113 protein-coding genes, 1 tRNA gene and 1 pseudogene (1 of these 115 cut by a window edge) are annotated in these 112,759 nt (G+C 53.2%); 69 read left to right on the top strand and 46 right to left on the bottom strand.

All coding sequences use genetic code 11. The annotated features are described in order from the left end of the window. The 19 genes from rpsH to ACHZB8_RS15835 form a co-directional block, all read left to right on the top strand. Positions 1–10, top strand: the final stretch of a protein-coding gene (rpsH, locus tag ACHZB8_RS15925; RefSeq protein WP_316861766.1) for a 30S ribosomal protein S8. It extends 389 nt beyond the left edge of the window; 10 of the gene's 399 nt are visible here — the last part of the coding sequence; the start codon falls outside the window, past its left edge; it ends in the stop codon at positions 8–10. Between the two features lie 44 nt (positions 11–54). Then, positions 55–588 carry a 50S ribosomal protein L6 gene (gene rplF / locus ACHZB8_RS15920; protein ID WP_316861765.1) on the top strand — a complete coding sequence of 178 codons (534 nt, stop codon included), beginning with the start codon at positions 55–57 and terminating at the stop codon, positions 586–588. 12 nt (positions 589–600) lie between these two features. Then, positions 601–963 carry a 50S ribosomal protein L18 gene (gene rplR / locus ACHZB8_RS15915; protein WP_316861763.1) on the top strand — a complete coding sequence of 121 codons (363 nt, stop codon included), beginning with the start codon at positions 601–603 and terminating at the stop codon, positions 961–963. Between the two features lie 42 nt (positions 964–1,005). Beyond that, entirely contained in the window at positions 1,006–1,563 is a 558-nt protein-coding gene (gene rpsE / locus ACHZB8_RS15910) for a 30S ribosomal protein S5 (RefSeq protein WP_316861761.1), read from the top strand. Between the two features lie 46 nt (positions 1,564–1,609). Further along, positions 1,610–1,810 (top strand): 50S ribosomal protein L30, encoded by a 201-nt coding sequence (rpmD, locus tag ACHZB8_RS15905; RefSeq protein ID WP_316861759.1) that lies wholly within the window; start codon positions 1,610–1,612, stop codon positions 1,808–1,810. 16 nt (positions 1,811–1,826) lie between these two features. After that, positions 1,827–2,309: a 50S ribosomal protein L15 gene (rplO, locus tag ACHZB8_RS15900; protein ID WP_316861757.1), complete on the top strand. Its 483-nt coding sequence runs from the start codon at positions 1,827–1,829 to the stop codon at positions 2,307–2,309. Positions 2,310–2,453: 144 nt separating this feature from the next. Continuing rightward, a complete protein-coding gene (secY, locus tag ACHZB8_RS15895) occupies positions 2,454–3,791 on the top strand; it encodes a preprotein translocase subunit SecY (protein ID WP_316861756.1) in 1,338 nt (445 codons plus the stop codon). Next, positions 3,788–4,360, top strand: coding sequence for an adenylate kinase (locus ACHZB8_RS15890; RefSeq protein ID WP_316861755.1), 573 nt, complete (start codon positions 3,788–3,790; stop codon positions 4,358–4,360). The genes secY and ACHZB8_RS15890 overlap by 4 nt, the downstream gene beginning before the upstream one ends. Before the next feature lie 435 nt (positions 4,361–4,795). After that, positions 4,796–5,164 carry a 30S ribosomal protein S13 gene (gene rpsM / locus ACHZB8_RS15885; RefSeq protein ID WP_316861754.1) on the top strand — a complete coding sequence of 123 codons (369 nt, stop codon included), beginning with the start codon at positions 4,796–4,798 and terminating at the stop codon, positions 5,162–5,164. Positions 5,165–5,219: 55 nt separating this feature from the next. Beyond that, entirely contained in the window at positions 5,220–5,609 is a 390-nt protein-coding gene (gene rpsK, locus ACHZB8_RS15880; protein ID WP_316861753.1) for a 30S ribosomal protein S11, read from the top strand. A 75-nt stretch (positions 5,610–5,684) separates the two neighbouring features. Beyond that, a complete protein-coding gene (locus ACHZB8_RS15875) occupies positions 5,685–6,701 on the top strand; it encodes a DNA-directed RNA polymerase subunit alpha (protein WP_316861752.1) in 1,017 nt (338 codons plus the stop codon). A 45-nt stretch (positions 6,702–6,746) separates the two neighbouring features. Beyond that, complete coding sequence (gene rplQ, locus ACHZB8_RS15870) at positions 6,747–7,166, top strand: 50S ribosomal protein L17 (RefSeq protein ID WP_316861751.1); 420 nt, start codon at positions 6,747–6,749, stop codon at positions 7,164–7,166. A gap of 595 nt (positions 7,167–7,761) precedes the next feature. Further along, complete coding sequence (locus ACHZB8_RS15865; protein WP_316861749.1) at positions 7,762–9,243, top strand: DegQ family serine endoprotease; 1,482 nt, start codon at positions 7,762–7,764, stop codon at positions 9,241–9,243. 7 nt (positions 9,244–9,250) lie between these two features. Continuing rightward, on the top strand, positions 9,251–10,597 hold the full coding sequence (locus tag ACHZB8_RS15860; RefSeq protein WP_394706211.1) for a replication-associated recombination protein A: 1,347 nt from the start codon (positions 9,251–9,253) through the stop codon (positions 10,595–10,597). Then, on the top strand, positions 10,594–10,971 hold the full coding sequence (gene crcB, locus ACHZB8_RS15855; RefSeq protein ID WP_316861747.1) for a fluoride efflux transporter CrcB: 378 nt from the start codon (positions 10,594–10,596) through the stop codon (positions 10,969–10,971). Before ACHZB8_RS15860 ends, crcB begins: the two co-directional genes overlap by 4 nt. Positions 10,972–10,989: 18 nt before the next feature. Further along, a complete protein-coding gene (locus ACHZB8_RS15850; RefSeq protein WP_316861745.1) occupies positions 10,990–12,003 on the top strand; it encodes an RluA family pseudouridine synthase in 1,014 nt (337 codons plus the stop codon). 44 nt (positions 12,004–12,047) lie between these two features. Continuing rightward, positions 12,048–12,713: an HAD-IA family hydrolase gene (locus ACHZB8_RS15845; RefSeq protein WP_316861743.1), complete on the top strand. Its 666-nt coding sequence runs from the start codon at positions 12,048–12,050 to the stop codon at positions 12,711–12,713. Positions 12,714–12,733: 20 nt separating this feature from the next. After that, the gene (locus ACHZB8_RS15840) at positions 12,734–13,576 is read left to right on the top strand and encodes an ATP12 family protein (protein ID WP_316861742.1); all 843 of its coding nucleotides are present in this window, start codon (positions 12,734–12,736) and stop codon (positions 13,574–13,576) included. 229 nt (positions 13,577–13,805) lie between these two features. Beyond that, a complete protein-coding gene (locus tag ACHZB8_RS15835) occupies positions 13,806–15,338 on the top strand; it encodes an acyl-CoA carboxylase subunit beta (RefSeq protein WP_316861740.1) in 1,533 nt (510 codons plus the stop codon). Between the two features lie 141 nt (positions 15,339–15,479). Here the strand turns inward: ACHZB8_RS15835 and ACHZB8_RS15830 are convergent, their stop codons facing one another. From ACHZB8_RS15830 to folP, 4 genes are all read right to left on the bottom strand, one after another. Beyond that, positions 15,480–16,031, bottom strand: a complete 552-nt coding sequence (locus ACHZB8_RS15830; protein ID WP_316861739.1) for an NADPH-dependent FMN reductase — start codon at positions 16,029–16,031, stop codon at positions 15,480–15,482. A 206-nt stretch (positions 16,032–16,237) separates the two neighbouring features. Beyond that, entirely contained in the window at positions 16,238–16,738 is a 501-nt protein-coding gene (gene folK, locus ACHZB8_RS15825; RefSeq protein WP_316861737.1) for a 2-amino-4-hydroxy-6-hydroxymethyldihydropteridine diphosphokinase, read from the bottom strand. Continuing rightward, positions 16,735–17,130 (bottom strand): dihydroneopterin aldolase, encoded by a 396-nt coding sequence (gene folB / locus ACHZB8_RS15820; RefSeq protein ID WP_316861735.1) that lies wholly within the window; start codon positions 17,128–17,130, stop codon positions 16,735–16,737. The genes folK and folB overlap by 4 nt, the downstream gene beginning before the upstream one ends. Before the next feature lie 18 nt (positions 17,131–17,148). Next, positions 17,149–17,994: a dihydropteroate synthase gene (gene folP, locus ACHZB8_RS15815; RefSeq protein WP_316861733.1), complete on the bottom strand. Its 846-nt coding sequence runs from the start codon at positions 17,992–17,994 to the stop codon at positions 17,149–17,151. A 371-nt stretch (positions 17,995–18,365) separates the two neighbouring features. On the opposite strand from folP, the gene ACHZB8_RS15810 reads away from it, so the two are divergent. Continuing rightward, positions 18,366–20,402, top strand: coding sequence for an acetyl/propionyl/methylcrotonyl-CoA carboxylase subunit alpha (locus ACHZB8_RS15810; RefSeq protein WP_316861732.1), 2,037 nt, complete (start codon positions 18,366–18,368; stop codon positions 20,400–20,402). Between the two features lie 50 nt (positions 20,403–20,452). On the opposite strand, the gene ACHZB8_RS15805 is transcribed toward ACHZB8_RS15810, so the two are convergent. Both ACHZB8_RS15805 and lipB read right to left on the bottom strand, forming a co-directional pair. After that, entirely contained in the window at positions 20,453–20,632 is a 180-nt protein-coding gene (locus ACHZB8_RS15805; protein WP_316861731.1) for a hypothetical protein, read from the bottom strand. Between the two features lie 266 nt (positions 20,633–20,898). Beyond that, the gene (gene lipB / locus ACHZB8_RS15800) at positions 20,899–21,600 is read right to left on the bottom strand and encodes a lipoyl(octanoyl) transferase LipB (protein ID WP_316861730.1); all 702 of its coding nucleotides are present in this window, start codon (positions 21,598–21,600) and stop codon (positions 20,899–20,901) included. A gap of 215 nt (positions 21,601–21,815) precedes the next feature. Here lipB and ACHZB8_RS15795 point away from each other — a divergent pair, with 215 nt between their 5' ends. Both ACHZB8_RS15795 and ACHZB8_RS15790 read left to right on the top strand, forming a co-directional pair. Continuing rightward, a complete protein-coding gene (locus ACHZB8_RS15795) occupies positions 21,816–22,088 on the top strand; it encodes a FliM/FliN family flagellar motor switch protein (protein ID WP_316861728.1) in 273 nt (90 codons plus the stop codon). Between the two features lie 184 nt (positions 22,089–22,272). Continuing rightward, positions 22,273–22,359 (top strand) — tRNA-Leu (locus ACHZB8_RS15790). A gap of 399 nt (positions 22,360–22,758) precedes the next feature. Here the strand turns inward: ACHZB8_RS15790 and ACHZB8_RS15785 are convergent. The 9 genes from ACHZB8_RS15785 to ACHZB8_RS15745 form a co-directional block, all read right to left on the bottom strand. Further along, a complete protein-coding gene (locus tag ACHZB8_RS15785; protein WP_316861726.1) occupies positions 22,759–23,100 on the bottom strand; it encodes a cupin domain-containing protein in 342 nt (113 codons plus the stop codon). Further along, entirely contained in the window at positions 23,093–23,773 is a 681-nt protein-coding gene (locus ACHZB8_RS15780; protein WP_316861725.1) for an isochorismatase family cysteine hydrolase, read from the bottom strand. The genes ACHZB8_RS15785 and ACHZB8_RS15780 overlap by 8 nt, the downstream gene beginning before the upstream one ends. 20 nt (positions 23,774–23,793) lie before the next feature. After that, positions 23,794–25,302, bottom strand: a complete 1,509-nt coding sequence (locus ACHZB8_RS15775) for an ABC transporter ATP-binding protein (protein WP_316861724.1) — start codon at positions 25,300–25,302, stop codon at positions 23,794–23,796. Beyond that, complete coding sequence (locus ACHZB8_RS15770) at positions 25,299–25,979, bottom strand: isochorismatase family cysteine hydrolase (RefSeq protein ID WP_316861722.1); 681 nt, start codon at positions 25,977–25,979, stop codon at positions 25,299–25,301. The genes ACHZB8_RS15775 and ACHZB8_RS15770 overlap by 4 nt, the downstream gene beginning before the upstream one ends. A 2-nt stretch (positions 25,980–25,981) precedes the next feature. After that, entirely contained in the window at positions 25,982–26,992 is a 1,011-nt protein-coding gene (locus ACHZB8_RS15765) for a formamidase (RefSeq protein WP_316861721.1), read from the bottom strand. Between the two features lie 12 nt (positions 26,993–27,004). Beyond that, positions 27,005–27,946 carry an ABC transporter permease gene (locus ACHZB8_RS15760; protein WP_316861720.1) on the bottom strand — a complete coding sequence of 314 codons (942 nt, stop codon included), beginning with the start codon at positions 27,944–27,946 and terminating at the stop codon, positions 27,005–27,007. Further along, a complete protein-coding gene (locus ACHZB8_RS15755) occupies positions 27,943–29,061 on the bottom strand; it encodes an ABC transporter permease (protein WP_316861719.1) in 1,119 nt (372 codons plus the stop codon). The genes ACHZB8_RS15760 and ACHZB8_RS15755 overlap by 4 nt, the downstream gene beginning before the upstream one ends. Before the next feature lie 3 nt (positions 29,062–29,064). Then, on the bottom strand, positions 29,065–30,192 hold the full coding sequence (locus tag ACHZB8_RS15750) for a BMP family ABC transporter substrate-binding protein (protein WP_316861718.1): 1,128 nt from the start codon (positions 30,190–30,192) through the stop codon (positions 29,065–29,067). 171 nt (positions 30,193–30,363) lie between these two features. After that, positions 30,364–31,272 carry a LysR family transcriptional regulator gene (locus ACHZB8_RS15745; RefSeq protein WP_316861716.1) on the bottom strand — a complete coding sequence of 303 codons (909 nt, stop codon included), beginning with the start codon at positions 31,270–31,272 and terminating at the stop codon, positions 30,364–30,366. 121 nt (positions 31,273–31,393) lie between these two features. Between ACHZB8_RS15745 and atzF the strand changes: the two genes are divergently transcribed. The 5 genes from atzF to ACHZB8_RS15720 all read left to right on the top strand — a co-directional run bounded on the left by atzF (position 31,394) and on the right by ACHZB8_RS15720 (position 38,273). Then, complete coding sequence (gene atzF / locus ACHZB8_RS15740) at positions 31,394–33,178, top strand: allophanate hydrolase (protein ID WP_316861714.1); 1,785 nt, start codon at positions 31,394–31,396, stop codon at positions 33,176–33,178. A gap of 246 nt (positions 33,179–33,424) precedes the next feature. Further along, positions 33,425–34,084 (top strand): hypothetical protein, encoded by a 660-nt coding sequence (locus ACHZB8_RS15735; RefSeq protein ID WP_316861712.1) that lies wholly within the window; start codon positions 33,425–33,427, stop codon positions 34,082–34,084. Between the two features lie 10 nt (positions 34,085–34,094). After that, positions 34,095–34,814 (top strand): RDD family protein, encoded by a 720-nt coding sequence (locus tag ACHZB8_RS15730; RefSeq protein ID WP_316861711.1) that lies wholly within the window; start codon positions 34,095–34,097, stop codon positions 34,812–34,814. A gap of 112 nt (positions 34,815–34,926) precedes the next feature. Next, the gene (locus ACHZB8_RS15725; RefSeq protein ID WP_316861709.1) at positions 34,927–37,788 is read left to right on the top strand and encodes a hypothetical protein; all 2,862 of its coding nucleotides are present in this window, start codon (positions 34,927–34,929) and stop codon (positions 37,786–37,788) included. A gap of 26 nt (positions 37,789–37,814) precedes the next feature. After that, on the top strand, positions 37,815–38,273 hold the full coding sequence (locus ACHZB8_RS15720) for a hypothetical protein (RefSeq protein ID WP_316861708.1): 459 nt from the start codon (positions 37,815–37,817) through the stop codon (positions 38,271–38,273). Between the two features lie 51 nt (positions 38,274–38,324). Here ACHZB8_RS15720 and ACHZB8_RS15715 read toward each other — a convergent pair whose 3' ends face one another. Together ACHZB8_RS15715 and ACHZB8_RS15710 are read right to left on the bottom strand one after the other, a co-directional pair. Next, entirely contained in the window at positions 38,325–39,332 is a 1,008-nt protein-coding gene (locus ACHZB8_RS15715; RefSeq protein ID WP_316861706.1) for a LacI family DNA-binding transcriptional regulator, read from the bottom strand. Next, a complete protein-coding gene (locus ACHZB8_RS15710) occupies positions 39,329–39,490 on the bottom strand; it encodes a hypothetical protein (protein WP_316861704.1) in 162 nt (53 codons plus the stop codon). Before ACHZB8_RS15710 ends, ACHZB8_RS15715 begins: the two co-directional genes overlap by 4 nt. A 182-nt stretch (positions 39,491–39,672) precedes the next feature. Between ACHZB8_RS15710 and ACHZB8_RS15705 the strand changes: the two genes are divergently transcribed. From ACHZB8_RS15705 to ACHZB8_RS15640, 14 genes are all read left to right on the top strand, one after another. After that, positions 39,673–40,965, top strand: a complete 1,293-nt coding sequence (locus ACHZB8_RS15705) for an extracellular solute-binding protein (protein WP_316861703.1) — start codon at positions 39,673–39,675, stop codon at positions 40,963–40,965. 101 nt (positions 40,966–41,066) lie between these two features. Then, positions 41,067–41,450, top strand: coding sequence for a sugar ABC transporter permease (locus ACHZB8_RS15700; RefSeq protein WP_316861701.1), 384 nt, complete (start codon positions 41,067–41,069; stop codon positions 41,448–41,450). A gap of 90 nt (positions 41,451–41,540) precedes the next feature. Then, positions 41,541–41,996: a sugar ABC transporter permease gene (locus tag ACHZB8_RS15695; RefSeq protein ID WP_316861699.1), complete on the top strand. Its 456-nt coding sequence runs from the start codon at positions 41,541–41,543 to the stop codon at positions 41,994–41,996. 3 nt (positions 41,997–41,999) lie between these two features. Next, positions 42,000–42,833 carry a carbohydrate ABC transporter permease gene (locus ACHZB8_RS15690; protein WP_316861698.1) on the top strand — a complete coding sequence of 278 codons (834 nt, stop codon included), beginning with the start codon at positions 42,000–42,002 and terminating at the stop codon, positions 42,831–42,833. Between the two features lie 113 nt (positions 42,834–42,946). After that, complete coding sequence (locus ACHZB8_RS15685) at positions 42,947–44,107, top strand: sn-glycerol-3-phosphate ABC transporter ATP-binding protein UgpC (protein WP_316861697.1); 1,161 nt, start codon at positions 42,947–42,949, stop codon at positions 44,105–44,107. Between the two features lie 24 nt (positions 44,108–44,131). Further along, positions 44,132–46,510, top strand: a complete 2,379-nt coding sequence (locus tag ACHZB8_RS15680) for a glycoside hydrolase family 3 N-terminal domain-containing protein (protein WP_316861695.1) — start codon at positions 44,132–44,134, stop codon at positions 46,508–46,510. 294 nt (positions 46,511–46,804) lie between these two features. Next, positions 46,805–47,314 (top strand): DUF2301 domain-containing membrane protein, encoded by a 510-nt coding sequence (locus ACHZB8_RS15675; protein WP_316861694.1) that lies wholly within the window; start codon positions 46,805–46,807, stop codon positions 47,312–47,314. Between the two features lie 241 nt (positions 47,315–47,555). Beyond that, the gene (locus ACHZB8_RS15670) at positions 47,556–48,563 is read left to right on the top strand and encodes a hypothetical protein (RefSeq protein ID WP_316861693.1); all 1,008 of its coding nucleotides are present in this window, start codon (positions 47,556–47,558) and stop codon (positions 48,561–48,563) included. Between the two features lie 230 nt (positions 48,564–48,793). Further along, a complete protein-coding gene (locus ACHZB8_RS15665) occupies positions 48,794–49,525 on the top strand; it encodes a MotA/TolQ/ExbB proton channel family protein (protein ID WP_316861692.1) in 732 nt (243 codons plus the stop codon). After that, positions 49,525–49,920, top strand: a complete 396-nt coding sequence (locus ACHZB8_RS15660) for a biopolymer transporter ExbD (RefSeq protein ID WP_316861691.1) — start codon at positions 49,525–49,527, stop codon at positions 49,918–49,920. The genes ACHZB8_RS15665 and ACHZB8_RS15660 overlap by 1 nt, the downstream gene beginning before the upstream one ends. Beyond that, positions 49,910–50,305 (top strand): biopolymer transporter ExbD, encoded by a 396-nt coding sequence (locus ACHZB8_RS15655; RefSeq protein WP_316861689.1) that lies wholly within the window; start codon positions 49,910–49,912, stop codon positions 50,303–50,305. The genes ACHZB8_RS15660 and ACHZB8_RS15655 overlap by 11 nt, the downstream gene beginning before the upstream one ends. Before the next feature lie 270 nt (positions 50,306–50,575). Beyond that, positions 50,576–51,982 (top strand): magnesium transporter, encoded by a 1,407-nt coding sequence (gene mgtE / locus ACHZB8_RS15650; RefSeq protein ID WP_316861688.1) that lies wholly within the window; start codon positions 50,576–50,578, stop codon positions 51,980–51,982. 70 nt (positions 51,983–52,052) lie between these two features. After that, positions 52,053–52,478: a VOC family protein gene (locus ACHZB8_RS15645; protein WP_316861687.1), complete on the top strand. Its 426-nt coding sequence runs from the start codon at positions 52,053–52,055 to the stop codon at positions 52,476–52,478. A 119-nt stretch (positions 52,479–52,597) separates the two neighbouring features. Continuing rightward, positions 52,598–52,951, top strand: coding sequence for a hypothetical protein (locus tag ACHZB8_RS15640; protein WP_316861686.1), 354 nt, complete (start codon positions 52,598–52,600; stop codon positions 52,949–52,951). A 21-nt stretch (positions 52,952–52,972) separates the two neighbouring features. On the opposite strand, the gene ACHZB8_RS15635 is transcribed toward ACHZB8_RS15640, so the two are convergent. From ACHZB8_RS15635 to ACHZB8_RS15615, 5 genes are all read right to left on the bottom strand, one after another. Next, the gene (locus tag ACHZB8_RS15635) at positions 52,973–53,890 is read right to left on the bottom strand and encodes a DMT family transporter (protein WP_316861685.1); all 918 of its coding nucleotides are present in this window, start codon (positions 53,888–53,890) and stop codon (positions 52,973–52,975) included. 201 nt (positions 53,891–54,091) lie between these two features. Then, complete coding sequence (locus ACHZB8_RS15630; RefSeq protein ID WP_316861683.1) at positions 54,092–54,781, bottom strand: DUF599 family protein; 690 nt, start codon at positions 54,779–54,781, stop codon at positions 54,092–54,094. Between the two features lie 544 nt (positions 54,782–55,325). Then, positions 55,326–55,670 carry a rhodanese-like domain-containing protein gene (locus ACHZB8_RS15625; protein WP_316861681.1) on the bottom strand — a complete coding sequence of 115 codons (345 nt, stop codon included), beginning with the start codon at positions 55,668–55,670 and terminating at the stop codon, positions 55,326–55,328. Positions 55,671–55,694: 24 nt separating this feature from the next. Next, on the bottom strand, positions 55,695–56,039 hold the full coding sequence (locus ACHZB8_RS15620; RefSeq protein ID WP_316861680.1) for a metalloregulator ArsR/SmtB family transcription factor: 345 nt from the start codon (positions 56,037–56,039) through the stop codon (positions 55,695–55,697). A gap of 272 nt (positions 56,040–56,311) precedes the next feature. Beyond that, a complete protein-coding gene (locus tag ACHZB8_RS15615; protein ID WP_316861679.1) occupies positions 56,312–57,205 on the bottom strand; it encodes an NAD-dependent epimerase/dehydratase family protein in 894 nt (297 codons plus the stop codon). A 141-nt stretch (positions 57,206–57,346) separates the two neighbouring features. Here ACHZB8_RS15615 and ACHZB8_RS15610 point away from each other — a divergent pair, with 141 nt between their 5' ends. The 3 genes from ACHZB8_RS15610 to ACHZB8_RS15600 all read left to right on the top strand — a co-directional run bounded on the left by ACHZB8_RS15610 (position 57,347) and on the right by ACHZB8_RS15600 (position 59,334). Then, positions 57,347–57,781, top strand: coding sequence for a DUF1489 family protein (locus ACHZB8_RS15610; RefSeq protein WP_316861678.1), 435 nt, complete (start codon positions 57,347–57,349; stop codon positions 57,779–57,781). Between the two features lie 101 nt (positions 57,782–57,882). After that, positions 57,883–58,614: a VWA domain-containing protein gene (locus ACHZB8_RS15605; RefSeq protein WP_316861677.1), complete on the top strand. Its 732-nt coding sequence runs from the start codon at positions 57,883–57,885 to the stop codon at positions 58,612–58,614. A gap of 24 nt (positions 58,615–58,638) precedes the next feature. Next, positions 58,639–59,334, top strand: coding sequence for a DnaJ domain-containing protein (locus ACHZB8_RS15600; RefSeq protein WP_316861676.1), 696 nt, complete (start codon positions 58,639–58,641; stop codon positions 59,332–59,334). Positions 59,335–59,355: 21 nt separating this feature from the next. Here the strand turns inward: ACHZB8_RS15600 and ACHZB8_RS15595 are convergent, their stop codons facing one another. Further along, positions 59,356–60,813, bottom strand: coding sequence for a serine hydrolase (locus tag ACHZB8_RS15595; RefSeq protein ID WP_316861675.1), 1,458 nt, complete (start codon positions 60,811–60,813; stop codon positions 59,356–59,358). Positions 60,814–61,255: 442 nt separating this feature from the next. On the opposite strand from ACHZB8_RS15595, the gene clpS reads away from it, so the two are divergent. The 6 genes from clpS (at position 61,256) to ACHZB8_RS15565 (ending at position 67,106) form a co-directional block, all read left to right on the top strand. After that, positions 61,256–61,582 (top strand): ATP-dependent Clp protease adapter ClpS, encoded by a 327-nt coding sequence (gene clpS / locus ACHZB8_RS15590; protein ID WP_316861673.1) that lies wholly within the window; start codon positions 61,256–61,258, stop codon positions 61,580–61,582. Positions 61,583–61,591: 9 nt separating this feature from the next. After that, the gene (gene clpA / locus ACHZB8_RS15585; RefSeq protein WP_316861672.1) at positions 61,592–64,039 is read left to right on the top strand and encodes an ATP-dependent Clp protease ATP-binding subunit ClpA; all 2,448 of its coding nucleotides are present in this window, start codon (positions 61,592–61,594) and stop codon (positions 64,037–64,039) included. Between the two features lie 49 nt (positions 64,040–64,088). After that, on the top strand, positions 64,089–64,334 hold the full coding sequence (locus ACHZB8_RS15580; RefSeq protein WP_316861670.1) for a hypothetical protein: 246 nt from the start codon (positions 64,089–64,091) through the stop codon (positions 64,332–64,334). Between the two features lie 135 nt (positions 64,335–64,469). Continuing rightward, positions 64,470–65,891, top strand: a complete 1,422-nt coding sequence (locus ACHZB8_RS15575) for a TrkH family potassium uptake protein (RefSeq protein WP_316861668.1) — start codon at positions 64,470–64,472, stop codon at positions 65,889–65,891. 106 nt (positions 65,892–65,997) lie between these two features. Then, entirely contained in the window at positions 65,998–66,750 is a 753-nt protein-coding gene (locus ACHZB8_RS15570) for an AzlC family ABC transporter permease (protein ID WP_316861667.1), read from the top strand. After that, positions 66,747–67,106 carry an AzlD domain-containing protein gene (locus ACHZB8_RS15565; RefSeq protein WP_316861666.1) on the top strand — a complete coding sequence of 120 codons (360 nt, stop codon included), beginning with the start codon at positions 66,747–66,749 and terminating at the stop codon, positions 67,104–67,106. The genes ACHZB8_RS15570 and ACHZB8_RS15565 overlap by 4 nt, the downstream gene beginning before the upstream one ends. Before the next feature lie 47 nt (positions 67,107–67,153). Here ACHZB8_RS15565 and ACHZB8_RS15560 read toward each other — a convergent pair whose 3' ends face one another. The 5 genes from ACHZB8_RS15560 to ACHZB8_RS15540 form a co-directional block, all read right to left on the bottom strand. Continuing rightward, on the bottom strand, positions 67,154–67,588 hold the full coding sequence (locus ACHZB8_RS15560) for an HIT family protein (protein ID WP_316861664.1): 435 nt from the start codon (positions 67,586–67,588) through the stop codon (positions 67,154–67,156). Positions 67,589–67,656: 68 nt separating this feature from the next. Then, on the bottom strand, positions 67,657–68,835 hold the full coding sequence (locus ACHZB8_RS15555) for a GNAT family N-acetyltransferase (protein WP_316861662.1): 1,179 nt from the start codon (positions 68,833–68,835) through the stop codon (positions 67,657–67,659). A gap of 205 nt (positions 68,836–69,040) precedes the next feature. Beyond that, positions 69,041–69,511 (bottom strand): RidA family protein, encoded by a 471-nt coding sequence (locus ACHZB8_RS15550; RefSeq protein WP_316861661.1) that lies wholly within the window; start codon positions 69,509–69,511, stop codon positions 69,041–69,043. A 151-nt stretch (positions 69,512–69,662) separates the two neighbouring features. Further along, on the bottom strand, positions 69,663–71,018 hold the full coding sequence (locus tag ACHZB8_RS15545) for a DNA polymerase IV (RefSeq protein WP_316861660.1): 1,356 nt from the start codon (positions 71,016–71,018) through the stop codon (positions 69,663–69,665). 35 nt (positions 71,019–71,053) lie between these two features. Continuing rightward, entirely contained in the window at positions 71,054–71,359 is a 306-nt protein-coding gene (locus tag ACHZB8_RS15540; RefSeq protein ID WP_316861658.1) for a DUF3572 domain-containing protein, read from the bottom strand. A gap of 139 nt (positions 71,360–71,498) precedes the next feature. Between ACHZB8_RS15540 and ACHZB8_RS15535 the strand changes: the two genes are divergently transcribed. Both ACHZB8_RS15535 and ACHZB8_RS15530 read left to right on the top strand, forming a co-directional pair. Then, positions 71,499–71,870, top strand: a complete 372-nt coding sequence (locus ACHZB8_RS15535) for a response regulator (protein ID WP_316861656.1) — start codon at positions 71,499–71,501, stop codon at positions 71,868–71,870. 17 nt (positions 71,871–71,887) lie between these two features. After that, positions 71,888–73,270, top strand: a complete 1,383-nt coding sequence (locus tag ACHZB8_RS15530; protein ID WP_316861654.1) for a PleD family two-component system response regulator — start codon at positions 71,888–71,890, stop codon at positions 73,268–73,270. A gap of 792 nt (positions 73,271–74,062) precedes the next feature. Here ACHZB8_RS15530 and rpmG read toward each other — a convergent pair. The 4 genes from rpmG to topA all read right to left on the bottom strand — a co-directional run bounded on the left by rpmG (position 74,063) and on the right by topA (position 80,349). Further along, complete coding sequence (gene rpmG, locus ACHZB8_RS15525) at positions 74,063–74,230, bottom strand: 50S ribosomal protein L33 (protein ID WP_090071899.1); 168 nt, start codon at positions 74,228–74,230, stop codon at positions 74,063–74,065. Between the two features lie 265 nt (positions 74,231–74,495). After that, on the bottom strand, positions 74,496–75,266 hold the full coding sequence (locus tag ACHZB8_RS15520; RefSeq protein ID WP_316861651.1) for an NUDIX hydrolase: 771 nt from the start codon (positions 75,264–75,266) through the stop codon (positions 74,496–74,498). A gap of 36 nt (positions 75,267–75,302) precedes the next feature. Further along, positions 75,303–77,636: a ribonuclease R gene (gene rnr / locus ACHZB8_RS15515; RefSeq protein ID WP_394706210.1), complete on the bottom strand. Its 2,334-nt coding sequence runs from the start codon at positions 77,634–77,636 to the stop codon at positions 75,303–75,305. Positions 77,637–77,685: 49 nt separating this feature from the next. Next, positions 77,686–80,349, bottom strand: coding sequence for a type I DNA topoisomerase (gene topA, locus ACHZB8_RS15510; protein WP_316861650.1), 2,664 nt, complete (start codon positions 80,347–80,349; stop codon positions 77,686–77,688). Positions 80,350–80,662: 313 nt separating this feature from the next. Between topA and ACHZB8_RS15505 the strand changes: the two genes are divergently transcribed. Beyond that, positions 80,663–80,854, top strand: a complete 192-nt coding sequence (locus ACHZB8_RS15505; RefSeq protein WP_316861649.1) for a hypothetical protein — start codon at positions 80,663–80,665, stop codon at positions 80,852–80,854. 169 nt (positions 80,855–81,023) lie between these two features. Here ACHZB8_RS15505 and dprA read toward each other — a convergent pair whose 3' ends face one another. The 7 genes from dprA to ruvX form a co-directional block, all read right to left on the bottom strand. Further along, positions 81,024–82,190 (bottom strand): DNA-processing protein DprA, encoded by a 1,167-nt coding sequence (dprA, locus tag ACHZB8_RS15500; RefSeq protein ID WP_316861648.1) that lies wholly within the window; start codon positions 82,188–82,190, stop codon positions 81,024–81,026. Positions 82,191–82,224: 34 nt separating this feature from the next. Next, positions 82,225–82,908, bottom strand: a complete 684-nt coding sequence (plsY, locus tag ACHZB8_RS15495; protein ID WP_316861647.1) for a glycerol-3-phosphate 1-O-acyltransferase PlsY — start codon at positions 82,906–82,908, stop codon at positions 82,225–82,227. Positions 82,909–83,013: 105 nt separating this feature from the next. After that, positions 83,014–84,327 carry a dihydroorotase gene (locus ACHZB8_RS15490; protein WP_316861645.1) on the bottom strand — a complete coding sequence of 438 codons (1,314 nt, stop codon included), beginning with the start codon at positions 84,325–84,327 and terminating at the stop codon, positions 83,014–83,016. Between the two features lie 9 nt (positions 84,328–84,336). Next, complete coding sequence (locus ACHZB8_RS15485) at positions 84,337–85,287, bottom strand: aspartate carbamoyltransferase catalytic subunit (RefSeq protein WP_316861873.1); 951 nt, start codon at positions 85,285–85,287, stop codon at positions 84,337–84,339. Between the two features lie 159 nt (positions 85,288–85,446). Next, positions 85,447–86,388: an AEC family transporter gene (locus tag ACHZB8_RS15480; RefSeq protein WP_316861643.1), complete on the bottom strand. Its 942-nt coding sequence runs from the start codon at positions 86,386–86,388 to the stop codon at positions 85,447–85,449. 191 nt (positions 86,389–86,579) lie between these two features. Further along, a complete protein-coding gene (locus ACHZB8_RS15475; protein ID WP_316861642.1) occupies positions 86,580–87,839 on the bottom strand; it encodes a cyclopropane-fatty-acyl-phospholipid synthase family protein in 1,260 nt (419 codons plus the stop codon). 321 nt (positions 87,840–88,160) lie between these two features. Next, complete coding sequence (gene ruvX, locus ACHZB8_RS15470) at positions 88,161–88,679, bottom strand: Holliday junction resolvase RuvX (protein WP_316861641.1); 519 nt, start codon at positions 88,677–88,679, stop codon at positions 88,161–88,163. 346 nt (positions 88,680–89,025) lie between these two features. On the opposite strand from ruvX, the gene ACHZB8_RS15465 reads away from it, so the two are divergent. The 9 genes from ACHZB8_RS15465 to ACHZB8_RS15425 all read left to right on the top strand — a co-directional run bounded on the left by ACHZB8_RS15465 (position 89,026) and on the right by ACHZB8_RS15425 (position 98,146). Further along, the gene (locus ACHZB8_RS15465) at positions 89,026–91,215 is read left to right on the top strand and encodes a GGDEF and EAL domain-containing protein (protein WP_316861640.1); all 2,190 of its coding nucleotides are present in this window, start codon (positions 89,026–89,028) and stop codon (positions 91,213–91,215) included. A gap of 298 nt (positions 91,216–91,513) precedes the next feature. After that, on the top strand, positions 91,514–91,801 hold the full coding sequence (gene gatC / locus ACHZB8_RS15460) for an Asp-tRNA(Asn)/Glu-tRNA(Gln) amidotransferase subunit GatC (RefSeq protein WP_316861639.1): 288 nt from the start codon (positions 91,514–91,516) through the stop codon (positions 91,799–91,801). 118 nt (positions 91,802–91,919) lie between these two features. Then, positions 91,920–93,392 (top strand): Asp-tRNA(Asn)/Glu-tRNA(Gln) amidotransferase subunit GatA, encoded by a 1,473-nt coding sequence (gene gatA, locus ACHZB8_RS15455; protein ID WP_316861638.1) that lies wholly within the window; start codon positions 91,920–91,922, stop codon positions 93,390–93,392. Between the two features lie 29 nt (positions 93,393–93,421). After that, positions 93,422–93,730: a chorismate mutase gene (locus ACHZB8_RS15450; protein WP_316861637.1), complete on the top strand. Its 309-nt coding sequence runs from the start codon at positions 93,422–93,424 to the stop codon at positions 93,728–93,730. A gap of 81 nt (positions 93,731–93,811) precedes the next feature. After that, positions 93,812–95,278: an Asp-tRNA(Asn)/Glu-tRNA(Gln) amidotransferase subunit GatB gene (gene gatB / locus ACHZB8_RS15445; protein WP_316861636.1), complete on the top strand. Its 1,467-nt coding sequence runs from the start codon at positions 93,812–93,814 to the stop codon at positions 95,276–95,278. A gap of 280 nt (positions 95,279–95,558) precedes the next feature. Next, positions 95,559–96,155: an NnrU family protein gene (locus ACHZB8_RS15440; RefSeq protein ID WP_316861634.1), complete on the top strand. Its 597-nt coding sequence runs from the start codon at positions 95,559–95,561 to the stop codon at positions 96,153–96,155. Between the two features lie 50 nt (positions 96,156–96,205). Continuing rightward, positions 96,206–96,661, top strand: a complete 456-nt coding sequence (locus ACHZB8_RS15435) for a GNAT family N-acetyltransferase (RefSeq protein WP_316861632.1) — start codon at positions 96,206–96,208, stop codon at positions 96,659–96,661. A gap of 121 nt (positions 96,662–96,782) precedes the next feature. After that, entirely contained in the window at positions 96,783–97,490 is a 708-nt protein-coding gene (locus ACHZB8_RS15430) for a glutathione S-transferase N-terminal domain-containing protein (protein WP_316861631.1), read from the top strand. Between the two features lie 341 nt (positions 97,491–97,831). Next, positions 97,832–98,146: a hypothetical protein gene (locus ACHZB8_RS15425; RefSeq protein WP_316861630.1), complete on the top strand. Its 315-nt coding sequence runs from the start codon at positions 97,832–97,834 to the stop codon at positions 98,144–98,146. A gap of 153 nt (positions 98,147–98,299) precedes the next feature. Here ACHZB8_RS15425 and ACHZB8_RS15420 read toward each other — a convergent pair whose 3' ends face one another. The 3 genes from ACHZB8_RS15420 to ACHZB8_RS15410 are packed head-to-tail and all read right to left on the bottom strand — an operon-like array spanning position 98,300 to position 100,842. After that, positions 98,300–99,214, bottom strand: coding sequence for a U32 family peptidase (locus ACHZB8_RS15420; RefSeq protein WP_316861627.1), 915 nt, complete (start codon positions 99,212–99,214; stop codon positions 98,300–98,302). Between the two features lie 11 nt (positions 99,215–99,225). Continuing rightward, on the bottom strand, positions 99,226–100,206 hold the full coding sequence (locus ACHZB8_RS15415; RefSeq protein WP_316861872.1) for a peptidase U32 family protein: 981 nt from the start codon (positions 100,204–100,206) through the stop codon (positions 99,226–99,228). Between the two features lie 48 nt (positions 100,207–100,254). After that, on the bottom strand, positions 100,255–100,842 hold the full coding sequence (locus ACHZB8_RS15410; protein ID WP_316861626.1) for an SCP2 sterol-binding domain-containing protein: 588 nt from the start codon (positions 100,840–100,842) through the stop codon (positions 100,255–100,257). 484 nt (positions 100,843–101,326) lie between these two features. Between ACHZB8_RS15410 and guaB the strand changes: the two are divergent. The 6 genes and pseudogenes from guaB (at position 101,327) to guaA (ending at position 108,881) form a co-directional block, all read left to right on the top strand. After that, a pseudogene (guaB, locus tag ACHZB8_RS15405) lies at positions 101,327–102,827 on the top strand (IMP dehydrogenase). Between the two features lie 343 nt (positions 102,828–103,170). Then, a complete protein-coding gene (locus tag ACHZB8_RS15400) occupies positions 103,171–104,142 on the top strand; it encodes a zinc transporter ZntB (RefSeq protein ID WP_316861624.1) in 972 nt (323 codons plus the stop codon). Between the two features lie 159 nt (positions 104,143–104,301). Next, a complete protein-coding gene (locus ACHZB8_RS15395) occupies positions 104,302–104,826 on the top strand; it encodes a hypothetical protein (RefSeq protein WP_316861623.1) in 525 nt (174 codons plus the stop codon). Between the two features lie 137 nt (positions 104,827–104,963). Continuing rightward, positions 104,964–106,259: an RsmB/NOP family class I SAM-dependent RNA methyltransferase gene (locus ACHZB8_RS15390; protein ID WP_316861870.1), complete on the top strand. Its 1,296-nt coding sequence runs from the start codon at positions 104,964–104,966 to the stop codon at positions 106,257–106,259. A gap of 219 nt (positions 106,260–106,478) precedes the next feature. After that, positions 106,479–107,081: a MarR family winged helix-turn-helix transcriptional regulator gene (locus ACHZB8_RS15385; RefSeq protein WP_316861621.1), complete on the top strand. Its 603-nt coding sequence runs from the start codon at positions 106,479–106,481 to the stop codon at positions 107,079–107,081. Positions 107,082–107,333: 252 nt separating this feature from the next. After that, on the top strand, positions 107,334–108,881 hold the full coding sequence (gene guaA / locus ACHZB8_RS15380) for a glutamine-hydrolyzing GMP synthase (RefSeq protein ID WP_316861619.1): 1,548 nt from the start codon (positions 107,334–107,336) through the stop codon (positions 108,879–108,881). Between the two features lie 319 nt (positions 108,882–109,200). Here the strand turns inward: guaA and ACHZB8_RS15375 are convergent, their stop codons facing one another. Beyond that, on the bottom strand, positions 109,201–109,671 hold the full coding sequence (locus ACHZB8_RS15375; protein WP_316861618.1) for an Lrp/AsnC family transcriptional regulator: 471 nt from the start codon (positions 109,669–109,671) through the stop codon (positions 109,201–109,203). Positions 109,672–109,798: 127 nt separating this feature from the next. On the opposite strand from ACHZB8_RS15375, the gene ACHZB8_RS15370 reads away from it, so the two are divergent. Further along, entirely contained in the window at positions 109,799–110,215 is a 417-nt protein-coding gene (locus ACHZB8_RS15370) for a DUF2000 domain-containing protein (RefSeq protein WP_316861616.1), read from the top strand. Positions 110,216–110,446: 231 nt separating this feature from the next. Here ACHZB8_RS15370 and ACHZB8_RS15365 read toward each other — a convergent pair whose 3' ends face one another. The 3 genes from ACHZB8_RS15365 to ACHZB8_RS15355 form a co-directional block, all read right to left on the bottom strand. Further along, positions 110,447–110,998, bottom strand: coding sequence for a L,D-transpeptidase (locus ACHZB8_RS15365; protein ID WP_316861614.1), 552 nt, complete (start codon positions 110,996–110,998; stop codon positions 110,447–110,449). A 251-nt stretch (positions 110,999–111,249) separates the two neighbouring features. Further along, positions 111,250–111,738, bottom strand: a complete 489-nt coding sequence (locus ACHZB8_RS15360) for a L,D-transpeptidase (RefSeq protein WP_316861612.1) — start codon at positions 111,736–111,738, stop codon at positions 111,250–111,252. Positions 111,739–112,011: 273 nt separating this feature from the next. Next, positions 112,012–112,365, bottom strand: coding sequence for a TraR/DksA family transcriptional regulator (locus ACHZB8_RS15355; protein ID WP_316861611.1), 354 nt, complete (start codon positions 112,363–112,365; stop codon positions 112,012–112,014). Between the last annotated feature and the right edge of the window lie 394 nt (positions 112,366–112,759).

Here is a 112,759-nt window from a genome sequence, read left to right as displayed (position 1 = left end):
CGTCTTCTGATGCGACACTGATCTTGTTACTCCAGATCCGGACAGGTTAGTCTTATGTCACGTATTGGCAAAAAGCCTGTTGCAGTCCCTAGCGGTGTTACTGCAACAATTGATGGCAAGACCGTCAAAGCAAAGGGCCCGAAAGGTGAACTCACTTTCGTCCTTAGCGATGATGTCGATGCCAAAATGACGGATGATGGGATTGTGGTAGAACCACGCAGCAAGTCTAAGACTGCGCGGTCTTTGTGGGGTATGACCCGCACCCAGATTCTCAACATCCTGACTGGTGTTTCTGCAGGTTTCGAAAAGAAACTGGAAATCAACGGTGTTGGTTACCGTGCTCAGATGAAAGGCAATGATCTTTCTCTGGCGCTCGGTCTCTCTCACGATGTTCTCTATACGGCTCCGGCAGGCGTTTCTATCGTTTGTCCAAAGCCAACCGAGATTGTCGTGAGCGGCATCGACAAGCAGGCTGTTGGACAGGCTGCGGCAGAAATCCGCGAATATCGTTCGCCTGAGCCCTATAAAGGCAAAGGTATCAAATATAGTGATGAATTTATCTTCCGTAAGGAAGGTAAGAAGAAGTAACGGAAACTTATTATGGCGAAGGCACTATCTCAGTTCGAGCGTCGTCGTGCACGTGTACGTCGCGCCCTGAAAAAGGCTGCCAACGGCCGTCCGCGTTTAAGTGTAAACCGGTCTTCCAAGCATATCTATGCGCAGATCATCGATGATGTTAAAGGCGTTACCATTGTAGCGGCTTCCTCTATCGAAAAAGATATGCGTGATAAGCTGAAAACCGGCGCGGACACGGCCGCCGCTTCTGAAGTTGGCAAACTGATCGCAGAACGCGCAGTTGCAGCCGGCGTGAAGGACGTGGTCTTTGATCGTGGTGGTTACATCTATCACGGACGCATCAAATCGCTCGCAGATGCTGCGCGCGAAGGCGGATTGAATTTCTAACGCGTCGGGCAACCGATTGCTCAGACGAGAGAAGAAAAGCTCATGAACAAGAAACCAGATCGTTATGATCGTGAAGAGCGTGAAAGCGAATTCGTCGACCGACTAGTCCACATCAACCGCGTTGCTAAAGTGGTTAAAGGTGGTCGTCGCTTCGGTTTTGCTGCGCTCGTTGTGATTGGTGACCAGAAAGGCCGTGTAGGTTTTGGTCACGGCAAGGCACGCGAAGTGCCTGAAGCCATTCGCAAGGCATCTGATGCTGCCAAACGGAACATGATCCGCGTACCACTGCGTGAGGGTCGCACTTTGCATCACGATGTTGCTGGCCGTCACGGCGCTGGCAAGGTCATGCTTCGTGCAGCTCCTCCGGGTACCGGTATCATCGCTGGCGGTCCGATGCGTGCAGTTTTTGAAACCCTTGGCGTGCAGGACGTGGTTGCCAAATCTGTTGGCACTTCCAACCCGTACAACATGGTCCGTGCAACCTTTGATGCCCTGAAAGCAGAAGACAGCCCTCGCGGTGTTGCTGCTCGTCGCGGTCTCAAGGTTTCCACGCTCCAGGCTCGTCGTCGTGTCTCTGATGGAGGCCGTGCCGAGAGTTAATCGCTCTTGGTCAGCCTTTCATCTCTAGATTAAAGAGGAGCCGGACATGGCAACTAAGGAACAGGGCACCATCACTGTCGAACAGATTGGTAGCCCACTGCGTCGGCCAAAAGACCAGCAGGCTACGCTGGTCGGTCTTGGCCTTAACAAATTGCATCGTCGTCGTACGCTTGAGGATACTCCTGAAGTTCGCGGCATGATCGCTAAAGTCTCTCATATGGTCCGCATCGTGGACGATGAGGCCTGAGAGGCAGGAGAGTAATATGAAGCTCAACGAAATTCGCGATAACGACGGCGCTACGCACTCCCGTAAGCGCGTTGGTCGCGGCATCGGGTCCGGCCTCGGTAAAACCGGTGGCCGCGGTGTAAAGGGTCAGAAATCTCGCTCTGGTGTTGCAATCAAGGGCTTTGAAGGTGGTCAGATGCCATTGCATCGTCGCCTTCCTAAGCGCGGGTTCAACAACATTTTTGCGAAAGACTTCAACACCGTTTCCATTGGCCGTGTGCAACAGGCAATTGACGCTGGCAAACTGGATGTTTCAAATCCGGTTACCGTCGTCGCTCTCAAAGAGGCCGGGGTTGTACGTCGTGCTCGTGATGGTGTTCGACTGCTCAGTGACGGTGAGTTGACTGCAAAAGTTGCTTTCGAAATCGAAGGCGCTTCAAAGGCAGCCATCGAAGCAGTCGAGAAAGCCGGTGGGTCTGTCAAGATCCTTGAGAAAAAAGAAGCCGGTGAAAAAGAATAATGAGAGGGCTCCTTTGAGCCTTCTTTTGCTTTAAGGGTAGTGGAGGGGAGTAAAATCCTCTTCACGCCCTATACATTTGTTTTGGCGCCCTTATATCTGGTGAATTGATTTCGTCTTCAAGTGAGCGCTATAGCGGAGTAGAGAATGGCTTCGGCAGCAGAACAACTCGCCGCCAATATGAATTTTGGCGCCTTTGCAAAGGCAGAAGAGCTCAAAAAACGCATCTGGTTCACGCTTGGTGCTTTGCTCGTCTATCGCCTTGGTACTTATATTCCGCTTCCAGGGATCAACCCTGAAGCTCTGGCTCAGGCCTTCAACAGTCATCAAAATGGTATTTTGGGGCTGTTTAACATGTTCTCAGGTGGCGCTGTCGGTCGTATGGCCATCTTTGCGCTCGGGATCATGCCTTACATTTCCGCCTCCATTATCATTCAGCTGATGACCACTGTGTCTCCGACACTGGAACAGTTGAAGAAGGAAGGCGCACGTGGTCAGAAGACCATCAACCAATATACCCGCTATGGCACCGTGTTGCTTGCAACCCTGCAGGCTTATGGTATTTCGGTCGGTCTTGAGGGATCGAGCAATATCGTCACGGACCCTGGCCTGTTTTTCCGTTTCTCTACCGTTCTGACGCTGGTGGGCGGCACCATGTTCATGATGTGGCTCGGCGAGCAGATTACTGCGCGCGGCATTGGTAACGGTATCTCTCTGATCATCTTCTCAGGTATTGTGGCAAACTTGCCGACAGCCGTTGCCAACACTCTTGAACTTGGCCGTCAGGGCACCTTGTCTACCGCTGTGATCCTCGGTGTTATCGTGGTGGCAGTGATCGTGATTGCGTTCATCGTGTTCATGGAACGCGCGCAACGCCGCTTGATCATCCAGTATCCGAAGCGCCAGGTCGGCAACAAGATGTTCCAGGGCGACAGCTCGCACCTGCCTCTGAAATTGAATACAGCTGGTGTTATTCCGCCGATCTTTGCGTCTTCCTTGCTGCTGCTGCCAACAACGGTCGTGAATTTCGTGTCCAGTAACGGGCAGGGGCCAGACTGGCTCAATACAGTCACAGCTTTGCTCGGTCATGGTCAACCTCTGTATATGCTGCTTTATGCTGCCTTGATTGTTTTCTTCGTTTTCTTCTACACAGCTATTGTGTTTAACCCTGAAGACACTGCGGATAATCTTAAGAAACATGGTGGATTTATTCCCGGTATTCGTCCGGGACAGAGAACAGCGGAGTATATTGATAAAATTCTCACGCGAATTTCCGTGTTGGGTGCAATATATCTTGTCCTTGTCTGTCTCTTGCCAGAGTTTCTTATTTCGGCGACTGGTGTTCCATTTTACTTCGGGGGTACGTCCCTGTTGATTGTCGTCAGCGTGACGATGGATACCGTGTCTCAGATTCAGGGACATTTGCTGGCCCAGCAATATGAAGGGCTGGTCAAGAAATCGAAGCTAAGAGGAAAACGTCGATGAGATTGATTCTGCTAGGGCCTCCGGGAGCAGGTAAGGGAACGCAGGCCGAGCGTTTGGTCAAAGACTATGATATTCGTCAGCTCTCCACTGGAGAAATGCTGCGAGCCGCTGTTGCAGCCAAGACAGCTGTCGGCGTGAAAGTGGAAGAAATCCTGAAACGCGGTGATCTGGTATCGGACGAAATCGTCTGTGCAATTATTTCTGATCGCATTGATGAGGCAGATTGCGCAAATGGATTTATCCTTGACGGTTTTCCGCGCACAATCGCTCAGGCCGAAGCATTGGGGGGGCTTCTCGACGAGAAGGGCTTGACCCTTGATGGTGTGGTTGAAATTCGTGTTGACGAAGGCATCCTTCTGAAACGCATTGAAAAGCGTGCTTCCGAAACCGAAGGCGGAGCGCGCGCCGATGACAATGCTGAAGCGTTGAAGAAACGCCTCGCGGTTTACAAGGAGCAGACTGCTCCGCTGATCGACTATTATTCCAAGTCTGGTCAGCTCAAAACCGTCGATGGCATGCAGGATATTGATGCAGTTGCTGCGTCCATCAAGGATGCGTTGTCTAGCTAGGCCTTGAAGAACTGTGTTGCGATTGAGAAGCGGGAGGGTTTAAGTCGTTTCCGCTTCTTTTGATTTAGACATTGCGCTTTGTGCGCTTGATAGGGAGGCGTCAACCAAAATCTGATGTTTTTTGCGATTAGAGGTTGACTTTTCCTCAGGGAATCCGGTACTAACCGGCGCTAATCACGTTTTATTACGTGAGGTGTTCGAAGGCGGAACGGCTTTCGGACAAATTTTTGCGTTCTATTGACAGGGCGTGAGAAATGCTCGGACTGGTCACAAATGCCAGATTGTTTCGTCACTCTGGTTGGGCTTGGTCGAGAGCCAAAAACTAAGAAAACTGTCTTTTACCATTGAGCAGGCTTGCTTGCTAAGGATGGGGAGAAGATGCCCATAGTTCGCAGTTATTCTCTTAACGGGAAGGCTGCTATGAGGAGATAAGACGTGGCCCGTATTGCTGGCGTCAACATACCGACGAACAAACGCGTAATTATCGCGCTTCAATATATTCATGGTATTGGTCCTAAATTTGCTCAGGAAATCATTGAGCAGGTCAATATCGCTCCGGAACGTCGTGTGAACGAGCTGTCCGATGCCGAAGTTCTCAAAATCCGCGAAGTGATCGATGCCGGTTACACCGTGGAAGGGGATCTGCGCCGTCAGACTTCCATGAATATCAAACGCCTGATGGACCTGGCTTGCTATCGTGGCCTGAGACATCGTCGCGGTCTGCCTGTTCGCGGTCAGCGCACTCACACCAACGCTCGCACCCGTAAGGGTCCTGCAAAAGCGATCGCTGGTAAGAAGAAATAATCCACGTCCGGTGGAGCCGCTGGTATGACGGCGGTGTAGAGATCGAGGTTAGAATATGGCAAAAGATGCCTCGCGCGTTAAACGTCGCGAACGTAAAAATATTACGTCCGGTGTAGCGCATGTGAATTCGACATTTAACAACACCATGATCACCATCTCTGATGCGCAGGGGAACACCATCTCCTGGTCGTCCGCAGGGATGATGGGTTTCAAAGGCTCTCGTAAGTCTACCCCATTTGCTGCTCAGATGGCTGGTGAGGATGCTGGTAAAAAAGCAGCCGAACATGGCATGAAAACCCTCGAAGTCGAGGTTCGTGGACCTGGTTCAGGTCGTGAGTCCGCACTGCGTGCCTTGCAGTCTGTTGGCTTCACGATCACGTCTATTCGTGACGTTTCCCCAATTCCGCACAATGGTTGCCGTCCGCGCAAGCGTCGTCGCGTCTAATTGAAGTTCAGAGTCCCTGCAATTTCCTTGCAGGAATTTGCGGGGTTTCTCCCCGAAACAAGAAAGGGTTGAGACGTGATTCAGAAAAACTGGCAAGAACTGATCAAGCCAACCAAGCTCGAAATCACCCCCGGTGACGACGAATTGCGTGTCGCCAAAGTGGTTGCCGAGCCTCTGGAACGTGGTTTTGGCATGACTTTGGGCAATGCCCTGCGTCGTGTTCTGCTTTCATCCTTGCAGGGTGCCGCGGTAACTTCCATCCAGATTGATGGTGTGTTGCACGAATTCTCTTCCATTGCAGGCGTTCGTGAAGACGTGATGGATCTGATCCTGAACGTCAAGGAGATCGCATTGCGCATGGAAGGCGAAGGACCAAAACGCATGGTTCTGCGCAAGGAAGGTCCGGGCGTTGTTCGGGCAGGCGATATTCAGGTTGTCGGGGATGTCGAAATTCTGAACCCGGAACTGGCGCTTTGTACGCTTGACGTAGGTGCCGAGTTGCGGATGGAATTCACCGTTGATAGCGGAAAAGGCTATGTGACGGCGACACAGAATCGTCCAGACGATGCGCCAATCGGTCTTATTCCGGTGGACAGCCTCTATTCTCCGGTCAAGCGTGTTGCTTACAATGTCGAGAATACCCGACAGGGTCAGGATCTCGACTTCGACAAGCTCACCATGACGATTGAAACCGATGGCTCTATCAAGCCAGAAGATGCTGTGGCATTTGCCGCACGTATCCTTCAGGATCAGCTGTCGATCTTCGTCAATTTCGAAGAGCCAGAGAAGGAAGTTGTTCAGGAACAGACCCAGGAATTGGCATTCAACCCGGCACTTCTCAAGAAAGTGGACGAGTTGGAACTGTCTGTTCGTTCTGCGAACTGCCTGAAAAACGACAACATTGTTTACATCGGCGATCTTATCCAGAAAACGGAAGCGGAAATGCTTCGCACTCCGAACTTTGGACGCAAGTCGCTTAACGAGATCAAGGAAGTCCTTGCACAGATGGGGTTGCATCTTGGCATGGAAGTTCAGGCCTGGCCGCCTGAAAATATCGACGATCTCGCAAAGCGCTACGAAGATCAGTATTAATTTGCCCGCGGTGTGATACCGTCGGATAGAGTAAAGGAGAGGGCAATGCGCCACGGCAAATCAGGACGCAAGCTCAATCGTACAGCTTCTCATCGTAAAGCGATGTTCGCCAACATGGCAGCCGCTTTGATCAAGCATGAGCAAATCGTAACCACCCTGCCTAAGGCTAAAGAACTTAAGCCAATCGCAGACAAACTCATCACTCTGGCAAAGCGCGGCGATCTGCATGCTCGTCGTCTGGCAATTTCCAAAATCCGCGACAAGGATATGGTTGCGAAATTGTTTGAAACGCTTGGCCCCCGCTATGAAGACCGCAAAGGTGGCTACACCCGCGTTCTGAAAGCCGGTTTCCGCTATGGCGACAATGCGCCTTTGGCTGTGATCGAGTTGGTTGATCGCGATCCGGAAGCGCGCGGTACCGATTCTGGTCCAACCGCAGAAGCGAACGTAGAAGACGCAGCGTAATTTTTCTCGCAGCGTGAAGATTTAAGAGGGTGGCCGATGGTCGCCCTTTTTTCTTGTTGGTTTGTTCTTGTTTTGTTTCGAGTGAAGCGATATGATTTCGGCGATCGCAGCGGACTCGTTTCTCAGGAGGGCTTCGCATCTGGTAAGAATGACGTTGGGCAATTAAGATATCGGATTGTTGAGGCACTCCCCCGAGGCGCTCTTTTTATTGCTGCTGCACGCATTTGCAGGTCAAGTGCTTGTGAGGACGTGCTAAGGATCAGTTGTCGAGGGGGGTACCAAAGGCTCTGATCCTGGCAAAGCATGCCTCTTCATGCCGTTCTCTCTTTCCTGGGGTATCGTGAAATTGCCGGTTTATGGGGGCTGGTGGAATGAAGGGTTTTTTCGGGTATTTGGCAATGTCGGCCGAGACTTGCCTTTCATTTTCAATTTTGTTGAAACGGGGTTGATTTATCCGACTTAAGTTTGATTAAATCTTCGCAATGCTTGATAAAAAATGGGATTTGACCCTTTTCTTGCCTTGAGTTTGGCCAATATTGAAAACAGAAGATTTTAAGTGACAAGTGTTTGTTTTCAAAGGAAATGAGGTTGCAGAATGACGAATAAAAAAGGTATTGCTGCGGTGGCAGCTCTGGTTTTGGCTGCCTCAGGCGGGTTTTTCATTGCGGACTATGTGCATATATCCAATGCCGCGTCTCCGGTGTCTGGGTCCGCGTCGGCCCCTGTGCAAGTAACGCCGGTGGCCAATCGCGTGCCTGCCAATCAGGCTGAAATGAAGCTCAGTTTTGCGCCTCTGGTCAAGGAGGCTGCGCCTGCGGTGGTCAATGTCTATGCTTTTCGAAAAGTGGTGACGCGGGATCAGTCTCCCTTTTTCCGTGATCCATTTTTTCAGCAGTTCTTCGGTGGTGGCGGGTTTGGCGCTCCGCGTGAACGTGTGCAGCGCTCCCTTGGATCTGGTGTGATTGTTGACCATACCGGGGTGATCGTGACCAATCACCATGTGGTCGATGGAGCGACCGAGGTGAAAGTTGCTCTGGCTGACAGGACAGAGTTTGAAGCCGATGTGGTGCTTGATGATGAGCGCACCGATCTGGCCATCCTGAAGATTCGGGATCTGGACAAGGACCTGCCGCATCTGGAGTTTTCGGATTCCGACAATCTGGAAGTCGGCGATCTGGTGCTCGCTATCGGTAACCCGTTCGGTGTCGGGCAGACGGTGACCAGCGGCATCGTTTCTGCTGTTGCGCGCACACAAGTCGGGGCAACTGACTATCGCTATTTCATTCAGACAGATGCGGCCATCAATCCGGGCAACTCGGGCGGTGCGCTGGTGGACATGCAGGGGCGTCTGGTTGGTATCAACAGTTCCATCTACACCCGTTCAGGTGGCTCCAACGGCATCGGCTTTGCCATTCCTGCCAACATGGTCAAACTGGTCTCCGACGCAGCCATTTCGGGGAACAAGGTTCAGCGGGCCTGGTTTGGTGGCGGGTTGCAGATGGTCACGTCCGATATTGCTTCCGGCCTTGGTCTTGAGCGCCCGCAGGGCGTGCTGGTGACTGAGATTTATCAAAACAGTCCTGCCGAGAAGGCGGGCCTGAAGGTTGGAGATCTGATTTTGTCGGTCAATGGCAAGGAGGTTTCGACGCCGGACGGTTTTGGCTATCGTTTTGCGACCCAGCCTCTGGGAGGGGATATCCCGCTTGAGATTTTGCGTCAGGGCAAGGCGCGGGATTTGTCCATCCGCGCACAGGCCGCTCCTGAGATGCCGCCTCGAGATCAGCGTCTTATTGAAGGCTATTCACCTTTTTCCGGTGCAACAGTGCTCAACCTGTCCCCAGCCGTCGCGCAGGAAATGGGGCTTGACTCTGGACTTAACGGTGTTGTTGTGCTGGAGGTTAGAAACGGGACCTATGCTTCGCGGCTTGGTCTGAAACCCGGCGATATTGTCCGCAAGATCAACGGACAGGTTGTCGGCAATACCAAGGAATTGAAAGTGCTGTCCGAGCAGGATTTCCGCCTCTGGCGGTTGGAAATCGAGCGTGACGGCAAGATCATCCAGACGGTCGTCAGTTGAGAATGATGTGAGCAATCTGTTTGAAAATGCAGGGCTGGACATTGCTGGCTCGGGCCAGCACCAGTCGGATGCCAAGGGTGATGGTGCGAATCGGCCTCTAGCCGATTTGTTGCGACCCCGAAGGTTGGAGGATGTCGTCGGGCAAGACCATCTGGTCGGCCCCGATGGCACCCTTACGCGCATGCTCAAGAGCGGCACGCTTGGATGCCTTGTGCTTTGGGGACCGCCGGGCACGGGCAAGACAACGGTCGCGCGTCTGCTTGCTGACGGTATCGATCTGCATTTCGAACAGATTTCCGCGATTTTCTCGGGTGTTGCGGATCTCAAGAAAGTCTTTGAAGCGGCCCGTGAAAGGCGACGGATCGGTAAGACGACCCTGTTGTTTGTTGACGAGATCCATCGGTTCAACAAGGCCCAGCAAGACAGCTTTCTGCCTGTGATGGAAGACGGAACGGTCATCCTTGTCGGTGCCACGACAGAGAATCCGTCTTTTGAGCTCAATGCAGCCTTGCTCTCCAGGTCTCAGGTGCTGACGTTCAAAAGTCTCGATGCCGAGGCAATCGGCAAGTTGCTAAAACGGGCCGAGGAAGCTTTGGGCAAGCCTTTGCCTCTTGATGAAGAGGCCCGTGAAGCGCTGATCAGGATGGCGGACGGGGATGGTCGCTCCTCTCTCACGTTGGCGCAGGAAGTCTGGCGTGCGGCCCATGAGGGCGAAATTTTCAGTGCCGAGCAGCTGGGCAATATCCTGCAACGACGCGCCCCGGTCTATGACAAGTCCGCCGAGGGGCACTATAATCTGATTTCCGCCTTGCACAAATCGATCCGGGGGTCCGACCCCGATGCCGCGCTTTACTATATGTGCCGGATGCTTGATGCGGGGGAGGACCCGCTTTATCTGCTCAGGCGCATGACCGTCATGGCGTCCGAGGATGTCGGTCTGGCAGATCCCAATGCACTTGTCATGGCGCAGGCGGCAAGGGAGGCCTTTCAACTGATCGGCCCTCCCGAGGGCTATTATGCACTTGCGGAGCTGGCCATTTATCTTGCAACGGCACCGAAATCCAACAAGGGCTATCTTGCCTTTCATGCAGCAATGAAGCAGGCGAGACGGGCAGGGTCGCTTCAACCGCCAAAGCACAGTCTCAATGCACCCACCAAATTCATGGCTCAAGAGGGTTATAGCGACGGATATCTTTATGATCATGACGAACCGGATGCCTTTTCCGGTCAGGATCATTTCCCTGAGGAGCTTGGCAGGCAGGTTTTTTATGAACCGGTGGAACGGGGATTTGAGAGAGAATTGAGAAAAAGGCTGGATTATTGGTCCCGCCTGAGAATGGAAAGAAAGAAATGAATCATTTTATTTTCGTTGCGATTGGCGGGGCGGCCGGAGCCAGTTTACGTCATTTGGTCGGCTTGATGGCGCTGAGATCCTTTGGTGGTGGATTTCCCTATGGCACGATGATCTGCAATATTGTCGGTTCCTTTTTCATGGGGCTGCTGATCCATATCCTGGCCGTGCGTTTCAATGCCAGCACAGAGATTCGATTGCTTCTGACGACCGGTCTGCTTGGTGGTTTTACAACCTTTTCCACTTTCTCGCTGGATATTGTGACAATGACCGAGCGGGGACAGACGACCGTTGCGCTATTTTATATTGCAATCTCGCTTGCGGGCGGTATTGTGGCGCTCTTTGCTGGGCTCTCTGCGGCCCGGGCGCTGGTTTGATTGAGGGAAGTTTGTTAGATGGCGACGATTCAGTTTCGCACAGTCTCAGGTGAGGAAGATGGGCTCCGGCTGGACCGCTGGTTCAAGGAGCATTATCCCGGTCTCTCCTTCGGCCAATTGCAGAAATTGATGCGCACCGGGCAAGTGCGCGTCGATGGCAAGCGGGTCAAGACAAATGCGAGGCTGATGAAAGGTCAGGAGGTGCGTATTCCGCCTCTGGCTACCGATGAGAAGTCGCAAAATGCCGCGCCCAAGCGGGCGATGCCGCGGGCGGATGACAAGGATGGCGATTTCCTTCGCTCGATCATGCTCTTTGAAGACAAGGATATCTTTGTCTTCAACAAGCCGGCGGGGCTTGCTGTTCAAGGCGGTTCGGGCATGAGCCGGCATGTGGATGGGATGCTTGAGGCCCTTCGGGATCGCAACGGACAAAAGCCTCGCCTTGTGCACCGACTGGACCGAGACACATCCGGTGTTCTTGTCGTTGCGCGAAAGCGTTCCATCGCGATGCAATTGGCGCAGGCCTTCCGGGAGCGCTCGACGCAGAAAACCTATTGGGCTTTGGTGCGCGGTGTGCCGAAACCGCATCAGGCGCGTATCTCGACCTATCTGGCGAAATATCAGGCTGAGGATGGTGACAGGATGCGGATTGCCCGTCATGGCGATGATGGTGCCGTACATGCTGTCACGCACTATTCGGTTGTTGAGCAGTCGGGGCAGAAAATGTCCTGGCTGGTGATGAAGCCGGTGACGGGGCGTACCCATCAGCTGCGCGTTCATTCTGCCTATATGGAGTGCCCGATTATCGGTGATCCCAAATATTTCAACATCGAGAATTGGGAGTTCCCCGGCGGCATTCAGAAGAAGCTTCACCTGCATGCACGCCGTATCCGCATACCCCATCCCAAGGGCGGAATTCTGGATATCTCGGCGCCGCTGCCTCCGCACATGCAGCAGAGCTGGAACCTGCTCGGGTTTGATGTCTCGGCCTATGATCTCGAAATCGAAGACGAGCTTGGCACGGAAGACTAGCAATATTCCGAACCCTCTGTTTCTCCTTACAGGACCCTATTTTCATGACTCTCAAGCTTTTCATTTTTGACTGTGACGGAACACTCGTTGACAGTCAGCACACGATTGTCGAGGGCATGGATCATGCGTTCGGAGTTCATGATCGCAAGCGACCAACAGCAGATGAGAGCCGCTCGATCATCGGACTGTCTCTGCCTGAGGCGATTGCAAAGCTGGCTCCGGACCTGAGCGCGGCGGACAATGCGGCGATCGTTGAGAGTTACAAGGATTTTGTCATCGCCAAGCGCGCAAGCGGGGAAGCCATCGAGCTGCTGTATGAGGGCGCCAAAGAGGTGGTTGAAGCGCTCGCGGCAACGGAAAACGTGCTTTTGGGGATTGCCACCGGCAAAGCCTATCGGGGTGTTTTGCATCTTTTTGATTGCTACGGTTGGCATGATCTTTTCACGACGGTTCAAACGGCAGACAGAGCGCCTTCCAAACCCAATCCGGGAATGATTTTGCAAGCTATGGAGCAAACTGGTGTTGCGCCTGAGAATACCTATATGATTGGCGATACCAGTTATGACATGGAAATGGCGGTCAATGCGGGGGTTACAGCCATCGGTGTCAATTGGGGCTATCATGCTGAAGCGGTGATGAGAGAGGCTGGTGCACATCATATTGTTGATGATTACCCGGCTCTGCACACGCTTTTGGCGCGTTTTCTCTAAGACCGTAGGGGGGAGGCTGCATGTCTGACAAGAATGATCAAAAGCACGACAGCGTCGAATTCGAGCAGCTGTTCGGAGATTTTGTTCCCGGCCAGAAGGATAGCAGTCAAAACCCGATGATGCGGTCCAAGGAAGCGGCCAAGACTCCTCTGCCAAAGCGGTTTTACAAGCAGGTTGAAATTGGATGCGAGCGTCTTGAAGATGGCAGCGAGCGTTTCAGCATCCTGCTTGATGGGCGCTCTGTCAGAAGCCCGGCCAAGAAGATTGTTGCCGTGCCCTCAAGATCTGTCGCAGAGATCCTGAGAGAGGAGTGGGACGCGCAGCAGACGGAAATCAATCCGGCGCTGATGCCCATGACACGGCTCGTCAATTCCACCATTGATGGGGTGGAAGCGGCACGAGAGGCCATGCTCGAAGAAATATGCGCTTATCTGGGCAATGATCTGCTTTGCTATCCTGCCAGCCATCCCCAGAGGCTTGTAGAGCGCCAGAAAGCGCATTGGCATCCGGTTCTGGACTGGGCGGAGGTTGAGCTCGGAGGGCGGTTCGTGCAAGCGAGCGGCATTCTTGCCGTGGACCAGTCTCCCGTGATGGCGGAGCGGCTCAAAGGCATCTGGTGCGAGCTTGATATTTTCCAACTTGCTTCGGTCCACACGATCATGACGATCACCGGTTCTGCGCTTTTGTCCTATGCCTTGTGGAAGCGTTTTATGGAGCGGGACGAGGTCTGGGCTGCGGCCATGGTCGACGAAGACTGGAATATCGAGCTTTGGGGTGAGGACGAAGAGGCGACCAAACGCCGGGTTTTTCGCCGCACCGAGTTTGATGCTGCGGCGTTCATTATCGAGGCTTTTCAAGCCTGAAGTGACCCGTCTTGAGCTTTCAGCTTAAGACTATTCTATTATCGTTTCATCCGATCTAATAGCTATTTGATTTTCCTTTTCTATGTTAGCCCTCAAGAGATAAATCGCGACTTCCAACCGGCAACAGTCTGGTAACAGACTGATATATCGGGCTTCTTAGTCGAAAGTTGACTGTGGCCTGCCGAATTTCTTTCGCGAATTCTTGTTTCTGTGTTGAGGGATTGCCGCCATGAAAACTGTCATTGCCGAGCTTGAAAGACGTCGCGAGCAAGCGCGTTTGGGGGGGGGTCAGGATCGAATTGATGCCCAGCATCAAAGGGGTAAACTGACGGCACGAGAAAGAATTGAAGCCTTTCTTGATGAGAATTCTTTTGAAGAATTCGACATGTATGTCCAGCATCGTTGCACTGATTTTGGAATGGAAAAGGTCAAGATGCCCGGTGATGGTGTGGTCACGGGGTGGGGCACGGTGAACGGGCGTATTGTCTATGTCTTTGCCAAGGACTTTACGGTTCTTGGTGGCTCGCTTTCCTGGGCTCATGCTCAGAAGATCATCAAGATTCAGGATATGGCTCTCAAGAGCCGAGCTCCGATTATCGGGCTGTTTGATGCAGGTGGCGCCCGTATTCAGGAAGGCGTCGATGCACTTGGTGGCTATGGTGAGGTTTTCCAGCGCAATGTGATGTCATCGGGTGTCATTCCGCAGATTTCCCTCATTATGGGGCCATGCGCAGGGGGGGACGTCTATTCGCCTGCGATGACCGATTTCATTTTCATGGTTCGGGACCGCTCCTACATGTTTGTGACCGGGCCGGAGGTCGTCAAAACGGTCACGAACGAAGAGGTGACATCGGAGCAATTGGGCGGAGCTTCGGTTCACACGACGAAATCCTCGATTGCAGACGGGGCCTATGATGATGACATCGAAGCTCTGTTGCAGATGCGCCGTCTCATCGATTTCCTGCCGGAAAACAACACCACCTTGCCGCCACAGTTTGAAACGCATGACCCGTGGGATCGTGAGGACCAGTCTCTGGCGTCTTTGGTTCCGAACAATCCGAACAAACCCTATGACATGAAAGAACTGATCCTAAAGCTTGTCGATGAGCAGGATTTTTTCGAAATTCAGGAGTCTTTTGCGCGCAACATCATTGTCGGGTTTGGCCGAATCGAGGGGCGCACCGTGGGGATTGTCGCAAACCAGCCAATGGTGCTTGCAGGTGTGCTTGACAGCGATTGCTCGCGTAAGGCTGCTCGCTTCGTCCGTTTCTGTGATGCGTTTGAAATTCCGGTGATAACTCTCGTTGATGTGCCGGGGTTCCTGCCGGGTACCGATCAGGAATATGGCGGCCTGATCAAGCATGGCGCAAAGCTTCTGTTTGCCTATGCCGAGGCAACGGTTCCCAAGGTTACAGTGATCACTCGGAAAGCCTATGGTGGAGCCTACGACGTGATGGGTTCCAAGCATTTGCGCGGCGATATCAATTATGCCTGGCCGTCGGCTCAAATCGCGGTGATGGGAGCAAAAGGTGCGGTTGAGATCATTTTCCGCAAGGATCTTAATGATCCTGAGAAGATTGCCGCACACACCAAGGACTATGAAACCCGGTTCCTGTCGCCGTTCGTTGCTGCGGAGCGGGGCTTTATCGATGAGGTGATCATGCCACAACGAACGCGCCTGCGTGTGGCAAGGGCTCTGCGCATGCTTCGTCACAAGCGTCTGGAAAATCCTTGGAAGAAACACGACAATATTCCGCTATAGGGATTGTTGTCCGGTTCCGGTCGAGCCCCCTTTGGGCATTTGTTTGGCAAGGTCGCATGTCTGTTTTCGATATGCGACCTTGTTTTGTTTTGGGGTTTGAAATCACAGCTGTTTACGTCTGCGCCTGTTGCGAGACTGCTGTTATTTCAGTGAATTTTGTTCAAGGAAAGAAGCCAGCACCGTTTGGATATGGTCGATGGTTGGCTGATCCTGAAGCTGATCATTTGCGAATTTCGATGCGGCGTGGGTTACGGCCACCTCTGCCAATGGCACGAGTGTGCAGCGCATGCAGTAGAGTGTTTCTCTCATTTGCGCCTGAGCACGGACGCCTCCGAGTGGTCCTGGTGCGATCGTTGCGAAGAAAACGGGCTTGTTGGTGAAACAGCCTGTGAAGGCTGGCCGGGACAGCCAATCAAGGGCGTTTTTGAGAACACCGGGAATGCCGTGGTTGAATTCCGGCAAGGTGATGATGATTGCATCACTGGCCGCAATGGCTTTTCGGCCTTTGAGAACCGCTTCAGGGCCATCAGGAGTGTCTTCATCCTGATTATAATGCGGAATGAGCGCGATATCGAGTTCGCTGAAGGAGCTGCCTTCAGGCAGCATCTTTGCGATGGAGTGAAGCAGTTGTCGGGAATAGGACGCTTTTCGCAGACTGCCGCAGATTCCTACGATATTGAGAGAGTGTGTCATGACTTTTGCTTGTTGTGTTCATAAAAAAGGGAAAGCGCTCTTCAGTTTTGCTGAAAACGATAGCGCTTTTATGCAGGTTTTTGCAAAGACCGAAGAAAATGGCCTTTTGCGGGTTATGGTAGAATGTTTCCAGTCTGTCCGTCCATAGCGGATTTCGCTTTCTCCGGTCGTGCGGTTGTCGCGTTATCCTTTGTCGCTCGCATGAGTCAATGACAATCGAGTTGCTCGATTCCGGTTATGTCGACTTTCGAGATCATCTCGTCGATGGAGATGCCATTGAGAGAAAAGGTTGGATCGATGTCGCGTAATGGCACCAGCACAAAGGCGCGTTCCGTGATATAGGGGTGCGGAATGGTCAGATCGGGGCTTTGTATCTGTTCATTGCCATAGGTCAGAATGTCGATGTCGATGATGCGCGGTCCCCACCGTTCGCCTCTTTGCCGTCCCATGCGCATTTCGACATTCAGGCATGTTTCCAACAGTTGGTGAGGGGAAAGCGTCGTTTTCAGGCTTGCACAGGCGTTGATGAAAACCGCCTGATCGGTTTTCCCCCAAGGTGGCGTCTTGTAGAAAGGAGAACGGGTTTCAACCACCACTCCCTTCTGAAAAGACAGGGTCGAAAGCGTGTCATCAATCGTGATCGCCGGGTCGCCGATATTGCCCCCAAGGCTGATATAGACACCAATTTCTTCGGGACGATCGATCATGAAGCCTGTTCCTCGCTTTTTTGGTCGTAATCCCGGCGGTCTCTTGTAATTTCCACGGCAATGTCCTTGACGATGGCTGGGATTGGCGCCTCGGGCTTGCGCACTTTGATGCGCACTTGCTGTAAGGTTTCAAAGCTGAAAAGCAAGTCTTGTGCCACTGCTTCAGCCAGAGCCTCGATCAGTTTGAATCGTCTTTTGGTGACGATGACTTCTACATGCCGGGCGATATGGTCATAGCGCACGGTCTGGCTTTCATCATCACTTCTGCCAGCAGCGCGCAAATCGAGATAGCAGTCCAGATCGAAGTAGAAGCGCTGTCCAAGGCTTGCTTCTTCCTCGTAAACACCATGATAGGCAAAGAAAGCCAGATCTCTGAGGATTATTCGGTCCATAATGTGTGTTCCAGTGGCTCAGATCTGTTGCTGACGATGGATGGCATGGGCAACAGCTATCGCATCCTTGTGCTCGGCGACGTCGTGCACGCGAAAAATGACGGCTCCCTTCATCAAGGCAATCACGTTGGAAGCAATTGTTCCAAAGATCCGGTCTTGCGGATTTTCCTTGCCGGTCAGGGCACCAATAAACCTTTTTCTCGATGTTCCAACAAGTATTGGATACCCCCAAACGCACATTTGTTCAAGTCGAGCTAAAATTTCAGTATTTTCTTCCGTGTTCTTTGCAAAGCCGATGCCGGGGTCTAGTATGATGTTGCTGTCCTTTAGTCCCGCCGATAGGGCAATCTCTATCGAGCGGTCAAAAAAGCGCTTCATCTGGTCGAGAATATCGCAATCGGCCTGACGTTCATTTTCCCAATGATTGATGATGACGGGCGCCATATGATCTGCCGCCGCTTTGGCAATGTCCGGTTCGCGCTGAAGGCCCCACACATCATTGACGATATGGGCACCGGCTTCAAGAGCCTTGGCGGCAACGCGTGCCTTGTAGGTATCAATCGAAATCGCTTTCTCGGGGTTGGCCTTGGCAATTGCTGCGATGGCAGGCAAGACCCTTTGCAATTCTTCTTCTTCCGTGACGAGATGGGCGCCGGGGCGGGTCGATTCCCCGCCGATATCAAGAATGTCTGCCCCTTGCGCAGACAGTGTATCGGCATGAGCGAGTGCCTGATCCGTGGCGAGATAGCTGCCCCCGTCTGAGAAGGAATCCGGCGTCACATTGATGATGCCCATCAAAAGAGGCCTCTGTGACGGGACCCAGTCAATTGGCCCGAGCTTTCGTTTCTCTTGCGAAATCTGCATTGTCATCTCTACCTGTCTTTGCACCCCGTTTTCTTAGCAGGATTTGGAGTTGCGGGAAAAGCCGATAAGCGTGAAAGGCACCGAAATTGTCTGTCAAAACAGATTTGTTGCCAAGATTTCTCATCAAATAGTCTCATGTCTTTCTTGTAGTGTGTTGAAATGATTATATTTTCTCTTGATCCCTCCGATGGTTCGAATTGCTCTCATATTTTCCCCGGCTTACTAGTTCATGGGTAAAGCCTGGTCGTTCGGGTGGAGTTCGGGCGGGTGGAGTTCGGGCTCGGTTGCCCAATGTGCCAACGTCTGGAAAATGAAGTGGTCTCATCCTCCTTGCAAGCCAATTGGGGGATGCTGGCAAAAGCAGGATTGACATGTTTCGTAAGATATTGATTGCAAATCGTGGTGAAATCGCCTGCCGTGTTATCAAGACGGCAAAGGAAATGGGCATCGGCACCGTCGCTGTTTATTCAGATGCGGATGCAGACGCCATGCATGTGCAGATGGCAGATGAAGCGGTTCATATTGGCCCGTCTCCTGCTGCTCAATCCTATTTGCTTGGTGACAAGATCATCGAGGCATGCAAGGCAACAGGCGCAGAAGCGGTTCATCCCGGATATGGGTTCCTGTCAGAGAATGCGGACTTCTGCGAGGCGCTTTCGGCTGAAGGCATGGAGTTTATTGGCCCGCCTACCAATGCCATCAAGGCGATGGGTGACAAGATCGAGTCAAAGAAATTCGCCATTGATGCAGGGGTGTCGACGGTTCCCGGTCACATGGGAGTGATCGGGGACGCCGATGAGGCGGTTCGAATCGCCAGGGAAATCGGCTTTCCGGTGATGATCAAGGCCTCTGCTGGCGGGGGCGGCAAGGGCATGCGGATCGCATGGAATGAAGCGGAAACCAAAGAGGGGTTCCAGCTGGCGCGCTCAGAAGCCAAATCGTCATTTGGTGATGATCGATGTTTCATTGAGAAATATGTCGTCGGGCCACGCCATATCGAAATTCAGGTGCTGGCCGACAAGCATGGCAATGCCATTTATCTCAACGAACGCGAATGCTCCATTCAGCGCAGGAACCAGAAAGTGATCGAGGAGGCGCCATCCTCGTTCCTCGATCCAGACACGCGCAAGGCGATGGGCGAGCAGGCCGTCGCACTGGCCAAGGCCGTTGGTTATCATTCGGCCGGAACGGTCGAATTCATTGTCGACAAGGACAAGAATTTCTACTTCCTTGAAATGAATACACGCCTTCAGGTGGAACATCCGGTGACCGAGTTGATCACGGGTGTCGATCTGGTCGAGCAAATGATCCGTATCGCCAATGGTGAGATCCTGTCGCTCAAGCAGGAGGATGTGACGATCAATGGTTGGGCGATCGAAAGCCGGATCTATGCCGAAGATCCGCTGCGCAATTTCCTGCCATCAATCGGTCGTCTCGTGCATTATGAGCCGCCAATGGAGGGGACGGCCTCCGGCTTGACCATCCGCAATGACACGGGTGTCGAGGCAGGCTCTGAAATCACCATGTTCTATGATCCGATGATTGCCAAGCTCTGCACTCATGGCCCGACCAGAGAGGCGGCGATCGACCACATGTCGCGTGCGCTTGACGCATTCATCGTGGATGGTATCGAGCATAATGTGGCCTTTCTGACGACGCTCATGGAGCATCCGAAATGGCGTTCCGGTGACATCACGACAGGGTTTATTGCCGAGGAATTTCCTGAAGGGTTTCTTGGTGGGGCGCTTGACGAGAAAGACGAATTGGCGCTTGCCTGTGTTGCAACATCAATCGAGCTGGTGTTGCGCGACCGGCTGCATCGCTTCAAGGATACCCGCAAGCTTGAGAATATTCCCATGCATGAGCATTGGGTGGCGGCCTTTTCGAAAGAGACACGCTATCCCTTGCGCTTTTGCGGCGGCGAGCCGACGACGCCGATTGACATGGAACTGGCATTGCCTGACGGGCATATCGTCGCTGTCTTGTCAGACTGGGCGCCGGGCTGGAAGCTTTGGTGCGGTGAAGTCGGTGGCCGGGAGATGATCGTGCAGGTTCGTACCGGCCTCAACTCCCTGATTCTGACCTACAAGGGCGTGCGTCAGGAAATCAAGGTGATGCGGCCCCATGTCGCCGATATGGAAGCCATTTTGCCAAAGCGCATTCCGCCTGATACATCAAATCTGCTGTTGTGTCCGATGCCGGGACTGGTGGTTTCCATCGCTGTCAACGAGGGGCAGGTGGTTCAGGCCGGTGAGGCTTTGGCGACCGTTGAAGCGATGAAAATGGAGAATGTTCTCCGCGCCGAACGCGATCTTGTGGTTGAGAAAATTCTTGTCAAGCCAGGTGACAGTCTGTCAGTCGATGCGGTCATCATGGAATTTGAACGGCACGATGAAGAGGCTGCCTGAGGAGGGCGTTCAGATCAACCCGGTACCATCTTCGGGAGGTATCGGGTTGTCTAGAATCGGATGCGGATGAGTTCACGTGTAATATCGTGGTAGAGCTGATTGAGTTCCTGCTCGTAACGGTTTGCGATACTCATCCAGATCAATCCAATCGTTCCGACCAAGACGGCATATTCAAGCGCTACCGAGGCGTTGTCATCTTTGCAAAATGCAATAAACAGTGACTTTTTCATGTTCGTTATCCTTGCAATCTATTTCAATTTATTTCTACCTTAATAAAGGATTAATAAACAGGGAATGGCAAAGAATTTGTTTATTGTTGGTTAATATCAAAAGGCGAGTTTTTTTCTTTATGCACTTTTTTGGGGAGCTTGCTGCAACGCGGGACTCGTTCTTGCTTTCCGCGCCCAGGGGCGGCTTTGGCCTCGTCGCGGCAAAGGGTCACTGAGGTCCGCCAACGGGCAGACCTCTGGCGAAAAAGCGCCAGAGTTATGAATCTCTAGAGCGTGGCCATGCAAGTAGGGCCGAAAATCTTCTCGAATTCCTGCCTCAGGGTGATATCGACATCGGACATGGCAATCGGATAGCCAAGGTCGACGAAACTCGTCACGCCATGCTGCGCAATTCCGCAAGGGATGATGCCATTATAATGCTCAAGCTCCGGCTCGATATTCAGGCTGATGCCGTGGAAGGTAATCCATTTGCGGACACGAATGCCGATGGCGGCAATCTTGTCTTCCACGTCCGGGCCCTTTTGCGGGCGCGGCACCCAGACACCAACGCGATCATCCCGATGTTCGCCCTTGATATTGTGTTCGGCCAGGCTGTTGATGATCCATTTTTCAAGGGCGGCAACAAACAGGCGAATATCCTGTTTGCGTTGACTGAGGTCCAACATCACATAGGCAATGCGCTGACCGGGCCCGTGATAGGTGTATTGCCCACCTCGGCCGGTCGTGAAAACATCGAACTTGTCCGGTGCAACCAGATCTTTCGGGTTGGCGCTGGTTCCCGCAGTATAGAGAGGAGGATGCTCAAGCAGCCAGACGCATTCTTTCGCTTCTCCCTTGGCAATCTGCGTGATCCTTTTCTCCATGAAGCTGATAGCCTGCGGATAGGGAACCGGTGTGTCTGAGATCAGCCATTCGATGGCTGCATTGGTCCTTGACTGCATAGTGTTCATTGCATCAGCGTTGTTCATGTTGGTCCGTGCTGTTTTATAGGTTGCTGTCTTGAGGTGGCCGCCTTGGCCGTTGATGCCCGGTTTGCTGTTGGGGCAAATCACGCCATCCTTGTGATCAAGCGCCAGCTATTCTGCTTTTGGTGTCTTTGTTAACTTTTCATTTACCAAAGATAGTAACACTCTGTTAATGTCTTTCATGATCAGATCCCGTGCCTAACACGGAAAGGTGCATCGTGACCAATCTCGATTCAATTGCAATAGATATTTCGGTTGTTCTGGGCTCAACGGCCATCCCGATTCATCAGCTTCTGCGTATGGGGCGCGGTGCGGTTATCGAGCTTGATGCCCATGAAGAGGATGATTGTCTGATTTTGGCCAATGATATCCCTGTTGCTTATGGTCAGGTGATTCTGAGAGGCGAGAAGATCGGTATTTCAATCACTAAGGTCTTGATGCGCAGTGCCGAATGGCGCCCATTGCGCGGTATCCATCGCATGGAAGCCTAGTCTTTTCAGAAAAAGGCAGGGTTCGAAGCCAGCGCAATTTCGGCTGCCTGAAGAAATGTTCGGCCTTTGTCATCAACTTTCCACATTTGTTGTTGATCGCAGTCTAAATTGCTTGTCTGCCCGCAGCATATTTGATAGTTACACGCCACCAACAAGGCGAGAGCCTTGAATTGCCAACAGGCTTGCGGCCGTGGCGGAATTGGTAGACGCGCAGCGTTGAGGTCGCTGTGGGGTAACTCCCGTGGAAGTTCGAGTCTTCTCGGCCGCACCATTCTCTCTAGAAGAGAATTCTCTTTCCTGATGATTTTATGAGTGACGAAGGTTATGCCATCTGCTGGTGCGCCGTTGGTTTTTTATTGGGATTGAGGTTGCTCTCACTTTCAGATCTCTGAATGCAAGAGAAACCCGCCTTCATCTTCATTGTGAGTATCACCCTCTTTTCCGACTTGTAGGCATTGGGTTGCTTGTTCCGAGCGGGCCAACGGCTTGAGATGCGCGAGGCATTGCGGGCGTTCATGAAGCAGTGCTAAATCTACAAATGAATGTTTTGTCTGGAGCGGTTTCATTCCAAGTTGACGCATGTCCTGAATGGTGGCCGTTCGAAAGACTGCAACCAAGGCATCACATATTTCGGTGAAGGTTCAGGACAAGCGGCCTGAGCTTTTGTGCGTCAATCCAGAATTTCCACCGGTTCGGCCCATTGAATGAGAACGACGCACCCGTCTTCAGACCAGACATCGTGGCTGGTTCCTTCGGGGTTGCAGATGACCGCACCTGTTTCATACCGCCCATTTTCATCGCTCTGAGATCCTTCAACCACGATGATGGTCTCCAGTCCCTTGTGCAAGTGTCTTGGCACGCTGGCACCCGCTTCATATCGTAGAAATGCCCAGACCGGCCCGCTCTCCTGCTGCCAGAGATAATGAACCTCAACACCCTCGCGGAAGGGCTCGAAGGGAAGGTCTTTCCAGCCTTCTTGCAGAAGGCCTTCGAATGCTCGCTGTTCACTCATGGATGGCCTCCAGAATGGTATCGGTCTCGCAGGCCCAACCGACGATACCACCTTGGGCAATGATCATATCGATGGCGGCGTCCTTGAAATGCTGAAAATAGCTCTCGGTGGCATCCGTTGCCAGCAGGCAATCAAAGCCGCGGTCATTGGCCTCGCGCATGGTGGTCTGTACACACACTTCGGTTGTGACACCCGCAAAGACGAGTTGTTTCAATCCCTTGTCTGAAAGAAACTGGCCAAGGTCCGTGTGGTAGAAAGCGCCCTTGCCGGGTTTGTCAATCACCAGCTCGCCCGCAATGGGTGCAAGATCAGGCACAATTTCTGTTCCCGGTTCGCCAGCAACGAGAAGGCGTCCCATCGGGCCTTCTTCGCCGATCCGCAAGGAAGGATTGCCCCGATCCCGTTTGGCAGGGGGCAAGTCGGACAGATCAGGCTTGTGGCATTCGCGCGTGTGGATCACCGGAAGGCCTGCCGCGCGGAACCCGGCAATGAGGCGGGCGACGGTGGGGACAATGGCTCTCAGACGCGAGACATCGTTGCCAAGCGAGGCACCAAAGCCGCCATCTTCGAGAAAGTCCCGCTGCATGTCGATGACGACAAGGCCAATGCTGTCCTTTGAGTAGGGAAAGGCAAAGGGGCGGGCGCCGATATGATTGAGATCTGTTTTGTTCATGCTTATACTCGTCTGTAGGCTTACGCATGCCCTGCCATATAGTGACCGAGCGCCTTGGGGTCGGCATCTGCCACCGGCGTTTCAAATGCGATCCGGCCCTCGCTAATGACTGCGACGCGATCGGACAGTTCAAGAATTTCATCAAGATCCTCGCTGATGAGCAGAACTGCTGCGCCCCGGTTTCGGGCTTCCATGATGCGGTCGCGAATGGCGCGGGCTGCTGAAAAATCGAGACCGAAGCAAGGATTGGAGACAATCAGCAAGGTGACATCACCGCTCAACTCGCGGGCAAGGGCCGCGCGCTGCACATTGCCTCCCGACAGATCCCTGATCGGGGTGCGTGGTCCTTGTGTGCGGATGTCAAAATCTTCGATGAGCGCGTTGGCTCTTTGGATGATTCCTTTGCGATCAAGCAACAAACGGCCGTTTTCGTCAAAGCTTCTGAGGGCCAGATTGTCCGCGACGCTCATGTGGGGTGCCGAGGCATTGAGCAGGGGTTCTTCGGGGAGATAACGAACCTTGTGCTGGTGGGCTTCGCTGCGGGTTGCATGGTAGGGAGCCCCCTCGACGCAAATGGCACCGGACAGGAGACTGCGTTGGCCAGTGAGCATTTCCATGAGTTCGACCTGACCATTGCCGGAAATGCCTGCCAGCCCGACAATCTCGCCTGAACGCACATTTAGCGCGTCGATGGTGATTTCCTTGGTCCCACTGCGATCGATTGCCTTGGCGTGGTCAAGTGAGAGGACTGTCCGGCCCGTCTCTCCGGATCTCTCAAGCGGATTGGCGACGTCTGACTGTCCCATCATCATGGCGGCCATGTCGTCGTTGGACAGGTCTCCCACCCGCCCGGTGCCAACGCGCTTTCCGCGCCTGAGAATCGTGACGGTATCAGCAAAGGCGCGAACCTCGCGGAATTTGTGGGTGATCATGAGAACCGTAAGATCTCCGGTCTTGGTCATTTTGTGGACATGACCGAGTACCTCATCGGCTTCAGACGGGGTCAACACCGATGTCGGCTCGTCAAGAATGAGGAAGTGGTTCCCCAGATAGAGCTGTTTGAGGATTTCGAGCTTCTGTTTCTCACCGGCCGCGAGACTGTGAACCTGTCTGTTCAATGGTACCGAGAAGGGCATCGACGCCATGAAGTCATCAAGGCGCTGACGTTCCTTGCGCCATTCGATGATCTTGGGGGTATCTGTTCGCGCGATCACCAGATTTTCCGCCGCCGTCAGTGAAGGCACCAATGTGAAATGCTGATAGACCATGCCGAGACCGAGATCATAGGCATCCTTGGGGTCGTCTATCTCCACTTCCTTGTCATTGACCGTCATTTGCCCGTCGGTTGCCTTGTAGAAGCCCATCATGCATTTGACGAGTGTTGACTTGCCTGCACCATTTTCACCAAGCAGGGCATGGAACGAGCCTGCTTCGACCTTGATGCTGACCGCATCGAGTGCGGTGAAGTCACCAAAGCGCATGGTCATGTCGATCGTTTCAACCTTGGGGGCTTTGCGGCGGTCACTCATTCAGGCAACCCCGCAATGAGGGATGTGCTGTCGGAAATGGCTCCGAAGACGCCACCCTGCATCTTGACCATGCTGATGGCCGCGTCATGGTTGCCCTTGTCGGTCGCGCCACAGCAATCTTCCAGCAACAGGCACTCAAAGCCTCGATCGTTGGCCTCGCGCATGGTGGTGTGCACGCAAACGTCCGTGGTGATGCCGGTGAGGACGATATTCTCGATGCCGCGAAGACGCAGGATCAGTTCGAGATCAGTGGCGCAGAAACTGCCCTTGCCGGGCTTGTCGATGATCACTTCGCCGGGCAGGGGAGCCAGTTCGTCGATGATCTCCCATCCCGGTTCACCGCGCACCAATATCTTGCCGCAGGGGCCGGGGTCGCCAATGCCCGCGCCAATCTGCTGGGAGCGCCAGCGCTTGTTGGCTGGCAGATCGGAAAGATCGGGTCGATGGCCTTCGCGGGTGTGCATGATGGTGTAGCCCTTGGCCCGCATGGCCGCGAGCACGGCCTTGATCGGCTCGATGGGCGCTCGGGTCAGTGACAGGTCATAGCCCATCTTGTCGACATAGCCGCCCTTGCCGCAGAAATCGGTCTGCATGTCGATGACGATAAGGGCGGTATTGTCCGGGCGCAGATCGCCATTATAGGGCCATGCATAGGGAGAAGAAGCGATGCTTGCCATGATTATTGATCCTTCTCTGTTTCGCCATAAAGGCGGGTGGGTTCACCAAAGCCGCAGCTTGTGCCATCGGTGACCTTGATCTCATCTTCCCACGGAAGACGATAGTTTCCGGCTGCGAGGTCTTGCATATAGGTATAGGGGCAATCCTGCGCTCCGCCTTTTACTGCGACATAGCCGCGGTGGCCGAATTGGTAGATATTGTTCTCAACGCCCCATCCGATGCGGGCTTCGCGCACGAGATCAGGGCGGACTTCGGCGGTTATGATCTCATCTGCGCGTCCGGTCGTGCCATGGGAGAGAATGGTGCCATCGAAATTGCAGATCATGCCTTCGCCCATGGAATCAAACGTTCCGTCCGAACCGCACATGCAGACGTTCGCCGTAACCATCAGATTGCAGAAGGCGTTGGACTGGTTGGTGAAGCGCCAGGCCTCGCGCAGAGGTGCCGTGTAGCCAGCGGTGCGGATCATGATCTCAGCCCCCTTGTAGGCGCATTCGCGGGCCATTTCGGGGAACATGCCATCGTGGCAGATGATGAGCGCGATCTTCGATCCCTTGGGACCATCGCAGACGGGGATACCACCATCGCCCGGTTCCCATGGCTCCACGGGCACCCATGGATGCATCTTGCGGTAATAGAGTTTCAGATTGCCCTGATCGTCAAAGATGATGCCGCTGTTATAGGGCATGCCGCCGGGGTTGAGTTCCATGATGGAGAAACACCCCCAGATCCTGTTGTCGATGCAGGCCTGACGCATGGCGGCCACTTCCGGGCCATCCATCGTGCACATGATTTCCGGATTGATATCCATGGAAAGGCCATGAAGAGCATATTCGGGGAACACCACCAGATCCATGCCCGGCTGATTGCGGCGGGCCTTGCCAACCAGTTCGACAACGCGGGCCGTTTGAGCCGTCAGGTCTGCCTTGGTTTCGACGACCGGCAGCTGCAACTGGACAAGGCCGATGCCGACACCTTTCTCCGACACGTTCAAACCACTTAATCCGCTCATGCTCATGCTCCGTTATTTGGTGATGCTCAATTCGCCCGGCGCTCCTGTCATGGCGCGTTCGGTTGAGGAGGTTGCAACCAGAATGCCAAGGGTCAGGACGTAAGGGGCGGCGTAGAATAGATAATATCCTTGTGTGATACCTACAGATTGCAGGGCCGGGCCTATCGCTCCGGCTCCGCCGAACAACAGGGCCGCCCAAAAACAGTTGATCGGGTTCCAGCGGGCGAAAATGACCAGTGCCACGGCCATCAGACCCTGCCCCGAGGCTATGCCCTCGCTCCAGCTGCCTGGGTAATAGAGAGAAAGGTAGGATCCGCCGACCCCGGCAAAGGCCCCGCCGACTGCAGTCGAGAGAATGCGGACGCGCGTGGGGCGGATGCCCAGAGTGCGGGCGGCGTCGGTGCTGTCGCCAACGACCCGTACCGTCAGGCCGATGCTGGTGTTGCGGAACATCCAGGCCATGACGAAGGCCAGAATGGCACCTGCGATGAACAGAACATTGACCTGTAACGCTGCCTGGACCTGCGGAATGTCGGACCACCAGCCGAACGGGATGGACGGCAAGCGTGGCGCCGAAGGCTGGATGTAGGGTTTGCCGAAGTAAAAGGCGAGGCCGAGACCGACGATCATCAAGGAAATGCCAACGGCAATATCGTTGACGTGGCGAAAGCTGCAAAGCCACCCATGCACAAGACCGAAGGCAAGGCCCGCCAAGGCTGCACAGGCCACCCCCACGAAGGGAGAGCCGGAATGATAAGACATGGCGTAGCCAGTCATGGCGCCAATGACCAGTGTTCCTTCCAGCCCCAGATTGATGCGCCCCGATCGCTCGGTGAGGCATTCGCCAAGGGAAACGAAAAGGAACGGGGTTGAGACGCGGATGGCTCCGCCGAGAATTGCGAGGGGCACGCCCCACATGCCCAAGGCCGAACCGAGTGCTGAAGCGTCTGTCATTTTGCCCTCGCTGCAATCAGGATCTTGCGGATGAGGCTGTCCGAGCGGCCATAAAGGGTTTCGCTCAGTAGCACGAGAATGAAAATACACCCTTCAAACACCAGAATGGTGGCGTCGGGTAGATCCATGCGGCGCTGCACCAGACCGCTGGACGCTTCGATGCCACCAAACAGAAGTGCAACGGGGATGATGGCCAGAGGATGGTGGCGCGCCAGAAAGGCCACCAGAATGCCCGTGTTTCCGACACCGGAAATGAGGGAGTCGTTGGCATTGCCATAAATCGCGGACACTTCAAAAAAACCGCCAAGACCTGCGAGGCCTCCGGCAAGGCCGGTGAAACCGATCACCAGTCGGGAGACCGGCAAACCCTGAACCTGAGCTGCACGGATATTGTCTCCCGTAACGCGAGCGGCAAAGCCGACGGTCGTGCGTTCCAAAAGGAAATAGCAGGCAATGCAGACAAGGATCCCGACGGGAACCCCCCAATGGGTGCTCAGAAACGGGAGATCGGTAACCCGCAACACATCGGGGATGGGCATGGTCGCTGGTTTGTTGAGACTTGCAGGATCGCGGAAGACGCTCTCGACCAGCTGATTGAAGATGGCCGTTGCGATATAGGCCATGAGAAGAGAGGAAATGGTTTCATTGACGCCGCGCTTGACGCGCAAGGCTCCGACGGTGCCGATCCAAATGCCGCCAACCAGAAAGGAGGCGATGATCATCAAGGCAAAGCCGATGAATGCCGGATATGTGCCGCAGCTTGCGCCAACAACGGCGGCAGCCAGACCTCCCAGAATGATTGCACCTTCACCTCCGATCACCATCAGGCCCAGTCTGGCAGGAATGGCTACGCACAGAGCGGCCATCAGCAGGGGGCTGACGTGAGACAGAGTGTTCTTCCAGGAAAAGGCCGAACTGAAGGCGGCGCGCCAGACAAGAGAGAAGAACTCCAACGGAGATTTTCCCTCTGTCATCAGGAAGAGCGAGAAGAGTATGGACCCTGCGATCAAGGCAAGCAGGGGAATGCCGAAGGATTCAATCCTTCCGATGACCCAGCTTGGAAGAGCAGGGTGGCGGCCGGTGGCCGCCACGTCATTTTGGGAAATGTTGGTCATGTATCAGTTCGTCGAGCCGATGACACCTTCCACCAGATAATCCATGGATTCCAGCGCAATGTCGGTTTCAGGGAATGCCTGTCCGGCGGTCGCAACCACGTTGCCCTTGTTGTCTTTGAGCGGGCCCTTGATTGCAGCAAATCCGCCTTTCATGATTTCGGCCTTGACGGCTTCGAACTGCTTGGCGGCAGCTTCCGTGACAGATGGGCCGAGTGGAGACATTTTAATGAAGCCATCCGTTAAACCACCGCGAACGAAGTTGTCAATCGGTTCGCCAGCGAGCGCCTTTTTGACAAAGTCGGTGTAGACATGTGGCCAGTTCCATTCTGCGCCGGTAAGGTATTTTTCGGGAGCCAGTGTGCTCTGGTCGACATGATAGCCACAGACATAGCAGCCACGGGCCGCAGCGGTTTCAACAACAACTTTCGGGCCGTCAACATGGCAGGTGATGACATCGGCACCCTGGTCGGCAAGAGCGTTGGTGGCTTCGGCTTCCTTGACTGGCAGAGACCAGTTGCCGGTGAAGATGACCTGACAGGTGATTTCGGGATCAACAGCGCGAGCCCCCAGCAGGAAGGAGTTGATGTTGTTGAGCACCTGAGGGATCGGTTTGGCGGCAACGAAGCCGATTTTCTTGCTCTTGGTCATGTGTCCCGCAACAACACCATTCAGATACTGCCCCATGCCGATATAGCCGAAATAGGAGCCCGCGTTGGAAGGGTCGCCTTCTTTCCAGAGGCCGCCACAATGCTGGAAGCGGACGTCAGCATATTTGGGGGCGGTTTCTTTGATATAGGGGTCATAATAGCCGAAGGACGTCGGGAACAGCAGGGCGGCTCCATCGAAGTTGATCATAGATTCCATCGTGTTGACCACATCAACCGATTCAGGAACATTTTCTTCTTCCAGAACAGTGACGCCTTCCATGGCCTTGACGGCCGCTGCGCCTTCCGCATGAGCCTGGTTGTAGCCATAGTCGTCCTTTGCGCCGACATAGACGAAGCCGACTGTCAGTTTGCCAGCAGCAAATGCTGCACGCATTCCAAATGGCATTGCCGTTGTCGCGACAAGAGCTCCTGTTGTCTTCAGGAAGCTACGACGAGAAAAGGGGGAAATAAGGGTTTTCTTCATTGGATTTCTCTCCGAAATAACAGGTAAGCAATGAGAATGCGCTGGGTCGTCCTGATTTTTGTTGGACAGGTGATTGCTTTGATGTTGAAAGAGTAGCGATGTCTTGCGCTTCTGGCTTCTGCTATTTTTTCCCAAGTCCGGTGCATAAAATGCATCGCTCCGCCATTCTGGTCATGTTTGACCGGTGTTGAGCCGTTCCATGGCAACAATCAGAGTTTCGGCAAAGCGGGCCGAGGCAATCGGAAGGGTTCTCCCCTTCATCTGGCCAAGCAGAAGAGATCCGGCAGGCATGTCGCGGGTTGAAATCGGGCGACTGATGAGACCGCTCTGTTCGGTAAGGCGCAACCCGATGGAAATCTGAAAACTGATGGCGTCTTCGAACTCGACATAGTGGCGCATGAAATCAAAGGAATCGGACTGGATGACCGGCTGTAATGTCCGTGAGGTTCCTGCGAGGGCTCTTTCCAACATATGCCGTACTGCATAGGCAGAGGAGGGCATGACATGGGGATAGTCAAGGCATTCTCTAAGCCGCACTTCCGATTGCGCAGCCAGAGGATGATCCTTGCGCATGACCGCGTTTACCACTTGCGGAATTGCGGAGAGGACCGAAAAGTCAACCATATGAACCGGTTCCAGCACCAGCGCCAAATCGCTCTTGAAGGTGATCAGGTCCTGTTCTGCCGCCGCCCTGTCTCTGATATTGACGCTGAATGTCACACCGGGATGCTCGGTGCGATAGGCTGAGATATGGGCCGGGAGAAAGTAGGGGCTCAGGGCTTGCGAGCAGGCAATGGATATATGTCCTCGTCGTTCACCCGCCAGATCGGCGACCTGGCTTTGCACCCGCTTGAGGTCTGATTGCTGGGAGCGGAAATGCTGTAGCAACAACTCTCCGGCGGGGTTGAGGCGAACACCGCGTGGCATACGTTCAAAAATTTCATAGCCGAACTCGCTCTCGAAGCGCTGAATGCGTCGGTTGAGCGCTGAGGCGGTGATGTTCATGTCGTCGGCTGCCTTGCGAATGGAGCCTGCGCGCATGACCGCCTCAATATATCGGAAGTCCTGGAGATGTTTCATGCTCTCCTCCTGCGATGAAATGAGCGTTGCATTTGATGCACCAGTTTTGTGAAATAATAGCAATAGAGTTTTCGGTCTGATCGGGCAATGTCTTTAGCAGAACCAAAGAGGAAACGAAGCTATGACCACGCCCATGACGATTTCGGATCTCCACAAGGCCTATGCGGAAGGTACCCCTCCTGAAGAGATCATTGCTGCGGTTTATGCCCGGATTGCGGAGGTCGCCGATCCGGGGATATTCATCACCTTGCGCGATGAACAGGACGTTTTGGGAGAGGCAAAGGCACTGGGGAAATTCGATTCCGAGAAACCTTTGTGGGGTATTCCTTTCGCAGTGAAAGACAATATTGATGTTGCTGGTCTGCCAACAACAGCGGCCTGTCCGGCTTGGGAATATGCGCCATCGGAAGATGCTTTTGTCGTGGCCAGACTGCGCAAGGCCGGGGCGATTGTCATTGGCAAGACCAATCTTGATCAGTTCGCCACCGGTCTGGTCGGTGTCCGCACGCCCTATGGCGCGCCGAAAAACGCACTGGATCCCGCTATCGTACCCGGCGGATCGTCAGGGGGATCGGGGGTGAGTGTCGCCCATGGGATTGTCTCATTTGCTCTTGGAACCGACACCGCAGGATCGGGGCGCGTTCCGGCAGCGCTTAACAATATTGTCGGCCTGAAACCCTCACTTGGATCATGGTCTGCGTCGGGGTCCGTGCCAGCCTGTCGATCAACCGAGACGATTTCTGCATTTGCCCTCACTGTTGAGGACGCCTATCGCGTGCATCAGGTGGCTTGCGGTTTTGATGAAAAGGACGCCTATTCAAAAGCCATCGAGGCGCCGGGGCTTTTTTCCATCAAAACGCCTCTTACAATCGGCATTCCGAACAAGGACAGCATCAAGTTCATGGGAGACGATGCGCAGGCAGCCTCATTCGCGCAAGGCATCGCGCTTCTGGAAGCGGCTGGGCATAAAGTGGAGCCCCTTGATTTTACGCCCTTTTATGACATCGCCGAGATGCTCTATGAGGGGGCATGGGTTGCCGAACGCAACAGTGTCATCGAACAGCTGATGGCTGATGATCCCGAAGCGATCCTTGCCGTCACACGAAAGATTGTCGGCAAGGCCAACAATCTGACCGCGACGGATGCATTCAGGGGTTTTTATCGCCTCAGGGAGCTGAGCCGCAAAGTCGAGCCTCTGCTGGACAGGCTCGACTTGCTTTGTGTTCCCTCCATTCCGACCTTCTATTCGGTTGCAGATCTGGAGGCTGATCCGGTAACGCCCAATTCCAATCTTGGCACCTACACCAATTTCGTCAACCTGCTTGACATGTGCGGGCTGGCCGTGCCGATCCCTGCTCGCTCCGATGGGCGACCGGGCAGCGTGACCCTGCTGGCACGTTCTGGAAAAGATGCTCTGATAGCTTCGCTTTCCACTTGCCTTGAAGGGGCAGGAGAAAGAAAGCTTGGCGCAACATCCTGGTCGTTGCCTGACAGACACCCCGTTGCCGAGCTTCCTGCCGGACATGTCAAACTGGCGGTCTGTGGTGCGCATCTTGAGGGCCTGCCTCTCAACTGGCAGCTGACGGACAGGGGGGCGTTTTTGCTCGAAGAGACGACTTCGGCACCGTTCTATCGCTTCTATTCACTGGCCGGGGAAGGTGTCAAACGCCCCGGAATGATCCGGACAACCGAACAACAGGTCAACGGCGTTGCGGTTGAGGTTTGGGCCATGCCGCTTGTTGAACTCGGTTCGTTCCTTGCCGGAATTCCCGCACCTCTCGGACTTGGAAAGGTTGAGCTGGCCAGCGGCGAAGAGGTCTGCGGGTTCATTTGCGAAGCCTCAGGAGCTGAGGGAGCGGAAGATATCACCGCGATTGGAAGTTGGCGCCGCTTCATGAAAGAATGACCGCGGTCTGCAACCGGCTCCCCGCAAAAAGGCGGCATTAGGTATCTCGAAAAGGTCTGTATGCTTAATTATTTCTTTTTATTGCTACAGATGTCCAAGTGACATTGTGCATCAATCGGCGGAAACTGTCTTAATGATATCATGGTGCGAAAGGTTGCAAGGCTAGAGCGCTGATCACAGAAGTGAAAAGACAAGCACTTAAACAATCTCTGTTTGATGCCGCCTCTCGCAAAAGAGGGCCGAGACATGCAAGCAAGTCGCTTTTTCCCCGTCCATTGCAAACCGGGCATCACGGGCCTGCCTTTGTTGCCGGTGATGCTGGCTTTCGTTCTGTTTTGGGTGGCAGACCTTACAAAGGCCGCGAGCCTGCCCGACGATGCGCCCTTCCCATATCGCTGGGCTGATAGCCGGGATGTTGGTCTTCCTGCTTACATGGCAGGGGACAGGACAAAACCCATTGGGTTTCGATTGGCAATCCCGGACTTTTGGCAAAGCCAATTGATTGAAGAAGAAAACGGCTTTTCCTTGTTGTTTGTCGGTGCCGACAAGACGAGTGGCGAGGATCCCCCTATCGGGATGTTGCTTGGGGTTTTTCTCGGAGCCAAGACCGATTATTCATCCCTGGACGCCATGACAGAATCCTATCGGGACACAAGCATTGCGTCTCAGCGCCTGCTCTATCAGTTCAAGGACAGGCAGGATGGCCATGACTATGAGTTCTATCACATAGAGTATCCGGACCAGAAAAGCGGCAAGCTGCTGCATGAATTCGCTTTCTTCATCGAGACAAAATACCTGATTTATCGATTTGGCTTTCTTACTCAGGCAACGCAATCAGAGCGCAATGAGTTGTTTGTCTGGTCCATTTTCAATTCAATCCGCTTTTATGACGAGCCACTGAAATAGGGGGAGAGACATGACATTTTGTACTCAATGCGGCACCAACATTCCGGATAATGCCAAATTCTGTCCCTCTTGCGGTTCCTCGCTAACGGCATCGGATGTCGGAGGTGCCCAATCACATTCTGATCCGAAGATGGGCCAAAATACATCTTCGGGCATTTCAGATGGCCAGGCATCTCCCTATGTGGGGTTCGGCAAACGCTTTGTTGCCCATCTGGTCGATCTGATCATCGTTTTCATAATCTTCTATGTCATCGGCATGCAAGTGGCCGAAAATGTCGGTGGGGTGACCGATGAAGGCTTTGCCCTGGAGGGAACGCCGGCTGTGGTCGTCATGGCGTTGAGTTTCTTTGCCTCGCTTTTGTATTTTATGCTCACCGAGGGGCGCGGCGGTCAGTCCTTCGGCAAAATGGTGATGGGTATCAAGGTTGTTTCAACCGATGGATCTGCCTGTTCCATGCGGCAGGCGTTCATCCGCAATTTTCTTCGCATCATCGATGGCTTCTTCTTCTATCTGATCGGTATCATCCTGATGATGCGATCTGATCGCAAGCAGCGTCTGGGTGACCGGATCGCAGAAACGGTGGTCATTCGCAAGACAAAGGCAGTTCAGGGCGATGCCTATGTCTATCGCTCCGGTGACAAAAAGGCCCCTGATCCTGAGCAAGACGGCAAAGCGAAGTTTCGGTCTTCCTGGGGTGTCAAGAAAGGCAGGGATGCCTGGGATGTCTAGAGTCTGCGAGGGTGCTGAAAGCGCTCTGTTGCCATGAATAACAGGCGGGGACGACAGGTGGGGACGACAAGCGAAGACCAATAACGAAGACAGACAGCGGGGAGGGAAAGACATGGCACATCTTGCCGGTAGCTATTCGACCATCAGCTTGCCCCTCGCTGCTGTCTTTGTCGGCTTCTTCGGCTTCTTCGGCTTCAGCTTCAGCCTTGAGGCAAAGGAGCCGGTGTCATATCCAGAGAATTTTGATGCTGTGGTCCTTAAGGGAAGCACCAATCTTGTCAATGGCAATCAAGTGCACTGGACGAAAGATCAGGTCTCGTCCGGCATGACTTCTGAATCCGGTGATTGTGGCAAGTTGTTTGTCCGCGGTGATCGCTTCAGACTTCATTGCGTCTCGACAACTGCTTCTCCTGATGGGGGAGGAGGGTTTGTTCGCTCCAAATGGAGCGAAGAAGCACAGGGAAGTGTTCGCGATGGTGCGTTCAAGGGGCGTTATATCAGAACAGACCGGACATGGAGTGATGGACGCAAGGGAATTCAGGATGGGCTTTATAGCAAGGGATATGAAGACGGCAACGTGACCGGGACACTGTCTCCCGATGGCATGATTGTCCTTTTGATGACGAAGAGAAGCGAAACGCGCCAGTTCAATGAAATGAAGTCTGAGGATGGCTTCACTTATCTTACGGGCGTTTGGAAAGACTATGAGGTGCATCCCGATATGAGGCACGTCAGCACGAGTGCCACCTATCGCTTCGATCCTTCGCTTGGTGCCAAGCCAGACCCTGCGATCACCACAGAGACAATCCAAGCGGAAATGACAGAGCGTGGGCTTGGAGATCCGGCGAGCAATGCCGATGAGGTCGCGCAGGGCAACGGCTTGCCGCCTCGCAAGCCCGTTACTCTTTCTGGCGGTGAGGGAACGATTGCGCTTGAAGATGCCTTGAAAAATCAGGCTATTGGCGAGGAGCAGCCCAATTCCGAAAGCCAGAGCGGTCAACCAGTCGACAGGTTTGACGCTTGGAAGCAGGATTTTGAAGATCGTGGCTGGCGCTATGTCGAAAAGGACGGGTTTGCCGAGTTCGAGCCCCGGGAAGGGGCGCGGGATGACAAGGGCTGGATCTATTCCGAGGACAAAGGCGACTTTATTCCGCCCACTCGGCAGGATCAGGATATCGCTTCAAATGACGATCAAGACAAAGAGGCCGTCGACAGATCGGACCGTCCGGAAGATGGCGACGAGAATGAGCTTGGCGAGGTCTGGAGTGATGAAGATGGCGGCTGGATCGGTCGCAATCTCTATGAACAGGAGCGAGATCGCCGTGTCCACATCAAGGCGCTGAATGATCAGCCCTCTCAGGGGCAGGACGAGGACGTCAAGCGGCTCTATGACGCCTGGCAGAAATCGGAAGAAAAGGGGAAACTTCAGCCAGAGGTGTTCAGGCGCGTGGCGGACCGCAAAAGGGAGCTTGATGAACGGATCGAAAATCTGATTGTCGGAGAGACCAATCTTGATCGCATTCGGTTCCTGCGCGATTTGCAAGACAAGCTGAGCGTTCTTGATGTCACCGACAAGGATGGCGTGTTGGGGGATTGGAACAGGATCGTCAAGGATCAGGAAGCGGCGGTGGCTTTCAATGTCGACTATACAATGAAGCAGTTCATTGTCGAGACGGGGGCCATGACCCTTGATACCGTTCTGACCCGAGGTGCCGCCATGGCGACCCTGCACAGCTACAATGCTGCGGTGAAGGAGAAGGCCGACCCGAATTCAACCACGGCGTCCGTGATCTGGGAAGGTGCCAAGGAGGGGATCTATCAGGGTACTATCGGGTTCGTGCTGAACAGATTGGCCGCCGGAGCCTTTTCCAAGGCAAAATCCATGCGGGAGGCCGCGAAGGCCGCCAAGGAGACATCGGATGATATTGTTGGCGCAGCGGGAAGGACAAAGGCCAATTGGTCTTCTTCTTCTGAGGCTATCAAGCAGGATATGCAAAAGAAATTGCTGGCCAGATTGCCCGCCAATCATCCGGCTCACAAGATAGGCAAGCTCAACGAGACGCTTGGCAAGGCCAGCAGCCAGTTTGATGCCCGCAAGATCAATCCGCACATGCGCCTTGATCCGGGCAGCGAAACCTACAAGGCAGGCATCGAAGCTCTCAAGCAAAATCCGCGCTATCTCACAGACAAGGCCAAAAAGGTTTCCGATGCCATTCGCCATGATTTGGATCTGGCCGCCCGGGAACGTGCGGTCAAACAGCTTTATCGGGATCATCCGGACCTCAAGGGGCATCTCACCCATTTCGAAAATACCGGCAGTCATGCGCAGAAGGGCGCGGGTTATCGCGGTGGAGCTTCTGACATCGATTTTACTCCCAAGGGAACAAGCACACCGCAGGGGCGCGAGGCGGAGACGCTCTTTTCACAATATTACGAACAGGCCGTCAGGAAAGTGTCCGGAGGCAGATTGTCGACCAGGGATCTCAAGGCCCATGCCTATGGAGGCGATCAGGGCACCGGTGCGTTTCGGTCCGAGACGGGCCTGAAAGTCAAGGACGTGATGAACCAGACGTCTGGCCGCATTGACAAACTCGATCATTCGGGAAAAATCACGCATAGTTTGCGCGGTGATGATGCGGTTGAAGTCGGTCAGCCGACGAGGGTTTTCGAGACGGGAAATTCAAGTCCCATTGCCAAGAGAGAGATTGAAACCTTCCGCAAGGATCTGGCCAACAAATTTCGTGAGGAATTGCCGGAAATGGGGACTGAGCAAGAGAGGCTCATTCAGGCGGCCAAAGGCTACAGGCTGAGCCGTGTCATTGAAGCCAAAGCCGTTGGTGGGCGCCCTCTTTCTGCCAATCGTGCACTATATCAATGGTCCAAACAGATAAAGAATCGCATTCCGACCATGAGTGATGCTCAGATGAAGGCGATGACCAATCGATTTCTCAAAGGGATAGAAAAAGGACAATGATGACTTTCAAATATGAGCCAGAGAAAATGCTTCGAACAGTCTTGCTTCTGATATCGGTGCTTGCCACTTCGCTTTATCCCGGTGTCGTTCATGCCGTGATGCCGCCGCAACATTATGCAGACCGTTCCCAAAACTCGAAGATCAAGGCAATTGCGGTCATCGTCGATGTGCAAAGGCTTCATATAGGCAAGCGTTATACTGAAAAGAAAGTGAGCTTTCGGACTGACTTCGCTCTTACGACAGACACCGGAGAGCTGTTTACCGGCACATGCAAATCGGTCGACACGCCGTTTCAGGAAGCCAATGTCATGGTGGGAGGAAATATCTATTTTTATCCCGCCGAGGGACAGCGTGTCTTTGTCACCGTGAGCGATGACGGTGGGGAGATAACCTCCCTGACGCCCATGACCCAAGAGCTGGAACATGCTGTCAGAGAGACGCCTGAAAAACTCCGTTACGGCATCGGTAATGCTGGCGTTAAATAAAGACAAGATGTCTCAGAGGCCATGAGCCTCGGAAGCCTGGTCCGATGCTTGCTATTTCGGTTTGGCTGTTGATTGGCGGACTACCAATTCCGTTGGCAGTGTGATTTGATGAAAGGGGACTTCCAGTCCCGCGATCATCGCCATGAGCAGGTTGACGGCAGATCGCCCCATTTGCTGGAGCGGCTGATGGATGGTGGTCAGGGCAGGGTGCATCTGTTCGGACAGGGAAATGTCGTCAAAGCCCACAAGGGACATGTCCTCGGGAACCGAAAGTCCGGCCTCCCTGATTGCCGAAAGGGCACCAAGGGCAGAAATGTCATTGGATGCGAAAATCGCAGTTGGGCGTTCCTTGATAGCCAGCAGGCTTTTCGCAGCATCATAACCGCCTACCTGCATATAGTCCCCCTCGCAAATGAGGGCCGGATCCGCATCAAGACCATATTGCTCAATCATGTCCTTATAGGCTTTCAGACGGCTTCTGGCCGAGATCAGTTTGAGATCGCCGGTGATGAAACCAATTCTGCGATGCCCCAACTCGATGAGATGTTCCATGGCTTGTCGCCCGCCCTGATATCCGTCAGTGATAATTGCAGGGAAGGTGGGTTCATCATGCAGGCTTTCTACCGTGACCACGGGTAGGGATGCCTGGCGCAGTTTTTCGAGATAGTCCGCTTCGTAAGGCAACAGTACGATGATGCCATCTGCAAATTGCTGCAACAGATTGACGACGCTCGATGGCGGCTGCATGTCCGTATCCGACAGGAAATAGACAAGCATTTCATATCCGGCGCTACGAACAGATGTGCCGATGCCCATGACCATTTCATTGGTGAAGGAGGTCGGAAGCTGAGCAATTACACCGATGATATGGGTGCGTCCATTGGAGAGTTTCTGTGCCAAGGGATTCGCAACATACCCCATCTCACTGGCAATGCGCTGTATGTCCTCTCTGGTCTTGTCCGAGACACCAGCCTTTTCATTGAGTGCACGGGATGCTGTCATCCGGGAAACACCGGCAACTTTGGCAACATCGGCAAGGGTCGGGCGTGGTTTCTTCACAGGCTATTGCCTTTTTCGTTGGTTGCAAATTGGGGTCGGACAATCAAGTAGGCCGTTGATGCGCTGCTTTCGACAAGGTCGTTGGACAATTTGCTGTTATCCTGTTGGTTGGATTGCTGGAAAATACGACCTTCGTCCAGTTTTTCACCCAATTTCATCAAGAAAATCGCCATCAATGGCAGAAAACTGCTTTTTCGTTTCCAGTCTGTTTTTCATACAGGCTTTTGGGGCGAATTCAAGATGATTGACACACAATAACGTTACCGGTAACGTATCACTGCTAAGATTGAATGATCAAGCTTTTTGATCGGATCAAGTCTTGAAAATTTGGGAGGAAAAGATGCAGCTAACTATCAAGGGTCGCATCACGAGTTTGCTCTGCGGTGTTGCCATGGCGAGCCTTTTGCCAATGAGCGCTTCAGCAGATGATACAAAAGTCATTACATCCTGGGATTTGCAGACTCAGGAAAGAACCGTTGCCACCATTCGCGACGCTGCGGATCGCTTCGAAGCTACTCATTCTGGCTTCAAGGTTGAGGATTCGCACATTGCCAACGACGCTTATAAAACCAAACTGAAAATCGCTTTTGGTGCCAATGAGGCTCCTTGTGTCTTTACCAGCTGGGGTGGAGGCCCTCTGCGTGAATATATCAAGGCAGGCAGCGTTACCAATCTGACGCCTTACCTTGAGAAGAACAAGGATTTTGCTGACAGGTTCCTGCCCGCCAGTTTCTCTCCGGTCAAATATAACGGCGATATCTATGGTCTGCCGGTTATGGGCACTTCGGTTGCCGTGATTATCTATAACAAGGAAATTTTTGAAAAGCTCGGAATAGAAACACCCAAGACATGGTCCGAACTGATGGATGTGGTCAAACTTCTCAATGAGAACAAGATCGCTCCATTCGCGCTTGCCAACAAGGCAAAATGGCCCGGCTCGATGTTCTTTGTTTATCTGGCAGATCGTATCGGTGGCCCAGAGGTGTTCCAGAAAGCGGCTGATCGTGAACCAGGCGGGTCTTTTGAAGATCCAACCTTTATCAAGGCTGGTGAATTGCTTCAGGATCTGGTTAAGGCCGGTGGCTTTGCCCGCGGCTATAACGGGCTCGACTATGATATCGGTGGCTCGCGCCGCCTGCTTTATTCCGGTCGCGCAGCGATGGAATTGATGGGGAGCTGGGAGTTTGGTTCCATCGAGAATGAAAATCCTGAATTTGCCAAGAAAATCAGTTTCTTCACCTTCCCAGCCGTAGAAGGCGGCAAAGGCGATCCGAATAATTCGATCGGCACCATGGGCGATAATTATATCTCCATCAATTCAGCCTGTCCCTATCAGGATGAAGCTTTCGATCTGTTGATGTACCAGACCGATGACAAAGCCGCTCAGCTCAAGCTGGAAGACAACAAGATCCTTCCGGTCAAGGGCGTGAAGGTGGAAGATCCATATCTATCGGGTGTCATGGAAGCTGTGGCCAAGGCTCCAAGCATTCAGCTCTGGTACGATCAGGAGCTGCCACCGGCACTGGCTGAAGTTCACAAGGATACCACTCAGCAACTGCTTGGCCTTTCCATTACACCGGAAGAAGCTGCGGCCAAAATGGAAGCTGCTGCCAAGGATCTTGCCAGTAAATAACCTCCCTCCTGGGGATGCTCCGTCGATCTTGTGATCGACCTTTCCGGCCGATGTCCGCATGGGCACCGGTCGGTTTTGGCCAAAACAATGGAACGCTACTCATGTCTGCTGGATCAGAACAATCCATGACGCTTCGGTCAAGAAAAGCCTATCGGCGCGCCCAGATGTTGGCTCCGGTGGTGTTCCTTGCTCCGGCAATCTTGCTCTTGTGTGTCTTTCTTCTCTATCCGCTCATCTACAGCTTCCAACTCTCGTTTCTTGACTGGAACGGTCTGGGCAGTGGCGCCCGGTTCACCGGGTTGGATAATTGGCAGCGATTGCTCTCGGACACGGTATTCTGGCAATCGGCGCTGAACAATGTCTATCTGGCGGTCTTTTCCGTGCTGATTCAGCTTCCCATTGCCGTTGTTTTGGCGGTGGTGCTTGATGAGGCGTCCAAGGGCTCACGTCTTCTCAAAATTCTCTATTTTATCCCACGTTATTGATGTCGAGCGTGGCGCTTGGGGTTCTGTTCAAGAATATTTTTGATCCCAATTTCGGCCCGATCAACTCGATCCTTTCGGAACTCGGGCTCTATGACTGGACACAGGACTGGCTTGGGGATCCCCGATCTGGCGTTGGGGTCTGTCATTGCCGTGGTCTGCTGGCAGAATGTTCCCTTCTACATGGTGCTGTTTCTGGCCGCATTGTCCTCGTTTCCGCGCGAGATCGTGGAAGCGGCGCATCTTGACGGGGCAAGTGAGAACACCATTTTCTGGCGGCTCAAACTGCCCCATTTGCAAGGGACCGCTCGTACGGCAGTATTGCTCGCGGTCATTGGCTCCATGCGCTATTTCGATCTTGTCTATGTGATGACCGACGGGGGGCCTGAGCATTCTTCTGAAATGATGGCGACCCACATGTATCACACCGTCTTCAACTCATTCGAGATGGGTTATGGCAGTACGATTGCCTCGGCAATGTTCATGATCATTACCGTTATTGCTGCGATCTCGATGCGCGTCTCCAAACGCTTCGAAACTGAGGTGTGAGCGATGAGCAAAAAGAAATTCAAGCTTTCCAGGGTCATTTTTGCGGTGCTCGGACTGATCTGGCTGCTGACAACCACGATGCCCTTCATCTTTGTCGCTTTTACAAGCCTCAAGAGCCTTCAGGAAACCTATACCAATCCGGTCTGGATGCCGCCTGAGCACTGGAATTTCGGCAATTACATCCAGTTGCTCAACGGCGCGTTTCTGACCTATTTCCGCAATTCGGTTTTCGTCATTTCCATTTCGGTCATTCTGATCGTGCTGGTCAGCTCGATGGCGGCCTATGCCCTGGCGCGGCTCAAATTCCGGTTCAACAATCTGCTGTTCGGGCTGATCGTTGCAGGGATGATCGTGCCCTTGCATGTGACCCTTGTGCCCATCTATCTGATGGTCCGCAATATGGGGCTTTATGATACGATCTTTGCACTCATCGGTCCTTATGTTGCCTGTAGCCTGCCAATCTCAGTGTTTATTCTTACCGAATTCATGCGTCAGGTGCCCAAGGAGCTGGAAGAGGCGGCGTTCCTTGATGGCTGTGGTCCGTTCAAGATCTTCTTCAAGATTTTTTTCCCCCTCTCGATCCCCGGCATTTCCACCGTTGCCATCTATAACGGTATCATGCTTTGGAACGAATTTGTCTTTGCCTATGTGCTGACCAGTTCGCCCGACACGCGAACCCTGCCGCTGGCGGTGTGGGATTTCCAAGGCCAATACGCTGCTGACATACCCGCCATTCTGGCTGTCGTCACGCTCAGCACTCTGCCATTGATCCTTGTCTATGCAATCGGGCAGGAAAAGATCGTCAACGGCATGATGGCCGGATCTCTCAAGGGATAGGCCATGGAACCGAACAATCACATCACTTTTAGAAATCAGCAGCTTGTTACCGTCGTTCGCTTGATGGACATCGCGGTGGAGCAAAGACCTATCTGCAAGAGGAAGCCTCTGATATGACCAGTATTTCCCTTGAAAATGCTACCAAGCGATTTGGCCGTCATACGGTTCTGAGCGACATCAATCTGAATATCGGGGATGGTGAATTCTGCGTTTTCCTCGGCCCGTCGGGGTGTGGCAAGTCTACCTTGCTGCGGATGATCGCCGGAATCGAGACGCTTTCCGATGGAGAGCTGATGATCGGTGGTCAGCGCATGAATGAGGCGTTGCCTGCCGAACGGCGTGTGGCAATGGTTTTCCAGAATTATGCGCTCTATCCGCATATGAGCGTGTTCGAGAATATGGCCTTTGGCCTCAGGCAGGCCAGGACACCCAAAGACGAGATCTCGACCCGCGTCAATCAAGCAGCCCGCATCCTGCAAATCGAAAATCTGCTTGAGCGCAAACCCAAGGAGCTTTCTGGCGGTCAACGCCAGCGCGTGGCGATTGGCAGGGCGATTGTCCGGCAACCAGCGGTGTTTCTGTTCGATGAACCTCTTTCGAACCTTGATGCGGCCTTGCGGGTTCACATGCGCACCGAGATTGCCAATCTGCATCGGAAATTTCCCGAAGCCAGCATGATCTATGTGACCCATGACCAGACCGAAGCGATGGCGCTCGCCGACAAGATCGTTTTGTTGAGGGCAGGGGACGATGTGTTGAAGAAGGGCTCGATTGCGCAGATCGGCTCACCGCTGGAGCTTTATCACCGGCCGCAAAACCTGTTTGTTGCCAGCTTTCTCGGTTCTCCCTCCATGAACTTTGTTCCTGTCACCTTGATGGAGGCGACCGATACGGGTGCCCGTGTCTTGCTCGACAGTGAAGAAATCCTGTTCGTTCCCGTATCCGCCAGCCATTTGAACAAGGGTGCAAGTCTCACTCTGGGGGTTCGGCCAGAGCATATGGTACCGGTTGGTGAGGATGTGACCGAGCAGGTGATTTCCCGTTCGCTTTCCTCCGTCGAGAATTTTGGCGAATACAGCTTTCTCTACCTCGCCCAGACATCGGATCACCCCATGATTGCCAAGATCTCTGACGAGGCGGTGTCCTCCATTCGCGGTAATATCCGTTTCTCGGTCAAACCGGAGCTTTGCCATCTGTTCGATGCAACGGGTGAGGCTCTGGTTCATCTCAATCCCTCCCCAAAATCCGTGACCTTTGATGACGTCACACTTTGACGTGTGCGTTCAAGGACCAAGACAATGACAGATCTATATAAAGACGCAAATCAGAGCCCAGAAGCCCGAACCAGTGACCTTCTCTCCCGAATGACGCTGGATGAAAAGATAGGGCAGATGCATGCTGTCTGGCTGTTTCTCGATGAGAATGGCGAGCATCGCGTGCGCAGCGATCAGTTTACCGGGGAGAGTGACGCCAGCACCTTGAGGGCGATGCTGTCGCAAGGGTTGGGGCAGATCACCCGTCCGCTCGGCACCCGCAGTGTTGATCCGGCCGCAGGCGTTCGGGCGCTCAATGCCTTGCAGACATTCATGCTGGAGGAAACCCGGCTCGGTATTCCGGTTATGTCGCACGAAGAATGCCTGTCTGGCCTGATGATCAAGGGAGCAACCCTGTTTCCGTCTTCTCTTGCCTATGGTGCGACCTGGAACCCCGATCTGATCGAAGAGGTGGGCAAAGCGATTGGCGAGGAAGCCCGCTCCATCGGCTGTCACCAGGGGCTGGCACCGGTTCTGGATGTGGCCCGTGATGCCCGCTGGGGACGCACAGAGGAAACCTTCGGTGAGGATCCCTATTTGTGCGGACTTTTGGCAACCCGCTATGTGAAGGGATTGCAGGGCGAAAAGCGCGATCTTTTGGCGACACTCAAACATTATGCCGGCCATTCCGCCAGTGAAGGCGGACGCAATCATGCGCCAGTGCATATGGGCTGGCGGGAACTGAACGACATGTTCCTGTTGCCGTTCGAAATGGCAGTGAAACTGGCCAATGCCGGTTCGGTGATGCCCGCCTATCACGATATCGACGGCGAACCTGTGCATGCGTCCCGTCGTTTGATGACAGAGGTTTTGCGCAAGGACTGGGGCTTTGACGGACTGATCGTTGCGGACTATGTCGGGATATCTCTTCTTTATCAGCATCATGGTGTTGCCAGAGATGAGGCAGAAGCTGCCGCGCTTTCTTACAATGCTGGGCTTGATATCGAGCTGCCGGGCGATGATTGTGCCAAGGATCTGAGAGAGGCTGCGACCAGGGGCCTCATAACCGAAGATGTCATTGACGAAATAGTGAGGCGCATTCTGATGGAGAAATTCCGGATAGGGCTGTTTGAAAAGCCTTATGCGGATGATGCCGGAGTGACACTGCAATCGCAAAGGGCACTCGATGTTGCTCGTAAGGTGGCGGAACAGTCGGTGGTCGTGCTCGCCAATGATGGCATTCTGCCTCTTTCAGGGCAGAAAAGAATTGCCGTCATCGGGCCGACAGCTGATGATCCTCTGGCGCTGTTGGGAGACTACAGCTTCCCGGTTCACCTTATTCACAATGATGAGGAAGAGGAGATCGAAGGCATTGTCACTCCCCTTGCAGGCCTGAAAGACTGTCTGGGGGCAACTGCCGAGATCATCTATGCACGTGGTTGCAACATTCTGGATGAACGCAAGGCCGGGGCTCCTGTCTTCCCCGGGGATGTTGATGACAGCACCAGTCTTGAGCAGGCGTCCTCGTTGTCAACGCGTCTTGACATGATTCCTGAAGCGGTGGCCGCTGCCGAATCCGCGGATGTGGCAATTGTCTGCGTTGGAGATCTCTCCGGGATTTTCCAGACCGGCACCGTAGGTGAGGGGTCTGATGTCGACAGTCTCAGGCTTCCGGGCATGCAACAGGAATTGCTTGATGCCGTGGTTGCAACTGGCAAGCCGGTCATTGTGGTGCTCTCCAGTGGGCGCCCCTACAATCTGGGAGGGCTTGAGGACAAGTTGGCCGCTCAGGTGATGACCTTCTTCTCGGGCCAGCAGGGCGGGGTTGCCCTCGCCAATGTGCTCAGCGGTGCGGTTGAGCCGTCTGGGCGGTTGACCTTGTCGATCCCGAAAAGCGCAGGGGCAGCGCCTTATTACTATAATCACAGTTTCAAAAGTTCCGGTACGCCGATTGCCCGGCACTTCGGTTCGGCCTACCCCTTCGGGCACGGGCTGGCCTATACCGATTTTGCCTATACCGATTGTGTGCTTGAGCAAGACGAGATTGATTGCGCAACCGGTGAGGTGCGTCTCTCCTTTGTCGTGACCAACACCGGGAAACGGTCAGGTGTGGCTGTGCCACAGCTTTATGTTCGCGATGACCTATCCAGTTTTGTGCGGCCTGTCAAAGAGTTGAAGGCATTTGTTCGTGTTCCGCTTGATGCCGGTTGCCGCAAGAAAGTCAGCTTCTCTGTTCCCACCGACATGCTTTGCTTCACCGGAGCTGAAGGAAAACGGATTGTCGAGCCGGGGAGCTTCACTCTGATGGTTGGTGCTTCCTGCGGGGACATTCGTCTGCAAAGCTCGGTCACCTTGACTGGATCGGTTCACACTCTTGGCAAGGATTGGCGGATGGTCAGCGAGAGCGTGATCGACCTTCTTTAGGTCTTTGTTTGTTGTCGCAGCTACACGATATCCGGCCTTGGACGGCGGATGGTTGCGGCAGATTGTGGGGAGGGGAGAAGGTGGGTCTTTCTGGCCCACCTTCATTTGTTCCGGGCTGGCATTTTTCCATCAAGCAATGCCAGGCCTTATTGTCGCAGCCTGTTCTGGCAATGGGGATTGTTCTTTTTTTGCGTGTTGTCGAGCAAACGCTCTGGGATCGTCCGCTCTGTTGGTCTATGGTGCAGGCCATTCAAAGCCCCGTGAACCTGCGCGGGCAACAAGCGAGGAAATCAATTGGCAGATCCGCATATCAAGTCAGAAATGGACTGGATTGACTATACGTCCGTCATTCTCTACCGACTGGGGTTCCTGCTTGCGGGACCTTCGGTGTTGCTGCTGCCGTGGCAAACCGGCTATCCGGTGCTTGAGCTTTGTTTTGTCGCAGCAGCTTTTTGTGCCTGCTGTCTTCACATCTATATGAAGTCATTCAGAATGACCCTTCAGGCAGCGACGTGGGTGGGATTGCTCTGCTATCTTTTCGGGTTCGAGATGATTGGTCTTGGTGGTGCCTTCGTTACTTTGGGCGGGCTTTGCTTCAAGGAATATTTCTGTTTCAAGGTGCCGGGCCTTCCGGCTCAACCATTGTTGCTGGCAGGGCTCTGGGGCGCAATGGTGCTCGGTTTTCCGGTGGTCGCGCAGACTTTGGCAGGCATCTCGGCCCTGCTGTTTCTTGTCGTCAGCGTTGCCAAATGGCGCATGCCCTTGCACTATGATATCGGCGACAAGAGCAAATATGAAATCTGATTGCCATTCTCCAGTCTGTTGATCCACAGCTTGCAGATGGTGCCTGCTGTTTGAGGAGTGCGTCCAGTCCGCAAGCTTTTTGCGGATCAGTCTGTTCAATGGTTTGCATATCCTTAATTTTTCCAGATTCTGACTTAGGATGCCTTAATGATTTTGCCGTAATGCTGTGCCATGACGGGTGTACGGTCGTGTTTGGCCATTTTGAAACGGGGATTGACCATTGTTGTTCAGGCTTTTCGTAATGTGTTTGGCTTTGCTGCTCTCAAGCTGTTCGAGCTTGATGGAAGTGGAGAAATCGGACCGAGTGAGCAACGAGGAGTTTCTGGCCCTCAATGCGAAGATCGAATATCGCGGCAAACGGTCTGATGATTTCTGCTTCAAGAAATATGCAGATAGCGGCGATGCCGGGATTTTGGCGTGGTGTGAATCTTATGTTCTCAATGATTTGCTCGACATATATGAATATCGTCCCACCAAGGAAATCGCTGATCAGATCTGGCAGCATATCTCATGGCTTAAGGCCTCCTTCATCGAAAATGGTTCGGACGGGATTCGCTACCGCAAGGTGTCTGGTTGGTTCTCGAAAAAATACTCGAAAAACAAACCAACCGTTTGGGCTGTCCATAATGGCATGATTGCAAGCCCGATTGCCCGGTTCGCCTGGTTGGTCAATGGTCACGGCGATATCGCCAATGCTGAACGGGGGCAGGTTGCCTTCGATCTGGCGGTCAAGGCCTTCGATGCGATGGAGCAGGATTGGACGAGCGATGGCTATGTTTATCCCGGACATGATCTGAATGGCAAAAAGGGCGTTCCGCTTCCCTATAACATGCAGGCTGCAATGGGCATGCTTGCCTATTATCTTTATCAAGCCGATCCCCGCGACAAGCGATATGTCGGTCGGATGACCACGATTGCACGCATGATCAATGATGCAGCCTATATCGACCCGCGCAGCGGCAAGGCTCATCTTGTCTGGCCTTATCGAGGAGCGTCTGGCATTGAGGATTCAAGTCATGCCTTCCTTACGATGGGGTATCTGGTCAGGGTCTATGAATTGGGTCTGGTGCTTGATGACAAGCGCTTCAACCTCATTCTTTCCAGCTTCCTTGATGGGGCCGTAGGCAAGGGCAGCAAGATACGAGCGAACCTGAAGGGTGAGAAATTCGCATCCAGCTTTGATTCCACCTGCTATCGGGCCCTGGTTATCTATCGCCACCACAGACCGACCTTCGACAGATGCAAGTGATATCTTGGGGCAGCTGTTGTGCTGGCCCATGATCTGATGAGGCAAAGACCTTTCTCACGAAGCCAGCGCCGGGCGATTTTCGATCCTTCATCGATGTTGCTCTTCGCTGGCTTTGTCTGTTCTGGCCGAACTTTCGCGACTATTGAGCAACATGTGTGCTTTTCTGATGGGGCGAGACTTGCTAAAGAGGATTGGCGCAAGAAATCTTGTCGCTGAAGGAGTAAGCCCAAATGGCCTTTAAACAACACCTTTCAGATCTTTGGGTCATGATGCTGGATCTGGGTGGCTGGACGCTCGTTGCCTTGGCTGTCTTGGCTTTGCTGGTGATCGCAACCGGGCTGGTCTCAGCCTTTCAGATTGCAATGCTACATCCCTTTTCCTTTCGCAGCGGCGCGGCTCAGGACCTGCGATATCACATCGAGCAGCGCAAGAGTGCGGGAGCCAGCCAACAACAGATAGAAGAAAGTGCAACCCTTGCGGTGAAAGGTTTTCTGCGACAGGCCCGGACCGGCTTTCGTCTTTTGGAACTGGTCGTGACAGCGGCCCCGCTGCTCGGCCTTCTGGGAACCGTGCTTGGCATGATCGAAGCTTTTCACGCGATGCAGATTCAAGGGGATACGGTCAAGCCTGCTGATTTGGCAGGAGGGATCTGGGAGGCCTTGACAACAACGGCTGCCGGTATGGTCATTGCACTTGCCGCTCTTGCCCTGCACGCAATGCTTGATAGCATCGTTGATGGCATGCGCTATCGTCTTGAATGCGTGGCAACGGATGCCCTTTATGGCACTTCGACCGAGAGAAAGGGTCGGCTTCAGTTCGCTCGGAAAAAGCGGTCCGGCCCCGTCAAAGCTTCTCCGCAGCAGAAGCCAACACCACAAGCGCATCCGCAGCAGAAGCCGACACCACAAGCGCAACAGGACCCAGCCCCCTCAGAGGACGACAAGTCGTCCGGGACCGAGTAATGGCATTTGACTTTTCAGACAAGAAAAAGAGGCATATGTCCGTTGGCCTGACATCAATGATCGATGTCATCTTCATTCTGATCGTCTTTTTCATGCTGGTCTCGTCGTTCGGCCAATATCGGGTGCTGGATCTGGTAACCGACGGGGGAGCGCAGTTGCCGGGGCAGTCGCTCAAGGCCTTGAAGGTGGTTCTGGGTCAACAGGGCCAACTGATGACACAGACTGGTGAAAAAGCCGATGCGATGCTGGCCGAGGCCGTTGCGTCCGAACAGCCCGTCACCGTTATCCTCAAAGGCTCGGTGCCCTTGCAACAGGGTGTTCAAATTCTCGACCGTCTCAAAGGCATGGGGGTCAAATCGGTGGCTCTGGTTCCGGAGGTGCCCGATGCAAATTGACGAACCCGAACGCCCCGCCATCCGCGAGACCATTCTGCCCATGATCAATGTGGTTTTTCTGTTGCTCATCTTTCTGATGATGATGGGGCGGATTGCCGAAAAGCCTGATCTCGATATCAATGCGGTGGAAAGCGTTGCGGGAGAGGAGAAGGGGGCGTCGCTGACGTTATTTGTAAGCAATGACGGGCAACTGCAATTTGCTTCCGATCACCAACGCGATGTTGTTCTTGAAACGCTCAAACAGGCCCTCATCGCAGACGAGGAGGCGAGGGATCTGGTTATTCGCGCCGATGCCGGAGCCGATTTTTCCGGCATTCTGGAATTGGTGCGCATCCTTCGCCCCTATTGCAAGGGTGCCATCAAGCTTGAGGTCTTGCGAAAATGATCAGGCTTCCTGAGCCGGGATGTCTGATGCGGGGTCTGTCTTTGCTGTCGACCCTTATCCACTTTCACGCTATTGTTATTTTTACCGCTTCGCCATTCAGTTGACGCTGTTACACGGCGGGTTTGCGCCCTTCCATGTGACCAGAGACAGCATCATTCTTGCAGGAACCTGTTTCTTGCATCGATTGAGGGGTTGAAGTTTGGTGGCGCTTTGCGGCACAAGTGTAAGTGATTTGCGGTATCAGGCGCTCTGCTACAGGAGAATTTTCAGGTGCAATTCGAAGACATCAATCAGGATGGCGCCACTGTTTTGCAGCAGGTGCGCGATGAAAGCGGGATGATCTCGCAGGAATTTTTCGCGCGCATCGACGACGCCATTGACTCGCAAGATAGCGAGTTGTTGCTAAGCCTTACCCAGGATCTGCATGAAGCGGATCTTGGTGACATCATTGAAGCGCTCAGTCCCAGAGACCGCACGGAATTCATTGAATTGCTGGCGGGCGATTTCGACTTTACCGCCCTTGTCGAACTTGACGATTCCCTGCGCGCCAAGATCGTTGAAACTCTGCCCAACGAACTGGTTGCAGAAGGGATCAGCGAACTTGATTCCGATGACGCGGTCGTCATTCTTGAAGATCTTGAGGAAGAAGATCGAGACGAGATTCTCGCCGCTCTGCCGGCCATTGATCGGTTGCAGATCGCCCGGTCGCTCGATTATCCGGAAGATTCGGCCGGTCGCTTGATGCAGACCGATTTCATTGCCGTGGCACCTTTCTGGTCTGTGGGTCAGACCATCGATTATTTGCGTGAGACGGCGGATTTGCCGGATTCTTTCTTTCAGATCTTTGTGATCGATCCCGGACACCGGCTGTTGGGAACAGTTTCGCTCGATACGCTTTTACGTTCGCGCCGTCCGACGAGAATTTCCGAGATTCAGAACGAAGAACGCCATTTCGTCATGGTGGATCAGGATCAGGAAGAGGTTTCCCGCCTGTTCGAACGCTATGACCTTTTGTCGACGGCGGTGCTGGATGAATCCGAACGCCTCGTGGGTGTGATTACCATCGATGACGTCGTTGACGTCATTCACGAAGAAGCGGCCGAAGACATCAAGCGTCTCGGCGGTGTTGGCGACGAGGAAATCACCGATACGGTCATGGCAACCCTATGGTCGCGGTTGCCTTGGCTGTTGGTCAATCTTGGTACGGCCATCATTGCTTCTCAGGTGATTGCCGTGTTCGATGCGACAATCGAGCAGATGGTGGCCCTTGCGGTCTTGATGCCTATTGTCGCCTCGATGGGGGGCAATGCCGCCACCCAAACCATGACGGTGGCGGTTCGTGCTCTTGCCACGCAGGACCTTGATAAATTCAACATGATGCGCGTCGTATCCCGTGAAATTCTGGTGGCCATTTTCAACGGGTTGACCTTTGCTGTGATCCTCGGTGTCATTTCGGCCCTCTGGTTCTCGAATATTCAGTTGGGCTTTGTCATGGGAGCGGCGATTGTGATCAATCTGTTCTGCGCAGGACTTTCTGGCATTCTCATTCCCGTGGGCTTGCAGAAGGCGGGGATTGACCCGGCCATCGCATCATCGGTGTTCATTACCACTGTGACAGATGTGGTTGGCTTCTTTGCTTTTCTTGGGCTTGCGGGCTGGTGGTTCGGATTCCTGTAGGGCTGACCATCTCTTGCATGTCTCTTTTGTTGTTTTTCGTTGTTTGATCTTCACCAAAGGATAGAGCTTCATGCCGCCTCGGATCATGGGAATTCTGGAAACGCCGGTCTATGTCGATGATCTGGAGCAGGCCCATGCCTTCTACAATGGCGTATTGGGCCTTGAGCGCATGGTTGCGGGAGAGCGGCTGCATGCCTATGACGTCGCGCCGCGTCAGGTTTTGATCGTGTGTCTGCGAGGGGCTTGTGATGAGGATGCCCTGATCGATGGACAGAGAGTTCCCGGTCATCACGCAACGGGGCCAGCCCATTTTGCCTTCCGGATTGATGAAAGCCAGCTCGAGGCCTGGCGGGACTATCTTGTGGAGCGGGGAATCGAGATAGAAAGCCGCGTGACGTGGCCTCTGGGCGGAAGCAGTCTTTATTTTCGCGATCCGTTTGGCAATGTTGTCGAGTTGGCAACCGGTGGTGTCTGGCCAAGCGATCAGTTGGGATGAAACAACGATCAAGCTCCATGCTCAGATATGTGTCTCTGGATTATCTATCTTTCTTCTTTGACTGATTTTCGTCGAGATTTCGTTCCAGACTGATTTTTTATTCTGAAAGGTTATTCCCCATGAGTGGTTTGATAAAAGGAATTGCGAGGGCGAGTCTTATCGCCGGTATTCTGGCCCTGTCACCCGGTTCAGGAGCAGCGCAAGGGGCCAAGAGCCCGTATGATACGGTCTATAAAGTTATTGCGGATAGCTATTTGCGTAAGGATATAGCCGAGGCCTCCGGCAAGAAAGCGCAGCTTGAAAAGGGAACCACAGGAGTTGTGATGCGTTGGTGTCGACCCGAATTCAGCTTTCGGGATTGGGCCTATGGCACGCTTTCCAAGCGACGCAAGATGCTTCAGGTGCGGGCATGTGAAGTCAAGGCGAATGGTGTCGTGGGGTTTGTCGACGCCAAGATTCTGGACCCGATGTGACGGGTATTCATTTCTAGCCCGTTAATGGCTGTCACCCGGTCTGGATTTGGCAGGGCGACGCGCTACCAGAAGGCCAGCGAGAATCAAGCCAAGTGCGGCCCATGTGGTGATGGCAACCTGCTCTGACAGGATCAAAGCGCCCAGAATGACCCCGAAAACCGGAATGAGATTCATCCCCAGCGAGAAGAAACTCGCCCCGATTGCCCAGATCAGGCGATAGCGCAAGATTGTTGCAAGTCCCGTTGGCAAGAGGCCCAGAAAGGCAAGGCTGCCCCATGCGCTCATGGAGATGGCGGCAAAATCCGGCGTGCCTTCCAGTGCGGCCAGTGCGATCATTTCGAGCGACGCCAGACCCAGAATAAGGGTTGCCAGCCGGGTTGGCGGGATATCCTTGACCTGACGGATCATTGCGCCAGAAATGGCATATGAGAGCGATGCTCCAAGAATTGCCAGCATGGCAATGACGGAACTGCTTCCCATCGCCTTGATTGCTTCATTGCCGACAACCAGAGCGATCCCTGCAAATCCCAACAGGATGCCGATAAGCTTGTTTCGGTTGAACTTGTCGTCATGGGTCGTCAAGTGGGCAAAGATGAGCGAGAGAAGGGGGCCAGTTCCCAACAGCAAGGATGCTATGCCTGCGGAGATGGTCAGTTCCGCCCAGGAAATCAGCAAGAATGGCACGGAAACATTGAGCAGTGAAATAATGACAATGTTGGCCCAGGCCTTGACTGATTTGGGAAGGATGATGCCGCGATAAAGGCTCCAGGGCAGCAATACGACAAAACCGATGACAATGCGCGTGGCCGTCAGCCAGGTTGGACCCGTTTCAGGCACAGCCACCTTGATGGCAATGAAGGAGGATGACCAAACGAGAGTCAAAAACAGAAGCAGAGACAGATCGAACGGGGTCGGTTTGCGAATAGTAGGGGCGGACATCAGGAATTCTCGGCGATATATCTGGAAGGGCGGTTGCTAAGATGCATTCCATCCTTTGGCTTGGAATTTTGTCCTTTGCAATGCCCCTATCGACATTTTTGCATCTACAGGTCAGAGTTTTCCAGCATTTCAACCTCAAAGGTGGGAAAGGTGCCCGCAGCACCTTTCCTCAAGCTCGATTACAACAAGCCTTTGGTTTCTCTACTTAACAAAGAGCTGGGAAATGAGTTGAGGGCGTGAGAAAAAATGCCGCCGGATGAGGACTGCCGTGACGATGGTGGAAGCAATCATGAACAGTAAGGGATGGATGAACCAGCCAAACATCGGCGCGGAGAAGAAAAATGCACGCAAGCCAAGAGTGAAATGGTGCCCAGCCAGCGTATTCATTTCTGCGGCCTGTTTTATGGCTCGGTCGAGTTCCTCTTCTGTTGCGTCATCGGGATATGGGAAAGCGCCAATCAGGATGGAGGTATAGTTGAAAAGGCGATAAGCCCAGCCGAACTTGAAGAAGGCATATACATAAATGCAAATGAGGATGATTGCCTTGATCTCCCAAAGCTCCGGCGATGTCTCGATGGGCAGGGACAGGTCATTGGCCACTTTCATGGCAATGTCGGTTGCGTTGAGCATCGCAAATCCCGCCCCGATGGCCAGCAATGCGGTTGAAGCGAAAAAGGCGGTGCCATTCTGAAGCCCTGTGATGATGGCGGTGTCGATCATCCGGAATTCGCGTTTGGGCAGTGAGCGCATCCAGCGATATCGATGAGCGGCCATCAGCACGGAAATGTTATGCTTTTTCAGAGGAGAATAGTCGACAAGATAGGTGAAAGCCGCCCAGAATAGCAGATACCAGAGCAAGGCAATAATATCGAAGCTTGAAAATGGTATCATCAGATAGTCCTCATTTTTCTTGTAGATTCTCGATTTTGCTTTGATTCCATCGCCGCGGTCAGGTGCCAACCACCAAATTGCCATATTGCGCACATATTTATTAAGAACCTACATGATTGATTTTTATATAATATTTCAATTTAATAGCAGAGCTGCACATTTTGCATGCCAAAATAGTTGCGCAATTATTTCCGAGACGTTAACAAGAAGCCCTCAGCGCTCGGATGTTGAGTGCGTGAGATGACATAGTCAAGTGACAGCTGAGGTTTCATGGACAACGAAGTCAACGTTTCGTGTTGGGGTGTCACAATGAAAGCGGTTTTGGCATTAGGTGCCATTCTCGCTATTGTATACTTCTTCGGAGCATTTGATACCGTGGCGATTGCTGCTGGTTGATCGTACACCAGATGGTGCGCTGAAAAATGCAAAAAAAAAGCGTGGTCTTGGACCGCGCTTTTTTTTGTTTGTGTCTATGCTAGTCTTGGGTGCATTCGGCTCGCCTGTGTGGCAGCACAGGTCTGGCTGCCAATGCACTTTCTTTGCCTTATCCGCCAAATAATTTGAATAGACCACCTTCTGTCGGTACGCCCATGCGCGACAAGGCATGCATGCCGCCGATCAGCATGTAGGCGTCGCAGTCGACATGCTGGGCCAACTGGCGGGCACAGCCGTTTGTCCGGGCACCCGATGCGCAAAAGAAGATCGCTGCCGGTGCTCCGTTGGTATCGATTGGTCCGCTGATCGAAGACAGGGGATGATGCAATGCCGATGGCACCTTTTTCATCATCAATTCCATTTTCTCTCTCACATCGATAAGGACGGCTCCTTTGTCGAGCAGCGCCTTGGCGTCATCGTGATTGATTTGTTTGACAATTTGCTTTTTTGCCATTCTCTGGTCTGTTCCTATAAACGGTCATTCTGCGGTGGCAGTTGACGGGCTGTTATCATCAGTTGCGCAATAGAGGTCTTTCAAAACACTGAGCAGCAATTCGGCATTGTTGTCCGAGATGGAGTAATAGATTGTCTGTGCATCGCGACGACCGCAAATGAGGCCATCTTCCCGCATTTTTGCCAAATGCTGGGAAAGAGCGCTTTGGGAGATATTGAGACGCTCTGCAAGACAATTTACCGATTTGTCAGCTCCATCGATCAACTGGCATAGAATGCGCAGGCGGTTTCCGTTGCCGAGCAGTTTTAGCAGGCGCGCCACTTCGTCGGCCTGGTCTGCTAAATCTTCGATGGATGCTTCAGAACTCATTCAAATGCCTAAATTGTTCTCGATTTTGATTTGGTCGCCTTGTACGCACGGTCACAGGAAACGACATTCCAGGCCGCCCGGTCGCGAACTGTGTCTATCATTAGATTTCACTAATTTAGTATGTTCGAATGTTTAGTCAAGGAGATTTTTCGCCCACGGAGATTTTCAAGTCGTCTCAATAGTGGCAGAGTGCTGTGTTCTTTCACAGAATTGGGCAAGAAAAAGGGCTGCGAAGGCAGCCCACTTTTGTCTCTATGCATGCGTTCGGGGGGTTAGTCAGTTTTCAGGCATTGTTCAACAATGGCCTCAATAGTGTCAAAGCGTGGTTGCCAGTCAAGCAGATCGCGGGCACGGTTTGATGACATGCGTTGGGAGCGGGCATACCCAGACGCCCAGTTGCCGATCTCATCCTGAATTTCTTCAATGGAAATGATCTCGATTTTGCAGGGAAGTCCGGTATGGGTGGCAACGAGATTTGCCACCTCGCCGGCCGTTGCACTCTTGATCGCGGTTGCATTGAGAATGAGGCCGTTCCCGGCATGAGCGATTGCCTTGAGATAGAGATCCGCAAGATCGTCGGCATGGATAAAAGGAAAGTGAATGTCCTTGGACGCGACAAGCGAGATTTTCCCCTTTTCACGCAGCTGATTGGCGTAGCTTACAATCGTGCCTTTTTCATTGTCATTGACAAGCGCCGGATGGATGACTGTCAGGCGGAATCTGGGGCAGCTGTGCAGTTGCTCGATGCTTTCCAGCATCCATGCAAATTCGGGCAGGGGGTCAAGAACGTGTCGCTCCGTGATCGGAATGACAGGTTCTTCGGGATAGAGCCAACAGCCGCCGGTGAAAATGAACGGGATCTGTTTGCCCTCTGGCAAGTTCCGGGATTGCTCGGAGAGCGCAGCCATCAGATTGTGGTCGACGTCGCCCATATCGGTGTCGAACGTGGCCGCTGCGTGGATAAACGCATCATGCTCCAATGCCAGATCAACCCAGCCGGATGGATCGGTCAAACTGCCCATGATGGGGCTTGCGCCAAGTGATTTCTGAATTTCCGCACTTTTTTCCGATCTTGCCAGAGTGGTAACACCATGACCTTGCGATATTGCAAGTTTTGTTACTGCTCTTCCGATCTGCCCGGTTCCTCCGGTTAGAAAAATCCGCATTCAGTTTTTCCCTTTTTCGTAGCAAGTCCGATTGGCTTCATCTTAAATCACATAATCGCAAAATGTGCATAAATCCATGACCAACTTTGGGCAATCTGATCTAGTCTTTAAGGCGTATGAACAGCATGATAAGGAAACATGATGACTGTTCATTTAATAAAACTTTGTGTTGGTGTTGATCGTGTGGACGATTTGGAGCACTGGATTGCCCAGCGGCAGCTTGTGCGGCTGGCGGCGGGAGAAGCGCCCGAGCAGATCCACACGACGCGCATGACCCCGAAACGGCGAGACGAACTGCTCGATGGCGGATCACTCTACTGGGTTATCAAGGGCATGGTTCTGGCCCGACAGCGGATCATTGATCTGCGTTCGGTCGTTACAGCCGATGGAATTTCACGCTGTCAGATCGTCATGGATCCCGAACTTGTTCGCACAGAGGCGCAGCCGAAAAGGGCTTTTCAGGGCTGGCGCTATCTCAAGGCTTCCGAAGCACCAAGGGACTTGATTGCTCTTGATGGAGATGATGATTTGCCACCTGACTTCAGGCGTGAACTGGCCGAACTGGGCTTGCTCTGATTTCGATGCTGTTTAAAAAGACGCTTTCCTATTGTAGAAATAGGCAAGTCACCGAAGGAGTGAATCCGGTCACCAGATATTGCATTATGGGAGGGAACTGAATGGCGAACAAAAGGGACGAGTTGATCAGCCACGCCAATCAGGGTCTTTCGAAGGAGGCCAATGAAGGCTCTGTCGCCAGTTTCCTCGCCAAAACCAAATTGGTGCGACAGGCTCAGGCAGAAAAGGGACTGATGCCGGTATCCGGGCGCCTGATATTTGCGATGGATGCAACGATGAGTCGTCAGCCGACCTGGGATGTGGCTTGCTCTGTTCAGGCGGATATGTTCGAGGTGGCCCAGCTTCACGGTAGTCTTGCGACTCAACTTGTCTATTTTCGTGGAACGAGCGAGTGCCGTGCGAGCCGTTGGACGCGTTCGGCAAAGGAAATGACCGGCTGGATGGAACGGTTCGACTGCCGGGCAGGGCGCACACAGCTTGGGCGCATTTTGCAGCATGTGAAAAACGAAGCCCGCCAAATGCATATCGACGCGGTTGTCTATGTTGGTGATTGCCTTGAGGAAGACCCGGACAGGATTGTAGGAATGGCGGATGATATTGGTCGTTCAGGAATCCCGGTATTCGTGTTTCAGGAAGGTGCCGATCCCATGGCAAGTGATATTTTCAGGCAAATAGCACGATTGACGGGAGGGGCCTATGGGCAGTTTGATGCAAATGCCAAATCGAAACTGGCCAACTATCTGAAAGGTATTGCGGCCTTTGCAGCCAGTGGTCGTGATGTGACGCGTTTGCCCGATGAATTGAGAAAGCAATTGCCTGGACCAAAGGCGTGACGTGATGTTTGGGATTGGACGTAAATGATTTATTTTCTTGCAGGGTTCCTGCTTTTTGCCGGATTGATCTTTCTCTTGCGCTGGGCGGCCTATGCCAATCCTCAGGATCTGGCAATGCTGGCCTACAGGGTCGCAGGTCTGCTCTTGTTGCTGGGGGCAGGGTTTCTTGTTGCAAGACGGCAGTGGATGTTTGCTGTTCCCGTTATGGTGATGGCCTGGACATTGCTGCGCCGTAAGGCGTCGCGTGCCGGGGCTGATCGTGATGGCGGGCGGGGGTCTACGGTGCGAACCGCGGCATTGGAGATGACCCTTGATCACGATACGGGTATTATCATCGGTCAGGTTCTTGCGGGGCAGTTTGAAGGGCGGGAACTTGACAGCTTGTCAGAGGCAGATTTGTGCCGCCTCTGGCAGGAGGTGGAAAGCGACAGGGAAAGCCGTGACCTACTTGAAGCGTATCTTGACGGCCGGCGTGCCGACTGGCGAGAAAGCTTCAATATCGACCCGACAGCGCGGGAAGGAGGCACGACGAACTCTGGCCCCATGTCCCAGGAGGAAGCCTATCAGGTGCTTGGGCTTGCGGCGGGGGCCAGCGAGGCCGAAATTGTTCACGCTCACAGACGCTTGATGAAACGGGTCCACCCGGACCACGGGGGCTCGACTTTTCTTGCTGCCAAGATCAACGCGGCCAAATCCGTCTTGCTCCGAAATCATGACTGATCTCCAAACTACTCAAATACACTAGGGTTTCAGTGCCAGACAGGCGAATTTCTGTTTCTTCAGGATTGCACAAGCATCTCTAGCCGCAGATTTTGACGTAAAACCGGCGAAGCGTGCCCGATAGAGTGTGGCGTCACCTTTTTGGACGGTTTCCGTGTAGTTCACCTGATTGAGCAAGAGGCTGGCATTTTTGTTTCTCGCTTTGTCCAGAAGGGCATTAGCCTTCTGCAATGAAGGGGTTGCGCCGAGCTGGATGTGCCATCCCTGCGGCTTGACCTGACGCTTGGGCGCCACTTCAGGCAGGGCTGGGGAATGTGTGGAAAGATCGCCGATCGGATCGTTTGCCGCACGCGGTAGCGGTGGAACGGCAAGCGCCGCAGTCGTCAATCTTGGCCTTGGTGTGGCAGACACCGACGCCAGCTCAACCGGTGCTCGCGGCAGTACGCCCAGAGTCAGATCGTTGGTCGGGGTCTCTGCTGCGGTTTCTGGTATCATGGCGGTGCTTGATGCCATCACGAGCGGCTGGTCTGACGCGCCTGTTTTTGCCCGTGGCAGGCGGATCGTTTCAGCCAGTTTGATATAGCTTTTTTGGGGAACGCCAATTAGCGCGGTCATTCTGCGTCCGGTTTTGGCCTTTGGCAGATATTTGGCAATGAGCGACTTCATATGCGCATCGCGGCTTGTACCGGATTTGCCACCCATGACCACGGCGACAATATGACGGTCGCGGGTTTCGACATTGGTCACAAGGTTGAAGCCGGATGCGCGGGTGTAGCCGGTTTTAATGCCGTTCACGCCCTTCACGCGTCCCAGAAGCTTATTATGGTTGCCATAGCGTGCGTTGCCATATCGGAATGATCTGGTGTCGAAATAGTCGAAATAGGTCGGAAAACGGTCCTGGAGTGCCTGACCAAGAAGGGCCATGTCTGCTGCTGTCGTTTTCTGATGTTGGTTCGGCAGGCCTGAGGCATTCTTGAAGGTCGTGTTCTTCATGCCGAGGGAGCGGGCTTTGGCGGTCATCATCGAGGCAAATTTGCTCTCGGTTCCGCCAATATTTTCTGCAACGGTTGCGGCGACATCATTGGCAGACTTGGTAACAAGCGCCAGAATGGCATCTTTGACACTGATGGTGCTGCCCGGTTTCAGACCCAGTTTCGATGGGGCCTGACCGGCTGCGTGTTTGGAAACCGTCAAACGGCTGCCGAGGGAAAGCTTGCCTTGCTCGAGTTGCTCAAAAACCATGTAGAGCGTCATCATCTTGGTCAGAGACGCCGGATATCGATGCGAGTTTGCATATCTCGAAAAAAGCACCTTGCCACTTTTGACGTCGATCACGTAAGCGGCATATTTATTATTGGCCGCTCGCGTGGGGGTGGCTGTTGCCACGATGCCTATTGCCAGCAAAATGGTTGCCGCAATCATTGTGACAGAGCGTGCTGCCAGCACATGCCAATTGGCTCTGAACGCTACTCTATACACTTGACGTCCTTTAAATGATTAACATTTCGGGCGGTTGATACCCAAAGGTTGAACTAATTAGGGCAAATTCCGCCCAAATTCTGGTTTATCAAGAAGGGTATGGAATCTCGGTTAGGAAATGGTAAAAATGATTCTCAACAGTCAATTTGCAAAAAAATAATGGTGAATTTATTAAGGAAAAGTCCTTAACCCAATGATCTCGCTTTTAAAATTGCTGTCGATGGTCCAATTCCAGTATGAAAGCAGATACCCTTACAATCAAAACAGAATGTGCTTACATTATTCACTGGCATGATGGCTTTTATGTGTGCCACACTCAGGTCAGCCAGCCCTGAATGCAAGTGCTGGAATTTTTTGGTTTTTGAGGGCTGACGAGCATACGGGATCGATTTGAAGAAAGACCGGCTTCCGGCCGGAGAATATTGCGGAGACAATCTGAGCAATGAGTAAGGATATTCGTCGCCTGGATGAAGAGGAAGAGCTTGGGATTACTACCAAGGCCAAGCCCAAGACAAAACGTCCAAATATGTATCGGGTCCTGCTGCTGAACGATGACTTCACTCCGATGGAGTTTGTTGTTCACGTTCTTGAGGCCTTTTTCAACAAGGGGCGGGAAGATGCGACCCGCATCATGCTGCATGTTCACCACCATGGTGTTGGTGAATGTGGCGTCTTTACCTATGAAGTAGCGGAAACAAAGGTGAGCCAGGTCATGGATTTTGCTCATCAACATCAACATCCGTTGCAATGCATCATGGAAAAAAAGTGAGGATAGCTAGTGCCATCATTTTCTAACAGTCTCGAAGTTGCCTTGCACAAAGCCCTGATCACCGCCAATGAGCGGTCTCAGGAATTTGCTACGCTTGAGCATCTATTGCTCGCGTTGATTGATGACAATGACGCGGCCGCCGTGATGCGTGCGTGCGGGGTTGATCTGGATTTGTTGGAAAAGAACCTTCTCGATTATGTTGACAATGAATTGTCCAACCTGGTTCAGAGCAAGGGGCAGGATGCCAAGCCGACTGCGGGTTTCCAGCGTGTTATCCAGCGAGCGGTAATTCATGTCCAATCGTCCGGACGTGAGGAAGTGACCGGGGCCAATGTGCTTGTTGCGATATTCGCCGAGCGTGAAAGCCATGCGGCCTTCTTCCTGCATGATCAGGACATGACCCGCTATGATGCTGTCAATTACATATCGCACGGTATCGCAAAGGGGCCAGGCCTGTCGGATGGTGGCACGCCCTCCGGTGTCGATGATGAAGATGACGACAATCCGTTTGATTTTGACGATGAAGATGAGGAAGAAGGGGCCGGCAAGGCTGAAGCCCTCAAGGCCTATGCGGTCAATCTCAACGACAAGGCCCGCGACGGCAAGATTGATGTTCTTGTCGGGCGCGATCAGGAAATTCATCGCACTATTCAGGTTTTATGCCGTCGTTCCAAGAATAACCCGTTGTTTGTCGGGGATCCCGGTGTCGGCAAAACGGCCATCGCCGAAGGGTTGGCCAAGCGCATTGTCGAGGATAAGGTGCCCGATGTCCTCAAAGGCGCGACGATTTTCTCGCTTGATATGGGAACGCTGCTTGCGGGTACTCGTTATCGCGGGGACTTCGAGGAGCGCCTTAAGCGGGTCATCAAGGAAATCGAGGAGTATGACGGGGCGATCCTGTTCATCGACGAGATTCACACCGTGATCGGCGCGGGTGCAACCTCGGGCGGGGCCATGGATGCCTCCAACCTGCTCAAGCCATCTTTGGCGGCGGGCAATCTGAGATGCATGGGGTCGACCACCTACAAGGAATATCGGCAGTTTTTCGAGAAAGATCGGGCGCTTGTTCGTCGCTTCCAGAAGATCGACGTCAATGAGCCCTCTATTCCCGATACGATTGATATCCTGAAGGGCCTCAAGCCCTATTTCGAGGATTATCACAGCGTCAAATTCACGGCTGATGCAATCAAGTCGGCGGTGGAATTGTCCGCTCGATACATCCATGATCGGAAACTGCCTGACAAGGCGATTGACGTGATTGATGAAACCGGGGCTGCTCAGCAGTTGTTGCCGGTCTCTCGTCGCCGCAAGAGCATTTCTGCCAAGGAGGTCGAGGCGACCGTTGCGACCATGGCCCGGATACCGCCTAAAACGGTATCCAAGGATGATCGTGAAGTGCTGTCCAATCTCGAGATCAACCTCAAGCGGATGGTCTATGGTCAGGATCAGGCGATCGAGGCCTTGACGAGCCAGATCAAGCTGGCGCGTGCCGGTTTGCGTGAACCGGAAAAACCGATTGGCAACTATCTTTTCTCTGGGCCAACCGGTGTTGGCAAAACAGAGGTTTCCCGTCAGCTTGCTGATTTGATGGGGGTTGAGCTGCTACGCTTTGACATGTCGGAATATATGGAAAAGCACACGATTTCGCGTCTGATCGGCGCGCCTCCGGGATATGTCGGCTTTGATCAGGGTGGTTTGCTCACGGATGGCGTGGACCAGCATCCGCATTGCGTTTTGCTGCTTGACGAGATCGAGAAGGCCCACCCGGATCTCTACAATATTCTGTTGCAGGTGATGGATCACGGCAAGCTCACGGATCACAATGGCAAGCAGGTTGATTTCCGCAATGTCATTTTGATCATGACGACCAACGCGGGCGCGACCGAGATGGACAAGCCTGCCATGGGATTCACCCAGAGCGCACGTTCCGGCGATGACGAGGAGGCGATCAACAAGATGTTCTCGCCCGAGTTCCGAAATCGACTTGATGCGGTTATTCCATTCTCCGGGCTTTCAACGGATGTCATTCATCTGGTCGTGCGCAAATTCGTCATGCAGCTTGAAGCTCAGCTTGCGGATCGCGGCGTGACCTTCGAGTTGACCGATGCCGCAACCGCATGGCTTGCCAAGAAGGGCTATGATCCGAAAATGGGTGCGCGTCCTCTGGGCCGGGTTATTCAGGAGCATATCAAGCGGCCGTTGGCTGAGGAAATCCTGTTTGGCAAATTGACCAAGGGGGGGACGGTTCGGGTCGATATCGATCTGGACAATATGGAAAAACTGTTCCTCTCCGTTCTTGAGGATGAAGAGCCCGTCAAGGAAAAGCCTGCGAGCAGCAAAAAGGCTGCTGACAAGCCTATGTCCGAGACCAGTCGCGATGAGAAAAGCAAAGCGCGGCGTCCTCGTACGAGAAAGAAAGGGTCTGTGCCGAGCGTGGTAAAGGCCGAGAAAAAGTAATCTTGCAATAGTGATGGGGCGCCGGTCTTTGGATCGGCGCTTTTGACTCATGTTTCCAGATTTGCCGAAATGGCTCCGTAATCTGCTGCTGTTTTTTGCCTTTGCCCTTGTTTCGCTTATGGGGGCGAGTGCGATCATGCGGGCCGCCTTCCCAAGCGGGTTGTTTGGCAGTCTGATCGATTCGACAACGGGACATGTCGATGGCAGGGAACTCATCAAGAATATTCTGACATTGGCCGCCGGTTTCCTGCTGCTGTTTACTCTGCTCTATCAGCATTTCTTTGGCGATGAGTGAGAACAGAGCCATTTGCAACAAACCGAAATCTGTACTTCTTTGTTGTTTGAAAGACGGGAAATGATTGCCTGCTTGACCTTTTCATGGTTTGAAAGCTAAACAAGCTGAACAAATTCGCAAAGAAGAGGTGAAGCTGTGCTTTCGGCTCTCGGGATATTGATTGCCGCTCTTGGCGGGATGATGTTTTTTCCTGCAATTATCGACATTTCAGTTTCCAATTCGGATTGGCATGCATTTCTGGGTGGCGGTTCGATTTCTGTTGGCTTTGGCGTGGCGCTTTATCTGGCCATGCGCGGGCAGGAAGGGGAGTGGAATATCCGCCGCTCGATCCTGTTCGTAAATGGTAGCTGGATCATCATCAGTTTCTTTGCGGCGCTGCCGCTTTATTTCTCTTCTCTCAACATTACCTATGCTGATGCCTATTTCGAAACGGTGTCAGGGTTCACGACAACCGGCTCGACGGTCCTGAGCGGGCTTGATGACATGGCGCCGGGGCTGCTTTTCTGGCGCTCGCTCATGCAGTGGCTCGGGGGGCTGGGGATTGTTGCGATCAGTATCACGATTCTGCCGATGATCGGTTCGGGTGGGCAAAAGCTGTTTTTCCTTGAATCCTCCGAGCAGAGCGACAATCCTTATCCCCGCATTCGTGAATTTGCCTTCAAGATCACTCTTGTCTATGTGCTCTTGTCTGTGGCCTGTGCGCTTGCCTATTTCGCGCTCGGTATGACAGCTTTCGAGGCCATTAATCATTCCATGACAACGTTGTCGACGGGTGGATACTCGACGTCCGATGCCTCAATGGCCCATTTCGATAGCGTGGGGATCCTGTTCGCCGGTTCGCTCTTCATGTTTTTCGGTGGTCTGCCGTTCCTCTACATGATCCGCTTTTTTTCCTCCGACCGCTCAAGAGATCCTCAGATTTCACTATATTTCAAAGGGGTTCTGATCGCCTCTGTGGTGCTGTTCTTTGCCAAGCAGGCGCTTTCACCCGGTGATAAACTGGAAGATTTTGCGGTCAGCCTGTTTGATGTGATCTCGATTGTCACGACCACCGGCTATGGAGCTGGTGACTATCAGACCTGGGGACCGCTCTTTTGGGCCTTCTTCCTGATTCTGACCTTCTTTGGTGCATGCTCGGGATCAACGGCTGGGGGAATCAAGCAGTTCCGTTTTGTCATTGCCTGGCTGATCATCAAGAATGCGATCGCCAAATTGATCCACCCCAACCGGATCATGCCGATGCGCTATGGCGAAAAGGTGGTTGACGAGGAAATGGCAGCCTCGACCTTGAGCTTCATTTTCCTGTTCTTTGCCACTTTCATGTTCTTTGCCATCCTCTTGCAATTGGCCGGTCTGGATTTCGTGACCGCAATGAGCGCCTCTGCCACGGCCATTGCCAATGTCGGTCCCGGCCTTGGGGATATCATTGGGCCTGCTGGCAATTTCAGTAGCCTGCCCGAGATTTGCAAATGGCTGTTGTCTCTGGAGATGATTCTGGGGCGGCTTGAAATACTGTCCGGCCTCGCGATCCTGATGCCCGGTTTCTGGCGCTGGTAGTATCTGAAATTTTGCCACAATGCGGGACGGCTGTACCTTTATGCGATGTTGCACTTTTGTCTGAGCTGTGTCACTTTATCGCGGTCCTCACAAGTGTAACCTTCTCATGTCAAAGTCTTCTTCCAATGCTGCTCCGGCTTCAGAGCCAGAGCCCTGCCTTTCCTGGTTTGTCTGGTATCGCCGCGGCATGCGTTATCTTTTTTCAACGCCCGCCATTGTTCTCTATTTCTCCTATATGGGCTTTGGTGGCTTTGCGCGGGAAAGCGGTATGGATTTCTACCAAACCCTTTTCATGACGCTGTCGACCTGGGCCATTCCAAGCAATGTCATTCTGATCGGCGGTATCCTGTCAGGCTCGGGCCTTCTGGCGATTTTTGTTGCTGTCGCTTTGGCTTCCGTACGCATGATGCCGATGGTGGTGTCCTTCGTGCCGGAAGTGAGAGACGATGATACGCCCGCCTGGCAATTGCTCGTGTTGAGCCATTTCACCGCAATCACCTCCTGGGTGTTCGGCATGCACCATCTGCCAAAGTTGCCGCGTTATGGCCGGGTGCCCTTCTTTGCCGGTTTTGCGGTTACTCTGGCCATCGTCAATACCGCCATTACAGGGGTCGGCTTCGGGATCGCCGGGGTTGTGCCTCCGGTTGTTGCTGCCGCCCTGTTTCTTATGACGCCGCTCTATTTCATTCTGACGTTGCCGAGTGCCGCCCGGCTGCTATCTGACAAGCTGGCATTGGTTTTCGGCTTCATTCTGGGGCCGATATTTGCTGTTTACGTTCCTGAAATGGGGCTGGTTCTGACGGGGGTTGTCGGCGGCTTGGCAGCCTATGCCATTGGCTATGCAAGGAGGCGGGCATGACGGTTCTGTTCGACAGCTTTGATGCTTCCCTGTGGCCCTATGTCTTTATTCTGGTCGGTGCATCCTTGCCCACCGACATGTGGCGTTGGCTGGGCGTTGCCTTTGCCGGGCATCTCAGTGATGACAGCGAATGGATTCTTTTGGCCCGGGCGATTGCCAATGCACTGGTGGCCGGGGTGATCACACGTCTCATTCTGTTCCCGACTGGGGCCCTGTTGGACGTTCCAGTCTGGATGCGTCTTGTGTCGGTTGCCCTTTCTGTCACGTTCTTCTTCGGCCTCTGGCGCAATCTATTACTGGCGGTCTTTTTGGGGGCGGCGTGTCTCGTGGGGCTTGCTGTTGGTTTCGGCATATGAAAAAGGCCCCGGTTGGGGCCTTTGCTTTATTGCCGTGCGATATCGGGTCAGATGGATTTCAGCGCTTCGCGCAGCTTTTCCGCATGACCTGCCAGCAAGTCATTGTCTGCCATCTTGCCGGTTTGCGGGCGAAGAGGAAGGCCCTCATGGCGTGGCAGCACATGGAAATGCAAGTGGTAGACTTCCTGACCACCGGCCGGTTCATTATTCTGCTGAACCGTCACACCGTCTGCCTCGAAGGCTATCATGATCGCCTTGGCAATTTTCTGAGTGGTTGCGGTGACCGCGTTGAGATCGTCCTCTGCCACATCAAGGATATTGCGGGAGGGGTTTTTCGGTAGCACAAGGCTGTGTCCGTCTGCCTTCGGCATTACATCCAGAAAGGCGAATGTCTTGTCGTCTTCATAGATCTTGTGGCAAGGGATTTCGCCGCGCAGAATTTTTGCAAAGATATTTTGGTCATCATATTGGGGCGTTGTCATGCTTCGTGTTCCATTTCCTGCGAATATTGGACGGTTGAGGCGAGCCTATCAGTGCCGGGCACCGAAATCTATCCATCGCCTTTTTTGAATGGGGAAAGGGCGGCGAGAAACTCCTGATCGGCTTCGGCAGCCTGACGTTCCCGCTTGAGATAATCTTCAATTGCCTCGCGAAAACCCGGATGGGTGATATAGTGTGCGGACCATGTGGTTTTCGGTACATAACCCCGCGCGATCTTGTGTTCCCCCTGTGCGCCAGCCTCCACACACATCAGGTGATTCTCGATGGCCCATTCAATGGCCTGATGATAGCAGAGTTCGAAATGCAGGCATGGATAGTCGCTTATTGTGCCCCAATAGCGGCCATAGAGCGTGTCTCCGCCAATGAAGTTGAGAGCACCGGCCACCGGTTTGTCACCTTCACAGGCAAAGACCAGAAGGATCCTGTCGGCCATGCGTTCGCCGATGATCGAATAGAAATCGCGATTGAGATAAGGCCGCCCCCATTTGCGCGCGCCAGTGTCCATATAGAAGTCGAAGAAGGCGTCCCAGTCGGCTTCCGTGATGTCGCTGCCGGTTTTCTGGCGAATGGTCAGTCCGAGCCCATGGGCCGTTTTTCGCTCTTTGCGGATATTCTTGCGCTTGCGCGAGGAGAGCTGAGCGAGAAAGTCGTCAAAGCTCTCATAGTCTTCATTGACCCAGTGGAATTGCTGGTCGCGCCTGACAAGGAATCCCTGTTCTTCGAACGCGTCTTTCTGGCCTTCAGGCAAGAATGTTATGTGTGCGGAGGATATCTGGTAGCGATCACAAATCTGCTGGATACCATTTGCCATCGCCACGATGGCTAGCTGTTGATTGATGCCCTTTCGCGCAAGGACCTTGGGGGCATTGACCGGCGTAAAGGGAATGGCGCTTTGCAGCTTAGGATAATATTGCCCGCCCGCACGGTCCAGCGCGTCAGCCCAGCCATGGTCGAAGACATATTCGCCCTGACTGTGAGATTTGAGATAGAGCGGTTGGGTGGCAAGGGCCACTCCGTTGCCATCTTTGAGAACAAGATGATGTGGCAGCCAGCCGGTTTCCTCACTTGCGCATCCCGACAGTTCCAAAGCGTCAAGAAAGTCATATTCCAAAAACGGATTGGCTTTCAAAGGACTCAATGTACCGCCAAGGCAAGCGTCCCAATCCTGTCTTTCGATCTCACGCATGGAATGGACAACATGCAACTGATAGTCTTCTTGTTCAGGCATGAATGACTCGCAAAAAAGCAAATGATACCGTTGATTGGGGTCTGGAATAGGGCAGGGGAGGCCGGACCCGGCCAGATCATTTGTCCAGTCTAGTCGCAAAGGCTTGCGAGAGGCAAATCCGGATTGATCACGATATCGTCAAGCTGGAGGCCAGTGGCGGAACTGGCCGCCATTGGCTGTTTTTATAAAGATCTCTTGACTGTACTCAGTCGTCTGCCACTTCAACGATCGCTTCGACCTCAACGGCAACACCGAAGGGCAGTGAGGCAGCAGAGACGGCAGAACGGGCGTGGCGACCTTTATCGCCAAAGACTTCGACCATGAAGTTCGACGCACCATTGACAACGGCAGGCTGTTCGCCAAATTCAAGAGTCGAATTGACAAAGCCAACCAGTTTGACGATGCGGACCACCTTGTCGAGATCACCGGTTGCCGCTTTCATCTGGGCGATCAGGTTGATGGCACAGAGCTTGGCCGCTTCGGCGCCTTCTTCGGTCTGCATGCTATCGCCCAATTTGCCCTGAAATTTAAGTCCCTCGGGGGACATCGGAACCTGGCCGGAAATAAAAAGCTGATTGCCACTTTTTACAAAGGGGACATAATTGGCGGCCGGGGCAGCGGCTTCGGGGAGGGTGATGCCGAGTTCGGCAAGTTTCGCTTCAATTGCGCCTGACATATACAACTCCATTGAAAGGTCTGGTTATCTCATTTCTCCGGCGAGTGGCTTTTGCCTTTTGCGGAGCATGTGACCACATTTAAGTGAGCCGGGCAGGCAATGCCAGAAAAAGCTTGTCTGGCACACGCATTTTGGGGGATTCGAATGGCCTCTACTCGAGGCCGCTATCCTTGTCCGGCTTTTGCGCCGAGTGGATCTCTTTGCCTGAAGGTGGCTCTCCATCTCTATGGGAAAGCTTTCCTTTGAGGGTGAGACCCAGTTCAACAATCTTGCTGCCGAATTTCTCACTCAGACGGTCAATGGCCTTTTCGGCGCTGGCGCGCTTGCTCGCATCGAGATCGACGAGGTCAGGCGGGTCCGCAAAATCGTCGGAGTGAAGCTCGCTGATGCCGATACCGATCAGGCGATAGTGTTTGCCTTTTGGCAATTCCTTCAGAAGCAGGTCCTTGCCGACCGAATAAAGCCTGTCGGCCAGTTGAGTCGGATCGGAAAGCGAGCGGCTCCGCGTTATGGATTTGAACTGGTTGTCCTTGAGTTTGAGCGTGATCGTGCGGCCTGCCAACTTTGCCTTCTTGGCGCGTCTTGATGTTTCTTCGGACATGCGCCGCAGAATTGGAAGAATCTCGTCGGCCTCCGAAAGATCGCGGCTAAAGGTCGTCTCTGCGCTGATGCTTTTGGTCTCTTCATCCGGTGATACAGATCGGTCGTCTTTGCCATGGGCCAGCTTTGCGAGGCGAAGGCCAAGACTTCCGTAATGGCTTGCAAGCTCGGCAGCATCTGCGGTTTGCAATTGCCCGATGGTGTGGTAGCCATCCTGTGCCAGTTTTTTCTGCGACACCTTGCCAACACCCCAGATCATCGAGACCGGTTTGTCTTTGAGAAAACGGATTGTTTCCTCTTTTCCGATGATGGAAAAGCCTCTGGGCTTTTCGAAGTCCGAGGCGATCTTGGCCAAAAACTTGTTATGGCTGAGACCGACTGATACGGTGATGCCGATTTCCTGCTCTATATGTTGCGCGAAGCGAGCCAGAGTGAGGGCGGGGTAGGCATGGTGAAGCTTCTCGGTTCCGGACAAGTCTAGGAAGGCTTCGTCTATGGAAAGGGGCTCCACAAGGGGTGTCAGGGCCTGCATTGCCGCTCGAATTTCTTTTCCTACGGCGCTGTATTTCTTCATGTTTGGCCGAATGATGATCGCATCGGGACAGAGCTTTTTGGCCTGAAACATCGGCATGGCGGATTTGACACCTCTAATGCGGGCAATATAGCAAGCGGTCGCCACGACACCGCGCTGTGCGCCGCCGATAATGACGGGCTTGTCGCGGATGTCGGGGTTGTCACGCTTTTCCACCGACGCATAAAAGGAGTCGCAATCGATGTGAGCGATATGAAGGCTTGTCAGTTCGGTGTGTTGGACAAGACGAGGCGAGCCACAGTTGGGGCAGCGGCTGGGTGCACCATCTCCGTCTGAAAGACAGTCTCGGCAGAGAAAAAAGGTTCCGTTTGTCATGAAAGACTATCCAACGCTTGCTGCTGGTTGCCGGGCTACAGGGTTCCCGTGCTCGCCATGCTCATCGGATCAAGTTTCACTTTGGCAGCCATGACATCTTCAGGGGCCATTGCGTTGTTGGCGGCAAAGGTGAGAATGATCGAATCATCACTGAGCATGAAATCAAGCACCGCCGCGAGGAAGGACGGCTCTGTGGCGATGGTTCTTATCTCGCTTGGATCAAGGCCGGTAAGCGCGAAAAAACGCTCCAGCAACTCACCATCCTGCGATAAAAAGCCCAAAGCCTTGATGGCAACGTCTTCTGCTGCTTCAATGTTCAAACCTGTTTGTTTTTTTTGCATGTTTCTGCTGTTTGCCCTTTTGAAAGGTTTGCGATGTATATAGCATGTGAGATGACTGCGCATCGAAGGCGGCATATCCGGATCGTCATGAGCGGTCCCGCAGCTTTTGATAGTATATCTGATCCGTGGATGGGGGACTATGGCCAAAAAGATTCTCATCGTTGAAGACAACGAGTTGAACATGAAGCTGTTCCTCGATTTGCTTGAAGCCTACGGGTACGAAACAGTCGGAACCCGCAATGGTCTGGAAGCGCTCAAATTGGCCAGGGAGCATTTGCCGGACCTTATTCTGATGGATATCCAGTTGCCGGAGGTTTCCGGGCTGGAGGTGACAAAATGGCTCAAGGAAGATGACGACCTGAGAGCCATCCCCGTTGTTGCCGTAACAGCATTTGCCATGAAGGGCGACGAAGAGAGAATTCGGCAGGGCGGATGTGAAGCCTATTTGTCGAAGCCGATCTCTGTGGCGAAATTCATCGAGACCGTGCGCACCTATGCCGGTGACGCTTAGCGTGGAGTTTAAGTAATATGTTCGCGCGAGTTCTTGTCGTTGATGACATTCCCGCCAATGTGAAACTGCTCGAGGCTCGTCTTTCGGCCGAGTATTTTGATGTTCTGTGCGCACAAAGCGGAGCAGAAGCGCTTGAAATCCTGTCGAGTGCGATGGTCGATATCGTGCTTCTGGATGTCATGATGCCGGAAATGGACGGATTCGAAGTGTGTCGTCGGATCAAGCAGAATCCACTTACCATGCATATTCCCGTGGTCATGGTCACCGCCCTTGATCAGGTAAGCGACCGGGTTGCCGGTTTGCAAGCCGGTGCCGATGATTTTCTGACCAAGCCGGTCAACGACCTTGCGCTGATCTCAAGGGTCAAAAGCCTGGTTCGCGTCAAGATGATGACCGACGAGCTTCGCTCGCGTGCCAACACATCCGAACAAATGGGGCTCGACAGCAGTATCTATGTGCAGCGCCTGATGCATCATGAGGGCGGAAAGATCTTGCTGATTGACGACTCCCGAGCCAATGCGGAGCGCATTTCCAAGCAGGTTTCCGGCACGTTCGATCTGTATCTCGAGAATGAATCCCAAGCTGCCTTGCGGCGCTGCGACGAGGAAGAATTCGATTGTGTTCTGATCAATATGAGCATGCGGACGTTTGATCCGCTAAGGCTCTGTGCACAAATCCGTTCGGTTGAATCGGCCCGTATCGTGCCAATTCTCGTGCTGGTGCAGGAAAGTGATGAAAAGCGAATCATGCGTGCCTTTGATTTGGGCGTGAATGATTATATTTGCCAGCCTGTTGACCGAAACGAGCTTGTGGCGCGCATCAAGACGCAGGTGTTGCGCAAGCGCTATACAGATGCTCTGCGCGAGTCCATTCAGCACACGATGGAACTTGCAATCATGGACGGGCTCACACAGCTTTATAACCGTCGCTACATGACAACGCACTTGAATTCCCTGCTGTTGGCAGCGCGAGAGAAGGAAAAGCCGCTTTCCGTTCTCCTGATGGATATTGACTTCTTCAAGTCCGTCAATGATACACATGGCCATGATGCTGGCGATGAAGTCTTGCAAGAGTTTTCGCAGCGGATGCGCAAGAATACACGTGGTATAGATCTCGTCTGCCGCTATGGGGGCGAGGAGTTCGTGGTGATCATGCCGGATACGGACCATTCTCTGGCGATGGTTGTTGCAGAACGCATTCGAAAGAAGGTTTCAGAGAAGCCGTTTATCATTCACAAGGGCAGGCAGATGATTGACGTGACGGTTTCTATTGGTCTTGCATCCAGTTTTAAAGGTAATGAAACTCAGGATGAGTTACTGAAAAAGGCCGATGAAGCGCTTTATCAAGCCAAACAGGATGGCCGTAACAGGGTGGTGGTTGCCAACATCGCTGCTGCCTAGATAAAAGCTGATTTTTTATTCTTTCGATCTGGCGTTGGTTTCCGGTTTTATTGCTTGGAAATTGCTGGATCGATTCAATTGTCTTTGTTTATGCTTTGCCTTCCCGTCGTCTCAGCCTTAATTATGATTTTTTTTGGTGTCAGGACTTGGTAAATACTTGTAGATGGCGCTGTTTGTAGACTTTTATTTATCTATGCTCGCCGAACCGGGAATGCCTGTTTCCACGAAACCGATTCTTTCAGAACAGTCGAGTCCTTTTTGAAGTATTTGAAATTGGGGAAAATATCGCAAAACGGAGACATAATATAAGCTCTGGCAGGGTAATCGTCTAAAAATGGCACATATTTACCTTAAATTTTCATCAAAAGATCTTATTTTGTCGAATTAAGTAAACAATTCGTTGAAATTACCGCCTGTTTTGTTAGTTTACTAGTGAACGGGTTTGGGGGACTTCACTATTGTTATGCAGAACTTCTGCATGCTTTTTTTCGTGTTCCCTGAAATCCAGTCTTCCCTATGGCCACCTCAGGTCCGCCGCATCTCCTGAGACCGTAGGGCATTGGTCGGTTCAGTAGCAGCAAGAGTGGCCTCCTCAAGTGGTCTGCGACTGGGCCGGCCATCCTTTATTTTCATGACAGTTTGGTCCGGGAGCGGGCTGGAATTATCCGAATTTCGGGCATTTACAGGATGCCGGGCGTGGAAGGCTGGTTGTCTTCTTGCCAAGGAGAGACGTCAAAAAAACCCACTTGCCCAGGCAAGCGGGTTTTTTCGTTTGTAGGATAAGGAAAAGCCTTACTTGATTTTGGCTTCCTTGAATTCCACGTGCTTCTTTGCCACCGGATCATATTTCCGCTTGACCATTTTTTCGGTCATGGTGCGGGAATTCTTTTTGGTGACGTAAAAGTAACCCGTGTCAGCGGTGCTGACCAGACGGATTTTGATTGTTGTTGCCTTAGCCATATTGCCTTTTCCGTCATTTGGACCCGCAAAAGACCAGTTATGCCGAAGGGCTGACTGCTGTCTGGATTGGCGGGCCGAAGATGCGCTGAGCGGAAAAGCAACCTGCTCAGCAAAAAACTGTTTCGAAGCGCCAAACTACGCAAAGTTGGCTTATTGTCAAGAGGAGGCTGCAAATTATTGACGCCATTCTTGCTGCTCGGCTCTCTTTTGCCGGTTATTTTCAACCCAACTACCGGGAAGGTGCGGGTGGTGGTGTATTGCGATGCTATATCTCAGCCCTCATCATCGATTTTCCGGACATATAGAAAAAGGGTGTCGGGGTCTGAGGGGTGAGATCCGGATCCTTTGCAAGACGGATTTCCAGCTCATGCAGAATTTCTTTTGTTATGCGTGGCAGGTCAAGATCGTGGGCACGGGTGATCGAATGCCATTCAAGATCTTCCAACTCTCCCGAGGGGCCGGTCCCTTCTGGCAGACGATCGCAGATGTGATTGGCGTCGACTGCAAAAAAGCGGGTGTCAAAGCGGCGGGTTCGTCCGGGAGGCGTTATCGCGCGACCGATGAATCGAATTGGGTCTAGATTGGGCAAGAGTTGACGTTCGTCGAAAGCCTGCCAGTCATCTCCCTTGAGGCGTTGGTCGGCGTCTGCTTCCTTCGCTCCGATGAAAAGACCGGCTTCCTCATAAGTCTCGCGAATGGCACATATGGCCATGCCACGGATTCGGGCGAGGCTGTTGCCATTCTTTGCTTCGAAACGAAGCTTCTCCAAAATGTCGGGGTGCAAGTCGCCGGCAAAGGGGACTAAGCGATCGCCAAGGTCCAGCCGTCCACCTGGAAATACGAATTTTCCGGGCATGAAGCGGTGGCGCATATGGCGGCGTCCGATAAGGATTTTCGTCTCACCATGATCCCGGTCGAGAATGATGAGCGTTGCGGCATCTTTGGGCCTGACATTCACGTGGGACTTGTCATAAAGCCTCGCGGCATTGGCAGACAAGGCTGCATGCACTGTCGGATTCTTTGCCTTGGTCATCATGTCATTTCGCGTCTTGCAACGTTGTGTAACCGCGTTTTAGCGACCTTTTCCGGGTTTGCCCCGGCCCTTGTTGCCCCTTGGGCGGACAGTTCCCGGTTTCTTGCGTGCCCTGCCTTTGAAGCCGGCATTGGTTCGGCCTTCGCGCAGACCCGCTCGCGGGCCCTTGCCTTTGGGGTGTTTGCGACCTTCAGACAGCATTTCAAAGCGCAAGGCTCCGGCCATGGGGGCTGCCTCGACCAGCTTCACATCAACCGTGTCTCCCAGACGGAAGGTTTCGCCTGATGCTTCACCGACCAGTTGATGATTGGCTTCATCGAAACTGTAATAGTCGTATCCCAGTGTTGATGCTGGAATGAAGCCATCGGCGCCAGTGTCCGATAGTTGCACGAACAGGCCGACCCGGGTGACCCCTGAAATCTTGCCATGAAATGTTGCTCCAACCCGCTCAGAGAGAAAAGCCGCGATCAGGCGGTCCTTTGTATCACGCTCGGCGGTCATGGCCCTGCGCTCGGTTGTCGAGATGTGGGATGCGATGTCGCCAAGGCGGCTGTCAAACCCGCCGGGCAGGCCGTCATTTCCAAGCTTGAGTGCTGCGATCAGCGCTCTATGGACCACAAGGTCGGCGTAGCGGCGGATGGGCGAGGTGAAATGCGCATATTTGTGCAGGTTAAGGCCGAAATGGCCGATATTGTCTGGATGATATTCGGCCTGGGCCTGTGAACGCAAAATCACCTGACTGACCAGCGGTGCATGTTCCGTTTCTGCGGTTTTGCGCAGGATCGAGTTGAACATCGAAGGGCGCAGATTGCCTCCCTTGGGAAAGCTCAAATCCATTGAGGCGAGGAATTCGCGTAAACCCTCCAGCTTTTCCGGGGAGGGATTGTCGTGGATGCGATAGATCAGCCCCTGCTTGTGCTTTTCAAGAGTTTCAGCGGCAGCCACGTTGGCCTGGATCATGAATTCTTCGACCAGCTTGTGTGCGTCAAGGCGAGGGGGGATAAAAACCCGGTCAATCGTGCCATCCGGCTTCAGCAGAAGTTTCCGTTCCGGGATATCGAGTTCCAACGGTTCACGATTGTCGCGGCCTTCCTTGAGCACAGAATAGCCCTGCCAGAGGGGTTTGAGGATCGGTTCGAGGATCGGGCCAGTCTGTTCATCGGTTTGGCCGTCAATGGCGTTCTGTGCCTGATTGTAGGAGATGCCTGCGGCAACGCGGATCATGACGCGGTGAAAGCTGTGGCGCAGTTTCTTGCCGTGCTTGTCAAAGATCATGCGGACGGCCATCGAGGGGCGATCCCGACCTTCTTTCAGAGAGCATAGATCATTGGAAATGCGCTCTGGCAGCATAGGCACCACCCGGTCCGGGAAATAGACCGAGTTACCACGGTTGAAGGCTTCCTGATCAAGGCTGGTTCCCATGCGGATATGATAGGCGACATCGGCAATGGCGACATAGGCTATGACGCCGCCTTCATTGGCTGGATCCTTGTCCATTTCGGCATAGATGGCGTCATCGTGATCTTTCGCATCTGCCGGGTCAATGGTGATCAGGGGGATGTCGCGCCAGTCTTCGCGGCCCATGATGCCCGGCTCCGTGGCGCGCTCCGCTTCCATAAGGACAGAATCGGGGAAGACATGGGGAATACCCAATGCATGGATCGAAATCATGCTGACAGCCTGTTCGGAGGCCATCGGACCAATGATTTCGCGCACATGGGCGCGTGGTGTTTTGGAGCGACCTGAACGGGTTATGGAAACGGCAACGAGGTCGCCTTCCTCAGCCTCGCCCCTTGCCGCATCGTCAATGGCCATTTCCTGGGTTTTCTTGTCGATCGGGACAAGCCGTCCGCCCCCATGTACAGGGTCGCGACGATAGATGCCGAGGATGGAATCCTCTCGTTTGGGCAAAATCTTGATGACACGAACAGCCTCGCGAATGCCTGCCATTTCGAAGTGATCGAGATCCTTTTCAAGGAGCTTGGCCAGAACACGATCACCGATGCCGGGCACGGCTTTCGATTTCTTGTCCGGCTCGACCAGAACCCGCGGAGGAGGGGCATTCTCATCGCTTTCCCACTTTATGGGAACGCCGACAAGATCGCCATCGCGATCACGCTCGACGATGCGATAGATTCCGACCGAAGGCAGCTCGCCAGCCTTGACGAGGCGTTTGCGGCTCTTCTCGATGTGACCGTCTTCGGTCAGTTCTTTCAGAATACGCTTGAGCCCGATGCGGGCCCCGCCTGAAATATTGAAGGCGCGCGCGATTTCACGCTTGCCTGCCTTGCCGGGATTTTCGGCAATAAAGGCCAGGATTTCCTCTTTTGAGGGGAGGCCGTCTTCCATTGTGGGTCTGCGTTTGCGTATCACGGTGCGGTCCTTCTCATGCAAAGAGGAATGTGTCTTTCAGACTTGTCGATCAGCTTTCCCCGGTTTCTTCTTTGTCTTGAGCGTCTGTCGCGGATGCCGATTTCTTTTTCGCTGTGCTCTTCTTTGTTGTCGATTTCTTGGCGGTCGTCTTTTTTGTGGTGGTTTTTTTCGTCGTCGCCTTTTTGGCTGCGGTCTTTTTGGCAGGGCTTTTCTCTGCCTTGGCCGCGATCAACTCGAGCGCCTTTTCCATCGTCACATCTTCCGGCTTGAGATCCTTTGGCAACGTGGCGTTGATCTTGCCGTGATTGACATAGGGGCCATAGCGGCCTGCCTTGACGGTGATGGCGCCGCCATCGGGATGCTCGCCCAATTCCTTGAGGGCCTGCGCCGTGCGGCGTCCACCGCCGTTGGCCCGCTTTTCTGCAAGCAGGCTTACCGCATGGTTGAGGCCAACCGTGAAGACATCGTCGATACCTGGCAGATTGGCATATGTCCCGTCATGCAGCACAAAGGGGCCATAGCGGCCAAGGCCTGCGCTGATCATCTTGCCATCTTCGGGATGCTCGCCGACTTCTCGCGGCAAGGAGAGCAGCTTGAGGGCCTTTTCAAGGTCAATGGTTTCGATGTCCCAACCCTTTGGAATGGAGGAACGAGGAGGCTTTTTCTCATCGCCCAGCTGCACATAGGGGCCAAAACGACCTGTGCGAAGGGAAACCTCCAGACCGCTTTCCGGATCAATGCCCAGAACCTTGGGGCCGGTATCTGCGGTTGCCTGCTCTTCACCGTTGCCATCGGCGGTCAACTGGCGCGTGTAGCCACAGTCCGGATAGTTCGAGCAGCCGACAAATGCGCCATAGCGGCTTGTCTTGAGGCTCAGGCGGCCATCATCGCAAGACGGGCAGGCTCTTGGGTCCTTGCCGTCTTCACGCGGTGGGAAGGCGTAGGACGCGAGCACTTCATTGAGTGTGTCCAGCACCTGAGAGACGCGCAGTTCCTTTGTGCCATCGACATGGTTGGAGAACTCTTTCCAGAAGTCGCGCAAAACGTCTTTCCAGTCCAATTCGCCGGCCGAGATGCGGTCAAGCTTTTCCTCAAGATCCGCCGTGAAGTCATATTGCACATAGCGTTCGAAGAAATTGGACAGGAACCCGGTCACCAGACGTCCCTTGGATTCCGGGATCAGGCGTTTCTTGTCGAGTATCACATAGCCCCTGTCACGCAGGACCGAGAGTGTCGCTGTATAGGTTGATGGACGTCCGATGCCCAATTCTTCCATGCGCTTGATGAGTGTTGCCTCTGTAAAGCGTGGCGGCGGCTCGGTATGATGCTGGTTCGCGGTGATGGCTTTCTGCTTTGCCACTTCGCCATCGCTCATCGGCGGCAGGCGGTTGCTGTCCTCATCATCGGAATCGTCTTTTGTTTCGGTATAAAGGGTCAGAAAACCGTCAAAGCGGACCACCTGACCGGTTGCCCGCAAATCGGCATGGCGCGATCCATTCGTTGCCAGAATATCGACGGTCGTGCGCTCCATCTGGGCAGACGCCATCTGGCTGGCCATGGTGCGGCGCCAAATGAGGGTATAGAGCTTGAGCTGTTCGTCATCGAGATATTGGGCCATCTTGTTGGGATGGCGGGTGATATCGGTGGGGCGAATAGCTTCGTGCGCTTCCTGTGCGTTCTTGGCCTTTGTGGAATAGACCCGCGGTTTTTCCGGCAGGTAGTTTTTGCCAAATTCATTCTCGATGGCCGAGCGGATCGGGCCGATGGCTTCGGGCGCGATCTGGACACCATCAGTACGCATATAGGTGATGAGACCCGTGGTCTCGCCACCCAAAGAGACCCCTTCATAGAGTTTCTGAGCGATCTGCATGGTGCGGGCGGCGGCAAAACCAAGCTTTCGAGAGGCTTCCTGCTGAAGGGTCGAGGTGGTGAATGGCGCAAAGGGGTTGCGTTTGACCGGTTTGGCTTCAATGGATTGAACGGAGAGCTTCGCTCCTTCAATCAATTGCTTGATATCACTTGCCTCGGCTTCGGTCCTGATGTCGTGACGCCCTTTCTTGTCGCCATCAACCGCTGTGATCCGAGCCTGGAAATCATCCCCGGCAGCCGTTTCGAGATCTGCCAGAATGGACCAGTATTCCTGCGGGACAAAAGCCTCAATCTCTTCTTCGCGCTGACAGACAAGGCGCAGGGCAACCGATTGCACCCGGCCCGCCGAGCGGGCTCCGGGCAATTTGCGCCACAGAACCGGCGACAGGGTGAAGCCGACGAGATAATCGAGCGCACGGCGGGCCAGATAGGCATCGACAAGCGGCGCATCTATCTCGCGCGGATGTTTCATCGCCTCCAGAATGGATTCTTTGGTAATTGCGTTGAACACAACCCTCTGGATCGGTTGATCCTTCAACACACCGCGCTTTTTTTTCAACACCTCAAGCACATGCCAGGAGATGGCCTCACCCTCTCTATCAGGGTCAGTTGCGAGAATGAGACGGTCGGACGACTTGACAGCTTCGGCAATTTCGGTCAGGCGTTTTTTTGATTTTGCATCCGCTTCCCAGATCATCGAGAAATCATCGTCTGGCAGTACAGAACCGTCTTTTGATGGCAAATCCCGAACATGTCCATATGAAGCCAAGACTTTGTAATTCTTGCCTAAATACTTGTTGATGGTCTTGGCTTTTGCGGGCGATTCTACAATTACAACGTCCATGTGAAATCCATACTGTCCCTTAGGGCCTGAGCCGTTCCGGCCAATGAGAAAATCTGGTCGGTTGGTCGCGCTGCGGTCCGATTCTTATAGTGTCAACGCTAGTCAAATGACTGCTTCCATCCCTCAGGTCAAGGGTAGCTGCACTTTTAAGCGGATAATTCTTCTCTTTCACACATGCAATCAAACTGTGAAAATACAACTTTAAATATGTAAGTTGGTTGTATACAATTTATTTTAATGTCTGTATGGTCTAAACTATAAGATACATGAGATTTACCGATTTTCCAAAAGAACTCACTGTTGGGAGTGCAGCGTGAAAGAAGAGTTGAATATGCTGGATGACACCTCGCCAACCAAAACGGCCGACTATATTTATGCGCATTTGCAGGATTTGACGCGTCTGGCGCGTCAGAATGACATGGCCATGCTGGTCTATCTTCTCGAGATGGCTCAAATTGAGGCCATGGAAATTGCGAGTCAGATCCGACCGATCCATAAAGGGTAGGGGTGCGGGCCGTTGTCTTTGCGAGAGTTGCTCAACGGGATCACGAATGTGATATTCGTTGCGCAGATCAATAGGTTCTTGGTTGTCTGAACGGGTTGGTTGTGACCGCGAGGTATCGTGGTCGCTTGGGTGTGCTCGCCTCTGACCAGTTATGCATTTGGCAAACAGGTCACGCCTTTAGCGATACTGACTGGTTGGTATGGCGTTCAAGACGGCCTGCCAAATCCAATTCCAAAAGCATAAGCTGGATCTGACCGGTGGGAAGACCTGTCTGCCGGATCAGATCGTCAAGGCTCACGGGCGTGATGCCAAGGCACTGGGAGAAACGGATTCTGTCTCTGTTTTCGGCTTCCTCATCCCAATGCTGCATATCGATTGCTGGCGCGGTGTTCTCAAACAACAAGCTGGTCTGAACCGGTTCGCTTCGAGGTTGTTCGCTCAGATTATCGAGGATGTCGCGGGCTTCACAAACAAGGTGAGCACCCTGTTTGATGAGGTGATTGGTGCCGCTGGCTCGTGGGTCCAGAGGAGAGCCTGGAACGGCAAAGACTTCCCGGCCTTGTTCCAGCGCATAATTGGCAGTGATCAGAGATCCTGATTTCTTTGCTGCTTCGATGACGAGTGTTCCGCTGGAAACTCCCGAAATGATCCGGTTGCGACGCGGGAAATCCCGACTGCGCGCCGGTGCGTCCCATGGCGTTTCGGAGATGAGCAAACCCTGTTTGGCAATTGCATGCGCAAGCTCGATATTCTCTTTGGGATAAAGATGATTGAGCCCACCTGCGAGAACGGCAACAGTTCCCGTCCCAAGCGCTGCCTTGTGAGCCCAGGTATCGATGCCGCGTGCCAATCCTGAAACGATGACTATTCCCTGTCCGCCAAGGTCTGAGGCCAGCATGCCTGTCAGTTTGGCGCCACTGGCAGAACAATTGCGTGATCCGACAATGGCAACAGAAGGCTTCGAGGCCAGAGATGCATCACCGACCATTGTGAGCAGAGGAGGGCGTCCGGGAATGTGGTTGAGAAATTTCGGATAATCGGGTTCGCCCATCGCAACCAGATAGGCTCCTGCCTGATGCAGCGCGTTCCACTCCCGCTCGGTTTCTGCGATGGAGGGGACGTGAAAGGACTTCCGTGCTCCACCTTTTCGAGACAGATCCGGCAAGGCATCGACGGATTTTTCTGCGCTGCCAAAATGGTTGATCAGGTCACGAAAGGTTGCCGGGCCGACATTTTCGCAGCGGATCAGCCTTAGCCAATGAAACCGTTGCTCATCAGTCAGCTTGAGCGATTTTTCAGGGAACAGGGGATCATCATGAGAGGAATTGGTCGTCATTCAGAGCCCCTTGCATTTTCCGGTTCTTTGAAACTCATGGCTCGGGCTTGTCCTCAATCCGGTCTTCTTGCTGCTTCTCGGTGGCGAGTGCGTCTTTTCCCGCTCCTATCTTTTCTTCCGTTCCGGCCAAAAGACGGAAGATGTTCGTCTTGTGTCTGATCCAGAGCATAAGGCTGAGAATGGCGAATAGCTGAGCCAGGTGCCACTGTTCGAAGCCGATGAGGACAAAGGGTGTCAGGGCACTGGCAATCAGGGCAGAGAGCGAGGAATAGCGGCTCAGGTAGGCAGAACTGAGCCACATGAGGGCAAAGACAACAAAGGCTGGCCAATAGAGGCCCAGCAACACACCAACATAGGTTGCGACTCCTTTGCCGCCTTTGAATTTCAGCCAAATGGGGAAAAGATGACCAAGAAAGGCGCCAAGACCTGCAAAATTGGCAGTTTCAATCGCCCAGTTCCCACCCAGTTCCTTTGCCACGACCACGGCGAAGGCTCCTTTGAGCAGATCGCCCAGCAACGTCAGGGCGGCAAGGTGCTTGCTTCCGGTGCGCAGGACATTCGTGGTGCCGATATTGCCTGATCCGATCAAGCGGATGTCGCCCTTGCCTGCGAGGCGTGTGAGGATGAGGCCAAAGGGGATTGAACCCAGAATGTAGCCAAAAAGAAGAGCAGCGGCAAAAAAAGACAGAGGGGGATTCCAGCTAATCAAGTCCGTCATGGTCACCTGTCTGCCTGAAATTTTTCTCGCACGGGGCGTGATCCGCTTACATTCGGATGGCGGGACTCGATTGATCTCGCCATCCCGGCGATTTTAGCAGATTTTTCAGCTCGGATCGTAGTGATAAACCTGTTGACCGTCAACGTAGGTCTGCAAAACCTTTCCTGACAGCTTTGACTTGTGGAAGGCTGTGTTCTTGGACCGTGATTTCAGCATGTCGCGACGCATGACCCAAGGCAGATCTGGGTCAAAGATGATGATATCTGCGGGCATCCCCGGTTTGAGACTGCCAGCGTCAAGACCCAACAAGGAAGCAGGTGTGGTCGACAGCGCCTTGATGACTTGCGTCATGGAGAGCTGATTGTCGTGGACCAGCCGCATGGATGCGGACAGCATGGTTTCAAGGCCAACCGCCCCGTCGGCGCATTCTGCGAATGGGTGACGCTTTGTATCCACGTCCTGAGGGTCATGGGCAGAAACAATGACATCGATCGTGCCATCTGCGACCCCTTCGATCATGGCAAGACGCTCGTCTTCCGTGCGAAGCGGCGGCGACATCTTGTAGAAGGTGCGATAAAGGCCGATGTCATTCTCATTCAGTGTCAGATGGTTGATCGAGACGCCGCACGTCACGTCAAGGCCCTTGTCTTTCGCCCTGCGGATGATGTCGAGGCTTTCGGCGCAGGAGATCTGACCGGCGTGATAGCGGCAGCCCGTGAGCTGGGCAAGGCGGGTGTCCCGCGCCACCATGATGGTTTCGGCTTCCGATGGAATGCCCGGCAGGCCGAGGCGTGTCGAGGTTTCGCCCAGATTCATCACCCCATTGCCTACCAGATCCGGATCTTCGGGATGATGGACAATGAGCGCGCCGAAATCATTGGCATAAGTCATCACGCGGCGCATGATCTGAGCGTTGGTAATGGCTTTGCGACCGTTGGAAAGGGCGACGGCTCCAGCTTCCAGCATCAGGCCGATTTCGGTCATTTCCTTGCCTTCAAGACCCCGTGTCATGGCTGCATAGGGTTTTACATGAACGCGGGCGGTATCGCGGGCACGGCGTTTGATGAAGTCGACGAGGGCAATGTCATCAATCACGGGGTCGGTGTCTGGCATGCAGGCCATTGTGGTCACACCGCCTGCGGCTGCGGCGTGACTGGCACTGCGCAGGGTCTCGCGGTGTTCTGCTCCCGGCTCGCCGGTGGTCACATGCATATCGACCAGTCCGGGAGCTGCGATCTTGCCACCGCCATCGACGCGGAGAATGTCTTCGGGCAACTGTCCGGCAACATTGGCGCCAATAGCCTTGATCTTGCCGTCTTCAACCAGGATCGCGCCTTTTTCATCAAGCCCGGCTGACGGGTCGATCAAGTGCAGATTGGTGAGGGCAAACGCTGCTTGCTGTCTTTCTGGCATAATCATTTTTCCCTCTTATTCCGTTTCCACCGGGCCAAATTCGAAACTGTTCTTGGCCAGAGTTTCGATCACTGCCATGCGAACAGCGACGCCCATTTCTACTTGCTCATGAATGACCGATCGGCCTGAATCTGCGACCGAGCTGTCAATCTCGATGCCCCGGTTCATCGGTCCGGGATGCATCACGATTGCGTCATCTTTGGCCTGTTTGAGCTTTTCCTCATCGAGGCCATAGAAGTGGAAATATTCACGGCTGGAAGGGACAAAGGCACCGCTCATGCGCTCCAGTTGCAAGCGCAGCATCATTACGACATCTGCATCGGCAAGGCCCTCTTTCATGTTCCTGTAGCATTTGACACCCATCGCTTCGACATTGGCTGGCAACAGGGTGGTTGGCGCGATCAGGCGGACTTCCGCGCCCATCGCCGTCAGCAACAGGATGTTGGAGCGGGCGACGCGCGAATGCAAAATGTCACCGCAAATGGCGACAACCAGATTGTCGAGCCGTTTCTTGTGGCGACGGATGGTCAAGGCGTCGAGCAGGGCTTGCGTCGGGTGCTCATGAGCCCCGTCACCGGCATTGATCACCGAGCAGCCGACCTTGCGGGCAAGAAGCTGGGGTGCACCCGCGGCGGCGTGGCGGACAACAAGGATATCAGGGTTCATGGCGCTGAGCGTCATGGCCGTATCAAGCAGGGTTTCGCCCTTGCTGACGGATGAGTTTCTGACCGCCATATTCATGACGTCGGCCCCAAGGCGTTTTCCGGCAAGCTCGAAAGAGCTTTGGGTTCGCGTCGAGGCTTCAAAAAACAGGTTGATCTGGGTCCGGCCCTTGAGCGTGACCTTTTTTTTCTCGACCTGTCGGGAGATCTCGACGGCTTCTTCGGCCAAGTCCAATAGAGCTGTGATTTCGGGTGGGGTGAGCCCGGCTATTCCGAGCAGATGGCGATGCGCAAATGCCACGATTTCATTCCTAGCGTTTCAGAGGTTTCGCTAGATTCATAGCTATAGGTCGAAATCGGATTCGCTTCAAGTCCCCCTCAAGCTTCACCAAGTCACCTAAAGCCGGGAGCCGGTTGCCCTCCCGGTTCAGCCAGACACCGGGAGGATGTGCCATTTATCCTTCTAGCCTGCGAGAAAGGCATGGATGAAGCTCAACCAGGCGGTGATCGCAACCGCAGACAGGGGGGTCTGCCAGGTGACGATCGCCGCAATGAGAGGTGCGTTGCCTCCCATCTTCTTGGCCAGTACATAACTGTTCATCGCAGTGGGTACTGCGGTCGCGATTATGACCACGTCAAGGGGATGACCGCTCAGCCCAAACAGCAGCCCGAAGCCTAAGGCCATTGCGGGCATACCGACGAGGCGCAATATGCAAGCGAACCAGACATCGCGTGCCGGTGGAATGGCGTTTTTCAGTCTCAGACCAGAGCCGACAATGAGCAAGGCGCAGGCGAGACCTGCACGTCCGGTAATGTCGACAGATGCTTCCAGAGGTCCCCAGACCGGAATTTCAAACAGGTTCACGCAAAGGCCAACGACCGAAGCGATGATGAAAGGATTTTTGATGATATTGATCAAAACATTGGAAAGACTTGGACGGGTTTCGGCAGCAAAAATGGCCATGATGGCAACAATAATGATGTTGATGAGCGGTATCATCGCAGCCATTGCCACGGCAACGAGCGCCATTGCATCGTCGCCATAGGCCTTCTGGACAATCGCCAGGGCCATGAAGCCATTCCATCGCAGCACCCCTTGATAGATCGATGTGTAGGAGGGGTTGTCTACCGAGAAGACAGAGCGCAGTAGCGGATAGAGCGCCAGCATGAGAATGGCCATCAGAATGATGGCAGCCACCAGGGCAAATGTCATGTCACCCAAGGGGACATTTTTCAAATCGGCCTTGTAGAGGGAATTGAAAATGAGCGCCGGGAAAAACAACCAGTAGGAAATGGTCTCCATACCGGCCCAATGGTCTTCAGGGACAAGATTGCTTCTACGGATATAAAGCCCCAGGCCGACCAGGAAAAAGGTTGGAATTATGGCTTCGATAATCGGGTTCATTGGCAGGCCTTTTTGTCTGTCGGGGGGGGGGAGTGTAGACAGGTGAGAGCTATACTTCTGCCGCAAAGCTATGCGGAGGTAAAGGGCATCGAAGTGCGGGGGCTGAAATAAATAATAATCTCCGCAGAATTTTGCGGAGATTTTTCGCTTTTCCAGTCAATTCATAATAGATGAGGCAAGCTCTCGAAGCGCTAGAGCTTTATTCTCGCATGTGGTTGCAGATTGCTTTCCCTTTTCTTCAGGGCATTTTCGGTTTCGGTCATATAGTTGCGGATGTTGGGCGTTATGAGCTGCTTTTTGGTGAGTTGCATCTGAAAGATGAACATGCGGTCCCAGGCAAAAGCCATTTCCGATCCAGCCAGATAGAAATTCCACATGCGGAAGAAGGTTTCGTCATAGAGGGCTATGGCTTCTTCCTTGCGGGCAACAAAGCGCTTGCGCCATTCACGCAGGGTATAGGCATAATGCATTTGCAGGATTTCTATGTCCCGTACCAGAAAACCCGATCGCTCAACTGCGGGCAGGACTTCCGATAATGAGGGGATATAGCCACCGGGGAAGATATATTTGGCGATGAACGGATTGGTCATGTTGTAACCGGGTTCTGTCCTGCCAATCGAATGAAGCAGCATGATGCCATCTTCATCCAGCAGCTCGTAGCACTTGCGGAAGAAATTGTCATAGCGGCCCGTGCCCACATGTTCGAACATGCCAACCGAAACGATGCGGTCAAACGGGGCTGCCTTCATGTTGCGATAGTCTTTCAGCTCGAAACGAACCCGATCCGAGAGGTTGCGTTCTTCGGCCCGACGACTGGAGACAGTCAACTGTTCATGTGACAAGGTGATGCCAGTGATGTCTGCGCCCGTCGTCTCTGCCAGATAAATGGCCAGTCCGCCCCAGCCAGAACCGATTTCAAGCACTCTTTCCTTTTCGCTCAGACGCAATTTCGAGGCCAGATGACGTTTCTTGGCCAGTTGGGCCTCGTCCAGAGTGCTGTTCTCGGTTTCGAAGTAGCCACATGAATATTGCCAGTCATCATCGAGAAACAGGTCGAAGAGGGCCGGGGTCAGGTCATAGTGATGGGAGACATTCCTGCGGTTCTTGTTGATGGGAAGACGCGTCTCTACCTGAGCTTTCAGAATGCGCCACATACGCCTGAATTTCATGACAGAAGAAAAAATGCTATCCAGCGTGTTGTTTCGAATAAGAGAGAAGAAATCATAGATGTCTCCCTCATCGATGACAAAGCGCCCTTGCATATACATCTCACCAAGGGTGAGTTCTGGGTCTCTGGCCAACAGCCGTTCGGCTTCTTCGTCGGTCACGCGGACGCAAACCTGCATGCCGGAACTATCGCCATAAGAGACGGTTTCTCCCGAGGCCCAAATGACTGTCAGATTGCCGGTTTTTACAATCCTTGTGAGCAGATTATGGAGTGGTTCATACATTGGATTACTCTGCTGTTCTCTTGATACAACAGAGGCCGAGATCGTTTTTCTATTGGCTCCTCATGTCATTCTTGACGGAACAGGTTCGTAGCGGGGCGACCATATTCAGAGTTTATCTCTTCTCTGGCAAGAAAAGATGATGAACGACGAGGGGCGTGGCTCAGTCTCTGAGAATTGAAGAAAATGATTTCGCTCAGTCTGGCAAAAGCCAAACGAGTGGTGTTCCATAATATTGTGTAATGGTGACCTTTGTAAAGTTTTGCTTTTGCTAAATAATTCGCTCGTTTTATGCTTTGTGTTTCTTATTTTACGAATTTGTCTTCAATCGCTTGCTGTATGGTTGCTCCGGTCCAGGGCACCCTGAAGAATATAGGATGCTGCCATTTTGTCGACGACTTCGCCTCTCCGGCTGCGAGAGGTATCGGCATCAAGCAGGGTACGCGTCACTGCGACAGTAGACAGGCGTTCATCCCAAAAGCTCAACGGAAAAGGCTCCAATTGCTTTTCAAGCCAGAAATCTCTGAGCGACAGGCAAAAATCCCGAGTGGCCTGGGCTCTGGGGCCTTCAGACCCATCCATGTTGAGAGGCAACCCCAGAATGAAGCCGCCCACTTCGTGCTCGGAGCACAGGGCGAGCAACCGCTCCGCGTCCTTGCTGAATTTGGTCCGGTGGAGCGTTTCGAGTGGTGTTGCTATGCGCTTTCCAGTGTCAGATATCGCAAGCCCAATGGTTTTCGTTCCGAGGTCAAACCCGAGCAACCTTTGGCGGGGTGACACTATGGCAGTGAGCTCCAGCAATGGAATATCTATGGGGGGCTTGTTCTTTTTCTTTCTTGCCATGACGTTCGATACCTTTTTGGGGAAATTGTAGAGACATTACCATGACGATTCAAAGATACCAATCCGGCAATTGAGGCCTTAAACATGGTCTTGGTTGCATCTGCACTTATAGGTTGGCAAAACGAAATTTTGAGCGCTGTTGCTCAGTATAAAGCCTTACGGAATTATATTTTCAATTTTGTGTAACTTTATAAGTTTCAGTTTTCTTGTGCCAGATTTTTGAAATGATTTTTTTTGTATCAGTTCATTTCTGAAACGAATTTCACCACAGTATTTGTGTGTGTAAAGCTTTTTTTACAACTATTGTTATATGGTTTACTGGGACATGAGAAGGTTGAGGTGCAGAATGGGGCGCTTTGAAATTAATGCCGGGCTAGCGATTTCTATTGCTCATGAAATTGTAAGAGCAACAACTGAGACCGAACTCTTCATTGCAATGAGAAAAGCTGCCGGTACTTTGCGGCAGAATGTTGCTTTGCGCGCTTATGTTACGGGCATCCACGGCAAGTCTCTCCGTTTGGCCGCCGATCTTGGGTGCGAGACGATTGCTGTTGACCAGGACAGTGTCGAAAACTGGCTTTTACATGACGGGCCGGTGCCGGATTTTAGCGACGAGCTGAGCAGCAACCGACTGTCCACCTGCTCGAAGATCATTGATGATGACGGCATGTTGCTTGGTGGTCTCATCCTCTCATTCGATGATAGTGTCAATGATGAATTGTCCCGGGATGTCAACGAGAAGATGGTTTTTAACCTCACAGCTCTCGGTGCTCGAACCTTGGGTACATTGCACAAAAGACGCCTTTCCAGCATGGTGCTTGAGGCGCTGGAGCAAAGCGAAGAAGCGATTGTCTTTTATGGAGAAGAAGAAGAAGGCGTGATTTTCAGCAATGAGGCCTATCATCGTGTTTTCCCACATTATCCAGATCGTTCGGGCATTGCCGGCAAGACACATCTGGAGCTTTACCGGATGGATCTGGAGGCCGGTGTCATATCCGACCCGGTCGCGTTGAACGCCCCTGACGTTTATCTTGAGCAGCGAAAACAACTCGAAAGCCAGTTGGTCGAGAGCCAGCGCGAAACTCAGAAGATTGGCGACAAGACCTATATCTATACACGAACGCGGTCCGCATCGGGCGCGATCATGTCTCGTCGCATCGATATTTCCGAACAGGCTGTGGCCGAAGCCAAGTTGAGGGAAAATGAAAGGCAGTTGCGCACCCTTGTTTATCGGGACTCTCTGACCGGCTTGTTCAACCGTGCCTATTTCCTCGAGTTTATTGAAACCTGTTCGGAGCAACTGGCGAGTGGACACCTTAAAGGCGTTACTGTCTTTTGGGTAGACCTCAACGGCTTCAAGATGGTCAACGACAATTACGGGCACGATTTCGGTGATTACGCGTTGCGAACGATCGGGCGAAGGCTGAAGCGCGGCATATTGGAGAGTGACGCGGTTGTCCGGTATGGGGGGGACGAGTTCGTTGTCCTTTTCAACCGGACCTTGAATGAGCATGAAATCGAGATCATCGCCAACCGGATTCTGACAATTGTCGATGCAGAAGTCTCCTATAATGATGTTTGCTTCCGGATCGGTGCGAGCGTCGGCATTGCATTGTCAGAAGGCAAATCGACCAACTTGAAAGCTTTGCTTGGCGATGCTGATCTTGCCATGTATGAAGCCAAAAGGCTGCGAGAAAGCGCCTACCGCATTTTCAATCCTGCCATGCGGGTCCAGTTGATCGAACGCTACGAGTTGCTCGAAGACATCAGGGCGGCTTTTGAAAATGACGGGTTCGAGCTGTATTTCCAGCCGCAATTCAATTTGCAGACCGGCGAGCTTGTGGGGTTTGAAGCCTTGTCTCGCTGGAACCATCCTCGACGTGGCTTCATTCCTCCCGATGTGTTCATTCCGATCATGGAGGAAAACAATCTGATTGAGGAACTCGGACGCTGGGTTCTGAAAACCGCTTGCGAGGAAGCGCGCAAATGGCCACGGCATCTTTTCGTGGCGGTGAATGTGTCGGCCTTGCAATTGCGCAATCCGAATTTTGCCATTGCACTTGGCAAATGCCTGTTCCAATCCGGTTTGCGGCCGGGGCAGTTGGAATTGGAAATTACCGAGTCCGTCATGCTCGAGGGGGATCAGGAAGAGCGGAACCAGATTGAAAGCTGGAAAATGCTCGGAGTTGATATTGCTCTTGATGATGTCGGCAAAGGTTATTCCAGTCTGAGCTATCTCAGCGAATTCCCGTTTGACAAGATCAAGATCGATCGGGGCTTTCTGGGAGCTCTCGAAACAAGACGTCAGGATGCTGCTCCCTGTGTGATCCTCAGGGCCATCGTCGAGCTTGGCCGGTCTCTTGGCAAAACAGTGATCGCCGAGGGTGTGGAAACGCCAGAGCAGCTTGAGTATCTGAATAGCATTGCATGTGAACAAGCTCAGGGATATTTCCTTGGCAAGCCCATGCCCGCCGATCAGGTGAGTGATTTCATTTGCCAAGCTACGTCCGACCAGAAAGCTGCCATCAATTCCTGATGCTTGCGATTATCCTGTCTTGGGGATCCTCCGCGTCTGTCCAGGCAGGCACGGCAAGGAGATCCATTTGGTTCTTTTTTTGTCTTTTCTCCGGTTCCTTCGGCTCTGCCGGTCCCTTACAAGCGGCTTTGGTGGAGAAAATGCCTTCCAGTGCCGCATCTGTTCGCGCTTGGAGTTGCGCGTAAAAGTGCAGAGATGCTATAGCCCAATATGAGTGGCAAAAGACTCGTTGCTGGTTCGAGCAGGGGGCGCCGGAAAGAGGGCGCTACTCGGACATTTATTTGGAAGGCTTTTATCGATGTCAATTGACAAGGATACGGTTAAGCGCGTGGCTCGTCTTGCCCGCCTGTCCGTTACAGAAGAAGAGGCGGAAAGCCTTAAGGGTGAATTGAATTCGATCCTCAATTGGGTCGAGATGCTCAACGAAGTCGATGTCGAGGGTGTCGATCCCATGACCTCGGTGGTTACCCAGAAAATGAAAAAGCGCGATGATGTCGTGACTGACGGCAATTATGCCGACCGTGTTGTCAGCAATGCGCCTGCTTCTGAAGACAATTATTTCATGGTTCCAAAGGTCATCGAGTAGACCTTTTGCGTGCTCATCAGCCACAAGTGGCTCGATGATCAGAACCCCTTTTTCAATTCGATGGATTGTGCGGACCAATATATGGTCCCCTCCTGCAAAGTGATGAGGATGACCTCACGTGACAGATCTCACGGCTTTGACAATTGCTGAGGCCCGCGACGGGCTGGCAAAAAAAGAATTCTCAGCGTGCGAGCTGACCCAGAGCTATATCAAGGCAATGGACAGCGCCAATGTTCTGAATGCCTATATCACCAAAGTGCCGGAAAAGGCGCTCGAGATGGCCAAGGCATCGGATGAGCGCCTTGCAAAGGGCGAGGCAAGACCTCTTGAAGGTATTCCGCTTGGTATCAAGGACCTTTATTGCACCAAGGGCGTCGGTGCTTATGCGTGCTCGCATATTCTGGATGGCTTCAAACCGGAATATGAAAGCACGGTGACGCAGAATCTCTGGGACGATGGTGCGGTGATGCTCGGCAAGCTCAATATGGACGAGTTTGCCATGGGCTCGACCAACGAGACCAGCTATTTCGGCCCCGTGAAAAACCCCTGGCGTGCAACCGGCGAAGAGATCGATCGGGTGCCCGGTGGTTCTTCGGGCGGTTCTGCTGCGGCTGTTGCTGCGCGCATTTGTGCGGCTGCAACGGCGTCGGATACCGGTGGCTCCATTCGTCAGCCTGCTGCCTTCACCGGCACGGTTGGCATCAAGCCGACCTATGGTCGCTGTTCCCGTTGGGGCATGGTTGCTTTCGCGTCCTCGCTCGATCAGGCCGGGCCGATTGCACGCACGGTTCGCGATGCTGCCATCATGCTCAAATCCATGGCGTCGGTTGACCCCAAGGATACCACTAGCGTTGATCTTCCTGTGCCAGACTATGAAGCCGCGCTGACCGGTGACATCAAAGGCATGAAAATCGGCATTCCCAAGGAATATCGCGTTGATGGCATGCCAGAGGAAGTGGAAGCCAACTGGCAACAGGGTATCGAATGGCTCAAAGCAGCGGGTGCCGAGATCATCGATATTTCCCTGCCCATGACCAAATATGCGCTGCCTGCCTATTATATCGTGGCTCCTGCCGAGGCCTCCTCGAACCTTGCCCGTTATGACGGTGTGAAATATGGCCTGCGGGTCAATGGTGACGACATCATCGACATGTATGAAAAGACCCGCGCGGCCGGTTTCGGCTCCGAGGTCAAGCGTCGTGTGCTGATCGGCACCTATGTGCTGTCTGCCGGTTACTATGATGCCTACTATCTGCGCGCCCAGAAGATCCGCTCTTTGATCAAGCAGGATTTTGACAAGGCCTTCGAGAAAGTCGACACCATCCTGACGCCGGCTACACCTTCGGCTGCGTTTGAACTCAACAAGGAAATCACTGATCCGGTCGAGATGTATCTCAACGACATTTTCACGGTGACCGTCAACATGGCTGGTCTTCCGGGGATTACGGTTCCTTCAGGCAAAAATGCCATCGGTCTTCCGATGGGGTTGCAGTTGATCGGCAAGGCCTTTGATGAGGAAACCCTGTTTCGTACCGCAGGGGCGCTTGAGGATGCCGCCGGCATCATGGACGCGCCCGCCAAGTGGTGGTGAGATCGGTCATCCCATGCAGAGAGAACGCCATGCGCAAAGCTGAAGAATGCACTGAAAAGGCACATATTCGCGAAGAGGTCGACCGACTTGATCGGGCGCTTGTGGCGTTGTTTGCCGAACGGGATTCCTATGTGCGGCGCATGGCGGAGATCAAACAGGATCCTTCCGAGGCTCGCGATGATGATCGCGTCAAAGCGGTGCTCGACAAGGTTTTGGCGGAGCTGGAAACTCATGATCTGGCTCCAGATCTCTATATGCAATTTTGGGAAGACCTGATCGAAGTCAACATCGCCTATGAAGAGAGTGCAATTGCGGCTCATCAGGGCGAAGCAGATTAGACATCTGGCGCGTTTTTGGCGCGCCTTTCAATCATGTTAGGAGCTGCGAGACCGCGCTCCGGTAAAGCTGAGGACGAAAATATGGCTGAAGCGTCCAGCAAATTGATCAAGGGAGCAACCGGCGACTGGGAAGTGGTCGTCGGCATGGAAATCCATGCCCAGGTGGCTTCCGAAGCAAAACTTTTCTCCGGCTCGTCAACCAAATTCGGTGGCGAGGCCAACGCTCATGTGAGCTTTGTTGACGCGGCCATGCCTGGCATGCTGCCGGTGATCAACGAGGAATGCGTGCGGCAGGCGATCCGGACCGGGCTTGGTCTGAAGGCCACGATTAACAATCGTTCGTTGTTTGACCGTAAAAACTATTTCTATCCCGATCTGCCACAGGGCTATCAGATCTCGCAATATAAGGATCCGATTGTTGGCGAAGGTGTTGTCATCCTGGACATGCTGGATGGCGAACGGGTTGAGGTAGGCGTCGAGCGTCTGCATCTGGAACAGGATGCGGGCAAATCGATGCACGATCAGCATCCGACCATGTCCTTTGTGGATCTGAACCGCTCCGGCGTTGCGCTAATGGAAATTGTGTCCAAACCGGACATTCGCTCTTCCGAGGAAGCCAAGGCCTATATGACAAAGATGCGGACCATTGTTCGCTATCTCGGTACCTCTGACGGCAATATGGAAGAAGGCTCCATGCGGGCGGACGTCAACGTTTCTGTCCGTCGTCCGGGCGAACCGTTCGGCACCCGGTGCGAGCTCAAAAACATGAACTCGATCCGTTTCATCGGTCAGGCCATCGAGTATGAAGCCCGGCGTCAGATTGCCATTCTGGAAGATGGTGGCAGTATCGATCAGGAAACCCGGCTTTATGACGCCAAGAAAGGGGAAACCCGGTCCATGCGTTCCAAGGAAGAGGCGCATGACTATCGCTATTTCCCGGATCCCGATTTGTTGCCTCTCGAATTTGACGATGCCTATGTCGATGAGCTTCGCAAGGCCCTGCCGGAACTGCCAGATGACAAGCGTGAGCGTTTCATCTCGGAACTCGGTTTGAAGCCTTATGATGCTTCTGTACTCGTTGCCTCCAAGCGCCTCGCTGATTTCTTCGAAAAAGTGGCTACGGGACGCGATGCGCAACTTGCCGCCAACTGGGTGATCAACGAGTGGCTTGGCCGGTTGAATAAAGAGCAGCTTGATATCGACGACAGTCCCGTCTCTGCCGATCAGCTCGGCAAGATCGTTGATCTGATCAAGGCTGGCGATATTTCCGGCAAGATCGCCAAGGATCTGTTCGAGATCATTTGGACCGAGGGCGGAGATCCTGCGGAAGTCGTTGAAGCCAAAGGCATGAAACAGGTGACTGACACCGGCGCGATCGAAGCCATTGTCGATGACATCATCGCCAACAACCCTGATCAGGTCGAGAAGGTCAAGGACAAACCGGGTCTTATCGGCTGGTTTGTTGGGCAGGTGATGAAAGCCAGCCAGGGCAAAGCCAACCCGCAGGCTGTCAACCAGATTCTGAAAGACAAGCTCGGTCTCGATTAGGGCTTTGTCGCCATATGAATGAAACAAAAAAGCGCGACCATGGTTCGCGCTTTTTCTTTGCCTGTGGTTCGCAGAGTTCTCTGGAGCTTGGCAGCAATGGGCCTGCGCGGTTCTTCAGGCGCGTATATTAAGGCGTAAAACAGGTGGCATTTCATGTCTTGAGGGCTGACATTGCTCTTGATGTGTCGTATATATGTATCGCGATAATTAATTTCCTTGCTTCGAACAGGCAAGACAGGCTCCATTGAATATGGGGCAGGACAATTGAGAGGACCAGGTTATGACAATGTTGATTGTGGGTGTGCTGCTGTGGTTTCTGGTGCATGTGTTCCCGATTTTCTTGCCGCAGAAGCGCAAAGAGCTGATTGCCAGAATGGGAGAGGGGCCTTACAAGGGCGCTTTCACGCTGCTGATTGTTCTGTCGCTGGTGCTTATCGTCTTTGGCTGGCGTAGCGCAGGGGAGGCGGGATATGTGGGCGATCTTTACAGTGAGGACTGGACCCGTCACGCGAACTACACCCTCTTGCTGTTTTCCATGATCCTGTTTGGTGCTGCAAAAGCTCCAAGTCGTATCCGCCGTGTTGTCCGGCATCCGATGCTTTGGGGCATGGCGCTCTGGGCCATCGGACATTTGCTCGTCAACAACGATCCTCGCTCGCTGGTGCTGTTCGGCGGAATGCTTGTCTGGTCCTTCATCTCCATGTGGGGATCAAGCCGCCGTGATGGCCCCTATACGCCGCCTGCGGTCAAGCCTCTGTTCATCGAGTTCAATATCATCCTGATGTCTGTCGTCATCTATTGTCTGATTATATGGCTGCATCCCTATTTCACCGGTATGGACGCTGTTGACCTTGGGGCGTTATGGGATAGGCTCTAGCGATCCTGTTTTTCCTGATGTGTTTAGGTTTGCTTGAAGGGAGGGCTCATATGCCAGATTTTCCGATTCGCGAAGCGCGACGCGATGATGTTGCCGCGATTGTAGCCATGCTTACAGATGATTTCTTGGGAGCCAATCGCGAGAATCAAAGTGATCTGGCTCCTTATCTCGCGGCCTTTGAGACCATGGACGCCGATCCCAACAACAATCTGTTTGTTGTGTGCGATGAAAATGACGAGCCAATAGGCACATTCCAGCTGATTTACATGCAGGGACTGTCAGTCGGCGCCTGTAAACGCGCCGAAGTCGAAGCGGTTCGTATCGCGTCCACTATGCGTGGACAGGGTATTGGCAAACAGATGTTTGACTATGCAATCGAGAAAGCCAGAGCTGATGGTTGCGGAATGATGCAGTTGACCACGAACAAGCAGCGGGTTGACGGGCAGCGCTTCTATGATCGGTTGGGGTTTGAAGCCAGCCATATCGGTTACAAAATGAAGCTTTGACCCTTTGCCTTTCACTCTTGTGTGATGTCTCTGGTCAACTGATAGCCTCATGCATATGTGATTGAGATCATTGTTAAAAAGGCAGAGCATCTCAAATGCTCTGGAAGTCAGGAGACCGATTATGACCGCCCAAACCACCCCATTTGATCTATATTACTGGCCGACACCCAATGGCTGGAAGATCACGATCATGCTCGAAGAGCTTGGCGTTCCCTATGATGTCCACTATGTCAATATTGGTGCAGGGGATCAGTTCAAGCCGAACTTTCTCGAGATCTCTCCCAACAACAAGATGCCCGCTCTGGTGGATCCTGAAGGCCCGGATGGCAAACCGATTTCGATTTTCGAATCCGGGGCCATTCTGCTTTATCTTGCGCGCAAATTTCGGCGCTTTCTTCCCGACGATGAAAGAGGCCGGGTTGCCGTTGAGCAATGGCTGATGTGGCAAATGGGCGGTTTCGGCCCGATGCTGGGGCAAAACCATCATTTTGGTACCTATGCGCCGGAGAAGATCGACTATGCGATCAACCGCTATCGGGACGAGACGCATCGGCTTTATGGTGTCCTGAACAAGGCCCTGGAAGGCAAGGACTTTGTCACTGGCAACTACTCCATTGCGGATATGGCAATTATTGGCTGGGTGGTGCCTCATGAGCGGCAGGCAATTGATCTTGCGGAATTCCCCAATGTCAAACGCTGGTTTGAGGCATTGAAAACCAGGCCAGCAGTTGCCACCGGTCTGGCGCTTGGAAAGGAAGAGCGGGCAAAGCTGGATCTGGCCAAGGACAAGGCTGCGCAGTCCATTCTCTTCAATCAGCGGGCCAGATAGCCCTCTTTGTTCTGCTTTTTCCTGACTGAAAAACGTAAAGCTCCCGGGTCTGGACTCTGGGGGCTTTTTTACTGTGAGAAATCAACAGCCTAAGGAATCATCCTTAGTGAGGGCATGAGGAAAAATGTCGTATGGTTTCCAAACTATTAGTCCGTTTGTTCATATTTGTCTCTAATTCTGGAGGAAGTTGGCGGAAGTCGGCCAAAGTCAGGGTTTAGCAAAAGTAAAGTTTACAAGCGCGTAACCTTTTGTTTTCATTGCGGTAACCAACTCTATTTACGTCGAATTGAGAGATTTATTTCACCATTGAACTTATCAGGACGGGCAAAAATGCTCACAAAATGACCGATGAAACCGGTCGGCAAATGAAAGTGAATGGGGATGATGAAATGGCACGTATCGAGTTTGATTCCGCCGAGTTGAATGGTGTTGGTAAAAATGCAACCGATGAAGTTTTCTTTCAGTTGGGGCTGTCACATTCAATTGGAGATCAGGGTGAACCGGATCTGATTGCAGCTCACAAATGGTTCAATCTGGCAGCCATGAAGGGCAACGTCGAAGCGGCAATTCGCCGTCAGGAACTGGCTGAAGAAATGTCTGGCGCAGAGATTGCCAAAGCTCAGCGGCAGGCAAGGGAATGGATCCGGTTGCATTAGTCTTGGGTGTCGGCATCGATCGGAAATTTGCGACAGTTTCTCGAGAAAGATGCACACTTTCCATATGACTTGTAACGGGGATGGAATATGCACATAACGTGTTGACGGGCACCAGTTTACTGGTGCCCGATTTTTTTGTCCGACGCTCTCGTCTCAGCTCAAAGCCAGCGCCTCGTCGATCTGGTGCATGCCGGGTGCACCATGGCTGAAGCCATTGACAAATTCATGACCTGGCATCAGCTCCGAGATTTTACTTCTGGCTTCTCCGGCATCGATATTCCCCTTCATGAAGGCCCGGAACTGTTCGGCAACTGCGATCATGTCGCCGGTGTGAGGGGAAAGACGGAAGGCGTTGACACCAGCCTTTGCAAGGTCTGGCAACTCCTCGAGTAGCAGTTGACTGCCGTAGGACATGGTCTGGATGCCATTGATCGCAAGGAATGGCTGCCCCGTAAGGCTCTTGACGTCACGGCCATCGGGATCCTGATCGCAGACAAAACGGCAACTGTCCTTGGATAGATGGTGAAGACGGGCGTGATAGCAGCGTGCTGACAGGGCCAGAGGCAGGCGACCGAATATCTGCACTTCATATTTGGGGTGAGGGGCTGCCTTGATGATCTGTGCGATGGTGGTGGCGGGGACTTCTGTCGGCATGACAAAACGCACTGCGCCGCGCGATACCAGTGATTGGACGGCTGCCTCATTATAGATATTGATATAGGGGCCGATGACAAATTGCTTGTCCTTGAGGAAAGCGAGCGCTGTCAGGTCATTGGCCTCGACCATCCACATGTCCTGCTCGCATTGGTCCTTGAGCGTCTTGCGCTCCGGTTTTGTCGTCACCAGGGCCAGAGTCGAGAAAATCACTTTCTTTCCAGCAGCTTGCATGCGCTCCAGAATATCCGGCAAGGCATTGTTGCGGAAGGGAAGCCGCTTTGAGCAAACCGCCTCGCCGATATAGACGAGGTCGAAATCACTTTCGTCCGCGATTCTGAAGTAGAAATCGCGCCAGGCATCTTCCGACCAGTTGAAGAGGCAGGGGCCAAGGGTCAATTCAGTGTCTTGCATTTCTCTTTTCCCTATCGCCATGTTTTCTGGTAGGAGCCCTTGGTGCTCTTCTGGCCCTCAGTCATGGGGGCAAGGATCTGGTCAAGGTCGATGCTAGAGCCCTTTGCCACAGCATCAACAGCCTGCCGGAAGCTTTTGACGACCTGAGCCATGTAGGCCTTGCCGCGCTGCCGTCCTTCGATCTTGAGCGCCGTGACGCCGGCTTCCTGCAATTGTGGCAGCAGATGCGCGGCATTGAGGCTAACCGGATCTTCAAAGACATATCCGACCTCACCCTGTGATTCAAACCGCCCCTTGCAGAGCGTCGGATATGCGGCAGCCACTCCCTTTGGATATTGGTTGATCGTGATGCCTTCAAGTGTGCTCTCGAGGCAATCATCGCGGTCTTCATATTTTACCGAACCGGGAGGGGAGCAAACGCCGTTGATGTTCGGGGATTTGCCGGTGCAATAGGACGACAGCGAACAACGCCCTTCCGCCATGACGCACAGTCCGCCAAAGATGAAGACTTCCGTTTCGCAACGGATTTCACGATTGATTGCCGCAATTTCCTGCACCGTGAGAACCCGGGGCAGAACAACCCGTTTCACACCGAATTCCTCGACATAATAATTGATCATGTCGGCATTGGCCGCCGCCGCCTGCACCGAGAGATGGACGCGCAAATCAGGATGCTTGTTCGCGGCATAGTCGAGCAGACCGATATCAGCAAGAATGACCGCATGGGCATCTGATGCGGCGACATCATCAATGGCTTGATACCAAAGGTCCATGTTGCCAGCCTGAGCGAACGTATTCACTGCGGTGAGAACCTTGGCTCCCCGTTCAGCTGCGTAGGCAATGCCTTGTTGCATTTCCTTGCGAGAGAAGTTCAGGCCTGGAAAATTGCGCGCATTTGTCTGGTCGCGGAAGCCGCAATAGATCGTGTCGGCACCTGCGTCAACCGACGTTCGAAGGGCCGCCGGAGTTCCTGCCGGACAGACCAGTTCCATGGCTTTCTGTGTCATTGGTCGAAGTTCCAATTCGTTTCAATAATCGGATCAAGTCGGATATGGGCCGGGCATCGGCATGCCCGGTTGGTCAGACTCTGCGGCTGGTTCTTTTTTCATCCAGGGGAATTTTCGGATCGTGTCAAACACCCATTTTCCACCCCTCTCGACCGGTTGGCTCAATGGCCCGGCCAATTGTGCGCATTCATGGATGAAGTCGATCTCCGCATCGTCGATTGCATTGCGGAGCGCCAGAACGGCTTCCGTATCACCCTCGATCGTCAGATCGCGCGAGAAAAACAGGGCGTCCCCATCTTCTTCTCCATCGAGCAGGTCAAGCAGGGACAGAAAGGGGGCCGTGACGGTCACGTCGCGATTTGGAAAGGCGTCCAGCGACCGCGAGAGACGCAGCTGTACGCGCCCATTGTGAAAGCTGAGGCTCGTCATCCAGTCAAGGTCCGTGGGGACAATGACGAAAGACTTGCTGGCATAGTCACCAAGGCGTTCAAAGAAGTCGGGATTCTGGCTTGCGAATCGGTTGGAAATCTCAGCGACAAGTCGTTCCATCGGCAAGAGGGGCAAATGTCGGGTGAAGCGGGCAACGATTGGCGGAAAGGCGCGCATTGTTCCGTCAGACATCTTGATATCTCCCCTTGATGATGAGTCTTTGCTGAGCCAGCAGCCATGCTGCATTGCAGCTAGAGAGCCCATTCTGCTGACAATAACCTGCTTTTACTTGATAAAAATCATTTCAGTATGCGTCAAAATGGCTCACGTAATTTTGCTTATTCTTCAGCGTGTGTCCTGTGGGCCATCTGAAGCGCGGCGACCCGAATATTCCACAATGCGGGTGCTTTATCCGTCAGGGAGTTGCCATGAGATTGGCTGGCCAAATGTGTCTTCTTAACCAAGATTTGCTTAAAAAGCCTGTGAGGGACGATCTTTCCCCTATGCAAGGCGGCCAAGGCATGGTAGTGACCAGCGTCAACTTCTATCCTTTTGTCTCTGTCTTTTTACATTTCGTTCGTTGATTTATGCGGGCGCGACAGGGGCTTACATCCTTTTGGCACCGTGTTTACGGCTTTTAATGCTAAGCGTGAACCAAACTCAGAGGAGAGTTGGCATGGCCATCATATTACAACCTTCTACCGGACAAGAGGCATTGACCTTTGACGATGTCCTGCTTCAGCCGGATCATTCTGTCGTCATGCCCGGTGAAGTCAGCATCACCACCAAATTGACCAAGGAAATAGAGCTGAATTTGCCTCTGCTTTCTTCTGCGATGGATACTGTCACCGAAGCCAAGATGGCGATTGCCATGGCGCAGGCCGGCGGCATGGGCGTCATTCACAAGAACATGACCCATGAAGAGCAGGCCGAGCAGGTTCGCCAGGTCAAGAAATTCGAAAGCGGCATGGTCGTCAATCCCTTGACGATCACTCCCGACTATACAGTGGCCGAGGCCAAGGCGCTCACGCGCAAACACGGCTTTTCCGGCGTTCCAGTGGTGGAAGGCAGCAAGGAAGGCGAGAAAACCGGACGTCTTGTCGGGATTCTGACCCACCGTGACTTGCGCTTTGCTTCCGATCCGGAGCAGCGGGTCTATGAGCTTATGACGCGGGACAACCTGATAACCGTGACCGAACAGGTCAATCAGGATGAGGCCAAGCGGCTTTTGCACCAGCATCGCATTGAAAAACTGTTGGTGGTGGATGAGAAATTCCATTGCGTCGGACTTATTACCGTCCAAGGACATCGAGAAGTCTCGCCTCAATCCCAACGCCTGCAAGGACCGTCATGGGCGCCTCAGAACCGCGGCTGCCTGCTCCGTTGGCACCGATGGTTATGAACGTGCGATGGCTCTTATCGATGCCGAGGTTGATGCGCTGGTCATTGATACAGCCCACGGCCACAGCCAGAATGTCATTGACGCGGTTGCTCGCATCAAGAAAGAGAGCAATTCGGTTCAGTTGATCGCGGGCAACGTGGCAACGGCCGATGCAACAAAGGCACTGATCGATGCAGGTGCTGACGCTGTCAAGGTTGGTATTGGACCGGGCTCCATTTGCACGACCCGGATCGTGGCTGGCGTCGGTGTTCCTCAGCTCACTGCCGTGATGGATTGTGCCAAGGCGGCCGAAGAGTCCGGTGTTCCGACCATCGCCGATGGCGGTATCAAATTCTCCGGCGATCTGGCCAAGGCTCTTGCCGGTGGTGCCAAGGTCGCCATGGCAGGATCCTTGCTCGCTGGCACGGATGAAAGCCCGGGGGAAGTCTATCTCTATCAGGGTCGTTCCTTCAAATCCTATCGTGGCATGGGGTCTGTCGGGGCCATGGCGCGCGGCTCGGCTGATCGCTATTTCCAGGCGGAAGTGCGGGATAAGCTCAAACTCGTGCCTGAAGGGGTTGAAGGTCAGGTTCCTTACAAGGGGGCTGCCTCTGCGGTTCTGCACCAGCTGGCCGGAGGCCTGCGCGCAGCCATGGGCTATACGGGTTCGAAGAATCTCGAGGAATTCCGCAATCGCGCGAAATTTGTGCGGATCTCTTCTGCTTCCTTGCGTGAGAGCCACGCCCATGATGTGACCATCACCAGAGAATCGCCCAACTACGGCACAACCGCCTAGTTAGGACCTTTTTGAGGGTTCAGCATTTCAGCCAACAGGACCTTGGGGCTTTTCCATGGTCCTGTTGGCTTTTTCTTTGGCTGGTGGATTCTTGGTACGCGTTGCAATTGGCCTCGTGAAAAATCTTTATGTTGTTCGAATGACGGTTGAGATTTTTTAATGAATTTTCTTCAGTTCCTCTTTGATAATTAGTGCCAAGCTTCATCGGTCTTTCTGTATTCACATGGCTATAAATGAGATTTGATGCCGTGATTGATCTCGACCGTTGGTCTTGTGCGCGCTTGAGGTGGGTGGGTTTGCTCGCTAAGCTTCATTGTCAGAATTGTTTAGAAGGGAGTTTCAAATGACGAGCCATGTAGTGAGGGCCTTCATGCTGGATGGGCAAGGTGGTGGAACCGTGTTGTCCGCAGAGAAGATTTCCAGGGCGGATCGGCTCGAAGGGCTCGTCTGGATCCATCTTGATGGCAACGATGCGGACTCCCGGCATTGTCTTGAAAGCGAGTTTGAAGCGCTCGATCCCTTCATCATAGATGCCTTGCTTGATGATGTGAGCCGTCCGCGGATGACACAAATTGGTGATGGGGCCTTATTGGTGTTGAGAGGGGTCAACCTCAATGAGAATGAAGATCCCGAAGACATGGTTTCGATCTCTTTGTGGGTGGAGCGCTCTCGCATCATCATGGTCAGTCGAAAGCGCATCAGGGCAGCGGCCGACATCGAAGCCAAGCTTTTGGCGGGTACCGGGCCGCGCAATACCGGACATTTTGTGACCATGCTGTGTGAGCGTTTGTTTGCTCGCATGGAGCCGATCTTGCGTTCGCTCGATGATCGGGCTGACGATATCGAGGAAAAGGTTCTTTTGGAAAGCGATCCGAAATTGCGCGAGTCGATCATCGATGTCCGCATTCAGGCGATCATGTTCCGACGGTATCTGGCGCCTCAGCGCGATGCGATCGATCATTTCAGAATGGCGGACTTCGAGTGGCTTGACAAATTTCACCGTCGCCATTTGCAGGAAGTCTACAACCACCTTACGCGAAATGTGGAAGACCTGGATGCCATTCGCGAGAGGTCTCAGATCGTGAAAGACGAGATCGCGCATGTTCTGGCAGATCGATTGAACAAGCATATGTATATCCTGTCCATGATCGCAGCGATCTTTCTGCCACTGGGTTTTCTGACCGGCCTGCTTGGCATCAATGTCGGCGGTATTCCCGGAGCCAGTTATGCTTGGGCTTTTTGGGTCTTTCTCGGATTTCTCGCCATCATCGTCTCGGTGCAGCTGTCACTTTTCAAATGGTTCAGGTGGTTCTGATCCGTTTGGCAGGCTTTGCCTGTTCCCTTTATTTCCCGAGCGTATGGTTTTGCCGATACACTTGTTATTGCGTAAGCTGTTTTTCGTGTGGCGATGTGGCCAGTTGTTCTTTTCTGCCAGATGGTTTTTATGGTTCAGAGAGAGTGAGGGAGGATCAAAATGTCCGTTTTCCATAAGTGTTTTTTGGCCGTTTCTGCCTTGATGCTAACGGCTTCTGTTGCTTTGTCCGGCGGAGTGGCCAGCGAGAACAAGATCACACTGCAAAATGGCTATGTGCTTGATACGGAAAATAACAGCGTCAAGATTACGCAATATGGGAAGTCCGTTTTTCAGGCAGGCAGGCCTGAAGTCGGGAATTTCGTGACCAGCGTTAACGGGCCTCGTGACATGACCGGAAACGGCATTCCAGATATTTCCGTCATGTGGATGCTGGGGCGAAGCAGTTCGGCCTTTGTTATTCTTGAGTTCGGGAGCAGTGGTCTGAAGACGCTTTATGAGGTCAAGGGTGCACCGTGGCAGATGAATCATCTCAAGTCATTGAGCAATGAGGAAACTCTTGCCTTGATCAACGGGACTGCCGAAGTGCCTCTTCCGGGAAACATGATGCCGATCAAAAAACCTCTGCTCATGCATCAGGGGCAATCTGGCGGCTCGAACAGGCAACCATTTCCAAAGCTTAAATAGTTCGGCTGTTGAGTTTTCTCTGCCTTTGCAAGAGAAATCGACGTTTGAGGCTTGGCCTTGCGGCGCAATTCGTTTACATGCATCTTCTCAAATGGTCGGGACTGTCTGCCCGGCTGGTCAAGTCTGGATGGTGTGAAATGAAACTTGGTGGTCGCCTGCAAGCCGCAATTGAAGTGCTCGAAGAAGTGGAGGGACGCAAGCGCCCGGTCGCTGAAGCGCTCAAGGATTGGGGGCGCAATCATCGCTTTGCAGGCTCTGGCGACCGTTCTGCGATAGGGAATATTGTTTATGATGCCCTTCGCCGGCGTGCCTCGCACGGTTGGCGCATGGGGGATGACAGCCCGAGGGCGCTGGCATTGGCTGCGCTGGCGTTTGACTGGGGCAATTCTGCTGAGCAGCTTCAGGCATTGATGGCCGAGGATCCGCATTCCCCAACTGCCTTGAGCGAGAAGGAAATTGCCGCGATCGAGGCGAAATCTCTCAAGGATGCCCCTTTCTGGGTGCGCGGTGACATTCCTGAATGGCTGGAGGGGACCTTCATGGAGGCTTTCGAGGAAGAAGCCCTTGCAGAAGCTCAGGCCTTTTCCTGTCGTCCTCCGGTCGATATCAGGGTCAATTCGCTCAAGGCGTCTATCGACAAGGTGGAGAAGGAGCTTTCCCGTTTCAAACCCAAGCATACGAACCTGAGCCCGGATTGTCTGCGTTTTGCCGCGCAAAGTGGCGACTATCGCCAGCCTAACATTCAGGGTGATCCAGCCTTCCGAAAGGGCTTTTACGAAATTCAGGACGAGGGTAGTCAGATCGTCTCGCGGCTCATTTTTCCTCGCAAGTCGGATCAGGTGCTTGATTATTGTGCCGGTGGCGGCGGCAAGACTTTGGCGATGGCTGCCCAGATGGAGAATAAGGGGCAGATTTATGCCTATGATGTGGATGCCGCACGGTTGGCTCCAATCGTTGATCGATTGAGCCGGGCAGGGGTGCGCAATGTGCAGACCCGAACCCCCAATGAAGGTGCTCTTGACGATCTCATCGGCCGCATGGATCGCGTTGTGGTGGATGCGCCCTGTACCGGTACCGGAACGTGGCGCCGCCGCCCGGAGACCAAGTGGAAGCTGAGCGAGGATCAGCTTGACAAGCGGGTCGAGGAGCAACAGATCGCGCTTGCCGAAGCGCGGCAGTTTGTAAGGCCCGGTGGTTTTCTCATCTATATCACTTGCTCGGTTATCCCGATGGAGAATGAAGAGCAGATTTATGGTTTCCTTGCAAATAACCCTGATTTCGAACTGGTTTCGGCAGGGGAAGTCTGGCAGGACCTGTTTGGTTTCGATGCGCCGAAGCCCTGGTCTTCGGACATGATGAGTGTGACGCTGACACCGCAGTCTACGGCAACGGACGGTTTCTTCTTTGCCGTCATGGAATGTCGTGGCAGTTGATCCCTTGGATCTCTTTCTTCTTTTTCATCAATTGCTTGTTGGGATTTCATATCCAGTGAATTGAAATTTTCCTCGGGCTGTTGTATTGCAAGGTGAGTGAAGCTTCTTGTGAGCTTTGCGGGTGCCGGGAGAGTGTGCCTGCGTTCCGCGGTTTTTCGCCGACGGGATGTTCCGTGTTTTTCTCTTGCATCAGAAGCCCTATGAACAGCAGGTGTGACGATGGCCAAGTCTGGTGATGCGATTCAGGTTTCCATGTTTGATGCGCTGCCGGACCTTGCTCCGCCTCAGAAGCGGGCCAAGGATGAACGCAAGCCAGAGGCGCTTGCCTCCGATGAACTGGAAACGGAAGAAGAAGACTTCGAGGAGGATGGCTCATTGTCGCCGACATCGGCTTTTGCCGATGAGCAAGCCTTCACGCTTGACAATTTTCTGCCCTATCGAATTCTCGAGATATCTCAGGGCATATCCAGACGGATCGGCAAAGTGCTTCAGGAGCGCTGGGACATAAGCCTCGCCGAGTGGCAGGTGCTTGCGAGCCTTGCAAAGGATGGTCAGGTCTCTGTCCGCGAGGTTGAGCCTCGCACTCTGCTCGATACGGTTGCCGTTTCAAGGGCTGCCAAAAGGTTGACGGATCGCAAATTCATCAAGCGGGAGGTCAACAAGCAGGATAAACGTCTGGTCGTGCTCAAAACGACCAAGAAGGGGCGTGATGTTGCCGCAGAAATCGGTCGGTGCGTCATGGACATGGAGTCCGATTTTCTCAAGGGCATGCATGTTCAGGACCGGATTCGCCTTTCCCAGCTTCTCAAGTCTCTTCGTTGATAACGGTATGTCTCATTTAGGCAAATAGTCTCATAAATCCGGTTTTTCATTATGTGCAAGACCATTTCGGCGTGACCTTGCACGATATTGCTTTGTTTGTTTTCCGTTCTATTGGGGAAAGTCGGAGTTTTTGCCTGCCTCCTCCTGTTTATTCCTGCTCCGAGATTGCCTTTGATGCCGCTTCGTCATAAGAGGGTAGAACATCTATGCCGCCAGCAATGGGGCAAGGGGAATGAACGAGGAAGAGGACGTATGACGGACAAGATTCTCATTATCGATTTTGGATCGCAAGTGACACAGCTCATCGCACGACGGGTGCGCGAAGCAGGAGTTTATTCCGAGATTGTTCCCTTTCAGAGTGCGGAAAAAGCTTTCTATGATCTTCAGCCCAAGGGTGTCATTCTTTCTGGCAGTCCGGCTTCAACGGTCGATATTGGCTCTCCCAGAGCCCCTCAGGCCGTTTTTGATGCCGGTATTCCGGTTCTTGGTATTTGCTACGGTGAGCAGGCAATGTGCATGCAGCTTGGTGGCAAGGTTGAAAGCTCCAAGCATCGCGAGTTTGGTCGCGCCTTTGTGACCGTGAAAGAAATGAGCCCGCTTTTTGACGGCATTTGGGTCTTGGGCTCCAGCCATCAGGTCTGGATGAGTCATGGTGATCGGGTGACCAAGCTGCCCAAGGGGTTCGACGTTATTGCCACCTCTGAAGGTGCACCTTTTGCCGCTATTGCGGATGAGAGCAGACGTTTTTATGGCGTCCAGTTCCACCCCGAGGTGGTCCATACGCCAGATGGTGCGCAGCTTCTCTCCAATTTCGTGCATAAGATTTGCGGCTGCGAGAGCGATTGGTCCATGGCGCAGTTCCGGGCCGCTGCGATCAGGCGCATTCGTGAACAGGTCGGTGACAAACGGGTGATTTGCGGACTTTCCGGCGGCGTCGACTCTTCGGTTACTGCCGTGTTGGTCCACGAGGCCATTGGTGAGCAATTGACTTGCATTTATGTCGATTCAGGCCTTATGCGTCTCAACGAAAGCCAGCAGGTCGTCTCGTTGTTCCGCGAGCATTATAACATTCCTCTGGTTCATGTGGATGCGTCCGAGATTTTCATAACTGCCCTTGAAGGTGAAACGGATCCGGAGCGCAAGCGCAAGATCATTGGTGGGCTTTTCATTGACGTGTTCGAGGATGAAGCCAACCAGCTTGGCGGTGCTGATTTCCTGGCCCAGGGCACGCTCTATCCCGATGTGATTGAATCGGTTTCCTTTACCGGCGGACCTTCCGTGACGATCAAGTCTCACCACAATGTGGGTGGGTTACCTGAGCGGATGAATATGGAGCTGGTCGAGCCGCTGCGTGAATTGTTCAAGGATGAAGTGCGGGCGCTGGGACGCGAGCTTGGCTTGCCTGCCAGTTTCGTCGGTCGCCATCCGTTCCCGGGGCCTGGTCTGGCAATCCGTTGTCCGGGCGGCATTTCTCGCGAGAAGCTCGATATTCTTCGGCAGGCTGATGCGATTTATCTTGATGAGATCCGCAAGGCCGGTCTTTACGATGCGATCTGGCAGGCCTTTGCGGTTCTGTTGCCCGTCCAGACGGTTGGTGTGATGGGAGATGGCCGGACCTATGAATTCGTATGTGCTCTGCGTGCGGTGACGTCCGTGGATGGTATGACGGCTGATTTCTATCATTTCGACATGGACTTCCTCTCCAAAGCGGCAACCCGTATCATCAACGAAGTCAAGGGCATCAACCGCGTGGTCTATGACGTCACCTCAAAGCCTCCCGGAACTATCGAATGGGAGTGATGCAGTTGGTTGGTCGAGATGTCACAACGGGCTTGAGACTTTGATAAATGCTAGAAAACCAGCGCCTCTGTCGCTGGTTTTTTGTTCGGGGCCATTTGCGTCTGGTCAGGCATGGGCTTTGGTCACGGCAATTTATGGCGAGTGACTGCTAAAACCTTGCGCTGATGCTGTAGCCTTGGGGTGTTCCTTTCATTCTTCAATCAGGTCGCTTCCAGAGACTGGGAACTGGCCATCAAGAATGATTGCGAGGCGGCAATGCCAGTTGCTTTTGTGGAAAGCTGATTGTTTCCGCTCGTGAAGAGTGGCAAGGCCCAACCGTCTATTTCCCCACGTCAAGCGGATAGCCCTCGAAGGGTTTGATTTCCTTAAGCACCATGGTCGAGTGCATTTCCTTGATGCGGGGTAGACGGCGGATTTCGTTCATGGCGAAATCGGCATAATCGTCTAGGTCACACGCCACGACCTGCAATAGAAAGTCAGCATCACCGGCCAGGCTGTAGCAGGCGACAACACTCTCCAGTCGCTTGACCTGATTTGCAAATTCTTCCGATTCCACTTCGTTGTGACTGTCGATTTTGACCCGAATGAAGGCAAGGACTCCAAGCCCGACGGCGCGCCTGTTCAGGCGTGCTGAATAGCCTTCGATGACGCCAGCTTCCTCCAGTTGCCTGACCTTTCGCCAGCAAGGGGAGGCGGATAGTCCGACCTCCTCTGCAAGGGCCTGATTGGTCAGGCGTCCATCCTTTTGCAGATGATGCAATATTTTCCTGTCGCTTGGCTGTAGAGGCACGGTCAATCCTTCCAATATTTGCGCTTCATAGGGTCATAATGACCCATATTCTTGTCATTTTCGACATGAAAGGCAGGTTTTTTCTTGTCGGCTATCCTACCTTGAGGAAAACAGAAGGATATTTGTGATGATTGAAGGACTAAGAGTGGCGATCATTGTATCGCCTCAGCTTTCTCTGGGTTTGCTTGCCAATACGGTCGGAGCCATATCGATCGGATTGGGTGCCAAGCGGCCTGTTCTGGCGGACAGACAATTGTCGGACAACAATGGCCACGTCATTGACGTCAGCTCCCGCTTGCCTGTTCCGATATTGCAAGCAGAGCCCGAGCCGCTCAAGAAGCTGATGATGAAGGCGCTTGAATGCGAAGAGGGACATGTCATTGTTCCCTTTCCGTCCTTTGCGCGAAAGCTTCACGATTATAACGATTATGAGCAATCCTTGCCGGAGCGGTCTCTGGAAGAGGAAGTGATCGATGGAGTGGGCTTGGCCGGGCCGGAGAAATGGGTGCGTTCTCTTACAGGTTCTCTGAAGCTGCTGCGATAGGACAGCGTTTCACGCTTTTTGAAAGTCTCAAGAAAGAAAGCGCGGCCTCGGGGAGGAGCCAAGGTCGCGCTTCTCGGGTCTCCGTTGCAGATTGGCCTTGGGAGGATGAGACCGAACCCCGGAGATTTTGCATCGCAATTTGATCTGGTCTGGGGGCAATCAAATTGCTCAAGCGATTGTTTTGGCGAGGATCCTTATGCGAAACTCGCCCATGTTTTTCAGAGACATGGTCTAGTTGGAAATGATCACCTTGGCCGATTTCATCCCACCAGCTGTTTTGATGAGCTTGAACAGGGTTTTTGCATTGTCCGGGTGAAGGCGCACACAGCCGTGCGAGGCTGGGCGGCCAAGACGAGAAATGGCGTTTGTGCCGTGAATGGCCCAGCCTTTGTGAAAAAAGACGGCATAGGGCATGGGCGCATTATTGTATTTGCGCGATCGCCACATGGTGTGCATCCGATAGGGGTTGTATTCGCCTCGGGGTGTGTAGTAGCCATTCGCTGCGGTCGATACCTTCCAGCTATGGGTAATATAGCCGTTTACATAGACATTCATCCGTTGTTCGGAAATGTCGATCTTGGCGACAATCGGTGCCCTGTTCGATTTGTCACCGAGTGAGGGTCTGGATCCCAGCAAACGCAATTCGCCCGAAAAGATCGGTTCGCGCATTGATTTCTGGCTTGTCTTCAGATCTCCTTGCGGGACTGATGAGGTCGTTGCCATGGCCTGTCCACCGATACAGGCAACAGAAATCAGACTAATGAGTATTCTTCTAAGCATCATGGAATGGTTCCCCGAAAAACTGATTGGTCTTTTTGCTTAAGGGTTCCATGCTGCATTTAATATTTCTGTTTGTGTCAGCGTGAAAACTTCAAATTTGAACGAAATTTTATCTTTAGGGTAAATGAATGGTTTTGGATGCTTGACTGAAAAAAGTACAAAAAAAAGCACTCCGTTTTTCCAGATTTCGGAGTGCTTCGGTCTTTTTGAAAATCTTGGGGTCGAGCCAAGGAGCTGTTCCAGAGGGTTGACCGTCAGTTGAAGATCCTGATGAAGGTATTGCCCCGACCCTTGACGCTTACCAGTTTGAACAGCTTTTCAGCATTTTCCGGGTCCAGTCTCACACAGCCGTGAGACGCAGGATGCCCGAGACGCTTGATTGCCGTTGTTCCGTGGATGGCATATCCTTCATGGAAGAAGATGGAATAGGGCATCGGCGAGCCTTCGTAAAGCTGGGAGTAGTATTCTTCATGAAGGCGTGTTGGCTTGAATTTGCCAAGTGGTGTTTCGTAGCCCTTGCGCGCGGTTGAAACGGGCCATGTGTAGCGCTTTGCGCCTCCAACACGGACACTCATTTCCTGATTGGTGATGTCAATATTGATATCGACGATGTCGCTGTTGTCGAAGGCCAGGGTGGGTGTCGCCAGCAGAAGCGAAATGAGCAGTGAAAAGATCATTTTGAAACGGGTGGAAACCCGGTTGGATTCAACCCGACTTGATCTATCGAAAATTTTTTTAAACATGGTGTGCCCCTTTTGCTTCAGCATGTACCATATTGTTCGAAGAGCTTGAAATCACAAAGACGTCAACACAAGACAACAGGTCAATCACAATAGCCAATGGGAGACCTGGTGAGGTTTGCGCAGCACCAGATCCTTGAAGGCCAAAGGCCCCGGTCTTGAGGGAAATCTGCTCCATCAAATAGCCGAGCTTTCCAATTATCGCAAGAGAAGAGAATTGGACCGGTACGATATTTGGGGGATTTGAAGGGCTGTGAGACAGAAGGAAAACGCAGCTTAGCGTTTCTTCTTTTCCTTTTTCGCTGCACATTCAACGCACAGAACCGCCGTGGGATCTATTTCCAGCCTTTTGAGCGGAATTTCTGCGTCACATTCTATGCAGTAGCCATAGTCCCCATCTTCCAGACGCTTGACGGCTTGTTCGATTCTTTGCAGTTCGAGGATACGGCGCCTCTGGGTTTCTTCCGCCATGGCCTGGTTTTGCAGTGCGTCCATGCGAGAGAGGCGGCCCACACTTTGCTGGTCGAGAGCAACTGTTTGCCGGGCTTCCTGAGACAATTCGCTCAAGGCTGAAATCTCTATGCGCTTGCCTTCCAATAAATCCATCGCCTTTTTGGGAGAAATGGACATGGCGCTCTCCTGAGGTGTGTGTCAATCCGCTTGGTTGGCCCCAAAATATTCACGTGCTTTGGAGAAGTGTGATAGCGCTGTAAAAAGATTGTTAGAAATGTCCGCGCTTTTCTGCTTCATGAAAAGGTGAGGCATGTGTCTACGAAGGTCAATCCCCTTTTTGCTGATGACAATGCAACAAAGGCAGTATCGGATTTCTGGAAAACGCCACCTTGAATCGACAAATTGAGCGATTTATCCAAATGCTGCCACTATTTATCGGCAAGCAAAGCGGTGCGATGCGATATTATTGCTTTTTTTGCGGGTAGGAATGCTCTGGAACCGGACTGGACGATTGCGTCATGCTTTGGGACCGGGTAATGTCCGGCAAAAGTGTTTGAATGGTTTCCTGCTA

It is taken from the genome of uncultured Cohaesibacter sp., assembly GCF_963556055.3.
GTDB lineage: Bacteria > Pseudomonadota > Alphaproteobacteria > Rhizobiales > Cohaesibacteraceae > Cohaesibacter.
The sequence above is the reverse complement of the archived record's forward strand: the minus strand, read 5'-3'. Positions and strand labels throughout refer to the sequence as shown.

What these genes read in the sequence shown, in the direction of transcription:
- folK (WP_316861737.1), bottom strand. Translation starts at nt 16,738, where the DNA reads ATGATCGATCGTCCCGAAGAAATTGGTGTCTATATCAGCCTTGGGGGC.
- folB (WP_316861735.1), bottom strand. Translation starts at nt 17,130, where the DNA reads ATGGACCGAATAATCCTCAGAGATCTGGCTTTCTTTGCCTATCATGGT.
- gatC (WP_316861639.1), top strand. Translation starts at nt 91,514, where the DNA reads ATGTCAATTGACAAGGATACGGTTAAGCGCGTGGCTCGTCTTGCCCGC.
- ACHZB8_RS15665 (WP_316861692.1), top strand. Translation starts at nt 48,794, where the DNA reads ATGGCCTTTAAACAACACCTTTCAGATCTTTGGGTCATGATGCTGGAT.
- ACHZB8_RS15415 (WP_316861872.1), bottom strand. Translation starts at nt 100,206, where the DNA reads ATGGAACTGGTCTGTCCGGCAGGAACTCCGGCGGCCCTTCGAACGTCG.
- ACHZB8_RS15565 (WP_316861666.1), top strand. Translation starts at nt 66,747, where the DNA reads ATGACGGTTCTGTTCGACAGCTTTGATGCTTCCCTGTGGCCCTATGTC.
- ACHZB8_RS15645 (WP_316861687.1), top strand. Translation starts at nt 52,053, where the DNA reads ATGCCGCCTCGGATCATGGGAATTCTGGAAACGCCGGTCTATGTCGAT.
- ACHZB8_RS15780 (WP_316861725.1), bottom strand. Translation starts at nt 23,773, where the DNA reads ATGAACAAAACAGATCTCAATCATATCGGCGCCCGCCCCTTTGCCTTT.
- guaA (WP_316861619.1), top strand. Translation starts at nt 107,334, where the DNA reads ATGACGGACAAGATTCTCATTATCGATTTTGGATCGCAAGTGACACAG.
- ACHZB8_RS15420 (WP_316861627.1), bottom strand. Translation starts at nt 99,214, where the DNA reads ATGCAAGACACTGAATTGACCCTTGGCCCCTGCCTCTTCAACTGGTCG.
- ACHZB8_RS15535 (WP_316861656.1), top strand. Translation starts at nt 71,499, where the DNA reads ATGGCCAAAAAGATTCTCATCGTTGAAGACAACGAGTTGAACATGAAG.
- ACHZB8_RS15625 (WP_316861681.1), bottom strand. Translation starts at nt 55,670, where the DNA reads ATGGCAAAAAAGCAAATTGTCAAACAAATCAATCACGATGACGCCAAG.
- ACHZB8_RS15705 (WP_316861703.1), top strand. Translation starts at nt 39,673, where the DNA reads ATGCAGCTAACTATCAAGGGTCGCATCACGAGTTTGCTCTGCGGTGTT.
- ACHZB8_RS15765 (WP_316861721.1), bottom strand. Translation starts at nt 26,992, where the DNA reads ATGAGCGGATTAAGTGGTTTGAACGTGTCGGAGAAAGGTGTCGGCATC.
- ACHZB8_RS15785 (WP_316861726.1), bottom strand. Translation starts at nt 23,100, where the DNA reads ATGAGTGAACAGCGAGCATTCGAAGGCCTTCTGCAAGAAGGCTGGAAA.
- ACHZB8_RS15385 (WP_316861621.1), top strand. Translation starts at nt 106,479, where the DNA reads ATGGCCAAGTCTGGTGATGCGATTCAGGTTTCCATGTTTGATGCGCTG.
- ACHZB8_RS15770 (WP_316861722.1), bottom strand. Translation starts at nt 25,979, where the DNA reads ATGGCAAGCATCGCTTCTTCTCCCTATGCATGGCCCTATAATGGCGAT.
- clpS (WP_316861673.1), top strand. Translation starts at nt 61,256, where the DNA reads ATGAGTAAGGATATTCGTCGCCTGGATGAAGAGGAAGAGCTTGGGATT.
- ACHZB8_RS15550 (WP_316861661.1), bottom strand. Translation starts at nt 69,511, where the DNA reads ATGTCAGGCGCAATTGAAGCGAAACTTGCCGAACTCGGCATCACCCTC.
- ACHZB8_RS15845 (WP_316861743.1), top strand. Translation starts at nt 12,048, where the DNA reads ATGACTCTCAAGCTTTTCATTTTTGACTGTGACGGAACACTCGTTGAC.
- ACHZB8_RS15775 (WP_316861724.1), bottom strand. Translation starts at nt 25,302, where the DNA reads ATGAGTGACCGCCGCAAAGCCCCCAAGGTTGAAACGATCGACATGACC.
- rplQ (WP_316861751.1), top strand. Translation starts at nt 6,747, where the DNA reads ATGCGCCACGGCAAATCAGGACGCAAGCTCAATCGTACAGCTTCTCAT.
- ACHZB8_RS15750 (WP_316861718.1), bottom strand. Translation starts at nt 30,192, where the DNA reads ATGAAGAAAACCCTTATTTCCCCCTTTTCTCGTCGTAGCTTCCTGAAG.
- rpsK (WP_316861753.1), top strand. Translation starts at nt 5,220, where the DNA reads ATGGCAAAAGATGCCTCGCGCGTTAAACGTCGCGAACGTAAAAATATT.
- ACHZB8_RS15360 (WP_316861612.1), bottom strand. Translation starts at nt 111,738, where the DNA reads ATGTTTAAAAAAATTTTCGATAGATCAAGTCGGGTTGAATCCAACCGG.
- ACHZB8_RS15560 (WP_316861664.1), bottom strand. Translation starts at nt 67,588, where the DNA reads ATGACAACGCCCCAATATGATGACCAAAATATCTTTGCAAAAATTCTG.
- ACHZB8_RS15865 (WP_316861749.1), top strand. Translation starts at nt 7,762, where the DNA reads ATGACGAATAAAAAAGGTATTGCTGCGGTGGCAGCTCTGGTTTTGGCT.
- ACHZB8_RS15465 (WP_316861640.1), top strand. Translation starts at nt 89,026, where the DNA reads ATGGGGCGCTTTGAAATTAATGCCGGGCTAGCGATTTCTATTGCTCAT.
- ACHZB8_RS15760 (WP_316861720.1), bottom strand. Translation starts at nt 27,946, where the DNA reads ATGACAGACGCTTCAGCACTCGGTTCGGCCTTGGGCATGTGGGGCGTG.
- rplO (WP_316861757.1), top strand. Translation starts at nt 1,827, where the DNA reads ATGAAGCTCAACGAAATTCGCGATAACGACGGCGCTACGCACTCCCGT.
- rplF (WP_316861765.1), top strand. Translation starts at nt 55, where the DNA reads ATGTCACGTATTGGCAAAAAGCCTGTTGCAGTCCCTAGCGGTGTTACT.
- rpmG (WP_090071899.1), bottom strand. Translation starts at nt 74,230, where the DNA reads ATGGCTAAGGCAACAACAATCAAAATCCGTCTGGTCAGCACCGCTGAC.
- lipB (WP_316861730.1), bottom strand. Translation starts at nt 21,600, where the DNA reads ATGAACAACGCTGATGCAATGAACACTATGCAGTCAAGGACCAATGCA.
- ACHZB8_RS15745 (WP_316861716.1), bottom strand. Translation starts at nt 31,272, where the DNA reads ATGAAACATCTCCAGGACTTCCGATATATTGAGGCGGTCATGCGCGCA.
- ACHZB8_RS15570 (WP_316861667.1), top strand. Translation starts at nt 65,998, where the DNA reads ATGTCAAAGTCTTCTTCCAATGCTGCTCCGGCTTCAGAGCCAGAGCCC.
- folP (WP_316861733.1), bottom strand. Translation starts at nt 17,994, where the DNA reads ATGCAGATTTCGCAAGAGAAACGAAAGCTCGGGCCAATTGACTGGGTC.
- ACHZB8_RS15395 (WP_316861623.1), top strand. Translation starts at nt 104,302, where the DNA reads ATGTCCGTTTTCCATAAGTGTTTTTTGGCCGTTTCTGCCTTGATGCTA.
- ACHZB8_RS15835 (WP_316861740.1), top strand. Translation starts at nt 13,806, where the DNA reads ATGAAAACTGTCATTGCCGAGCTTGAAAGACGTCGCGAGCAAGCGCGT.
- ACHZB8_RS15670 (WP_316861693.1), top strand. Translation starts at nt 47,556, where the DNA reads ATGTGTTTGGCTTTGCTGCTCTCAAGCTGTTCGAGCTTGATGGAAGTG.
- ACHZB8_RS15805 (WP_316861731.1), bottom strand. Translation starts at nt 20,632, where the DNA reads ATGAAAAAGTCACTGTTTATTGCATTTTGCAAAGATGACAACGCCTCG.
- secY (WP_316861756.1), top strand. Translation starts at nt 2,454, where the DNA reads ATGGCTTCGGCAGCAGAACAACTCGCCGCCAATATGAATTTTGGCGCC.
- ACHZB8_RS15710 (WP_316861704.1), bottom strand. Translation starts at nt 39,490, where the DNA reads ATGAAATTGGGTGAAAAACTGGACGAAGGTCGTATTTTCCAGCAATCC.
- ACHZB8_RS15640 (WP_316861686.1), top strand. Translation starts at nt 52,598, where the DNA reads ATGAGTGGTTTGATAAAAGGAATTGCGAGGGCGAGTCTTATCGCCGGT.
- rplR (WP_316861763.1), top strand. Translation starts at nt 601, where the DNA reads ATGGCGAAGGCACTATCTCAGTTCGAGCGTCGTCGTGCACGTGTACGT.
- ACHZB8_RS15410 (WP_316861626.1), bottom strand. Translation starts at nt 100,842, where the DNA reads ATGTCTGACGGAACAATGCGCGCCTTTCCGCCAATCGTTGCCCGCTTC.
- ACHZB8_RS15630 (WP_316861683.1), bottom strand. Translation starts at nt 54,781, where the DNA reads ATGATACCATTTTCAAGCTTCGATATTATTGCCTTGCTCTGGTATCTG.
- ACHZB8_RS15540 (WP_316861658.1), bottom strand. Translation starts at nt 71,359, where the DNA reads ATGCAAAAAAAACAAACAGGTTTGAACATTGAAGCAGCAGAAGACGTT.
- ACHZB8_RS15685 (WP_316861697.1), top strand. Translation starts at nt 42,947, where the DNA reads ATGACCAGTATTTCCCTTGAAAATGCTACCAAGCGATTTGGCCGTCAT.
- rpsE (WP_316861761.1), top strand. Translation starts at nt 1,006, where the DNA reads ATGAACAAGAAACCAGATCGTTATGATCGTGAAGAGCGTGAAAGCGAA.
- ACHZB8_RS15655 (WP_316861689.1), top strand. Translation starts at nt 49,910, where the DNA reads ATGCAAATTGACGAACCCGAACGCCCCGCCATCCGCGAGACCATTCTG.
- ACHZB8_RS15660 (WP_316861691.1), top strand. Translation starts at nt 49,525, where the DNA reads ATGGCATTTGACTTTTCAGACAAGAAAAAGAGGCATATGTCCGTTGGC.
- ACHZB8_RS15690 (WP_316861698.1), top strand. Translation starts at nt 42,000, where the DNA reads ATGAGCAAAAAGAAATTCAAGCTTTCCAGGGTCATTTTTGCGGTGCTC.
- ACHZB8_RS15475 (WP_316861642.1), bottom strand. Translation starts at nt 87,839, where the DNA reads ATGTATGAACCACTCCATAATCTGCTCACAAGGATTGTAAAAACCGGC.
- rpmD (WP_316861759.1), top strand. Translation starts at nt 1,610, where the DNA reads ATGGCAACTAAGGAACAGGGCACCATCACTGTCGAACAGATTGGTAGC.
- dprA (WP_316861648.1), bottom strand. Translation starts at nt 82,190, where the DNA reads ATGACGACCAATTCCTCTCATGATGATCCCCTGTTCCCTGAAAAATCG.
- ACHZB8_RS15450 (WP_316861637.1), top strand. Translation starts at nt 93,422, where the DNA reads ATGCGCAAAGCTGAAGAATGCACTGAAAAGGCACATATTCGCGAAGAG.
- ACHZB8_RS15425 (WP_316861630.1), top strand. Translation starts at nt 97,832, where the DNA reads ATGACCGATGAAACCGGTCGGCAAATGAAAGTGAATGGGGATGATGAA.
- atzF (WP_316861714.1), top strand. Translation starts at nt 31,394, where the DNA reads ATGACCACGCCCATGACGATTTCGGATCTCCACAAGGCCTATGCGGAA.
- ACHZB8_RS15580 (WP_316861670.1), top strand. Translation starts at nt 64,089, where the DNA reads ATGTTTCCAGATTTGCCGAAATGGCTCCGTAATCTGCTGCTGTTTTTT.
- ACHZB8_RS15735 (WP_316861712.1), top strand. Translation starts at nt 33,425, where the DNA reads ATGCAAGCAAGTCGCTTTTTCCCCGTCCATTGCAAACCGGGCATCACG.
- ruvX (WP_316861641.1), bottom strand. Translation starts at nt 88,679, where the DNA reads ATGGCAAGAAAGAAAAAGAACAAGCCCCCCATAGATATTCCATTGCTG.
- ACHZB8_RS15810 (WP_316861732.1), top strand. Translation starts at nt 18,366, where the DNA reads ATGTTTCGTAAGATATTGATTGCAAATCGTGGTGAAATCGCCTGCCGT.
- ACHZB8_RS15755 (WP_316861719.1), bottom strand. Translation starts at nt 29,061, where the DNA reads ATGACCAACATTTCCCAAAATGACGTGGCGGCCACCGGCCGCCACCCT.
- ACHZB8_RS15365 (WP_316861614.1), bottom strand. Translation starts at nt 110,998, where the DNA reads ATGATGCTTAGAAGAATACTCATTAGTCTGATTTCTGTTGCCTGTATC.
- crcB (WP_316861747.1), top strand. Translation starts at nt 10,594, where the DNA reads ATGAATCATTTTATTTTCGTTGCGATTGGCGGGGCGGCCGGAGCCAGT.
- ACHZB8_RS15370 (WP_316861616.1), top strand. Translation starts at nt 109,799, where the DNA reads ATGATTGAAGGACTAAGAGTGGCGATCATTGTATCGCCTCAGCTTTCT.
- ACHZB8_RS15605 (WP_316861677.1), top strand. Translation starts at nt 57,883, where the DNA reads ATGGCGAACAAAAGGGACGAGTTGATCAGCCACGCCAATCAGGGTCTT.
- ACHZB8_RS15620 (WP_316861680.1), bottom strand. Translation starts at nt 56,039, where the DNA reads ATGAGTTCTGAAGCATCCATCGAAGATTTAGCAGACCAGGCCGACGAA.
- ACHZB8_RS15520 (WP_316861651.1), bottom strand. Translation starts at nt 75,266, where the DNA reads ATGATGACCAAGGCAAAGAATCCGACAGTGCATGCAGCCTTGTCTGCC.
- ACHZB8_RS15615 (WP_316861679.1), bottom strand. Translation starts at nt 57,205, where the DNA reads ATGCGGATTTTTCTAACCGGAGGAACCGGGCAGATCGGAAGAGCAGTA.
- ACHZB8_RS15695 (WP_316861699.1), top strand. Translation starts at nt 41,541, where the DNA reads ATGACTGGACACAGGACTGGCTTGGGGATCCCCGATCTGGCGTTGGGG.
- ACHZB8_RS15840 (WP_316861742.1), top strand. Translation starts at nt 12,734, where the DNA reads ATGTCTGACAAGAATGATCAAAAGCACGACAGCGTCGAATTCGAGCAG.
- ACHZB8_RS15680 (WP_316861695.1), top strand. Translation starts at nt 44,132, where the DNA reads ATGACAGATCTATATAAAGACGCAAATCAGAGCCCAGAAGCCCGAACC.
- ACHZB8_RS15610 (WP_316861678.1), top strand. Translation starts at nt 57,347, where the DNA reads ATGACTGTTCATTTAATAAAACTTTGTGTTGGTGTTGATCGTGTGGAC.
- ACHZB8_RS15530 (WP_316861654.1), top strand. Translation starts at nt 71,888, where the DNA reads ATGTTCGCGCGAGTTCTTGTCGTTGATGACATTCCCGCCAATGTGAAA.
- ACHZB8_RS15555 (WP_316861662.1), bottom strand. Translation starts at nt 68,835, where the DNA reads ATGCCTGAACAAGAAGACTATCAGTTGCATGTTGTCCATTCCATGCGT.
- topA (WP_316861650.1), bottom strand. Translation starts at nt 80,349, where the DNA reads ATGGACGTTGTAATTGTAGAATCGCCCGCAAAAGCCAAGACCATCAAC.
- ACHZB8_RS15435 (WP_316861632.1), top strand. Translation starts at nt 96,206, where the DNA reads ATGCCAGATTTTCCGATTCGCGAAGCGCGACGCGATGATGTTGCCGCG.
- ACHZB8_RS15830 (WP_316861739.1), bottom strand. Translation starts at nt 16,031, where the DNA reads ATGACACACTCTCTCAATATCGTAGGAATCTGCGGCAGTCTGCGAAAA.
- ACHZB8_RS15635 (WP_316861685.1), bottom strand. Translation starts at nt 53,890, where the DNA reads ATGTCCGCCCCTACTATTCGCAAACCGACCCCGTTCGATCTGTCTCTG.
- ACHZB8_RS15700 (WP_316861701.1), top strand. Translation starts at nt 41,067, where the DNA reads ATGTCTGCTGGATCAGAACAATCCATGACGCTTCGGTCAAGAAAAGCC.
- ACHZB8_RS15390 (WP_316861870.1), top strand. Translation starts at nt 104,964, where the DNA reads ATGAAACTTGGTGGTCGCCTGCAAGCCGCAATTGAAGTGCTCGAAGAA.
- ACHZB8_RS15400 (WP_316861624.1), top strand. Translation starts at nt 103,171, where the DNA reads ATGACGAGCCATGTAGTGAGGGCCTTCATGCTGGATGGGCAAGGTGGT.
- ACHZB8_RS15850 (WP_316861745.1), top strand. Translation starts at nt 10,990, where the DNA reads ATGGCGACGATTCAGTTTCGCACAGTCTCAGGTGAGGAAGATGGGCTC.
- ACHZB8_RS15890 (WP_316861755.1), top strand. Translation starts at nt 3,788, where the DNA reads ATGAGATTGATTCTGCTAGGGCCTCCGGGAGCAGGTAAGGGAACGCAG.
- ACHZB8_RS15490 (WP_316861645.1), bottom strand. Translation starts at nt 84,327, where the DNA reads ATGATTATGCCAGAAAGACAGCAAGCAGCGTTTGCCCTCACCAATCTG.
- ACHZB8_RS15355 (WP_316861611.1), bottom strand. Translation starts at nt 112,365, where the DNA reads ATGTCCATTTCTCCCAAAAAGGCGATGGATTTATTGGAAGGCAAGCGC.
- ACHZB8_RS15430 (WP_316861631.1), top strand. Translation starts at nt 96,783, where the DNA reads ATGACCGCCCAAACCACCCCATTTGATCTATATTACTGGCCGACACCC.
- ACHZB8_RS15720 (WP_316861708.1), top strand. Translation starts at nt 37,815, where the DNA reads ATGCTTCGAACAGTCTTGCTTCTGATATCGGTGCTTGCCACTTCGCTT.
- ACHZB8_RS15600 (WP_316861676.1), top strand. Translation starts at nt 58,639, where the DNA reads ATGATTTATTTTCTTGCAGGGTTCCTGCTTTTTGCCGGATTGATCTTT.
- ACHZB8_RS15440 (WP_316861634.1), top strand. Translation starts at nt 95,559, where the DNA reads ATGACAATGTTGATTGTGGGTGTGCTGCTGTGGTTTCTGGTGCATGTG.
- gatB (WP_316861636.1), top strand. Translation starts at nt 93,812, where the DNA reads ATGGCTGAAGCGTCCAGCAAATTGATCAAGGGAGCAACCGGCGACTGG.
- ACHZB8_RS15730 (WP_316861711.1), top strand. Translation starts at nt 34,095, where the DNA reads ATGACATTTTGTACTCAATGCGGCACCAACATTCCGGATAATGCCAAA.
- plsY (WP_316861647.1), bottom strand. Translation starts at nt 82,908, where the DNA reads ATGACGGACTTGATTAGCTGGAATCCCCCTCTGTCTTTTTTTGCCGCT.
- ACHZB8_RS15480 (WP_316861643.1), bottom strand. Translation starts at nt 86,388, where the DNA reads ATGAACCCGATTATCGAAGCCATAATTCCAACCTTTTTCCTGGTCGGC.
- ACHZB8_RS15545 (WP_316861660.1), bottom strand. Translation starts at nt 71,018, where the DNA reads ATGACAAACGGAACCTTTTTTCTCTGCCGAGACTGTCTTTCAGACGGA.
- ACHZB8_RS15725 (WP_316861709.1), top strand. Translation starts at nt 34,927, where the DNA reads ATGGCACATCTTGCCGGTAGCTATTCGACCATCAGCTTGCCCCTCGCT.